The 115343-nt window shown below is 44.3% G+C and carries 110 protein-coding genes (2 of these 110 running past the window's edge); 47 read left to right on the forward strand and 63 right to left on the reverse strand.

Features of this window, described 5'->3' with window-relative positions:
- Window positions 1-361 carry the beginning of an isopenicillin N synthase family dioxygenase gene (locus tag C1S73_RS23695; RefSeq protein WP_038870749.1) on the reverse strand. 479 nt of this gene lie to the left of the window's left edge, so the window shows 361 of its 840 coding nt (coding positions 1-361); its start codon is at window positions 359-361; its stop codon lies beyond the left edge, outside the window.
- Between the two features lie 222 nt (window positions 362-583).
- Between C1S73_RS23695 and C1S73_RS23700 the strand changes: the two genes are divergently transcribed.
- A complete protein-coding gene (locus C1S73_RS23700; RefSeq protein ID WP_038870750.1) occupies window positions 584-1180 on the forward strand; it encodes a DUF2238 domain-containing protein in 597 nt (198 codons plus the stop codon).
- Here the strand turns inward: C1S73_RS23700 and cutA are convergent.
- From cutA to C1S73_RS23725, 5 genes are all read right to left on the reverse strand, one after another.
- Window positions 1142-1474 carry a divalent-cation tolerance protein CutA gene (cutA, locus tag C1S73_RS23705; protein WP_038870751.1) on the reverse strand — a complete coding sequence of 111 codons (333 nt, stop codon included), beginning with the start codon at window positions 1472-1474 and terminating at the stop codon, window positions 1142-1144. The genes C1S73_RS23700 and cutA overlap by 39 nt on opposite strands.
- A 9-nt stretch (window positions 1475-1483) precedes the next feature.
- The gene (locus C1S73_RS23710; RefSeq protein WP_038870753.1) at window positions 1484-1735 is read right to left on the reverse strand and encodes a hypothetical protein; all 252 of its coding nucleotides are present in this window, start codon (window positions 1733-1735) and stop codon (window positions 1484-1486) included.
- On the reverse strand, window positions 1719-3425 hold the full coding sequence (locus C1S73_RS23715) for an SgrR family transcriptional regulator (protein WP_038870755.1): 1707 nt from the start codon (window positions 3423-3425) through the stop codon (window positions 1719-1721). Before C1S73_RS23715 ends, C1S73_RS23710 begins: the two co-directional genes overlap by 17 nt.
- Before the next feature lie 79 nt (window positions 3426-3504).
- Window positions 3505-3738 carry a DUF3389 domain-containing protein gene (locus C1S73_RS23720; protein ID WP_038870757.1) on the reverse strand — a complete coding sequence of 78 codons (234 nt, stop codon included), beginning with the start codon at window positions 3736-3738 and terminating at the stop codon, window positions 3505-3507.
- Between the two features lie 17 nt (window positions 3739-3755).
- The gene (locus C1S73_RS23725) at window positions 3756-4190 is read right to left on the reverse strand and encodes a hotdog fold thioesterase (protein ID WP_038870760.1); all 435 of its coding nucleotides are present in this window, start codon (window positions 4188-4190) and stop codon (window positions 3756-3758) included.
- A gap of 192 nt (window positions 4191-4382) precedes the next feature.
- Between C1S73_RS23725 and C1S73_RS23730 the strand changes: the two genes are divergently transcribed.
- A complete protein-coding gene (locus tag C1S73_RS23730) occupies window positions 4383-5168 on the forward strand; it encodes a M48 family metallopeptidase (protein WP_038870761.1) in 786 nt (261 codons plus the stop codon).
- Between the two features lie 156 nt (window positions 5169-5324).
- On the opposite strand, the gene C1S73_RS23735 is transcribed toward C1S73_RS23730, so the two are convergent.
- Entirely contained in the window at window positions 5325-6353 is a 1029-nt protein-coding gene (locus tag C1S73_RS23735; protein ID WP_042602278.1) for a site-2 protease family protein, read from the reverse strand.
- A gap of 411 nt (window positions 6354-6764) precedes the next feature.
- Here C1S73_RS23735 and C1S73_RS23740 point away from each other — a divergent pair, with 411 nt between their 5' ends.
- From C1S73_RS23740 to C1S73_RS23760, 5 genes are all read left to right on the forward strand, one after another.
- Window positions 6765-8006, forward strand: a complete 1242-nt coding sequence (locus C1S73_RS23740; protein WP_038870765.1) for an outer membrane protein transport protein — start codon at window positions 6765-6767, stop codon at window positions 8004-8006.
- 22 nt (window positions 8007-8028) lie between these two features.
- On the forward strand, window positions 8029-10437 hold the full coding sequence (locus C1S73_RS23745) for a VolA/Pla-1 family phospholipase (RefSeq protein ID WP_038870767.1): 2409 nt from the start codon (window positions 8029-8031) through the stop codon (window positions 10435-10437).
- 135 nt (window positions 10438-10572) lie between these two features.
- On the forward strand, window positions 10573-10782 hold the full coding sequence (locus tag C1S73_RS23750) for a YgdI/YgdR family lipoprotein (protein ID WP_038870768.1): 210 nt from the start codon (window positions 10573-10575) through the stop codon (window positions 10780-10782).
- Window positions 10783-11062: 280 nt separating this feature from the next.
- The gene (locus C1S73_RS23755; RefSeq protein ID WP_038870769.1) at window positions 11063-11620 is read left to right on the forward strand and encodes a PhnA domain-containing protein; all 558 of its coding nucleotides are present in this window, start codon (window positions 11063-11065) and stop codon (window positions 11618-11620) included.
- A 167-nt stretch (window positions 11621-11787) separates the two neighbouring features.
- Window positions 11788-12690, forward strand: a complete 903-nt coding sequence (locus tag C1S73_RS23760) for a homocysteine S-methyltransferase family protein (protein WP_038870912.1) — start codon at window positions 11788-11790, stop codon at window positions 12688-12690.
- 5 nt (window positions 12691-12695) lie between these two features.
- Here the strand turns inward: C1S73_RS23760 and C1S73_RS23765 are convergent, their stop codons facing one another.
- From C1S73_RS23765 to C1S73_RS23780, 4 genes are all read right to left on the reverse strand, one after another.
- Entirely contained in the window at window positions 12696-13394 is a 699-nt protein-coding gene (locus C1S73_RS23765; RefSeq protein ID WP_038870771.1) for a DUF1223 domain-containing protein, read from the reverse strand.
- 137 nt (window positions 13395-13531) lie between these two features.
- Window positions 13532-13723, reverse strand: a complete 192-nt coding sequence (locus C1S73_RS23770) for a hypothetical protein (RefSeq protein WP_005424996.1) — start codon at window positions 13721-13723, stop codon at window positions 13532-13534.
- Window positions 13724-14002: 279 nt separating this feature from the next.
- On the reverse strand, window positions 14003-15022 hold the full coding sequence (locus tag C1S73_RS23775) for a TerC family protein (RefSeq protein WP_038870773.1): 1020 nt from the start codon (window positions 15020-15022) through the stop codon (window positions 14003-14005).
- A 527-nt stretch (window positions 15023-15549) separates the two neighbouring features.
- The gene (locus C1S73_RS23780; protein WP_038870776.1) at window positions 15550-17292 is read right to left on the reverse strand and encodes a bifunctional metallophosphatase/5'-nucleotidase; all 1743 of its coding nucleotides are present in this window, start codon (window positions 17290-17292) and stop codon (window positions 15550-15552) included.
- A 273-nt stretch (window positions 17293-17565) separates the two neighbouring features.
- Between C1S73_RS23780 and C1S73_RS23785 the strand changes: the two genes are divergently transcribed.
- Entirely contained in the window at window positions 17566-19197 is a 1632-nt protein-coding gene (locus C1S73_RS23785) for an ATP-dependent endonuclease (protein ID WP_038870778.1), read from the forward strand.
- 161 nt (window positions 19198-19358) lie between these two features.
- Here C1S73_RS23785 and C1S73_RS23790 read toward each other — a convergent pair whose 3' ends face one another.
- Both C1S73_RS23790 and C1S73_RS23795 read right to left on the reverse strand, forming a co-directional pair.
- On the reverse strand, window positions 19359-19838 hold the full coding sequence (locus tag C1S73_RS23790) for a DUF1097 domain-containing protein (protein ID WP_038870781.1): 480 nt from the start codon (window positions 19836-19838) through the stop codon (window positions 19359-19361).
- A 285-nt stretch (window positions 19839-20123) separates the two neighbouring features.
- Window positions 20124-21029, reverse strand: coding sequence for a LysR substrate-binding domain-containing protein (locus C1S73_RS23795; RefSeq protein ID WP_038870783.1), 906 nt, complete (start codon window positions 21027-21029; stop codon window positions 20124-20126).
- Window positions 21030-21316: 287 nt separating this feature from the next.
- On the opposite strand from C1S73_RS23795, the gene focA reads away from it, so the two are divergent.
- Window positions 21317-22768, forward strand: coding sequence for a formate transporter FocA (gene focA / locus C1S73_RS23805; protein ID WP_038870786.1), 1452 nt, complete (start codon window positions 21317-21319; stop codon window positions 22766-22768).
- A gap of 99 nt (window positions 22769-22867) precedes the next feature.
- Here the strand turns inward: focA and C1S73_RS23810 are convergent, their stop codons facing one another.
- From C1S73_RS23810 to C1S73_RS23820, 3 genes are all read right to left on the reverse strand, one after another.
- Entirely contained in the window at window positions 22868-23437 is a 570-nt protein-coding gene (locus C1S73_RS23810; RefSeq protein ID WP_038870789.1) for a YceI family protein, read from the reverse strand.
- On the reverse strand, window positions 23434-23973 hold the full coding sequence (locus C1S73_RS23815; protein ID WP_038870791.1) for a cytochrome b: 540 nt from the start codon (window positions 23971-23973) through the stop codon (window positions 23434-23436). The genes C1S73_RS23810 and C1S73_RS23815 overlap by 4 nt, the downstream gene beginning before the upstream one ends.
- A gap of 173 nt (window positions 23974-24146) precedes the next feature.
- Window positions 24147-24389 (reverse strand): DUF2164 domain-containing protein, encoded by a 243-nt coding sequence (locus C1S73_RS23820; protein WP_038870792.1) that lies wholly within the window; start codon window positions 24387-24389, stop codon window positions 24147-24149.
- A gap of 130 nt (window positions 24390-24519) precedes the next feature.
- Between C1S73_RS23820 and C1S73_RS23825 the strand changes: the two genes are divergently transcribed.
- Both C1S73_RS23825 and C1S73_RS23830 read left to right on the forward strand, forming a co-directional pair.
- Entirely contained in the window at window positions 24520-25152 is a 633-nt protein-coding gene (locus C1S73_RS23825; RefSeq protein WP_038870794.1) for a hypothetical protein, read from the forward strand.
- A gap of 194 nt (window positions 25153-25346) precedes the next feature.
- Window positions 25347-26135, forward strand: a complete 789-nt coding sequence (locus tag C1S73_RS23830; RefSeq protein ID WP_038870795.1) for an EAL domain-containing protein — start codon at window positions 25347-25349, stop codon at window positions 26133-26135.
- A 31-nt stretch (window positions 26136-26166) separates the two neighbouring features.
- Here the strand turns inward: C1S73_RS23830 and C1S73_RS23835 are convergent, their stop codons facing one another.
- Together C1S73_RS23835 and C1S73_RS23840 are read right to left on the reverse strand one after the other, a co-directional pair.
- The gene (locus C1S73_RS23835; RefSeq protein ID WP_038870796.1) at window positions 26167-27423 is read right to left on the reverse strand and encodes a DEAD/DEAH box helicase; all 1257 of its coding nucleotides are present in this window, start codon (window positions 27421-27423) and stop codon (window positions 26167-26169) included.
- Window positions 27424-27498: 75 nt separating this feature from the next.
- Window positions 27499-28095 (reverse strand): acyl carrier protein phosphodiesterase, encoded by a 597-nt coding sequence (locus tag C1S73_RS23840; RefSeq protein ID WP_038870798.1) that lies wholly within the window; start codon window positions 28093-28095, stop codon window positions 27499-27501.
- Between the two features lie 605 nt (window positions 28096-28700).
- Between C1S73_RS23840 and C1S73_RS23850 the strand changes: the two genes are divergently transcribed.
- Window positions 28701-30131, forward strand: a complete 1431-nt coding sequence (locus C1S73_RS23850; RefSeq protein WP_038870800.1) for a methyl-accepting chemotaxis protein — start codon at window positions 28701-28703, stop codon at window positions 30129-30131.
- Between the two features lie 482 nt (window positions 30132-30613).
- Here C1S73_RS23850 and C1S73_RS23860 read toward each other — a convergent pair whose 3' ends face one another.
- From C1S73_RS23860 to C1S73_RS23870, 3 genes are all read right to left on the reverse strand, one after another.
- A complete protein-coding gene (locus tag C1S73_RS23860) occupies window positions 30614-31282 on the reverse strand; it encodes an HAD-IA family hydrolase (protein ID WP_038870802.1) in 669 nt (222 codons plus the stop codon).
- Between the two features lie 238 nt (window positions 31283-31520).
- Window positions 31521-33275 (reverse strand): HD domain-containing phosphohydrolase, encoded by a 1755-nt coding sequence (locus C1S73_RS23865; protein ID WP_038870804.1) that lies wholly within the window; start codon window positions 33273-33275, stop codon window positions 31521-31523.
- 71 nt (window positions 33276-33346) lie between these two features.
- Window positions 33347-33856, reverse strand: a complete 510-nt coding sequence (locus C1S73_RS23870; protein ID WP_038870806.1) for a hypothetical protein — start codon at window positions 33854-33856, stop codon at window positions 33347-33349.
- A 212-nt stretch (window positions 33857-34068) separates the two neighbouring features.
- On the opposite strand from C1S73_RS23870, the gene C1S73_RS23875 reads away from it, so the two are divergent.
- The 4 genes from C1S73_RS23875 (at window position 34069) to glgC (ending at window position 39542) form a co-directional block, all read left to right on the forward strand.
- On the forward strand, window positions 34069-34542 hold the full coding sequence (locus C1S73_RS23875; RefSeq protein ID WP_038870808.1) for a CreA family protein: 474 nt from the start codon (window positions 34069-34071) through the stop codon (window positions 34540-34542).
- Window positions 34543-34672: 130 nt separating this feature from the next.
- A complete protein-coding gene (locus C1S73_RS23880; RefSeq protein WP_038870810.1) occupies window positions 34673-35977 on the forward strand; it encodes an inosine/guanosine kinase in 1305 nt (434 codons plus the stop codon).
- A gap of 237 nt (window positions 35978-36214) precedes the next feature.
- A complete protein-coding gene (locus tag C1S73_RS23885; protein ID WP_038870812.1) occupies window positions 36215-37963 on the forward strand; it encodes a formate--tetrahydrofolate ligase in 1749 nt (582 codons plus the stop codon).
- Window positions 37964-38285: 322 nt separating this feature from the next.
- Window positions 38286-39542: a glucose-1-phosphate adenylyltransferase gene (gene glgC / locus C1S73_RS23890; protein WP_102778987.1), complete on the forward strand. Its 1257-nt coding sequence runs from the start codon at window positions 38286-38288 to the stop codon at window positions 39540-39542.
- Window positions 39543-39631: 89 nt separating this feature from the next.
- Here glgC and C1S73_RS23895 read toward each other — a convergent pair whose 3' ends face one another.
- The gene (locus tag C1S73_RS23895; RefSeq protein ID WP_038870818.1) at window positions 39632-42793 is read right to left on the reverse strand and encodes a chitinase C-terminal domain-containing protein; all 3162 of its coding nucleotides are present in this window, start codon (window positions 42791-42793) and stop codon (window positions 39632-39634) included.
- 278 nt (window positions 42794-43071) lie between these two features.
- Window positions 43072-43953: an AraC family transcriptional regulator gene (locus C1S73_RS23900; protein ID WP_038870821.1), complete on the reverse strand. Its 882-nt coding sequence runs from the start codon at window positions 43951-43953 to the stop codon at window positions 43072-43074.
- Between the two features lie 181 nt (window positions 43954-44134).
- Between C1S73_RS23900 and C1S73_RS23905 the strand changes: the two genes are divergently transcribed.
- From C1S73_RS23905 to C1S73_RS23935, 7 genes are all read left to right on the forward strand, one after another.
- On the forward strand, window positions 44135-45283 hold the full coding sequence (locus C1S73_RS23905; protein WP_038870824.1) for an iron-containing alcohol dehydrogenase: 1149 nt from the start codon (window positions 44135-44137) through the stop codon (window positions 45281-45283).
- A gap of 265 nt (window positions 45284-45548) precedes the next feature.
- Complete coding sequence (locus tag C1S73_RS23910; protein ID WP_038870827.1) at window positions 45549-46187, forward strand: lysoplasmalogenase; 639 nt, start codon at window positions 45549-45551, stop codon at window positions 46185-46187.
- A 135-nt stretch (window positions 46188-46322) separates the two neighbouring features.
- Window positions 46323-47057, forward strand: coding sequence for an amino acid ABC transporter ATP-binding protein (locus C1S73_RS23915; protein WP_038870914.1), 735 nt, complete (start codon window positions 46323-46325; stop codon window positions 47055-47057).
- A gap of 4 nt (window positions 47058-47061) precedes the next feature.
- Window positions 47062-47859 (forward strand): amino acid ABC transporter permease, encoded by a 798-nt coding sequence (locus C1S73_RS23920; RefSeq protein WP_038870830.1) that lies wholly within the window; start codon window positions 47062-47064, stop codon window positions 47857-47859.
- A gap of 9 nt (window positions 47860-47868) precedes the next feature.
- Window positions 47869-48687 carry a transporter substrate-binding domain-containing protein gene (locus C1S73_RS23925; RefSeq protein ID WP_038870832.1) on the forward strand — a complete coding sequence of 273 codons (819 nt, stop codon included), beginning with the start codon at window positions 47869-47871 and terminating at the stop codon, window positions 48685-48687.
- Between the two features lie 76 nt (window positions 48688-48763).
- The gene (locus C1S73_RS23930; RefSeq protein WP_038870835.1) at window positions 48764-49684 is read left to right on the forward strand and encodes an amino acid ABC transporter permease; all 921 of its coding nucleotides are present in this window, start codon (window positions 48764-48766) and stop codon (window positions 49682-49684) included.
- A gap of 93 nt (window positions 49685-49777) precedes the next feature.
- Window positions 49778-50596, forward strand: coding sequence for an EAL domain-containing protein (locus C1S73_RS23935; protein WP_038870838.1), 819 nt, complete (start codon window positions 49778-49780; stop codon window positions 50594-50596).
- A gap of 107 nt (window positions 50597-50703) precedes the next feature.
- Here C1S73_RS23935 and C1S73_RS23940 read toward each other — a convergent pair whose 3' ends face one another.
- Complete coding sequence (locus C1S73_RS23940; protein WP_038870841.1) at window positions 50704-51243, reverse strand: RNA-binding S4 domain-containing protein; 540 nt, start codon at window positions 51241-51243, stop codon at window positions 50704-50706.
- Window positions 51244-51369: 126 nt separating this feature from the next.
- On the opposite strand from C1S73_RS23940, the gene C1S73_RS23945 reads away from it, so the two are divergent.
- A complete protein-coding gene (locus C1S73_RS23945) occupies window positions 51370-52323 on the forward strand; it encodes an endonuclease/exonuclease/phosphatase family protein (protein WP_038870844.1) in 954 nt (317 codons plus the stop codon).
- Here C1S73_RS23945 and cra read toward each other — a convergent pair.
- Window positions 52313-53308, reverse strand: coding sequence for a catabolite repressor/activator (cra, locus tag C1S73_RS23950; RefSeq protein WP_038870847.1), 996 nt, complete (start codon window positions 53306-53308; stop codon window positions 52313-52315). The genes C1S73_RS23945 and cra overlap by 11 nt on opposite strands.
- A 364-nt stretch (window positions 53309-53672) precedes the next feature.
- Between cra and fruB the strand changes: the two genes are divergently transcribed.
- The 3 genes from fruB to fruA are packed head-to-tail and all read left to right on the forward strand — an operon-like array spanning window position 53673 to window position 57557.
- On the forward strand, window positions 53673-54806 hold the full coding sequence (gene fruB / locus C1S73_RS23955; RefSeq protein ID WP_038870849.1) for a fused PTS fructose transporter subunit IIA/HPr protein: 1134 nt from the start codon (window positions 53673-53675) through the stop codon (window positions 54804-54806).
- 11 nt (window positions 54807-54817) lie between these two features.
- Window positions 54818-55792, forward strand: coding sequence for a 1-phosphofructokinase (pfkB, locus tag C1S73_RS23960; RefSeq protein WP_038870852.1), 975 nt, complete (start codon window positions 54818-54820; stop codon window positions 55790-55792).
- A gap of 19 nt (window positions 55793-55811) precedes the next feature.
- Window positions 55812-57557, forward strand: a complete 1746-nt coding sequence (fruA, locus tag C1S73_RS23965; RefSeq protein ID WP_038870854.1) for a PTS fructose transporter subunit IIBC — start codon at window positions 55812-55814, stop codon at window positions 57555-57557.
- A gap of 125 nt (window positions 57558-57682) precedes the next feature.
- Here the strand turns inward: fruA and C1S73_RS23970 are convergent, their stop codons facing one another.
- Entirely contained in the window at window positions 57683-58177 is a 495-nt protein-coding gene (locus C1S73_RS23970) for a hypothetical protein (RefSeq protein WP_038870857.1), read from the reverse strand.
- The gene (locus C1S73_RS23975) at window positions 58168-59001 is read right to left on the reverse strand and encodes a transcriptional regulator (protein ID WP_038870859.1); all 834 of its coding nucleotides are present in this window, start codon (window positions 58999-59001) and stop codon (window positions 58168-58170) included. Before C1S73_RS23975 ends, C1S73_RS23970 begins: the two co-directional genes overlap by 10 nt.
- A gap of 306 nt (window positions 59002-59307) precedes the next feature.
- Between C1S73_RS23975 and C1S73_RS23980 the strand changes: the two genes are divergently transcribed.
- Window positions 59308-59871, forward strand: a complete 564-nt coding sequence (locus C1S73_RS23980) for a porin family protein (RefSeq protein ID WP_038870860.1) — start codon at window positions 59308-59310, stop codon at window positions 59869-59871.
- An 85-nt stretch (window positions 59872-59956) separates the two neighbouring features.
- Here the strand turns inward: C1S73_RS23980 and C1S73_RS23985 are convergent, their stop codons facing one another.
- From C1S73_RS23985 to C1S73_RS24000, 4 genes are all read right to left on the reverse strand, one after another.
- Entirely contained in the window at window positions 59957-60670 is a 714-nt protein-coding gene (locus C1S73_RS23985; protein ID WP_038870862.1) for a hypothetical protein, read from the reverse strand.
- Window positions 60671-60945: 275 nt separating this feature from the next.
- Complete coding sequence (locus tag C1S73_RS23990) at window positions 60946-64005, reverse strand: efflux RND transporter permease subunit (RefSeq protein ID WP_038870863.1); 3060 nt, start codon at window positions 64003-64005, stop codon at window positions 60946-60948.
- Window positions 64005-65066 (reverse strand): efflux RND transporter periplasmic adaptor subunit, encoded by a 1062-nt coding sequence (locus tag C1S73_RS23995; RefSeq protein ID WP_005441949.1) that lies wholly within the window; start codon window positions 65064-65066, stop codon window positions 64005-64007. The genes C1S73_RS23990 and C1S73_RS23995 overlap by 1 nt, the downstream gene beginning before the upstream one ends.
- On the reverse strand, window positions 65066-66139 hold the full coding sequence (locus C1S73_RS24000) for an efflux RND transporter periplasmic adaptor subunit (RefSeq protein ID WP_038870866.1): 1074 nt from the start codon (window positions 66137-66139) through the stop codon (window positions 65066-65068). Before C1S73_RS24000 ends, C1S73_RS23995 begins: the two co-directional genes overlap by 1 nt.
- A gap of 163 nt (window positions 66140-66302) precedes the next feature.
- On the opposite strand from C1S73_RS24000, the gene C1S73_RS24005 reads away from it, so the two are divergent.
- Complete coding sequence (locus C1S73_RS24005; protein WP_038870867.1) at window positions 66303-67028, forward strand: TetR/AcrR family transcriptional regulator; 726 nt, start codon at window positions 66303-66305, stop codon at window positions 67026-67028.
- Window positions 67029-67222: 194 nt separating this feature from the next.
- Here C1S73_RS24005 and gcvT read toward each other — a convergent pair whose 3' ends face one another.
- Both gcvT and C1S73_RS24015 read right to left on the reverse strand, forming a co-directional pair.
- Window positions 67223-68341, reverse strand: a complete 1119-nt coding sequence (gene gcvT / locus C1S73_RS24010) for a glycine cleavage system aminomethyltransferase GcvT (RefSeq protein WP_038870869.1) — start codon at window positions 68339-68341, stop codon at window positions 67223-67225.
- A gap of 260 nt (window positions 68342-68601) precedes the next feature.
- On the reverse strand, window positions 68602-69225 hold the full coding sequence (locus C1S73_RS24015) for a helix-turn-helix domain-containing protein (RefSeq protein ID WP_038870871.1): 624 nt from the start codon (window positions 69223-69225) through the stop codon (window positions 68602-68604).
- A gap of 379 nt (window positions 69226-69604) precedes the next feature.
- Here C1S73_RS24015 and C1S73_RS24020 point away from each other — a divergent pair, with 379 nt between their 5' ends.
- The 3 genes from C1S73_RS24020 (at window position 69605) to gcvP (ending at window position 74322) form a co-directional block, all read left to right on the forward strand.
- Window positions 69605-70900, forward strand: a complete 1296-nt coding sequence (locus C1S73_RS24020; protein ID WP_038870873.1) for a serine hydroxymethyltransferase — start codon at window positions 69605-69607, stop codon at window positions 70898-70900.
- A gap of 51 nt (window positions 70901-70951) precedes the next feature.
- Window positions 70952-71332 carry a glycine cleavage system protein GcvH gene (gene gcvH, locus C1S73_RS24025; RefSeq protein WP_038870875.1) on the forward strand — a complete coding sequence of 127 codons (381 nt, stop codon included), beginning with the start codon at window positions 70952-70954 and terminating at the stop codon, window positions 71330-71332.
- Window positions 71333-71457: 125 nt separating this feature from the next.
- A complete protein-coding gene (gcvP, locus tag C1S73_RS24030) occupies window positions 71458-74322 on the forward strand; it encodes an aminomethyl-transferring glycine dehydrogenase (protein WP_038870877.1) in 2865 nt (954 codons plus the stop codon).
- A gap of 103 nt (window positions 74323-74425) precedes the next feature.
- Here gcvP and C1S73_RS24035 read toward each other — a convergent pair whose 3' ends face one another.
- Window positions 74426-75322 (reverse strand): LysR family transcriptional regulator, encoded by an 897-nt coding sequence (locus C1S73_RS24035; RefSeq protein WP_038870879.1) that lies wholly within the window; start codon window positions 75320-75322, stop codon window positions 74426-74428.
- Between the two features lie 246 nt (window positions 75323-75568).
- Between C1S73_RS24035 and C1S73_RS24040 the strand changes: the two genes are divergently transcribed.
- Complete coding sequence (locus C1S73_RS24040) at window positions 75569-76642, forward strand: acyltransferase family protein (RefSeq protein WP_038870880.1); 1074 nt, start codon at window positions 75569-75571, stop codon at window positions 76640-76642.
- A gap of 788 nt (window positions 76643-77430) precedes the next feature.
- On the opposite strand, the gene C1S73_RS24050 is transcribed toward C1S73_RS24040, so the two are convergent.
- From C1S73_RS24050 to C1S73_RS24060, 3 genes are read right to left on the reverse strand one after another with little or no spacing between them, the layout of a single operon-like run.
- Window positions 77431-79446, reverse strand: coding sequence for a DUF3732 domain-containing protein (locus C1S73_RS24050; RefSeq protein ID WP_038870881.1), 2016 nt, complete (start codon window positions 79444-79446; stop codon window positions 77431-77433).
- Window positions 79443-79907 carry a three component ABC system middle component gene (locus C1S73_RS24055; protein WP_038870882.1) on the reverse strand — a complete coding sequence of 155 codons (465 nt, stop codon included), beginning with the start codon at window positions 79905-79907 and terminating at the stop codon, window positions 79443-79445. The genes C1S73_RS24050 and C1S73_RS24055 overlap by 4 nt, the downstream gene beginning before the upstream one ends.
- Window positions 79904-81160 (reverse strand): hypothetical protein, encoded by a 1257-nt coding sequence (locus C1S73_RS24060; RefSeq protein ID WP_227740558.1) that lies wholly within the window; start codon window positions 81158-81160, stop codon window positions 79904-79906. Before C1S73_RS24060 ends, C1S73_RS24055 begins: the two co-directional genes overlap by 4 nt.
- A 431-nt stretch (window positions 81161-81591) precedes the next feature.
- Between C1S73_RS24060 and ampC the strand changes: the two genes are divergently transcribed.
- Window positions 81592-82731, forward strand: a complete 1140-nt coding sequence (gene ampC / locus C1S73_RS24065; RefSeq protein ID WP_038870886.1) for a class C beta-lactamase — start codon at window positions 81592-81594, stop codon at window positions 82729-82731.
- A 79-nt stretch (window positions 82732-82810) separates the two neighbouring features.
- Here the strand turns inward: ampC and C1S73_RS24070 are convergent, their stop codons facing one another.
- Window positions 82811-83305, reverse strand: coding sequence for a YcxB family protein (locus C1S73_RS24070; protein ID WP_038870888.1), 495 nt, complete (start codon window positions 83303-83305; stop codon window positions 82811-82813).
- Between the two features lie 156 nt (window positions 83306-83461).
- Window positions 83462-83797, reverse strand: a complete 336-nt coding sequence (locus tag C1S73_RS24075) for a winged helix-turn-helix transcriptional regulator (protein ID WP_038870890.1) — start codon at window positions 83795-83797, stop codon at window positions 83462-83464.
- A 189-nt stretch (window positions 83798-83986) separates the two neighbouring features.
- Between C1S73_RS24075 and C1S73_RS24080 the strand changes: the two genes are divergently transcribed.
- Entirely contained in the window at window positions 83987-84412 is a 426-nt protein-coding gene (locus C1S73_RS24080) for a YybH family protein (RefSeq protein ID WP_038870891.1), read from the forward strand.
- A 73-nt stretch (window positions 84413-84485) separates the two neighbouring features.
- Here the strand turns inward: C1S73_RS24080 and C1S73_RS24085 are convergent, their stop codons facing one another.
- From C1S73_RS24085 to accD, 3 genes are all read right to left on the reverse strand, one after another.
- Window positions 84486-84746, reverse strand: coding sequence for a DUF5062 family protein (locus C1S73_RS24085; RefSeq protein ID WP_038870892.1), 261 nt, complete (start codon window positions 84744-84746; stop codon window positions 84486-84488).
- Window positions 84747-84829: 83 nt separating this feature from the next.
- Complete coding sequence (locus C1S73_RS24090; RefSeq protein ID WP_038870894.1) at window positions 84830-85906, reverse strand: threonine aldolase family protein; 1077 nt, start codon at window positions 85904-85906, stop codon at window positions 84830-84832.
- Window positions 85907-86152: 246 nt separating this feature from the next.
- Window positions 86153-87022: an acetyl-CoA carboxylase, carboxyltransferase subunit beta gene (gene accD, locus C1S73_RS24095; RefSeq protein WP_038870896.1), complete on the reverse strand. Its 870-nt coding sequence runs from the start codon at window positions 87020-87022 to the stop codon at window positions 86153-86155.
- 110 nt (window positions 87023-87132) lie between these two features.
- On the opposite strand from accD, the gene C1S73_RS24100 reads away from it, so the two are divergent.
- From C1S73_RS24100 to C1S73_RS24105, 3 genes are all read left to right on the forward strand, one after another.
- The gene (locus tag C1S73_RS24100; protein WP_038870897.1) at window positions 87133-88029 is read left to right on the forward strand and encodes a LysR family transcriptional regulator; all 897 of its coding nucleotides are present in this window, start codon (window positions 87133-87135) and stop codon (window positions 88027-88029) included.
- Between the two features lie 376 nt (window positions 88030-88405).
- Window positions 88406-88582, forward strand: coding sequence for a DUF6435 family protein (locus tag C1S73_RS27815; RefSeq protein ID WP_009704518.1), 177 nt, complete (start codon window positions 88406-88408; stop codon window positions 88580-88582).
- Between the two features lie 290 nt (window positions 88583-88872).
- Window positions 88873-89511, forward strand: coding sequence for a hypothetical protein (locus tag C1S73_RS24105; RefSeq protein WP_038870900.1), 639 nt, complete (start codon window positions 88873-88875; stop codon window positions 89509-89511).
- A gap of 151 nt (window positions 89512-89662) precedes the next feature.
- Here the strand turns inward: C1S73_RS24105 and C1S73_RS24110 are convergent, their stop codons facing one another.
- A complete protein-coding gene (locus C1S73_RS24110) occupies window positions 89663-90076 on the reverse strand; it encodes a PaaI family thioesterase (protein WP_038870903.1) in 414 nt (137 codons plus the stop codon).
- Between the two features lie 295 nt (window positions 90077-90371).
- Between C1S73_RS24110 and C1S73_RS24115 the strand changes: the two genes are divergently transcribed.
- Window positions 90372-92132: an ABC transporter ATP-binding protein/permease gene (locus tag C1S73_RS24115; protein WP_042602831.1), complete on the forward strand. Its 1761-nt coding sequence runs from the start codon at window positions 90372-90374 to the stop codon at window positions 92130-92132.
- A gap of 284 nt (window positions 92133-92416) precedes the next feature.
- On the opposite strand, the gene C1S73_RS24120 is transcribed toward C1S73_RS24115, so the two are convergent.
- Entirely contained in the window at window positions 92417-93574 is a 1158-nt protein-coding gene (locus tag C1S73_RS24120; protein WP_038873836.1) for a lipase family protein, read from the reverse strand.
- Between the two features lie 9 nt (window positions 93575-93583).
- A complete protein-coding gene (locus C1S73_RS24125) occupies window positions 93584-94135 on the reverse strand; it encodes a DUF6795 domain-containing protein (protein ID WP_042602833.1) in 552 nt (183 codons plus the stop codon).
- A 526-nt stretch (window positions 94136-94661) separates the two neighbouring features.
- Here C1S73_RS24125 and rcnR point away from each other — a divergent pair.
- On the forward strand, window positions 94662-94934 hold the full coding sequence (gene rcnR, locus C1S73_RS24130; RefSeq protein WP_005440696.1) for a Ni(II)/Co(II)-binding transcriptional repressor RcnR: 273 nt from the start codon (window positions 94662-94664) through the stop codon (window positions 94932-94934).
- 9 nt (window positions 94935-94943) lie between these two features.
- On the opposite strand, the gene C1S73_RS24135 is transcribed toward rcnR, so the two are convergent.
- The 5 genes from C1S73_RS24135 to C1S73_RS24155 all read right to left on the reverse strand — a co-directional run bounded on the left by C1S73_RS24135 (window position 94944) and on the right by C1S73_RS24155 (window position 97446).
- Entirely contained in the window at window positions 94944-95123 is a 180-nt protein-coding gene (locus tag C1S73_RS24135; protein ID WP_038871045.1) for a DUF1289 domain-containing protein, read from the reverse strand.
- Window positions 95124-95561, reverse strand: a complete 438-nt coding sequence (locus tag C1S73_RS24140; protein ID WP_038871048.1) for a hypothetical protein — start codon at window positions 95559-95561, stop codon at window positions 95124-95126.
- A 237-nt stretch (window positions 95562-95798) separates the two neighbouring features.
- Window positions 95799-96257, reverse strand: coding sequence for a hypothetical protein (locus C1S73_RS24145; RefSeq protein ID WP_038871050.1), 459 nt, complete (start codon window positions 96255-96257; stop codon window positions 95799-95801).
- A 112-nt stretch (window positions 96258-96369) separates the two neighbouring features.
- Entirely contained in the window at window positions 96370-96561 is a 192-nt protein-coding gene (locus C1S73_RS24150) for a hypothetical protein (RefSeq protein ID WP_009704524.1), read from the reverse strand.
- Window positions 96562-96759: 198 nt separating this feature from the next.
- Window positions 96760-97446, reverse strand: coding sequence for a glutathione S-transferase (locus C1S73_RS24155; protein ID WP_050566722.1), 687 nt, complete (start codon window positions 97444-97446; stop codon window positions 96760-96762).
- 252 nt (window positions 97447-97698) lie between these two features.
- Between C1S73_RS24155 and C1S73_RS24160 the strand changes: the two genes are divergently transcribed.
- Window positions 97699-98091 (forward strand): hypothetical protein, encoded by a 393-nt coding sequence (locus tag C1S73_RS24160; RefSeq protein WP_038871056.1) that lies wholly within the window; start codon window positions 97699-97701, stop codon window positions 98089-98091.
- Window positions 98092-98107: 16 nt separating this feature from the next.
- On the opposite strand, the gene C1S73_RS24165 is transcribed toward C1S73_RS24160, so the two are convergent.
- Window positions 98108-99112, reverse strand: a complete 1005-nt coding sequence (locus tag C1S73_RS24165; RefSeq protein ID WP_038871059.1) for a metal-dependent hydrolase — start codon at window positions 99110-99112, stop codon at window positions 98108-98110.
- 284 nt (window positions 99113-99396) lie between these two features.
- Between C1S73_RS24165 and C1S73_RS24170 the strand changes: the two genes are divergently transcribed.
- Window positions 99397-100188, forward strand: a complete 792-nt coding sequence (locus tag C1S73_RS24170) for a CLCA_X family protein (protein WP_038871062.1) — start codon at window positions 99397-99399, stop codon at window positions 100186-100188.
- Between the two features lie 113 nt (window positions 100189-100301).
- The gene (locus tag C1S73_RS24175; RefSeq protein WP_038871065.1) at window positions 100302-101633 is read left to right on the forward strand and encodes an MFS transporter; all 1332 of its coding nucleotides are present in this window, start codon (window positions 100302-100304) and stop codon (window positions 101631-101633) included.
- A gap of 76 nt (window positions 101634-101709) precedes the next feature.
- On the opposite strand, the gene C1S73_RS24180 is transcribed toward C1S73_RS24175, so the two are convergent.
- Window positions 101710-103014 carry a ferredoxin reductase family protein gene (locus C1S73_RS24180; protein WP_227740559.1) on the reverse strand — a complete coding sequence of 435 codons (1305 nt, stop codon included), beginning with the start codon at window positions 103012-103014 and terminating at the stop codon, window positions 101710-101712.
- A gap of 261 nt (window positions 103015-103275) precedes the next feature.
- Between C1S73_RS24180 and C1S73_RS24185 the strand changes: the two genes are divergently transcribed.
- Entirely contained in the window at window positions 103276-103608 is a 333-nt protein-coding gene (locus C1S73_RS24185) for a PepSY domain-containing protein (RefSeq protein ID WP_038871068.1), read from the forward strand.
- Window positions 103609-103712: 104 nt separating this feature from the next.
- On the opposite strand, the gene C1S73_RS24190 is transcribed toward C1S73_RS24185, so the two are convergent.
- The 3 genes from C1S73_RS24190 to C1S73_RS24200 all read right to left on the reverse strand — a co-directional run bounded on the left by C1S73_RS24190 (window position 103713) and on the right by C1S73_RS24200 (window position 105773).
- Window positions 103713-104090, reverse strand: a complete 378-nt coding sequence (locus tag C1S73_RS24190; protein ID WP_038871071.1) for a VOC family protein — start codon at window positions 104088-104090, stop codon at window positions 103713-103715.
- Between the two features lie 185 nt (window positions 104091-104275).
- Window positions 104276-105025 (reverse strand): acid phosphatase, encoded by a 750-nt coding sequence (locus C1S73_RS24195; RefSeq protein WP_038871074.1) that lies wholly within the window; start codon window positions 105023-105025, stop codon window positions 104276-104278.
- Between the two features lie 271 nt (window positions 105026-105296).
- Window positions 105297-105773 carry a YHS domain-containing (seleno)protein gene (locus tag C1S73_RS24200; RefSeq protein WP_033006299.1) on the reverse strand — a complete coding sequence of 159 codons (477 nt, stop codon included), beginning with the start codon at window positions 105771-105773 and terminating at the stop codon, window positions 105297-105299.
- A 110-nt stretch (window positions 105774-105883) separates the two neighbouring features.
- On the opposite strand from C1S73_RS24200, the gene C1S73_RS24205 reads away from it, so the two are divergent.
- Entirely contained in the window at window positions 105884-106723 is an 840-nt protein-coding gene (locus C1S73_RS24205; RefSeq protein ID WP_038871077.1) for an AraC family transcriptional regulator, read from the forward strand.
- On the opposite strand, the gene C1S73_RS24210 is transcribed toward C1S73_RS24205, so the two are convergent.
- From C1S73_RS24210 to C1S73_RS24230, 5 genes are all read right to left on the reverse strand, one after another.
- Window positions 106710-107060 carry a DUF3147 family protein gene (locus C1S73_RS24210; protein WP_005440716.1) on the reverse strand — a complete coding sequence of 117 codons (351 nt, stop codon included), beginning with the start codon at window positions 107058-107060 and terminating at the stop codon, window positions 106710-106712. The genes C1S73_RS24205 and C1S73_RS24210 overlap by 14 nt on opposite strands.
- A 65-nt stretch (window positions 107061-107125) precedes the next feature.
- Entirely contained in the window at window positions 107126-107590 is a 465-nt protein-coding gene (locus C1S73_RS24215) for a GNAT family N-acetyltransferase (protein ID WP_038871081.1), read from the reverse strand.
- Window positions 107591-107855: 265 nt separating this feature from the next.
- Window positions 107856-109391, reverse strand: a complete 1536-nt coding sequence (locus C1S73_RS24220; protein ID WP_038871084.1) for a BCCT family transporter — start codon at window positions 109389-109391, stop codon at window positions 107856-107858.
- Entirely contained in the window at window positions 109378-110280 is a 903-nt protein-coding gene (locus C1S73_RS24225) for a homocysteine S-methyltransferase family protein (RefSeq protein WP_038871087.1), read from the reverse strand. The genes C1S73_RS24220 and C1S73_RS24225 overlap by 14 nt, the downstream gene beginning before the upstream one ends.
- Window positions 110281-110467: 187 nt before the next feature.
- Window positions 110468-110893, reverse strand: coding sequence for a TraR/DksA C4-type zinc finger protein (locus tag C1S73_RS24230; protein ID WP_038871089.1), 426 nt, complete (start codon window positions 110891-110893; stop codon window positions 110468-110470).
- Between the two features lie 190 nt (window positions 110894-111083).
- On the opposite strand from C1S73_RS24230, the gene zigA reads away from it, so the two are divergent.
- Window positions 111084-112283: a zinc metallochaperone GTPase ZigA gene (gene zigA, locus C1S73_RS24235; RefSeq protein WP_038871091.1), complete on the forward strand. Its 1200-nt coding sequence runs from the start codon at window positions 111084-111086 to the stop codon at window positions 112281-112283.
- Between the two features lie 147 nt (window positions 112284-112430).
- Here the strand turns inward: zigA and C1S73_RS24240 are convergent, their stop codons facing one another.
- The gene (locus tag C1S73_RS24240; protein WP_038871094.1) at window positions 112431-113645 is read right to left on the reverse strand and encodes a CobW family GTP-binding protein; all 1215 of its coding nucleotides are present in this window, start codon (window positions 113643-113645) and stop codon (window positions 112431-112433) included.
- Between the two features lie 273 nt (window positions 113646-113918).
- Here C1S73_RS24240 and C1S73_RS27820 point away from each other — a divergent pair, with 273 nt between their 5' ends.
- The gene (locus C1S73_RS27820; RefSeq protein ID WP_158654991.1) at window positions 113919-114083 is read left to right on the forward strand and encodes a hypothetical protein; all 165 of its coding nucleotides are present in this window, start codon (window positions 113919-113921) and stop codon (window positions 114081-114083) included.
- Between the two features lie 186 nt (window positions 114084-114269).
- Here the strand turns inward: C1S73_RS27820 and C1S73_RS24245 are convergent, their stop codons facing one another.
- Window positions 114270-114899: an SGNH/GDSL hydrolase family protein gene (locus C1S73_RS24245; RefSeq protein ID WP_038871097.1), complete on the reverse strand. Its 630-nt coding sequence runs from the start codon at window positions 114897-114899 to the stop codon at window positions 114270-114272.
- 204 nt (window positions 114900-115103) lie between these two features.
- Window positions 115104-115343: the 3' portion of an enoyl-CoA hydratase/isomerase family protein gene (locus C1S73_RS24255; RefSeq protein WP_095760400.1), read on the reverse strand. The gene runs 606 nt beyond the window's last position; 240 of the gene's 846 nt are visible here — the last part of the coding sequence; its start codon lies beyond the right edge, outside the window; the stop codon is at window positions 115104-115106.

Genomic DNA, 115343 nt, shown 5'->3' on the forward strand with positions numbered 1-115343 from the left:
CAAGTAATTCTTGAGCAAATGCGTTCGCACGTTCGTAATACTCTAAGATTTCTTTTTCTAGCTGCACAGGGATCTGACCCCATGGGTATACATGGAAGTACTCTTTGATGTCTTTTACGCTGTGGCCTTTCGCAACTTCAGAAACGGAAGGTGGAAAATAACCGTCTTGTGTTTCAACATTAAATTGGAAATCGTTTTTTTGCGCTGAGCTGAAAAACTCGTACCAGTTTTTGTAAATTGACTCGACCAGCTCTTGTGGGATTGGGTGGTTTTTTAATACACCGAACCCAGTTTCACGTAGTGAGGTGACGAACTGTTGAGCAGCATCGTCAGCAAGATAATCGACAGTTTCCAGTTTCATGACTTTACTTCTTTTTTATTAGACTGAGTCGTGAATTCTATGGATGGGCATGTTGTAAATCAAACTTTAATGAAATGTTTCCGCGCAAACGTTTTATTGTTGAGCAGTTTGCCAATATATCAACAAAAACAGTAATCATTATTTTGACAAAACAAACAATTGCACAGCGTTCAATTAAGTGTAATCATAACGTCAGTATTTAATTGAAGGATCAATTTCTCTATGAAGAATACTTCTACCTTATTGGGTTTAACCATTTTCTATGCCGTCGTATTTCTGTTTTCAGCGTTAGAGCCGAGCTCTCGAGCGGTGTGGTTTGCCGAAATCGTACCAGCCATTGGTATTCTCATCGCGATTTGGGCACTGTCTATTCGTTACCAATTCAGTAACACCGCTTACGTATTGATGTTCATTTGGCTTTGCTTACATACCATTGGCGCAAAATACACGTTCGCAGAAGTCCCCTTTGACTGGTTTAACAATTTGATTGGATCTGAGCGCAACAACTTCGACCGAGTCGCGCACTTTTCTATTGGCTTATACGCATACCCAATCGCTGAATATCTGATTAATAAAAAGAAAATCAGCGCAAGCTTCGCTTCTTGGTTTGCTTTGTTTGCAATCATGTCGTTAGCGGCTGGCTACGAGATCATTGAATGGTGGTACGCCGCGATTGCAGGTGGAGATGAAGGCATTGCCTTTCTGGGATCACAGGGCGATATTTGGGATGCCCAGAAAGACATGTTGTGCGACACCATGGGTGCGATAGTTTCTTTGTTATTACTGACAACTCAACGTCGATTGGCGAAGCCATTCTAAATACGGATTAAACCCTTCGACAATTGGGACCTGTACGATTTGAGCAACTTCATATTCGTGCAGGTCTTTTATTTTGTCTTCCACTAATGCATACAAATCACGCCGCGTCTTAATCACCATGAGCCATTCGTTATCGCTGCAAATTTCCCCTTTCCACACATAATGACTTTCTATTGGCATAGTTTGAATGCACGCAGCGAGTTTAGCCTCTAGTAGACCTTTGATAATGTCATCTCGGTTTTGTTGTGTACCCGCTGTACTCAGTACCATGCAGTAATCGTGTTGTTCGCTCATAACTGACTCTTATTTCATCGTGACCTTACCGCCAATCATCTTGAAGGCGGGCGTTCCTCTTACCAACGTATCTCGTGCAAACTCTTGCTCGCAACCCGGACAAACACAAGGCACTTTAGTGAAGTCTTCGACAATACGTTCTTTAAAACATTTGACCAAAGCACCCTTTCCTCCTTTACGGTATTTAAACAGCTGAGCTTTGCATTTTGCGCAGTATATTTCGACGGTTTTTGTCGGTTGTTTTTTATTCGGTTTCGCCATTTTTCTCTATTTCTGGTTTTACCCATACATTGCTAAAGTCGAACCAGCCTAGTGCGTTGCATTTGGCGTTTTGTAATGCGCCACTGTGGTCTTTGTTTACGCCAAGCCAGCAGTGGAACATCGGGATGACTTGGCAACTTTTCACTAATTGTCGACCAAGCTCTCGTGCAGGAAAATCATTGTGTTGCCCTGCTCGCCACTGATCCACCAGCGTTGCCCATCCAGAAAAGTCGTACCCTGCGCTAAATTTATCGATATCACTGTAGTCTAGTAGCCAACCTGCTAGTGCGTCATTGCGATTTGTGGCAATGCCCATGGCTTTAATCCAAATATCCACTTCTTCTGGGGAAGGCGGCTGAGTATCATAGCGAATGAAATCTACATCGATACCATGCGGCTTTAACAGTGTTTTAATGGCCTTCCCGATGACCGGAAACATTGGGTGTTTTTTCTGATAAGCAACACAAATCGTTTTCTCTTTTTGAGGCGCATCACCTCCCATTGTCGGCTTAAGATCTATCCAACCAGGTTTCAATCCAAATGCTTGTAGCACTCCGAGTTCGATGACCTTATCTTGTGGCACAAGAGAGTAAATTTGATAGCTGTTCAATACCTGACTTAGGAACTCTGCCCAACGTGGATCTTTCGCTATCCCTTTGTTTTTATTGAGTAGTAAAAAGGTACAGCCTGGGTCCAGTTCGACTTCGTCGGTGGAGGCTTGTTTGTCCATTTGTGGTTTTGACAAGCTTGGGTAAACCATCGAAGAGTACGCTTCATCAATCACCCAGACTTCGACTTGGTCAAGTAGCGGACGTAGTCCAAAATAACCGTCAAACGCTGTTAATATTAGTCGTTTGTCATCGTTTACTTTGACTTGAAATGGCCCTGTACCAACGGGTTTTCGATCAAACTCTTCTGAGCGAAGCGTCTTGGGAAGCAGGACTTTCGCCTGAGACTCACTCAACGCGAGGGGCAAATACTTATCAGGACGTACAAGATGGATGTCCACCGTCCACGGTTCTGGTGAAATCACTTTTTCTATATGAGAAAACAGATTCAAGCCACTCAATGCAGAAATGCTTTCAATAACACAGTCCGTCGTGAGCAACTCTCCATTATGGAAACGAACACCTCGGCGCAAATAAAAACGCCAATGGGTATCGGATAGCGCTTCCCAATAGTGCGCCAAATCCGGCTGCAGTTGTTCGTTGTCGTCGAGCTTAGTCAAACCGCTGAATACTTGTCGGGCAATATGTTGCTCAGACCGACGCATCGGTTTCTGAGGATTCAACATGGCTAATGGCCGATAGTAAGGCAAACGGACGACTTGCTCACCCTGACGGTGCTGCAAACCAAGGTAGCCTTGGATTACCTGAGTCAGTTTGGCGGCATCATTGTCTAACGCTTCTAAAGCTTGCCCAATTTTTCCTTCATCAAGATAACGACGAGCCAAGTTTTCACTCACGTCACTGCGATTACGTTTAAAGACAAGTTTAGAGAGTTTTCCTCGACCAGCGGCAGGATGCCACTCAATCCACCCTTCTTCCTCTAATTTATTGAGAACGATTCGGGCATTACGTCGAGTACAAAAGAGCGCTTCGGTAATGTCTTCGAGTTGAACTTCCGTGTCATTACCAGAAAATTTTTCAAACAGTGTTTCGAATTGAACACGTAAACGAGGACTGCTCATAAAGAGGAAATTTTAGTTTTCATTGCGATAAACTAAGTTTCCTCATTTTTTGCAAAAAGTGCAAACCTCGGAAGTGAAATTATTGAATGTCGATACCAATTTCTTGCGCTACTTGGCGTAATTGATCTTCATCGTCGAGTTTGATCGACCATTTTGTTTCTGCGCCATGTGCTAACACCACATTCGCACCACGACCAAGCAATTGAATTGCATCAGTTTGGGCTTGCATCGTAACCATACCCGAACCGGTTAACTTGATGACAATTTCACGTTGGGTTGCGATGATCTTACCCAGAGAAAATTCGATAACCATGCCTTACCTTCGTTGAATTACGCTGTCTTTTCTTTTTGATGTTTGACTGCAATGGTCAAACGACTGGTGCAAACCAAACGTTCTCGTTCGTCGGTAATATTGATCTGCCAAACTTGTGTAGATACGCCTAAATGCACTGGTGTAGCCGTCCCAATAACGTAACCGCTTCTCATCGCACGCACATGGTTGGCATTAATGTCTAAGCCAACACAGTAACTACCTTCACCCACACAGAAATTAGCGGCAAGTGAGCCTAACGTTTCTGCTAACACAACCGATGCACCACCATGAAGCATCCCTAATGGCTGATGAGTAAAGCTGCACACAGGCATGGTCGCGGTAAGCGAGTCGTCAGTGAAGTCGGTATAGACGATTTGCAGATGTTCCATCATGGTGTTCTTAGACGTAGCGTTAAGAACCTCCAAGCTCATTGGCTTTTTCCAAATACTCATGTTTTCGCTCTTATTCTAACCAGTTACAACCACTGGTAATCTCGATTTGAAGTGCCTCTAGGATAGTCCCGATCGTAACATCACTTCAAGACGAAACACATCGTTCAACGTGATCAACATAATGGCTTAAAGTTTCTTTACTAAGCGTTATACTATTGGTACAAAACAGAAAATATTTATATGGACCCCACTATGAGAACATGGATTAAAGCATCAGTGCTTTTCACTATAGCTGGCTTAACAGCGTGCAGTTCTTCCCCTACTGGCCGCAATCAGATTTTAATGTTTTCTGATCAAGAAATGTCTTCACTTGGCGCAAAATCGTTTGATCAAATGAAGAAAGAGATCCCGATCAGCAAAGACAAGAAAACCAATGCATACGTTCAATGTGTTGCAAAACAAATCACTGATACCATTCCACCACAAGCTGGGTTTAAAGATTGGGAAGTGGTTGTCTTTGATAGTGACCAAGTGAACGCCTTTGCGTTACCCGGTGGCAAAATTGGCGTATACACAGGACTGTTGAAAGTCGCTAAAAACCAAGACCAACTCGCAACCGTTATTGGCCACGAGGTTGCTCACGTCCTAGCGGATCACAGTAACGAACGCCTCTCTCAAAGCCAACTCACCAACGCAGGGTTGTCCCTTGCTAATGTTGCAATTGGCGCCTCTGAATACAAGCAATACCAGCAAATGACCATGGCGGCATTAGGTGTTGGTGTTCAGTATGGTGTGATTCTTCCTTATGGTAGAACTCAAGAGTCGGAAGCGGATATTGTTGGCCTTGGCTTTATGGCAAAGGCGGGATTCGACCCGAATCAGAGCGTCGATCTTTGGCAAAATATGGGCAAAGCCGGTGGTGCGCAACCACCTGAGTTCTTCTCAACCCACCCATCGCATAACACTCGTATCAGAGATTTGCAGGCCACCATTAAAACCTTGCCAGCTTCTACCGTGAAAGCTCCGAAGTGCGGGTAATTTAATGTTTTAGGTTGTATTACGTAAAAATACATAATTAATCTAACACCAGAAACACGAAAGCTCCGTTAGGCTAAAACCTACCGGAGCTTTCTTTTTAGTTCTTGCCTTTATGGCCCCTGCTTTAGACGAGATTGGTCAGCTCGAGAGCGAAAATTAGGTGCCCAGAATTTGCAATGGCAAACTGAGTAAGCTATCTCCTAACCCAGCAAAGTACCAAATGATCGCCACAAAACCACCGACGGATACTAAGTACCATGCAAACGAGAACAGTTGGCCATAACGAGTTAACGGCAATAAGTGACTTTGATGTCGCGTTCGCCATTCCATTACCACTTCCAGCATGCCCATCATTAATAGAAATCCTAATAACGTTAAACCAAACGTGTAACTGATATAGATTCCAAACAATGCTGCAAGAATACTACCGACAAGCCCGACCCAAGTGTTCATTGAAAAGGTAATACTTTTTAAGACGTGACCACCATCTAAAGGTAGAATCGGCAATAGGTTGAAAAGGTTTAACAGTGCATTAAACACTGCCAACCCTGCGAAGATCATTTCTCCAGTCATCCAGTAAAGAACGGTGAAAATGATACTAAGCACCAAGCCAAAGAACGGCCCCATTATAGAAATAACCACGTCTTGCCATCGAGTATTTATCTTTTCATCACTCAGCGCTAAACCACCAAGAAACGGGATGAGATAAATTCCTTTGGTCTTCATGCCGAAGTACTTCATCGCCTTAATGTGCCCGTATTCGTGAAAAACAAGACACGCCAACAATGCCAAAGCAAACTCAATGGAAAATAACCAGGAGTACGCTGCTAAACTTGCCGACGCAAGCGCAACCTTGATGACTTTCGCACTCTTCAGCGCTTTCATCCCCAGTGACACCATACCGATTAAACTAAAACGCTTTTCGGTTGGCGGCGCTTCAACCGGTATCTGACGCTCAATGTCTTTTTCGTTTCTTGTCCCTTCGGTAACCAAAACATCGTCGACAAACGCTTGATATTTGAAATCAAACGGTTGCCAATTTAGCTCACAGTCGAGTTGGCAAGATAAGATCTCTTCCGCTGAAGAAAGCTTAAATTGATGTGAGGTTTTGCCTGAATCATCCTCACTGGCATCAATTTGCGATACCAAAGTGTTATCCCAAAACAACTGCTGCCATCCAGCCATTGACCCTTCTAATCTCAATGGTCTCCCAAGAAATTCAATGTGTAGTAATTCCACGCTATTCCCAATGCGATAAACACGAAGTGCGGATTATGCCTGTAAAGGAATCGAACGAAAAGCATGTTAACAACTAGTGTTTGACTATCATTTAACCATCAGATTTACAAAAAAACTCTGGTCGTACCATTTGTTATAAAAATATCACCATAATACATGGCCTTACTAAATGCCATTTGACCTATGCATCAAATTTAAAACGTAATATAGGTATGATCTTTGACAAGTTAATAAACATACAATTAACATTATCGTTACATCGCAGTTGTAATTCGAACCGACAACAGCTGGTGTAATCGCTACACAACAATTACAAAGACTTCGGTCTAACATAATGACACCCTAGGAGGGTCAAGGATGAACAAGAAGCACTGCTCTCTGCTTACAATTTCAATATTGTTTGCGTGTAATGCCCAATCGGCGGGCTTTCAGGTTGCTGAGCACTCGGCATCTGGTCTTGGTAGAGCATTTTCAGGTGAAGGCGCGGTTGCGGATAATGCAAGCGTATTAGCGCGTAACCCAGCTGCGATGACACTTTTTAAAGAAGCTCAATTTTCAGGTGCACTGTCTATTGTCGACCCTGAAGTTAACGTCTACGACACTTACCATAAAGAGCACGCTGACGACGTGGCTCCGCTACAAATCGTTCCAGCGGGTTACTACATCAGCCCAATCAATGATCAATGGGCTTGGGGTATTGGTATGTTCACTACCTATGGTGTTGCGACTGATTACCCAGATGACATCTCTGCCGGTGATATGGCGGGTGATACCTCCCTACTTTCCGTCAACCTAAACCCTAATATCGCTTATCGCATTAACGAGCAATTCAGCGTCGGTGGTGGTATTAACTTGGTATACGCACACGCAGAGTTAACTCGCCACAAAGGTGCACTTGCTCCGCTATTTGGTCCTGACAGCAAGAAATCCGACAACCTCATTGGTATGGAAGGCGACACGTTTGCTTGGGGTTGGAACATTGGCGCTTTATACGAGCTGAATGAAAACAACCGCTTTGGCTTTGGTTACCGCTCTAAAGTGGACCTTGACTTTGATGAAGGTGAATTCAGCAGCTATGACTCTGGTGTCGCCAACGCTGCAAAAGTAGATGGCCGTCTGCAAATTTCTCTTCCGTCTATTATCGAACTTTCTGCATTCCATCAGTTAAACGAAACGTGGGCGATCCACTACGGATGGCAACAAACGGACTGGAGCACATTTAAAGAATTAAAAGCAACCAGTAAAGATTGTGCTGGTGGTGTGTGCTTCTTCAAACCTGAAAAATACGAAGACAACAACCGTTACTCCTTCGGTGGTACATACACTCTGAACAACCAATGGACACTTCGCGCGGGTATCGCCTATGACGAGCAAGCCGGTGAAGCCACATTGAGTATCCCTGATAGCGACCGTTTTTGGTACAGCGCAGGCGTGACTTATGCAATGAAAGAAAACCTAACCTTCGATGCAGGTTTTGCTTTCGTCAAGAGTAAGTCTGGCTCGTTTACTGAAACCAACGCCGCGGATCAAGAGATCACTTTTGATTCAGAAGGTACGGCCTACATCAGTGCTGTACAAATGAACTACACGTTCAAGTAATTAGGATTAACGGAGTAAACCAATGAAACATACGTTTAAACTATCACTGCTTTGTTCTGCAATCCTACTTGCAGGTTGTGGTGACAATACATCGAGCTCTGGTACATCAGATACACCGACATTTGAGCCCGAAGTACAAGCGCTACTTGACCGCAACACATCGATTAGCTTTACATTGCAAGGTGCAGATGCAGACGTTCCTGCGCCATCTTACTTATTGATGGATAGCACAGACGGAACGCTTGGCCTTCCAACAGGCGGGGACGATGCATTAACCAATCCCCTAGCTGCCATGAACACAATGGATGGTTGGTCAACGTCTATGCCAATCGTTCTTAACTTCAAAGGCGATGGTTTTGCTGACGGCCTTGTTACTTCTGGTATCAGCGTTATTAAGATAAACCAACGTCTTACCGATTGGGATGGTGCTTCAAACCCAATCGAAAAAGTACTTACGCTGGGTGCTGACTACGTTGTACAAGCGAGCGGCAATTCTCTGTACATTCAGTTTATGAACTCTTTGGACGAATCTGGCGAATACATCTTCGCGGTAACTCAAGCGATTCAAGACGTAAACGGAAATCCAATTGGTACGTCAGGAAGCTATGCGACAGGTAAAACGAAAGAGATCGTTTATGAGACTGGTGACTTAGCTTCAGTACAGGCAGCAACGACAGCAGTAGAGGGTATTTTCGGACTCGCAAGTGTCAACCCTGCTGATATTGTTTACTCATCATGGTTTAGCACACAATCTGTAGGCGATACGCTTGCTGCTGTGAAAGGCGTCACGGCAACCGGTTTTGCTACTGGTGCTAATACGTTAAATACTGTGTACAAAAACGACGCAAATGAAGGTGCCATTGACCTTTCTACCGCATACACTCTGACAATGGGGACGACACAAGACTTTGTTACAGCACTTGACGCTGATGAAGACTTTAACAAGTACGTTAGTGACCTGGATGCAGCTAAAACAGCAATCAAAGGTTTATATGCTGGCGCTAACGTGGCGGTCAATGTGACACAAGGTGTTGCAAAACTGCCTCATTATCTAGAGAAAGGCGCTGACTGGAACATGCAACCAATGGTTTCTGCAATGCCTAGCCTTGCTAAAGTCAGTGCTGCACTAGCGGATGAAGGCGAACAAGCGAACATGGTTCAACAGCTTTCTACAGGTGTATTTGCCGATGATCCTGTAGATGTCACTAAGTTAGCTACGGACCCGACAGAGCAGTTAAAGCTTGTTGGTTCGACTCTGTATCTAACGGACGGAACACAATTGGATAGCGACCGTATTATCACTCGTTATTCACCTGTACCAGTGGTTAAATCACTCGAAGACGTAGAGTTCTTGTTGTTTACACCGCAAACTGGCACACCTACAGATGTCGTGATTTACCAACACGGTATTACATCAGCTAAAGAAAATGCGTACTCTTTTGCTTTTAATATGGTTAAAGCAGGTGTTGCTGTTATTGCAATCGATCTACCAATCCATGGTAGTCGTAGTTTAGATGACCAACGCTCTGCCAACGCAGATGTACTGGCTTACCTGAACCTTTCTAACCTAGCAGTGGCGCGTGATAACCTTCGCCAAAGCGTGCTCGATGTGCTGGGTTTACGTGCAAGCTTAGTTGTTTCAGCGCAAGCTGGCCTTCTGGCAAGCAGCCCGCTTCAAGGCTTTAACCCGATGACGGGTTCAAAAGTGAAGATGCTTGGTCACTCATTGGGTGGTATCGTCGGTACTTCTGCAGTAGCAGCGGCGAACAACACATTGGGTAGCCCAACGGCAGACGCGTTGTACACATTCAGCGGCGCATCAATTCAAAACGCAGGTGGCCAAATTGGTAACCTACTGCTTGGTTCGTCTAACTTTGGTCCACAGATCAAGCATAACCTAGCGTACGCAGCTTCAACAGATTACGCGAGCTATGCAGATGCATCATGTGCAGACTTGTCTGACAAAGCGTGTTACGAGGCATTTGAACAAGTAGCAAGCGACGCACAACTAGCGGCACTTAATGCTGGTTTCTCTAGCTTTATCTATGCGGCACAAACTACGCTGGATACAGTTGATCCATTTACCAATGCAAGTGATCTTGTCTCAAGTGGCTCACTATCAACACCATTCTTCATGACAGAGGTAGATGGTGACGATACCGTACCAAACAATGTTGCAAACGCACCATTCGCGGGTACTGAACCTCTTGCGGCTAAACTTGGGCTAACAACTGTGAACAGTGCAAATACTGCGGTATCTCCTTCTGCTAGCTTTGTTCAATTTAATGCGACAGCAACACACAGTACGTTTGCATCCCCAGGCGGAACACTGGCTGACTTAGACCATCATGTAGAAATGCAGATGGAAAATGCTGACTTCCTAATGGATGATATGTTAACTGGTGTCACCAATACCTCTGTACTTAAGTAAGTATCTTTAGCAATACCAAAGCCCAGTTTCGACTGGGCTTTTTCGTTTCAGTGCTATTCAAACCCACTCATATTTCCTCTGCTATAGTTAAGTCGATGTCTTTGTCTAACTCACTTGTTTAAAAAGGAAAACTCTATGCGCGTATTGACCGTGATTGCCACTGCACTACTTCTTGCCGCTTGCGGTAGCAGCCAATATCTTATGTCAACGAATGAAGGGAAAATCATTACCTCTTACGGCAAGCCTGATCTCAATGAAGATACTGTTATGTACGAATATGAGGACGTAGATGGAAAAGAAATGAGCATTTCTAAAGACCAAGTTGTACAGATCATTGAACGATAAAACACCGTGCCCTCTGGAAAACAGAGGGCACTTCTCATTCACTCTGAATAACTCAACTTGAAACTAATAGCCTTTATCAATGCAACTAATTCATCATTCAAAACAATCAACACCCTTATTTATATTCTCACTATTATTTGGTTAGCGAATATTTTACATCTTCACTCCTTTCAGGTTGGAATATTGTAAAATCTCGCCTTTAATTCTCTAACACCCTTTTATTTCTCAGGATAAAGTGGATAATACCGCCACCAAAAAAACATTACTAAGGTGAGTCCTTATGTCTATCGAAGCTACTTTGCTTGCTCGCTGCGAGTCAAAATGTGAACTGTGTTCTTCTGAATCTCAACTAACAGCATTTGCTGTTCCACCACACGGTAACGTGACTGTTGATACTGCTATCATGGTTTGTGATAAGTGTCATGGTGAGATCGAAGATCCTAAAGACATTAACCACTGGCGCTGCCTAAACGACAGCATGTGGAGCCAAGTACCTGCGGTACAAGTCACTGCATGGCGCCAACTTACTCGCCTAAACTCTGAAAGCTGGGCTCAAGATGCTCTTGACATGATGTACATGGAAGAAGAGCAAATGAACTGGGCAATGAAAGGTATGTCTGCTGACGACAAAACCGTTGACTGCAACGGCACTGAACTTAAAAAAGGTGACGACGTAACAGTAATCAAAGACCTACCAGTTAAAGGTACAAACCAAGTAATCAAACAAGGTACTGTTATTCGTGGTATCAGCCTTGGTGATGATCCTAAACTTGTTTCAGGTAAGGCAAACGGCGGTCAGTCAATGTACGTGATCGCTGAGTACTGCCGTAAGAAGTAATCTCGATATTACTTTCGAAGTTTAACGGGGTTCCAATTGGGACCCCGTTTTCGTTTCTAACTTCCGCTTTCTTCTACTTATCTATTTTATCGCTGTCATTCCTCGCTTTCGCTCTCAAGCATTTTCGATTATGGTTCGAGAAGGAACAAATTAAGATGGATTGTTGTATGAAGAAGTTAACCATTCTTGATGGAGGTATGGGCCGTGAGCTCAAACGCATTGGGGCACCTTTCTCGCAGCCACAATGGAGTGCTCAAGCTCTGATTGAATCTCCCGAGTACGTCTATCAGGCGCATCAAAGCTTTATCAATGCTGGGGCGGAGATCATTATCGCCAACAGTTATGCTTGTGTACCGTTTCATCTTGGTGAAACACTCTACGAACAACGTGGTAGTGAGCTTGCTCGTCAAGCGGCTCAGATTGCACAAGAATGCGCAAATCAATCACCAAACGACATTGTCGTCGCAGGCTGTATTCCCCCCGCATTTGGTAGCTATCGCCCTGACCTGTTTGAAAAAGAGCAAGGCGAACAGATCTTCGAAACGTTACTGAAAGCACAAGATGACTATGTCGCGATCTGGATTGCGGAAACGATCTGCAGCCTAGAGGAGCTCACTTGTTTGCAAAACGTCTTTAATAGCAGCAATAAACCGGTCGTTTATGCCTTTTCTCTCAACGACGACGTGTCAAGCACCGCACTCCTTCGTTCAGGAGAAACCGTAACGCAAGCCATTGAACAAGTGGTGGCCAATGCTTCGGTTAATACACGTGGTATATACTTCAACTGTTCGGTACCAGAGGTAATGGCAAAAGCAGTCAGCGACACCAACGCTATCTTAAACAAACACAAGAGCAATATTGATATTGGCGTTTATGCAAATAACTTTACTGCAATTAAATCTGGTCATGAAGCGAATAGTGCACTTCAGTCCATGCGCGAACTTACTCCAAAAGAATACGTCGAATTTGCGAAAGAATGGTATGTAAAAGGAGCAACCGTCATTGGTGGATGCTGCGGTATCGGCCCAGAACACATCAAAGCGTTGGTGGATTGGAAAAACGCAGTGTAAACATTCTAATCAATTTCTCCTGCAACCGTCTGTACACGGTTAAAGGTACCAGGCTCAGTCACCCAAGCCGCAACGGCATCAATATTATCTAACGGTTGACTGAGCTTAAACGTCCAATGTCCATTCTCTGAACGACTTTGTTGTTTCTCTAATACCACAAAATTATGCTCAAGGACTTTACCTCGATTCTCACCCCTTTTCACTGGTGTGGTTTCATTATTTGAGAGAAACACAATCGTCGCATCATACATACCCACCTCTTCAAATCGCAGGGTGAATTGGTTGCCAGATCGCTCTAGAACCAAAGATTGAGCTTTATCGTTGTGGTTGCTTGGTAACACACGCTCACGCCAGTTGAAGAAGCCGCGCCATTCTTTACCATCAACGACAAATGCCGGAGTATAAACACTCCCTACCGCACCATAAGCACGATACAAACGTTGCAGCTGAGAGAATTCAGGCTTTGCAAATTTGTCTTTCCAGCCAAGATAGTCCCAATAGTCAACGTGGTAGGCAACGGGAATGTACTTTCCCCACAAATCAGGGTTGGATTCGAACGTGGAAAGGTATTTGTCTGCAGGTGGACAACTAGAGCAACCTTCTGAAGTAAACAGTTCGATGACTTGGGCAGGCCGCCCCTCATGAGACCATATTTGAGAAGCAGAAAGGCTCGCTAGAATAGACAAAGTTGATATAGCAATCATAGACAGTTCCTTCTTGTAACTACTGACTATGACCGTGCTACCTAAAGATAGCTTTCAATACTGTTTTAGAAGTGTAGATTTCAGATACAAAAATGCCGGCGATTAAGCCGGCATTTCGAATTCGCTTTATATTCAGATTAACGATACATACCGATATCTTTCTGAATATGTGCTGACAAATCTTCTGCGTAGTAGCTGCGAGGTGCAGAATTGTCTACAAAAAGAATGTCTAGTAGGTGAGCAATCAATCCTTTGAAGTTAACCGAGTAGGTTTTCTTATCCATAGAGGTTGGTAAAGCTACATTTGTCATTTGCATTGCTTGTGCCATGATTGCCTCTCTTTAAAAGCAGTAATTTGTTTCGTTGGTTGTATATTAGTCATTTTTTCATTGAGCAAAAAATGACAAAATTTGCTCATTCAAATTAGTTTTTCTAATGAAACAAGGTATTTACAAACACCCAGAATACAAAAGCCACCAAAATGAATAGTTATTCACAAATTGAAATCTTTAGTTGAATAACTTGGATTTACGTAGGTAAATCCAAGTTTAAATGCAACATTTTTTTAACTGAAATCGTTTTCCAGTGTTTTTGAATTTACAAAATCATCAAGAGTTCTGATTAGTAATATTAACGCTAGAATTATCGTTAGATTTGTTCTTATAAATAGACGCAATAACCGCCGCCGTCATGACCGTAACCAAGAACGTTAATGACCAAACCGTCGGGATTTCATATTGAGTTCCGACTAGCAGCATCTTGATACCGATAAAGATCATGATGACTGACAACGCTGGTTTTAGGTAAACAAACTTATCCAACATCGCTTGAAGTACAAAGTACAATGAACGTAAGCCAAGTAGAGCAAATACGTTTGCCGCTAAAACTAGGAACGGTTCGCGTGTAACAGCGAAGATCGCAGGGATAGAATCCAAAGCGAACATAACGTCCATCACCGCAATCACACCAACAACGATCAACATTGGCGTTGCAACCCACTTACCTGCTTGTTTTAAGATCAAGTGGTTGCCTTGATACTTGTCTGTCACTGGTAAGAACTTGCGAATGAATTGCTCAGGATAAGGGTTCACCTCTTCTTCTTCGCCTTTATCTCGCGCTAACTTGATACCAGTCCAAATTAGGAATGCCGCGAATAGGTAAAGCACCCAGTGGTATTGAGCCAACAACTGCGCACCAACAGCAATCATGATTGCACGTAGCACTAACGCACCAATGACCCCCCACAGCAAAGCACGAGGACGTAAATGTTCTGGCACCTTGTATTGCGCAAAGATAATCGCAAAAACAAACAAGTTGTCGACACTTAACGATTTCTCAAGCAAATAACCCGTTAAGAATGATATGGTCGCCTTTTCGTGAGTATAAACGCTATGAGGCGCGTAATAATCCCAAAAGAAATAGATAGAACCTGCAAAGACAAACGCTAATAAGAACCAGAATACGCTCCAACCAATCGCTTTTTTCATGGTAATCACGCCGCCACGAGTCTGATAGATATCGAGAGCGACTAAAACCAAGGTAAATAGGCCGAATACACCGTACATTGTCAGTGATTCTTGCAGTGGAACAGACTGGGATAATTGGGTGGTATTTTCGATAAGAGACATGCTTCCTCCCGAGCGGAAGGACATTATTCGGGCTGACCTTCCGCAAACAATACAAACCAGCAGTCACATTACCCATGTGTCTGCTAATCAATGAATGCGTTGGTCTCGTTGAAGTGACGACTTGATGAATCAAGTATCACCTTTATTTACCGGATAAGCTGATGCTTAACGAGATGACGATAAATAAACTTGCGCTAACTACTCCCCAAACGCCGCCATCATACCCCTGCCTGCAGCGATCTCCAACAAAAATTACTTATCGATAAAAACAAAGTATTTTGTGAAGAACAGTTATCAGCAGCACCTATCAACTGGATGATAAATACAAAAAAGGAGCACGGCTGTGCTCCTTTTTGATGACTTGTCGGGTTTACAAACCAGTTAATGGTACAAAATAAACCAGTGTTGACCAAACCGCGACCCACGCAACGACGACCGCTGCATCAGCCCAATCTTTTTTCCACATACTCTCTTCCCTCTTAATCGCATGTGCAACAGAAAGAGAGCAAAAAGGATACCAATAAGCTTTACTGGTTCTTTTGGGAATAAACTTTGTGATTTTCGTTCAAACAGTTTGGTTCATCGGTCAGTAATTCAATGAAACAATCGGCCATAGAAAGGTTACTCACAAACCCTTCACCTTTCATGTTTAACAAGGCTTCATAGCCTTCTTTACCTTTCATTGTGTAGGCCGAGGATGCCCCGCGATACCACTCTTCTTCTTGAATCAGTGACCAACGATCCCCATCAAAAATTTCTAACTTTTTAATGCGTTGTCCTTTGGCCGCACCCGCATCGTATTCAAAGCTCAAGTTATGCGTATATGGGTAGCTACCAGAACCAGTGCCTTCAACGCCATTGTTGAGTGCATTATTGATTGCGCCTTCCAATGCTAGACGAATCGCTTTACCTTGCACATCATAACAGCCGATTGGCACGGCAAATGGCAACAATCGTCCGGCAACATCTGCCACGGTGATCTTTCCCGGATTGAGAGAAGTGCGCACCCCACCCGCATTATGAATTGCAAATTGAACCTGATGACCACGTTTGTTCAAACTATAAAGAAAGGAGTGTGCAACGGATGGCGCGAGCTCGCTACCACCGAATTCATCGGGCACTCGAACATGACGCTTTTTCTGCACTACGTTTGCAATGACTTGTGCTTGCAACTTGCGCACTCGCGGAATGTATTTATCACTCAAAATTGCCTGTGTTTCAGGGTGCTTCTTACACACCACCACATTTGGCTGACCATGAATAAAGTCACACGCTTCCTCAAACACACCTTGATCGAGCTGCTCGTTTAACGTTGAGTCCCAAAAGATTCGACGTCCAAGCAACAACTCATTTTGGCCATTTAGCATGGTCGGTTTGCCGCTTTCATCAAACTCAAGCACACAATGCCCCATCGTCAGCGCATGATAACCAGCTTGCACAACGTAAGTGTCATTAACTTTAATGCCATAAGGGTCGTCTTGACCTAGACCAATAGCGGTAAAGTCACCCTGTAACCTATGACTGTGACCACCGACAATAATGCCAATACCTTCTACTTTGGATGCTAATTCAAGATCGCCTTCGTAACCTAAGTGGCTTAAAAGAATGATATTTTTGATACCCGCTTGGTTAATCTGTTCAACCGTATGCTTTGCGGTTTCAATTGCAGATATGAATGGTGTATCCGCATCTGGGTTTGCAATGTCGCTCATCTTATCAATAGACAAACCGAAAATGGCCACTCTCTCGCCATCAAATTCCTTGTTCAAATATTGCGCACTTTGAGTTGCAGTATCGAAGCTCAGTACATTGTCACAATCACTCATACGGTGATCTTTGCTCGATAACTCATTCGACAAATCCCAATTGCCCGCAAGCAGTGGAAAGTGAGTACGTTGACAAAACAACGCGACTGGCTCATTCCCCATATCTAATTCATGATTGCCTAAAGCCATGGCATCGATGTTTAGAGCATTTAACAGATCAGCGTTTGCTTTGCCTTTAAATAGGGAAAAATACAACGTGCCTTGAAAACAGTCACCAGCATGAAGGAACAACATGCCCTGACCTTGGCGTTGAGCATCATCGCGAAGCTGTTCTACGCGCGTTGCAATACGCGAAAAACCACCAGCGCTCACGTAAGGCTCCAGTGTACGTTCGTTATCGATATTGAGTTTTAGTTGTAATGACGTTGGTTCAAAGTAGGAATGTGTGTCATTGATGTGCGCCAGTTTGATTCTGACTGGCTTATGATTTTTATTCATTGTCATCTTCTCTCTTTTCATTCCTTTTAATTATTAGAATTGAATCATGACAGAATCATGAATTTTATGAAACAGAGAAATTGTCATTTCATTTTAACGTGATCAAGATTCATCTTGCGTACAATTATGAAAGCGACTTTACGCCTAAACGGTCTGCATTCCTAGGGTGAATGCTCTTAATTTTGTGAACTGAGCTTAACTCGATTAGACCAATTTCATATATGCTTAGGAGAAGCAAAAGAACTCTCTATAATTCAAATAATTGCAAGGAGGAGTGAGATGAGACTAGAACGCATCGAAATCTCTGGGTTTAGAGGCATCAAACGCCTGTCACTCTCTTTTGACGAACTCACCACCTTGATTGGTGAAAATACTTGGGGCAAATCATCATTACTTGATGCACTTTCGCTTGCCCTTCCTGCTGACGGTTCTCTTTATCAGTTTGAGATGACTGATTTCCACGTTGACTACGCCATCGCCCATCCGCAATCGCAGCATTTACAAATTATCCTGTGTTTTAAGGCGCAAGATAAACAAGAAGTGAATGCTGGTCGTTACCGTCGTATAAAGCCGACATGGTGTATCAATGCAGACAATGAGCACGTCATTTATTACCGTATAAGTGCCACGCGAGACGGCCATAACACGACGACAAAGTACGCCTTTCTAGATTGCGACGGCGAACCAAAACAACTGCACCATTCAGAAAAGCTCGCGGTTGAACTCATGACGCTGCATCCAGTGATTCGTTTACGCGACTCACGTCGTTTCCCTGCTCCTCCCACCAATGGAGACAGCAAAAATGCACGTATTGAAAAACGGATTAACAACACTTGTCGTCGTTTAGTTGCCATGCCCGGCCACGTCAACAAAGGTGAGGTACGAAGTAGTCTAGGCTCCATGCAAACTTTGGTCGAACACTACTTTGCTTTCCGAAGTGTTAAAAAAGGCAACCCAAGAAAGCCACGCGACGGATTGTTCTATGCGAGCCCCTCCTCTGAAAAAGGCCTTGCGCAGTTTCTTAAAGAAACCAACAACAAACAAAGTCGATTGCTTTTAATGGGCTTACTAAACGCGTATTTGCAAGCAAAAGGTCCAACCGACTTGAGGCGCTGCGCTCGCCCTATTTTGATCATTGAAGATCCGGAAGGTCGTTTACACCCTACCCACTTATCGCGTGCTTGGAGTTTGTTGCAGCTATTACCAATGCAGAAGATTCTTACCACCAACAGTGCCCGTTTGCTCGGTTCTGTTCCATTGGCCTCTATCCGACGTTTAATTCGTTTATCAGACAAGACCGTTGCAAAGTCACTCAATACTAACCGATTTAGTGTCGATCAATTGAGACGGATTGGCTTCCACATTCGCTTCCACCGGGCTGGTGCACTCTTTGCTCGCTGTTGGTTATTGGTTGAGGGAGAAACTGAAGTATGGCTATTTAACGAACTCGCCCGCCAATGCGGATATGATTTAGCGGCGGAGGGTGTTCAAATTGTTGAGTTTGCACAGTCTGGTTTGAAGTCACTCATCAAAGTGGCCAAAGAGTTTGGGATTGATTGGCACGTTGTTACCGATGGAGACCCCGCGGGGAAAAAATACGCACATACGGTTCGAGCGCACTTAGATAATGATCAGGAACGCCATCGCTTAACCGAATTGCCAGATCGAGACATTGAACACTTCTTGTATAACAACGGGTTCGAATTGTTCTTTAAAGACATTGTTAAGATCCCTCATGACCACCCGATCCCTGCGAAAAAAGTGGTTAATCGTGTTTTGAAGAAACAAGCGAAGCCAGATTTAGCCCTTGCTATCGTTGCCCATTGCGAAGAACGAGGTGTCGAATGCATCCCTGTCTTGCTTCGTTGGACCCTAAAACGAGTAGTAACGATGGCGAACGGCAACACCTGATCGTGCCCATGACTTGTGTTGCAGATAAGCGGACGGAAATACAAACATAAAAAAAGCACACCAATTTGGTGTGCTCGTATCAAGAATCAATAATTTTGATTAACTGTATTGAGCGGGATAAGTCTCAATACACAGCGGATACAAATAAGATCGGGGGTTCACTACTGTACTTGCTCAGCAAGCGAAGAAGTAGCGGCTGATTTCGCATGTAACCAAAGTCCCGTCGCTTTCATCAGGTAACCAAACACACCACCTAAGAGCAGTGATGGAACGACAAGTTGCCAGTTACCATCAGCAGCGAAAGTCGCGCATGATCCAATGAAAGTACCAGGAATGTACGCTAACCAAGCTTGCTTGGCTTGAATACACATGAAAAACGCAACAACAGCAGTAATTACGTAGCCAAGAATCTCTAGCCCAGCGTAAGTAGAACCGTAGATGATCACCATTGCCCAAAAAACACCACTCAAGTTGGTAATTAAGCTAATTCCTAAGCCTTTTAAGCCACTTGTCGGGGATGCAAAGTAACTTGTACAGCCAAGAAAGCCAGCCCAAGATAACAGGCCTAGGGAGATCGCGATCCAGCCCCACACGCCAGAGAGAATGCCAGTAGTAATAGAGATTGCTAAAAGTGTTGTCATGGTATTCTTACCCGCTTGCTAGTTCGTACCGAATTGGTTTGAGAACTGCCTTCATACATTGAAATCAGGCAGTCAATACTAGGCATATAGCCCTATCACTTCGGTGATTAAGATCACATTAAACTTCATATCGTTTCATTTTTTACACGTTAAATTTGACGCAACCGATAAATCAACAGATTTCGAAAATAACAAAATCATAATGAATTGATCAAAAATCACAAAAAAGGCCCTGCCTAATGCAGAGCCTTTTGAAAAATTCGGTCAATTTATATCAGATATCGTTTAAAGCACCGAAGGTTTACCTTTCATCATTCGTAGACCTTCACGCTTGATGCAATCAACCAATGGGTTTTCCGCCATATCCGCACGCCAGATAAACGACAACGTTCGATCCATTTTTAGTTCAGGTACGTTTAGTGCCACCAGTTCACCCGCTTCAATGTATCGCTCTACATCAAGGTAAGGTAAACAAGTAAGATATTGACCGTTCGCTACTAAGCTGCGTAGCACTGGGACGTGTTCATATTCACGCCAAACATCGAGATCTTCAATGAGATGGTGAATGGAACTATCAAAAATCTTGCGAGTACCAGAACCATGCTCACGTAAAACCCATTTTGCATGTTCTAACTGAGCAAGACTAACCGAATCGTTACGAGCAAACGGATGGTGAGACGCTGCGACTACAGTAAGATGATCACGACACCAAATTTCTTGGTGCAAACGGTTATCGTCACAACGCCCTTCAATCACGCCCAAATCGTATTTGTAATCCAACACTCCATCAATAACGGCTTGCGTACTTTGTACTCCAAGTGAGATTCGCATCTCTGGAAAGTCGTTATCAATGATACTGATAAGGTCAGGAACCAAGTGTTCTGCCGGTGTTTGACTGGCACCTAATCGAATGTGCCCACTCAGCAAATGCTGCTCATAAAATCCCATTTCTATTTGCAGCGCGTCTTGTAATAAACGCTTAGCTTTTGGCCTTAACCACATCCCCCAATGCGTTAGGGCCATTTGCTTGCCTTGCCTTTCAAACAAAGGCCTGCCAAGCATTTTTTCTAATTGCGCAAGCGACATACTTGTCGCTGATTGTGTTAAAGCCAGTTTATCTGCGGCCTGGCTTACACTGCCGGTGTCTGCAACTGCGTCAAAAACCGCTAATTGCTTAAGTGAGTAGCGCAAAGTTGTCTCCCTAATTGGCGAGTATTCCTCATACCCTCGCGACCCCAAAATCCATGCGTAAATACGCAATGAGGTTCATTTTACCTACCCTACAAAACTTATCAAATAATTTGATGAGGATTCTAAATATTATCAATTTTACCTGTACGTCCTGAGTGCTTAATCTGGATATGCGGTTCGGGAACACCGCAACAAAACACAATTAACACCTTCATTTTCGAGCGCATTAAATACCTCGATTTCATTAACTAAGGAGTTTCTATGGAACCACAAACTAAGGAGTCAACATGGCGGTGAGCAGCTCTGAAAATCATCAATACTTTTCTCCAAAAGAAATGATGGCTGAAGCTGAGAAGTTTGCGCTAAGTAAGGCAAATAAAACCAGCGGCATGACACTGGGTTTGGCCATCATGGCAGGCGCATTTATCGGATTGGCTTTCCTGTTCTACATCACAGTAACAACAGGCAGTGCTGACGCTGGTTGGGGTCTTAGTCGTCTTGCTGGTGGTTTAGCGTTCAGTATGGGCTTAATTCTCATCGTGATTTGCGGCGGTGAGTTGTTTACCAGTTCTGTGCTTTCGAGCATCTCTTGGGCAAACAGACAAATTTCATTCGGCAAAATGCTTTCGATTTGGGGCAAAGTTTACGTTGGTAACTTTATTGGTGCCATGTTCTTGCTGGCTCTCGTTAGTGCGGCAGGCTTGTACACAATGGACGCGGGTCAGTGGGGCTTAAATGCACTGAACATCGCACAACATAAATTGCACCACACCTTAGTACAAGCATTCGCACTGGGCATTCTTTGTAACTTACTTGTTTGTTTAGCTATTTGGCTGACATTCAGCTCTGCAAATGCAATGACTAAAGCCGCAATGACCATCATGCCAGTTGCCATGTTCGTCAGCAGTGGTTTCGAGCACTGTGTTGCAAACATGTTCATGGTACCGCTGGGGATCGTTATCGCAAACTTCGCACCGGAATCGTTCTGGACTGCAGTCGGCGTACCAGCTTCTCAATACGCAGATTTAAATGTCGGTCACTTTATTACTGCAAACTTAATTCCAGTGACACTTGGCAACATCGTCGGTGGTGCCGTCTTAGTTGGCTTAGCTAACTGGTGCATTTACCGTCGCCCAGAATTAAAAGCAGCAAAAGTTGCATCAATTACAAACACTACAACACTCACGTCAGTTAAGGAAAGCACTATGAAAAATGCATCTATCGTTAAAGAAATCATGAACCCAACGCCAGTTACGCTAAGCGTAGAAATGCCAGTAGCAACTGCACTTGATACCCTATTGGATAACAATCTAATCAGTGCACCTGTTGTTGATGTTCAAAACCGTCTTGTTGGCTTCCTTTCTGCTCATGATGTGATGGTTGAATTATGGTGCCAAGACTACATTCCTGCTAACGAGCAGAAAGTCGTAGATTTGATGAGTCGTAATGTCGTGGCAATTGATGCCAATGACCGCCTAGTTGATGTCGTTGAATTCCTTTGCATTGACAAAGAACAACTATACCCGACAACAAGTATGGGGATGGCTACACGCTTAACGTCTCTTTCTCTAGAAGAGCGAGCAAAAAGCATTAAAGTAAGCAAACCTCAGGTACTCCCTGTTCTAGAAAATGGGTTGATGGTTGGTGTTGTAACACGTAATGAAGTGCTTAAAGCTCTGCGCCCAGTTTACGGCGAACGCTTAAACCTTGTTGAAGATAACGTTCTAGAAACCGCATAAACAATATAAATACTGACAATATACGGTTGGCACCAATAAAAAAGCGCTCTAATTAAGAGCGCTTTCATCATTTGGAAACTCTGTTGTACTGCAAGAAGGTTACTTTTTGATACCTTCCACGTGCAGTTCCATATCCACGTAGCTAGAAGACCCCATTACTGGGATTTCGAAGTCAGCAAGTTCTAGACGAGTTTGACCAATAAAGCCCGCACGCTCACCACCCCATGGGTCGTTCCCTGCACCAACAAATTCAGCAGTAATCGTAATTGGTTTTGTAACACCATGTAGCGTTAGGTCACCTATTACATCTAACTTACCGTCGCCTTTGTCGACAACTTTGGTGCTCTTAAATGTGGCTTCGCCAAACTTACCGGCATCAATAAAATCACCGCTACGGATGTGTTTGTCGCGCTCTGCATGGTTTGAATCAAGGCTTGTCGTATCAACCACTACATTTACTTTCGAATCTGCGATGTTGTTTTCATCAAAAGAAAAGTCACCAGAAAATGTATTAAAACGACCTTTGATGAAACTGTAACCTAAGTGGCTAACTTTAAAGTTAACTGATGCGTGAGCACCTTTCGTATCGATAACGTAATCTGCAGCGTTAGCACCAAAAGGTAGTGCCATAGCGATTGCTAATCCTGTAGCGAAAAGTGACTTTTTCATTTTGAAGCTCCTAACATTTTTCTTAATGTGTTGTCTTTATCGATAAAGTGATGTTTGAGTGCAGCAGCTGCGTGTAAACCTGCCATTAGGATTACTGCCCAAGCTGCATAGAAGTGAATTTCACCTGCAATATCCGACTGACCGGGAAACAATTCCCCCGCCCCTGGCACCGTAAACCAATTAAATACTTCGATACCGCGACCATCAGATGTTGAGATGAGGTAACCTGAAATAAAGATGGTGATGAGCAATAGATACATCACACCGTGTGCGGCTTTCGCTGCAACTACTTCATAAGGTTTCCCTTCCACTTTTGGTGACGCCGTCACATGCTTCCATACGATGCGTACCAAAGTGAGGGTTGCTAATAAAATGCCCACAGAGCGGTGATAATGTGGTGCAGTGCGATACCATTCGCTGTAGTAGCTAAGGTCGACCATCCACAAACCCACAGCAAATAAACCGATGATGCAAAGCGCAGATAGCCAATGCATAAATCGTGCAGTTAGGTTGTAATTCTTTACCAGTGTATCCATCTCACGTCCTAGATATATTCCTAAGTTGATGTTGAGCAAGAAACACAACATTAACTTATTTACCTTGTATGCAACAGATTATTTACCATCCTTTACATCTAACCAATAACACCTTTTTAAACAAGTTGTTCGAAAAATTAGAAGGAACTTCAAATCATTTAAAAAACTGACACTTAGATATCAACTTCTTGCTCAATTTCATACAACTCATCGGTCATTTCTAGCATGCGTCTTTCAATCACTGACTTCGCATCCTCAATTCCTTTGTTGTAATAAATCGGAGCAAGCTTTTCTGTTACGAAGTCAATTAAAAACTCACTGTCGAATTGGCCGATTTCCACACTCAATTCATCCTGCATATAATCTTGAATTGCGCGAGCTAACGCTTCTTTTTGTGCTCTTTCTAGTTTGATCATGTTCTACCTATACTGTTCCATTCTCAAAATTGATGTTTAGATCAAGAAGTTGCCTCTCCAAATTAGTCTATCCTAAAAGGACTATGCTAACCTTTCGCCGTTCATTTTGTTAACCGTTAAGGGATATTCTTTGCTACTCGACTTAGTCATCCAAAGTGTCAATGATTTTCAGGACGATTGTCTCAAACTCTGTGAGAAGCATTATCCTGCGGTGCATAACCAAGGCATGAGTGAACATCACCTTGGACTCGCGTTTGCAAGACGTATGGAACACACCTTCCGCCATTTTGGCTATAGCAGTGTCATTAAACCAATCGAAGTGCTCGATGCACCAGATTTACCTCATCATTATCGTATTTCTTCTGAAATGGGTACGGTTTGGGTACTAAGCCACCATATGGTGAGCGCAGGAAATTCTTGCCGAGAAAACCTGCTCTCCTCTATTACCGAATGGCAAAGTGAATATGGGTATGCGCTACAACCCAATGATTTGTTGTTTTTGGTCAGTGACCATTGGATTAGCCGCAGTAAAACCAGTCGAGAACTTTTACACTGGTGGATGGGTGAACTTCCTGAGCCTATTAATGAATATACCGAGCAAGGAATCACGCTCTTTACGAGTGAATCGCAGTTGAGCAATTCTTTGGATGGTAGGTTTGGGATTAGCCCTTGCTACATTAAATTTGGCCACCCTTTGCGTCGTTCAAACAAACAACAATTGGTCAGAAAATACCTCCAACTTTATGCGGTATTACAGTGGTAGTATCAAATTGCAACGGGTAGATTATCAGCCTGTTCATCCATTTGTTTGATGCTGGTCGATATTTCTGTTTATCGAGTGCTAACTCTCTTGCCTTGGAGCAAGCCCCCGCTTAGATTCAAACTACTGAAGTAAAACTAGATGCACAACAATCAGTTAAGCATCAGTAAAGAGCATTGGTCTAGGTTACAACAATAATGATGAGTATTTCGCAGCTGCTTGGCTGCATATCGAAGCAACCCGATGGGCAGTACATAGCACAATACAATCAACTCACGTTGCGTAGTGTGTTTCAGCCTATCTATAAACAAGATCTTTCCATCATCGGTCTCGAAGCATTGGTTAGAATTAGTAACCAAGAAGGCTTAATGATCAGACCTGATCAGTTCTTCCATTCAAACACTATCCCCGCCCAAGACCAAATCAATGTTGAACGTCTCAGCCGTCTCATTCACATCAGTAACTTTGGTCAATCAAAGTTTTGTAATAAGAAGCTGTTTTTGAATGTTCTGCCTAAAGCCGCGGAAATGTTGGCAAAAGATGTTTCATACAGCAATCTACTCAAACAAGCGATTATTGAAGCTGATTTAAGGCGGGAGCAGATCGTCATGGAATTGGTGGAATTAGACGCCAGTGATGAAGCTTTCTTATATAAAGCCACGAAGGAGTTGAGCAACAATGGTTATCTTTTGGCGATTGATGATTACGGAATTGACGCTTCTACCATTGAGCGAGTTCGATGCGTAAAACCGAATATTATTAAAATTGACCGGTCACTTTTACTCAGATATGAAAATGGGGACTTTTCTTGCTTGATGGAAGCACTCAATCTCGCAAAAGATATTCGTTCAAAAACCGTTATTGAAGGAATTGAAACCGAGCATCAACTTAACTTAATGAAAAAACTCGGTTTCGATATGTATCAAGGTTACTTATTGGCGATGCCTCAACCCCTTGAAGCCTACCAAGAAGCTAAGACGGCGTAATCAGAGTTACTGATAGACGCCATCACCTTTTCTATCGGCGGTTTTTACCACGATTTTTATGAATCGCTAATTTCGCTTTTAGTTTACGTTTTTCTGATGAACGGCTCTTACGTCGGCCACCACCATTATTGTTTTCAGGTTCCACTTCTTCAACTAGACTCGGCTCGAAACCTTCTAACCATTCTTGTGGTAAACGTTGATCGAGCAAATTCTCAATGGCGTGTAACAAATACTCTTCATCTCGGCTCATCAAAGACACAGCTAAACCAGATTTACCAGCTCGGCCAGTACGGCCAATTCGGTGAACATAATCTTCAGCTTTGAAAGGCATATCAAAGTTCACTACTTGTTCTAGTTGCTGGATATCCAAGCCACGCGCGGCGACGTCAGTTGCAATCAAAGCGCGAACTTTGCCTGATTTAAACTCATCAAGTGCACGCTGACGAGCACCTTGCGACTTGTCACCATTAATCGACACAGCTTTGATACCATCCAACTTAAGCTCTTTCGCCAGTTCGTCACTACCTTGTTTGGTTTTAGTGAATACCAACACTTGTTGCCAATTACGAGATCCAATCAAATACGCCAATAGTTCACGCTTGCGCTTCTTATCAACTGGATACACCATTTGCTTTACCGTTTCGGCAGTCGTATTTGGTGGAGACACTTCGACTTCAACGGGTTCATCCATCAATTTATAAGCAATGGTTTTAATGCGTTTTTCAAATGTCGCAGAGAATAGCATGAACTGTTTGCTCTCAGGTAAGCGACGAAGAATACGTTGCAGATCTGGCCAGAAGCCCATGTCTAGCATACGGTCGGCTTCATCAAGGACAAGTATTCCCGTTTTTGAAATGTTTACATTGCCGTTAAACAAGTGGTCAAGTAAGCGTCCAGGAGTCGCGATAAGAATATCAGCTCCTTCTTCAAGCTTATTCTTTTGTACGCCAATGCTTGTGCCACCATAGACACAAACGATGCGGAGCTCAGTGTTGGTAGCGTATTGCGTTAGATTATCGAAAACCTGTTGCGCAAGTTCACGCGTCGGCACCAAAATCAGAGCTTGAGGTGTTCCGTTCAGTTTCTTTTGCTGCACGGCTTGGATAATTGGCAAACCAAATGCGGCGGTTTTACCTGTGCCTGTTTGAGCTGCAGCAAGTAGATCTTTTCCGGCCAAGACATGCGGGATAGATTTTTCCTGCACAGGTGTTGGAGTAACGATATTTAAACCAGTTAACGTCTCCACCAAATGTTGTTCAATGCCAAGATCAGCGAAATTAACGGACATGATAAACCTCATAATTTTTGGAGCGCAGAGTTTACCAGAGCCTTGATAGTCCGACTACCTTTAGACTCTGCCAATCTATGAATTGATCAGTTGTTGGTAGAATTCTCGTGATTCACTCAGAACATCTTGATAAAGCGCAGGAAACTTTGCTTCTAACGTTGAATACTCTCTATCCAATACTTCAAACGTTGTGGTGAGATCCGCCATACGAGGCGTACGTTGAGACATTCGATGTAACGCAAACTCTATGTTTTCCAATTGGCGATAAGATTGTAACCACCCACCACTCCACATTCGGTTATGTATCAGTAAAAACCTTGATGGCAATGAATCTGTGATTTGGTTATCGACTTGTTTGAAAGCTTTGTGGACAAATGAATCTAACGATTCAGAAGAAAAACTGTCCCAATGTTTGGCCAAACAATGATCCCAAAACATATCAAGCGCAATAGGCGCAAAACGACGGGCGACACCAGTAAAGTGCGGCTTACATTCTTCTACTATGGGGTGATGATCTGTGATGCGGTCAACAAAGCGATGGAGTTTAATGCCATTGGAAATGTCAGTTTGATACTGCTTGCTTGGATCTCCCTTTACGAAATCTCCAAGCAAGTTTCCCATTAAATGGCTATTACAATGTTGTGCAATATGCAGGTGGGCTAGAAAGTTCATTAGACGCTGTGAGTGGCCTTTTGGCTCGTCTTACATGAACTTATTATAACGTCTGTTGTGACGCGGTGAGAGTACTAATTGTACTTATTCGGCTTCGTCTTCTGAGCCTACGTATTCCGACAAGTTAATACCGATTTCAAGTGCATCTAGCAACTCTAGGCATTCGTCGTTTTGGTATTGGTCGCTCATTGTGACCTCCTTTGTTTTACATCTCCTGAAGCAACCCGCTTCAATCTTCACTGTCATTTCTTTTCTTCATCGATGACAGCAACTCCTTTTTATACACTTTATATGACACATTCATGACAGCGAGAAGTAAAGATTTAGAAAGCTATGACAGGAATCATAAGTAAACGTTTGCATCGATTGTTCTCTTCTATAACCCCCTCCGCCCAACTGACACCATAAACACAAAGGCTCATTGTCATGGTTAATCAATATTTCTGTCATTAAAAGATACGACAAACCGTTTATTGTGAATTTAGATCTCATATTTTGAAATACATCAACTGACTGTTACATATTTTGCTGATTCCTATCGCATATTTTGTTTCGATAGTCGCATAACTTGTACACCATCCTTTTCATCTCAAATGGAGTAACAAATGAGAGAAGTAGAGTTTAGAACGATAGATAAGCTATTCATTAAAATGTCTATCAACGACAAAATGTGGGCCATTTTCCTCCTGTTTCTGGGAGCTCTAACTTCAGTGGCAGGAAGCCGATATTTCAATGACATACAGGCATTTGAGCAACGCTCGATTGCTTCTGCACAAGCGACAATTTCTGGTGTGGTGCAAGCCCAACCCGAAAATTTGCGTAATATAGGCGGGTTGGTAAACGTCAGCGCTCAAAACAACCCAAAATTCAATAATGGTACGGTAACGGTATACTCTCAACTCGAATCCGGACAAGCGATTCAGTTAACGCAAAACTTATCTAACCAATATAAACAAGCTAAAACAGACGCTTTAACAACTTTCCTTCTTAGCATGTTATGGATTGTCCCATTTGGTTTGTTTTCGTATTGGGTCGCAACCTTTATCGGCGGCGCACTGTGGGTACTGTATACGACGACTGAGAAAATCGGCGATGGCGATCTAACTTCACGTCTTGGTTTTCATCCTGGCCGAGACGAGTTTGGCACAATCGGCTGCGCACTCGATAAATCGATGGATACGTTGACTGACCTAGTCAACAACGTAAAAAACAACGCACACACATTGAGCGAGACTTCAACGGCCTTCGAAAAAGACATGCGTCGGAGTGAGACACAGATTACGCACCAATATCAAACGCTTGATTCTGTTGCGACGGCAATGGAAGAAATGACAGCATCCGCAAAAGAAGTATCGAATATCTCTCAACAAGCGATGATGCAGTCCGATCAAGATACACAACAAATTGAGACGAGCCGTATCCGTGTTCAGAGTGTCATATCTGAAATTGAGACATTATCAAACTATATTGAACAGGCGTCTGCTTCAGTTGGAAGCCTCAATGAAAACACCACTCAAATTAACGAAGTGATTACCACAATCAATGCCATTTCTGAACAAACCAACCTACTCGCTTTAAACGCAGCAATTGAAGCTGCTCGTGCTGGTGAACAAGGCCGTGGTTTTGCAGTGGTAGCCGATGAAGTACGTACGCTTGCAAGTCGAACACAACAAGCCACCGTTGAGATTCAATCGATGATTGAAAAACTACAAACGGAAAGCCAAAACATTGCCTCGATCACCAACCGTACCGTTCAACAAGCACAAACAAGCAGTCATTTGATTGATGAGATAGGTGGCGATGTAGCTTCAATTGCGAGTTCGGCCCGCTCATTAATGGACATGAGTATTCAAATATCGACTTCAGCGGAAGAGCAAAGTGCTGTCGCAAATGACATTGCCTCCGAGCTGGCCGATATCCGCTCCCAATCAAACACCATCAGAGAAGTCGCCGAGCAATCAACATCGGGAGTCACCAATCTGACCAAAGCATCAAACTCTTTAGGTGAAATACTAAAGCGTTATCGTACCGCTTAGAGCAAACCGCTTCCTACGACAAGGGCTTCCAATTGGAAGCCCTTTTTCTTGTTTATTACGTTATCTATTCATTATTACCACTAAGTTTCGTCATTTCTTTTTCGTATCAAAAGTGGGAGAACTTAATTAAATTGAGTTTAAAGAAAGCACCGATATAATTTAGTTTGAAGTGAATCGAAATAATCTTCTGTATTTGATGAAAGAATGTTCAAAGGATAGGCGTTCAGCTATTCTAGATCTTGCCAATCAATTTTGCTGCTGGTGAATAATATGAATAATTACAACAAAGCTCACAACGCTGAAGATCTTCAGTGTCCGCTCTGCCAATGCGATGAATATATGATTTCATCAGATGGTGAGAAATTCACATGTGCTTCTTGCGGGTTTCACACTAAAAACTTCTCTTCCATCCAATGCTTACATCAAACACCACTATTACAAACTAAATTCAAGCATATCCACAGTTTGAGTAACGTATGTCACTAAACGGAGCAGCCTAAGAGCTGCTCTTTTAGTTCATCAAGGTGCTGAATACGAATGACTCGCTCATCGTCGACGAGATTTACAGCAGCACCGTTATACAGCTGAACGGTCTTGATACCCGCATTCAATCCGGCTTCAACGCCTTTTGGTGTGTCGTCGATGTACAGGCAATCACTTGGTAAAAATCCCATGCTCATTGCGCTGTACATGATCAAATCAGGTTCTGGCTTCCAACTGTTTGCATCAAAAGCGGAAAAGACTTTCCCCTTAAATGCCCCCAACAACCCTGTGAGCTCTAAGGCGTACTCAATCTTATCTTTCGGGCCATTTGAAGCAACGCAATACTCAATATTGTGCTCATCGAGAAACTGAATCAGTTTTTTAGCGCCATCCATTGGTTGTAGGTGACGAACAAACAGTTTCTGCAACTCAGCGCGATATTGTGGCTCTAGCACATCAATCGATACGTTAATATTCATCAGAACCTTAGCATCGCGTAGAATATCGGCCAGTTTGCCGCCCTTAAAATGTTCAACACACTCATCAAAAGTCATCTCTGTCCCATACTGGCTAAAAACATTAACCAAGGCTTGGCAACACAGACGCTCACTGTCCACGAGCGTGCCATCGCAATCAAAAATAACACACTTAATATTGTTAATAGCCATGACTTCCCCCGACGCTAAATAATAAAAAAACACTAATAACCAATTTATTTGATCTTATTGACTTATTTATTGGTACTAAATATGTTTCTTCATGATAGATAAGTTTAAAAATGTTTAAACGACTGAGTTGGCATTTCGTGGAAATGAGAAAGAGGAATTAACGATTTTCTAAGCAAGATCACCGAATGAAGATCCAAATTGAAGAAATATGAAACTTCACTCGGTAGGTATGGCTTGCTTACACCTCGTTATCTGGGAATAAGTAACGAACCTCTATAAAGTCGTCAAGATTATCGAGAACTAACTGACACAACGCGGGGTCAAAATGCTTACCTTGCTCACGTTTAAATAACTCTACCACCTCATCGATTGTCCAAGCGCGCTTGTAACAACGTTCACTCAGCAATGCATCGAACACATCTGCGATAGCAACGATACGTGCAAATAGATGGATGTCCTCACCTTTCAATCCATTTGGGTAGCCAGTGCCATCCCACCGTTCATGGTGCTCATAGGCGATGATAGCGGCAAGTTTAGTCAGTTCACCTTCGCGGTTATTTAGCAGCTCATAACCTTTCACAGTATGTCGCTTCATCACCTCCCATTCTTGGGGGGATAATTTGCCCTGTTTATCTAAAATAGATTCAGGCACCGCAATCTTACCCACATCGTGCATTGGGCTTATAATTTCAATCATCTCGACTTCACGATGACTCAAACCGCAGAACTCAGCCAATGTCGCGGATAACCTCGCAACACGTTTAACATGCTGCCCGGTCTCACCCGAGCGGGATTCAATCGCTTCACCAAGCACGTGGATCATTTCTTTTTGAACGCTTAAGGTACGTTTTTGCAACGTCACTATCTTACGATTTTTGCGATCAATTTCTTTACGTTGGCGTATCGTCATAAACTGACTGACAATCACCATAAACAACAAAATAATGAGGGCGCAGGCGAACAGCAATAGCTTTACGTTGACTTGAATTGCTGGTGGTGGCGCGTTAATGATGTGGGCCGTTCTCGGTATATCGAAGCGGCTGATGCCGTATTTTTGAATAGCAACGAAATCGAGCACTGCTTCAGAGATAAGCTCATCATCCACCTTTGTTATCGACAAACCAAGTTTACCTGACATCAATTCTGCGGCTTCATATCCATATTGCTTAGAGCGATTGACAAAGCCACCTAATATTCCAGGTTCTTCCAAGTACATTTCCCACAGCACAAATACTGGCGCTCCACTTTTTGAGCCAATAACATGCGCGACTTCTTGATATGAGTGGTAATGTCCGTGCTCAGCTTCGGTATTATAGTGCGTCAATAAAACTGCATCATTTGGGCTTACCTTTGCCAACATGTTTGAAGCTTCAGCGAGTGTTTCATCACGCAGCTCAATCAGATTTATCTGTGGGTACTTCTGCATTTCTTCAACAACACGTTGGTGAATTAATTCAGAGGTCATGCTTCGATCAGCTAAGTAATACAAGTTTTTGATTTGTGGGCGTACTTGATTGATTAACTTAATGTTCTCGACAACACGGTCTTGCTCATAGAGTACACTTCCGGCAGAACTCAAGGTATCTAAGTTTGCCGAAGTATCGTTGATACCGACCGCCACTAAAGGCGTCGAACGTTCAGCGTTAGGTAAATATTTCTTGGCGAACTGCAAGGCAGCGTCATCAGAGATAATGACACCATCAAATTCGTAGTCTTGATATTTCAGCTGTAGGTAGTTGGCCATCCTTTGAAAATAGCCATCGGAGTGAATACGTTTAGCATCAAGATATTCAATAGACAGTTTAACTTCGCTGTTGGTCTGTTCGAAACCTTCTTCGATGCCATTTTGAATATCACTCGTCCATTGATAGGACGGTTCATAAGAATGTAAAACCAGTACTCGTTTGATTTCCCAATCAGTTTCGTCAGCATTGACTGCAGCCGTCCCTAGGCACAATAAAAGAGCCAATAAACGCGTCAAACGCTTAACCATGTGATACCCAGCCGAGAAGAAATGATGTTGCACATACTAAATGTCGAACTCTTAACTGAGCACGACATTGATCAATTTTCTACTATTATTGTTTCATACAACTTTTGATCGTCGTTCAATTTTTTTGCTAAATCCGCGATAAAGTCTGATTTATCTAACTTTTGAGAAACAGCGATGTCAGAGATAAGGGTATTTTCCTCATGTTGGCTAACAATCGCCGCTCCCACAGCTTCACCCTCTTTAAAGCCAACATACAGTTCAAAATCCGGGGTCAAAATGATTTGAGTCAGGTACTCAATGATCATTTCTTGGTCGTGCTTATCCGCCCAACGTTGTGACTGAAGAATAGAAAACATCACAGTAAGTCGATGAAAATCAACAAGGAAAATATCGTCTTTGCCTAACGCGTTATCACTATCGAGTAACTCTGATTTACCCATAACTTGGTATTCTTGCGTCTCAAGAGCACGAAAGTAAGTCGCTCGTCCTTCTAAGCTTTCCTTAGTTGGAAACTCGACCTCGACCAAGTCATGTAGCCATGCATTTTTACGTTGAATACTTTCTAACTGTTGTTCGTTCATTTTATTACCTTCAGAGCTACACGCTATTCATTGGCAGCGAGTAAAGACGGGACTTTGATTAGAAATATAGGCGTCACCCGTTATGGAGCGGTACATTAGCATGAAGCCTCTTACAAACCTAGCTAAACTCCTGAGGTAACGCCAAATTTTGTTTTAACTGCGTACGTCTGATAAATTGATTCGATAAATTTGCCTATTTAAGGGATGAAAAAATGAAAAAGAGCTTGCTTGCTTTGGGTTTGGTGACGGTATTAGCTGGATGTAGCGATAACGAAGTTGGGGATGTTTCACTGGGCATGTTCACAATGAAAGACATCAAGATCGGTCATCTTCAAGATGAGGTCGTTACCGGTGTGACTTGTCATATTGCCTCTATTGAAGCAAACCTAAGCTTGTCTGATCCAAGTGACAGCTCCATCTCATGTCGTCAAACAGGCGATATCACACCAGAGATGATTGCAAAAATTGACAAGAGCAAATCGGGTGAGGTGGTCTTTAAAAAGTCAAAGAGTATCTTCTTCAAAACCATGAAAGTACGTCGTATCTACGATCCAGAAAACCAAACATTGCTTTACTTGTCTTACACGACCAAAGAAACAGAAGGCAGCTTCAAACACAGCCTGTCTACTGTCCCTCTTTATGGAACAAAAGCGTATGTAGAACCGACGGTAAATCCGACAAATTAAGTCTAAATTGTTTGTAAAAACAGCAGCCCGTTGAATTTTTCAGCGGGCAAATTTCTTTGCAATAAAACGGAACGATTTTCAAAATTTTGTGATATAATCCCGCCTCTTTTTTTCTCACTCAAGAACAAGCATGAAGTTTCCTGGTCAGCGAAAATCTAAACACTACTTCCCAACTCACGCTCGAGATCCATTAGTAAACCAAATTCGACAAGCACCTAAATTGTACCGTCCAACGGTTGTCGGTGTTGGTCAAACCATCGTAGATATCGAAGCGCGTGTAGATGATGCGTTTTTAGAAAAATATAACCTAAGTAAAGGTCACTCTCTCGTTCTTGAAGAGAGTAAAGCTGATGCACTGTACGAAGAGCTCGTTGAACAAGGCCTGATTACGCACCAATACCCTGGTGACACAATCGGCAACACGCTTCACAACTACTCGGTACTTGCAGACAGTAAATCCGTACTTCTTGGTGTGATGTCTAAAAACATCCAAGTAGGTTCATTCGCATACCGCTACTTATGCCGTACCTCTTCTCGTATGAACTTGAACCACCTACAAACCGTAGATGGTCCGATTGGTCGCTGTTACACACTGATCACTCAAGATGGTGAACGTACGTTCGCAATCAATGAAGGTCATATGAACAAGCTCTCTCCAGAGAGCATCCCGGAAGAAGTATTTACCAAAGCTTCTGCTCTTGTGGTTTCTTCTTACCTAATGCGTGGTAAAGAAGAAGACCAGATGCCGCAAGCCGTTCAACGCGCTATCGAGTTTGCAAAGAAACACGAAGTCCCTGTGGTACTGACTTTAGGCACTAAATACGTTATCGAAGGTAATGCTAAATGGTGGCAAGAGTACATTCGCGAGAACGTATCAGTTGTCGCAATGAATGAAGAAGAAGGAGCAGCGTTAACAGGTGAGAATGATCCGCTTGCTGCTGCAAACAAAGCTCTGGAATGGGTGGACCTTGTTCTTTGCACTGCTGGTCCAGATGGCCTTTACATGGCTGGCTACACGGATGAAAAAGTGAAGCGTGAAACCACTCACGATATTCTTGAAGGCTCAATTGAAGACTTCAACAAGTTTGAGTTTAGCCGTGCAATGCGTAAAGACGACTGCCAGAATCCAATGAAAGTGTACTCTCACATTGGTCCATACCTTGGCGGCCCTCTTGAGATTAAAAACACGAATGGAGCTGGCGACGCTGCGCTCTCTGCACTGTTGCACGACATGGCAGCTAACTCATTCCACAATAAAGAAGTGCCAAACTCAGAGAAACACGAAGTACGTTGCCTAACCTACTCTTCTCTGTCGCAAATTTGTAAATACGCAAACCGCGTAAGCTACGAAGTACTGACACAACACTCACCTCGTCTATCACGTGCGCTACCAGAACGCGAAGATAGTCTAGAAGAGACCTACTGGGATCGATAAGAACCAAGTACTTAGAGCAATAAATATGCGAAGGTCACCATTTGGTGGCCTTTTTGTTTTGATCTAGCGCAGTAATTAGTGGTTTTTGTTATGATGTAGCACGCTAAGGCGCACGAACTGCTTTACACCTTATTTTTTACTAGTATTATTCTCGCGCAAACGTTTGCGCAACAACAAGGCCGCAGCTCAGATGGCTAATGTTGCTCGCTACGTGTTAGCCATTTTTTTGGAGTATCCATGCAGTCTGATATTGAAATTTGCCGAAACACACCGTTATCTTCCATCGCTACCGTTGCCGCAAACGCAGGCCTTTTACCGCACGAATTTGATACACACGGAAAATATAAAGCCAAAGTTTACCCCCAGTGCCTTCAACGCCTTCATACAAATCAAGACGGTAAATTGGTATTGGTTACTGCAATCACGCCCACCCCTCTTGGTGAAGGTAAAACCGTTACCACTATTGGTTTATCACAAGGCCTTTCCAAGATTAACCAATCGGTCATGGCATGCATTCGCCAACCTTCAATGGGGCCAGTCTTTGGAGTCAAAGGTGGTGCAGCTGGCGGTGGTTACTCTCAAGTCGCCCCTATGGACGAACTAAATCTTCATCTCACAGGCGATATTCATGCTGTTACCGCAGCACACAACCTTGCTTCTGCAGCATTGGATGCACGTCTTTACCATGAACAACGAGAAGGCTATGAGGCATTTGAAGCACGAACGGGTTTAACTGCGCTTAAAATCGACGTTGAGCGTATCACGTGGAAACGTGTTATGGACCATAACGATCGCGCACTGCGTATGGTGAAAATTGGTCTGAACGAAGAAGGTAAAACCATTAACGGCTTTGAGCGTGATGAAGGGTTTGATATCTCTGCCGCTTCCGAGCTGATGGCGATACTCGCGCTTGCAAAAGATTTAAACGACTTACGCCAGCGTATAGGTCGGATTGTTGTCGCTTACAATTTAGAAGGCAAACCGATTACGACGGAAGATCTACAAGTCGCAGGAGCTATGGCTGTCACACTAAAAGACACCATTGCCCCAACACTCATGCAAACGTTGGAAGGTGTACCTACGTTGATTCACGCAGGCCCTTTTGCCAACATAGCCCATGGCAACTCCTCTATCATTGCCGATCAAATTGCATTAAAACTTTCTAGTTACGTTGTCACTGAGGCGGGTTTTGGTTCTGATATGGGTTTCGAGAAAGCGTGCAATATTAAAGCTTCGGCAGCGAATCGAGCCCCGGACTGTGTGGTAATCGTAGCAACACTCCGGGGCCTAAAAGCCAATTCGGGTCATTATGATCTTCGCCCAGGTATGGCGATTCCGGATTCAATCTTTAACCCTGACCAAGCCGCATTAGAAGCAGGATTTGAAAACCTAAAATGGCATATTAACAATGTCCATAAATATGGTATTCCTGCGGTCGTCGCTATTAACCAATTCCCTCAAGATTCATTAGAAGAACTTAGTGAGTTGAAGTCATTGGTTAAACGTTTCAATCCGGATGTAAAAGTGGCCGTGAGCACGGCATTTGGCCAAGGGGGTGAAGGCACGATTGAGTTGGCGCAACATGTTGTTGAAGCCTGTGAGCAGCCCTCATCATTCCGTCCCCTTTACACGCCAGAACAGCCTCTAAAAGAAAAATTGATGGCAGTGTGTGAAGCGGGTTATGGGGCGTCAACTATCGACATGAGCGAGCAAGCGAAAAAACAATTAGCACACTTTGAAGCGCTCGGCTTTGATAACCTAGCGGTCTGTATTGCTAAGACACCATTATCGATTACAACCGACTCTGCCATTAAAGGGGCACCAAATGGCTTTAGCGTACCAATTCGAGAACTGCGTTTGTGCGCAGGCGCTGGCTTTGTTTACGCGCTTTCAGGTAATGTTATGACCATGCCAGGCTTACCAGATAAACCAGCATTTATGAATTTGGACCTTGATGATCAAGGCAATATTATCGGCCTGTCTTAAGGTATGCGAATTTAAAAATAGAATGGGAGTGTTCAACACTCCTATTTTTCCATTTATTCCTCTTAACCCTCTTAATCCTCTGTTTTTAAATAGCTTTACAGTGTAAACCAACACCAAGGTCCTACTTCCACACCTCCCTTTCACCAATATAGTGCACGGTATATTCCTTAACTCCCTAATATAGTGCAACCAACCTTCCATTTTGCTCAAAGCGCATTGATTCTATTAGAAAAATTCTGTGGCTCGAATCTTGTAATGCGTTATGTAGCATTACATAACGTCAAATATAAGCACGCGAGCAGTTGGCTAACTCCTCAGGCTTATCGCTGCTTCAGGACACGAAGAACAAGGGAAAGGGAATATTATGCAAGATGCACTCGCCGTAATTTTAGCTGGAGGAATGGGTTCTCGACTCAGTCCATTGACCGATGATAGGGCAAAGCCTGCGGTCCCCTTTGGAGGAAAATACCGAATCATCGACTTTACGCTAACTAATTGTCTTCATTCAGGTTTAAGAAAGATATTAGTTCTCACTCAATACAAATCCCATTCATTACAAAAACACTTAAGAGATGGGTGGTCCGTTTTTAATCCCGAACTTGGTGAGTACATTACCGCTGTCCCACCTCAAATGCGCAAAGGTGGTGCATGGTACGAAGGCACTGCGGACGCTATTTACCACAACATGTGGCTTCTCGACCGTAATGATGCCAAGTACGTTGTCGTTCTATCCGGTGACCATATCTATCGAATGGACTACGCGGCAATGCTCGAAGAGCATAAATCGAACGGAGCAAAACTAACTGTAGCTTGTATGGATGTTCCTGTAGAAGAAGCAACCGCTTTTGGTGTGATGGGAACAAATGAAAGTGGTTTGGTGCAGTCTTTCATCGAGAAACCAGAAAGCCCACCTACTCTGCCTGATGATCCGACACAGAGTCTCGCATCGATGGGAATTTACATCTTCAATATGGATGTATTGCAAGACGCTCTCGAACAAGACTCGCAACTCGAAGAGTCGAGCCACGATTTTGGTAAAGATATCATTCCTAAGCTCATTGATACCGAGTCGGTTTACGCGTACAAATTTTGTGGCAGCAAAGGCCGGGTTGACAAAGACTGCTATTGGCGCGACGTGGGTACGATTGACTCTTTCTATGAAGCAAATATGGATTTGTTAGAACCCGTTCCACCGATGAACTTGTACCAACCCAATTGGGCTATTCGAACCTATGAAGCTCAATTTCCACCAGCACGAACCGTTTCTTCTGCTACTGGCAATGAGGGTATTTTCATTAACTCCATCATTGCAAACGGCGTAATCAACTCAGGCGGTTCAGTTCAGCACTCGGTTATTGCATCGAATGTGCGTATTCAAGACAGCGCAACTGTCGTGGACAGCATTATTTTTGATGATGTTGAAGTAGGCGAAGGCTGCCAACTCGTGAATTGTATTATCGATAAACATGTTTGCATCCCACCACACACTCAAATCGGTATGAACAAGATCGAGGATGCAAAGCGATTCCACGTATCGGAAAAAGGCATCGTGGTTATCCCTGAGGGGTATGAATTCTAACTGACTCGCCATTGGTAACACTATTAACCTCCTATAATAAAAAGCGCGCGATTTACATCGCGCGCTTTTCCATAACCGATTAAAACGGATTAGATGTTACATACTGTCGCCCAGCTACCATCGCTACCCGGCTCAGATGCTGTCCACCAATTTGCTTGGTACACTACACCATTGTGAATCACTTTATCACCTTGGTTAGCGTGGCTTGGGTTACCTTGCCAATCTGTTTGTGGAAGATCTGGGTAAGTAACTAGACCCGCAGTGTCACAAGTACCCGGCTCAGTACCACCGCCGCCGCCAGTACCAGAGTTTAGGTCACCAATTGGTAGGTCTGGTTGCTCAAACTTAAACGCAAACTCTTTACCGCCAGAAATCACCGTATAGTTAGCTGGGCCAGAGATTGGTAAGTAGTAAACCATATCAAGCTCGTAAGTGCCGCCCGCAGGTAGGTCTTTCCATGCTGGTAGCGAGAAAGATACGCGGTGCATTACACCATCCAAACCACCAATGTTGTTCGCACGAGTATGGCCAGAAGCAATCACACTTAGACCGCCGCCAGACTGATCTTTCGCGTTATCCGGAGCAGATACAGGAATATCGAATTGGAATTCCGTACCACCAGGGATAGCTTGACCCGTGTTGTTGGTGAACGTGATCTTAGGGTTGATTGGGTAGTTTTGGTCACCAACTTTGAAACCACCAACACTCACTGCAATGTCTACTGCTTCGGTTGGGATCGCACCAGTTGCGATCTTGTTACCGTAAGGCGTTGCAGACTTAAACTTGTCGTAAATCGCTTTAGTCATAGTGTTACCCATGTGGTACTCACCATTGCCCGCCGCACAAGCCTGTTCTGTAGCGTCGATTGCAGTACGGTTGCCATTTGCGTCTAGTACATAACAGTTGTAGTCACCTGCCAGTTCCCAGAACATAATGCCACCGATTTCTTTGTCGATAACGTAGTCCGCTTTCACTTGTACAGACGCTTTATCTTCTGTCGATAGGAAAACGCTCTTCTCAGCATTCCATAGCCATGGTGCAACCGCAACATCATCATAGTGACGAGTATAAGAACCAACAAACTTGTCCGTTGGATCGTTCACAGGATCTAGGCCGTAAGCTTGAGCGTAAGAACCCCAAATACCTTTCTCTAGGTTCTTCGCATGCCACATTGGGTTTGAACCTGCACCCATTTCGTTGCCTTTAGGGTCAGTGTCATGCCACATGTTATCGATACCGATAGCGCCGTGACCACAATTGTTCTTCTCACCCTCACCAGTGCCAGGAGCACATTCAGATTGGTTAGGAAGTGCTGCTCGGCCCCATAGGCCATTATCACCACCCGTTACACCTTGCCAACCACGAGTGTAGTAAGGAACACCGATGTTAATTCGACCTGCTGGCATAGAACCACGGAAGTAGTGATACGCCCAGTCAGTATTCAAGTAACCGATACCACCGTATGCCGCCGTGCCGTATACGTTCCACTGTGCCAACTCAGAATCTTTACCAGTGTCGTACAAGGCAGCGTTGTGACCAACGTGATCATTCCAAGCACCGTGCAAGTCGTAGGTCATGATGTTTACGTAATCGAGGTACTTAGTAACGTCGAACGTTTCCATACCGCGCAGTAAGTAACCAGAAGAAGGCGCCGCGATTGTTAGCATGTAGTGGATGCCGTCTTGCGAAGAAGCCGCATCTAATTTCTCACGTAGAACTTTCATCAGCTCTTGGTAAGATGCCCATAAGTAAGCACGACGTGGTTCCATGAAGTCTTTATCGTAAGGGTTACCAGCACCCGCCATTGACGTTGGGTACTCGTAGTCGATATCTAGACCGTCAAACTTGTAGGTACGCATCATTTCAACGGCAGACGTTGCAAACTTCTCGATACCAGCATGGTTGATAGAGCCATCAGCATTGGTCGTCATGGTGTAGAAACCACCGTCAGCAACACGATTACCATCAGCACCGAAGTGACCGCCGGTTTCAGCCCAACCACCAATTGAAATTAGCGTCTTAACATCGTGTTTTTGCTTATAAGTTGCAAGTGCGCCGAAGTGACCTTTAAAGCCCAGTGCTGGGTCAACTTCAACACCTGGCCATGTTTTACCTGTTGCTGGGTTAGTTGGATCTGTTACATCGCCCACATTCACTTTACCGTCTGAGCCAATGCTCACGAACGCGTAATTAATGTGTGTTAGCTGATCCCAAGGAATGTCTTTCACTAAGTATGCAGCTTGCGGGTCATCCCCACTACGCCAGCTTGTGAAGTAACCGATAACACGACGCGGGTGATCTGTACCCATTAGTTCACGACCATCTTCATCGTAAATAGTACAGTAAGGAACGTCGACACCTGCCGTTTGATACAGACCATCTGGACGACAGTTTGAAGTAACCGCACCGCCATTAACCACTAACGATACAAGAGAAGAGTCTGTTGTCGCACCAGCATCGTCTGTCGCTTTCGCGTAAATTGAGACGTTGCCTGCAGTTGCTGCAGTAAAGTCAACCGAATAAGGAGCAGCAGTTGCTGTACCAATCAGTGTGCCTGCTGCGAAGAATTCCACTTTCGCAACCGCACCGTCAGCATCAGCTGCGTTTGCAGTCACCGTTACCGTACCACCAAGATCCACAGTCGTTGCAGAGAGCGCTACGTCAACGGTTGGTGCTTCATTACCAGGCTGACCGGCATTAACAGTGAGGGTTACAGCACTTGCCGCACTCACTGCGTTTTTATCATCGTAAGCTTTCGTTGAGAATTCATGCGCGCCTTCAGTCGCCGTCCATGATGCTGTGAAAGGTGCTGCAGTTGACGTACCCACTAGAGCGCCATCAACAAAGAATTCAACTTTACTGATGGTTCCGTCCGTATCTGCCGCATCCGCAGCAAGAGTAACAACATCACCTGCTGTAATTGAAGCCGACGCAGAAGGTGAAGTTAATGAAACTGTCGGAACTTCATTCACTGGTGGGTCAATTGGGCCACCATCACAAGCGCCAAGGTTTTCCCACTCCCCCCATTGACCGGACTGTGCAGGGTTGTTGTTTTGCGTCCAGTAGCGCGCTTTGTATGCGCTGTTTTCGTGTTGAACTTGGTCACCGCCGTTGTAAACCTTTGACGAATCCCAAGCCGCTAACGGCGTACAATCAACGGCTGCATAGCTGTTGAAGGCCATTAGACAAGATGCAGTTAACGTACTGAGTGTAAATACACTCTTTACTGCTTTCCCGTTTCTAAGGTGCATATTGCTCTTCCTTAAGTTATTGTTAGTACAATACAAAATACGCTTTAAATACTGCGCATCATTACTTTTGTTTCGACGTAAAATAACTTAAGTACAAGTACAGAGTTTCACACTAAGAATTTATAGATTTTCAGCAACACCTCTCAAGAATCCACTAAAACCTTGCAACGAATGACATCTTATTTTGCACCGATAACTAATTTTATTACTCAAATAAATATATCGATCGCAAATAATTAAAAAACACAAAAAAAGTCCTAATTTTGAAATAAAGATCACTAAGCCTTTGTTGATCTTGGCGTTTCGTTAAAGTGCCGCTTGTACTCACGACTAAACTGAGAAGGACTGCTATAGCCCACTTGTCTCGCGGCGTCATTCACTCTTCTTCCTTCAAGCTGAATCAATTCACGAGCTTTGTTTAAACGCACCTTTTTGATGTATTGCAAAGGCGATTCTAGAGTCACACTTCTAAACGCTTGGTGGAATGCAGAGACACTCATGTTCGCTTCTTCCGCCAAGGTTTGTACATTGAGTTGTTCGTGGTATTCCTGATGAACGCGGTTTAATGCTTTTGCAACCCTCGCATACGCCCCCTCTTGATGTGCGAGCTCAAAAAGAACATGGCCGGATTCACTCACCAAAGTACGGTAGACGATCTCTTCTAGAAGCATGTCGCCAAGCATCGCGACTTCAAGATCGTTACACAATGCCGTCATTAGGCGTTTGCACGCATCCAGCATTAGATCGTTCATACGAACCGATTTCAACCCACAACGAGCAGCGTCCTCACAAGTATTACTGAAGTGTTGCGACTCCAGTTTTTTGACCAACTTTTGAAGCATAGCGGGAGAAATATCAATGGAAATACCCAACAAAGGCTCGTCGTTAACAGAAATTGCTTCGCACTCAAGTGGCATAGGGACCCCTACAACCAAATAATCGTCAGGGCCATAACGTACTGGCGTTTGGCCAATATGAATATTCTTGTAACCTTGCCCTAAAACAATAATCCCTGATTGATAAACAAAAGGTTGACGATTATTGCCTTTGCTACTGCGATAAAACCACACACCATCAATGGCGGTTTCTTTAATGCCTTCTAAATCATCTAAACCATATTTAGTGGCGTACTGCTGCATGATCTCAGCAAGTGTCTTCATCTTGTCACTCCAATAGTTATGCACGCACTATACTTGGAGTTCCGATTACAGTTCCAGCACAAGAACGGTATATTTGTAGAAATAGGCAATAAATTTGCAGAAATCGGTCTACTCAGCGCCGTTAACGCATACTAATATGCATGTATTAATCATCCTCACATTGGAAGCAAGAGGTCTAATAATGAACTTTTCATACGTCAACCCTACTCAAATCTTCTTTGGCCAAGGCCAAATTGCCGCAATCAAAGATGCAATCCCTGCAGACCAAAAAGTACTGGTTATCTACGGTGGCGGTTCTATTAAAAAGAACGGTGTGTACGACCAAGTTGCACAAGCACTTGAAGGTCGCGAGTGGCTTGAATTCTCTGGCGTAGAGCCAAACCCAACGAAAGAAACCTTGGATAAAGCGGTAGCGACCGTTAAAGAGCAGAATGTTGATTTTATTCTTGCTGTTGGTGGTGGCTCAGTAATTGATGGTTCTAAATATGTTGCAGCAGCGGCTAAGTACGATGGTGATGGCTGGGACATCATGGTAGGTAAACACCAAGTAACAGAAGCAACACCACTCGCAGCCATTTTGACACTGCCTGCAACAGGTTCCGAGTCAAACATGGGCGCGGTAATCACGAAGAAAGAAACGCAAGATAAATTGGCGTTCTTAGCACCTGCAGTTCAACCGAAGTTTGCAGTTCTTGACCCAGACGTAATGAAGACCCTACCAGAGCGTCAACTTATCAACGGTCTTGTGGATGCATGGGTTCACGTTTGTGAGCAATACCTAACATTACCAACAGGCGCAATGGTTCAAGACGGCTATGCAGAAGCGCTACTTAAAAACCTAAAAGTACTCGGCGATCAGTTCGCAGAACGTGATAACGACCAATGGCGTGCGAACCTAATGTGGACAGCAAACCAAGCATTGAACGGCCTTATTGGTAGTGGCGTTCCACAAGACTGGGCGACTCACATGATTGGTCACGAACTAACTGCGCTTTGGCACGTAGACCACGCACGCTCACTAGCGATCATCCAACCATCGCTACTTCGTAACCAAATGCAGTTCAAACGCCCTAAGCTTGAGCAAATGGGTCGTAACGTATTTGGCTTATCAGAAAGTGAAGATTTGGCAGAACGCACGATTCAAGCCATCGAAGCTTTCTATCATCAGCTAGACGTAGCAACTCAACTTGAAGGTTACGGTGATGATCGTGAAGCCGCTATTGACTCAGTAATTGCACAGCTATCAAAGCACGGCATGACCGTTCTTGGCGAGAACCAAGCGATTGACCTAGAAAACAGTCGTAAGATCCTAGATCTCGCCGTAGCATAACGACCTGATCTATCAAATTTCTGCCTTTTTTAACGGTATTGTGTCCGCGCAGACACAATACCGTTTTTTTATGGTAATTTAGCCGCACACTGACAAATCGATATAAATTGAACTTTTCTGCTAAAAAAATAACAAATAGGCGATAGTTCGATGTTGTTATGTAAGTCGATGACCAAAAACAAACCAAGTGCTTACTAGTCGATGTGTCCATTTTTTGCTTGCTCATAAAAATGAGCGTTTAGTCGTCTATTCAAGAGTTAATCGTATGTGGCTGATTGTCGTAGCTTGCGCGCTCATACATATCATCAGTATCAAGACTGGCCCTAAGTGGTTATTCTTTTTGACCAAACCGCTACCCATCGCAGCAATGATTGGGATGCTAATGCTGTCTCCGGCAAGCCACCTCCCCTACACCCAGTGGATCATTGGCGGTCTCTCATTGTCACTCATGGGTGACCTAATCTTAATGCACCCAAAAGACAAATTTGTTGCGGGCATTAAACTGTTTTGTCTTGCCCAAATTAGTTACGCTTTGGGCTTCATCAATATGGCAGCATGGCACTTCACACCTTGGTTGCCATTTGCCGTATTTGGCGTAGGCGTCTGTGCCTATTTCTTCTTTAAACCCGATTTGGGGAAAGAAAAGTGGTCGGTAGCTAGCTATATCTTTGTTTTGATGACAATGCTATGGATGGCGATGGAGTACTACGCCAGTGGAAAGACCCAATCATCGGCCTTCGCGGTTCTCGGCAGTTTCATCTTCACTATGTCCGGAGTTGTCCTTGCCTTCGAACGATTTGGCAGTACATCGGTATTTTCGCGCCAAGTGGTGATGACAACCTACTACTCTGCACAGTTTCTTATCACGATGTCTGTCTTCGCAATTGTGATCCGTTTTCTCTAAAACTGACTATATTATTGATTAGTTTTATCACGAGTTATTTGCTCACCAGTTGGACAGTTTATGCTTGATTAACAGGTGCAATACGGTTAATAACTTGTTATTGTAGAAAGAAATTTATTCTAAAAGTTGGCAGCCTTGAAAGAGAAAAATATCGTTGTTGAGTTCAGCGGCGTAAACAAGTGGTATGGTGAATATCACGCCCTCAAAGACATTAATTTTTCAGTACATACCGGTGAAATCGTTGTTGTTTGCGGCCCTTCTGGCTCAGGAAAATCCACGCTAATCCGTTGCATCAACCACTTAGAATCCATCCAAGAAGGTGAGCTCAGCGTCTTCGAACACCCTGCCAATTCTAAAGCACAAAAACCGGGTAAAGTCGGCATGGTCTTTCAGCACTTTCACCTGTTTCCACATCTCACGGTGTTAGAAAACCTCACTCTTGCCCCTATCCGCACGCTAAAGCTTTCTAAGCAAGAAGCGGAAAAACGTGCAATTCATTATCTCAAGCGCGTTAACATCGAAGAACAAGCCAACAAATACCCAATTCAACTGTCTGGTGGTCAGCAGCAGCGTGTGGCTATCGCACGCTCGCTCTGTATGGAACCAGATTTACTGCTATTTGACGAGCCGACTTCGGCGCTCGATCCTGAAATGATCAACGAAGTGTTGGACGTGATGGTGGAGTTAGCACAAAGTGGCATGACCATGATTTGTGTAACGCACGAAATGGGATTCGCCAAAAAGGTCGCCAATCGAGTGGTCTTTATGGATGAAGGTGAAATCATCGAGATGAACTCCCCTGTGGCACTTTTTGAGACACCGCAGCACCCTCGGACGCAGGCATTCTTAAATCAGATTCTGAGTTACTAAATACATGGTCTATAGAATCTTCAAACCTGTCCTTCAAGCGTTACTACAAATCACTGTCCTTCTCATCGCTATCGCATGGGTATTAGATTCTGGTGCTCAAGCAATGGGGTATCAATGGCAGTGGGAACGTGTACCTGACTATATCGCCTTCTACGAAGATGGTGAGTGGTGGCCGGCAGAATTAATCGAAGGACTTATCGTCACGCTAAAGATTTCTGCGATTAGTCTATTCTTCACTTTAGTGATTGGATTGGTGACTGCGCTTTTAAGGCTTAGCGATTCCAGAGTTGGTAATGCGATTGGAACGACGTATGTCGAACTTATTCGTAATACGCCGCTACTGGTACAGATTTATCTACTCTACTTCGTCTTTGGTCCTGTCATTGGCTTGGATAGATTCAGCACCGCAGTCCTCGCATTGTCTTTATTCCAAGGAGCCTATACCGCCGAGATCTTCCGTGCTGGCTTAAACAGCATTCCAAAAGGTCAGTTTGAAGCTGCGAAGACATTAGGTTTATCGCCTTTCTTCGCCTACAAAGACGTCATACTTCCGCAAGTGTTGCAACGCACCTTGCCACCTTTGACGAATGAAGTGGTTTCTCTTATTAAAAACTCTTCAATTGTCAGCGTAATGGCAATCTTTGACTTAACGACCGAAGCGAGAAACATCGTATCGGAAACGGCCATGCCGTTTGAAATCTGGTTTAGCGTAGCAGCAATCTACCTTGCTCTTACACTATCACTTTCTGGCCTATCCGCTTGGCTAGAACACAAACTAGGAGCCAGTTGGCGCAAATTATAAGGAGATAACATGAAGTTATTCAAAGCGACCATTACTGCATTATTGGGGCTTGCGATTGCTTTGCCTTCGCTTGCAAAAGAAGAAGCCGCGACCCCAAATGTTGATCAAATCAAAGACCGCGGCACGCTTCGCGTTGGTATGTCGACATTTGTGCCTTGGGCAATGCGTAACAAACAAGGTGAGTTAATTGGTTTTGAAATCGATGTAGCGAAACGCCTAGCCGCAGATTCAGGCTTACAAGTTGAATTCGTACCGACAGCGTGGGACGGCATCATCCCAGCTCTTCTTGCTAAGAAGTTTGATGTAATCATTGGTGGCATGTCGATTACGCCAGAACGTTCAAAGAGCGTGTTGTTCACAGAACCGTATTCACACTCAGGCGTTCAAGTAGCAGCAAACAAAGAGCTAGCTGCTGGCTTTAGTGAGTTTTCAGACTTTGACTCTCGCCGTATAAAAATTGCCGCTCGTCGTGGCGCGTTCACAGTGCAAGTAGCGCGTGAGACGTTCCCTAAAGCGAAGATCCTTCAGTTTGATGACGATGCTCAAGCATTCCAAGAAGTACTAAACGGCAACGCACACGCAGTCATTGCATCAAGCCCGAAACCGGAGCATGAAGCGATCAAACACGCAGATAAGCTGTTTATTCCATTTACTGAGCGCTTATCAAAAGGTAACGAAGCCTTTGCGGTTCGCCTAGGAGAAGAAGACAAAAAAGCCTTCTTTAACAAGTGGATTGAAGCTCGCACACAAGATGGTTGGTTAGATGAGCGCTACGAATACTGGTTCTCAACGCTAGATTGGCAAGACCAGGTGGCACAAGGTCAATAACCTTAATCATCGCACGAATTAACAACACCGACTCGTACTTCGGGTCGGTTTTCTTCTCTACTATCGGAGTCAAACTTTGAGCGGACAAACCACCACTCGCGTTGCACCAACCAAAGCAAAATCAGGCTTTTTCTTAAGTCGTTTTAACCTACTCGATTGGGTACTGCTTGCCATCTGCGCGTTGGCTGGGGTTTGGCTCTATCATCGTTCTACCGTTGGCGTAAACTACATCTGGCATTGGAAAGAAGCCATTGACCTCTTATTCACCCCAAGAGCTGACGGCGGCTTGCCGTATTTCTTCCAAGGCCTAATCTCAACGCTGCGCTTAAGCCTTTGGGGCATAACCTTTGCTCTCGTATTGGGCACTCTACTTGGTTTAGCTCGATTCTCAGCCTCAGCTTGGCTACGCACACCTGCCAACGCTTTTATTCAATTGGTACGAAACATTCCACCTTTGGTATTCGTATTCATCTTCTATTTTTTCATCTCGAACCAGTTAATCCCATTACTTGGGTTAGAAGATCTTCTGCGCAACTATCGCGGAGATACAAATGCACTGCAGAACTTCTTATTTGGTCCACCAAACCTATGGGAAAACTTGGCCTCTGGTGTGCTTTGTGTCGGCTTACTGTCTTCCGCTTATATTGCTGAAGTGGTTCGCGCTGGTTTGCAAAGCGTGGATAAAGGCCAGTGGGAAGCTGCAGATTCACTCGGCTTATCTCGCTGGGTCAAATACCGTTTTGTAATTGCCCCACAAGTACTCAAAGCAATTACACCTGCCCTCGCCGGACAAACCATTTCACTGGTTAAAGACACTTCTATCGTTTCGCTGATCTCGATTCAAGAAATGACCTTTGTCGGCACAGAGATGGCCAATTCATCAGGCTACATTTTCGAAATTTGGTTAATCGTCGGCTTCGTTTACTTTCTGATTTGTTTCGGTCTATCAATGATTTTTAGATACATAGAGAAAAAATCGGAATCTATTTCAAATTAACTTAAAAGCCCTCATATTTAAGACTTTGTAAGCCTTCAAATCGGAACTCCATCCTGTTACAGTCATTGCCATGCTAGTTTTTTGGCGTTTTTCATGGAGTTAAAGCAGCAGTCCGACTACGAGCAGTACATAAGACAGGACAGTCTTGGTGAATACTATGTCGTGCTCAACCAATATACGTTTTACAGTGTTTATCAACCTATCTTCGATAAGCATAGAAACATAATCGGTATGGAAGCCCTACTCCGCATTCGTGGTGTAGACGGCGCTAACATTCGGCCAGACCTGTTCTTTGCTGATGCAAGTATTGATACCTACTTTCGTCTATGTATCGAGTTTTTATCTCGTGCTATTCATATTCGTAACTTTGCCAAGCACTTCGCAGGTTCAACAATTAAGTTATTTCTTAATGTCATGCCTCAAACGCTGCTTACCCTAACTAAAGATATGGGTTTCAAAGATAACGGCCTTCTGTACAAACGCTTAGAGGAGCTTGGAATGCACCCCTCTGACGTCGTATTTGAAGTAGTTGAAGAATCTTGTGGTGACACTGAGCTTTTGATAGAAGCCGTCCAATTGATGAGGGCGAATGGCTTCTTGTTCGCTATTGACGACTTTGGCTCTCACCATTCAAACATGTCTCGCGTTAAACATCTTTGCCCCGACATCATCAAGATAGACCGTTCTTACCTTCTCGATTATTGTTCAGGTGATACGCTGGCGATTGCAAACGCAGTAGAACTGGCTGAAGAGATGAATGCGAAAGTCGTGATAGAAGGTGTAGAGGAAAACATTCAGCTTTCCGCCATGCAACGATTAGACTTAGATTATTACCAAGGTTTTTACCTCGGTAAGCCTAACGCAATCCACCATTGGACGAATCAGGTTAATAGTAATAAGCTTCTGCATTGAGCTCATACGAGCATCCTCGCCCACTCTACAAATAAAAAGCGCCGACTTAGTCACACTAAGTCGGCGCTTTTTAGTTATTCGAATCTATCGAATCAAACCAACATCAATTAAAAGAAGTCGATTGAGTTACGGCCGCTGTTCGGATCGCGAGTCGCTTTAGGCTTATCCTCTTTTTTGCCTTTCTTAGCCGATTGAGATAAGGCTTCTTTCTGTGCTTTACGCTCTTTGTGCGCGGCTTTACGGCCTGTTGATTTCGGCCCTTTAACGTTCGCTTTGTCGTTCTTTTTCGAACGAGACTTTTCTTTGCGAGCCGCTTGTGCTTCTTTCTTCGCCTTTTTCTCTGCTTTTTCTTCAGCAGATTCAGGTTCAGTTACTGGCGCGTCACAGACAACAACATAATATTCTTGGTTGAACTCGAAAAAATCACCATCGTACATTTTGCGACGCTTGCGCGTTTCTAGTTCACCATTTACCGCAACGTAACCTTCTTCGATGATGTGTTTTGCTTCACCACCGCCACTCACCAAGTTTGCGATTTTAAAAAGCTTATACAGTTCAATTGGGTGCGCGTCGACGTCGATGCCAATCGCTTCGATTTCAATTTCTTCGCCTTCTAAATACTCTTCGTTTTCGTAATCTTGGGTCATGTTCGGTACTCATTAATCTTGATGAACGGAGTTTAAACGGAATGCGTACAAATAGAAACGTGATCTTCACTCATCTCTGCTATTTGGGTATATACTCACCCAATAACTCCTTGAACGAGCGTCATTTTGTCTAAAACGAGCCAAATCACCTTCGCCACGGCGAATCTATTTAACTTTATCGCCCCACCCAATGCCTATTATGATTTCGAGAACATCTACTCGACAGAACAATGGCAAGACAAACTCGCTTGGACAAAATCACAAATCGAACAGCTCAATCCTGACATCATCGGCTTGCAAGAAGTGTTCAGCATTGAAGAAACCAAAAACTTCTTTGCTGAGATCGGTTACGAACACTTTGCCTGTGTCGATACACCACATGTCGAAGGCGATTATATCCACTCGCGTCCTGTTGTCGCCGTCGCTTCGCGTTTTCCGATTGAACATTATGAAGCAGTTACGTTCGACAAAGAAACACTCGCTGCCTTTGGCGACCTCACCGCGCCCCCTTTCAGTCGAAAACCGGTTAGAGCGAGCATTGTGCATCCCGTTATCGGCCATATTACGGTTTATGTGACGCATTTAAAATCTCAACGCCCTGCGGACACAGATGCCCCCGAACAGGCAAGCAGACCGATTGCCCGATGGCTCTCAACTCAACAACGTGGCTGGGAAGCGGCAATGTTGCGTGATGCCATGCAAAAGCACTATGCGAGTAGCCCGATGCCAACGGTATTAATGGGTGACATGAACCAACCCATCACTGATGCCAGTGTGAACAAGGCGTTGGTTGAAAAGTATGGTGACAGCGTCACTGATTTGCGACTTAATGATGGTTGGGATTTACAAGTAACACCACTGCTGGACTCAAGGCCTGCAACCCATTATCACTTCGCAAAAGGTAATGTTTTGGATTACATACTGTTGTCGCAAGAGTTCGATTCTCATGAAGATGTATCAATAGCAGAAGTCACGAATTACCAAGTGCTGGATGCGCACCTAATCAATCCGTCTTTTGAGAGGGATAAAAACGCCAGCGACCACGCATTTGTGGCGCTGACGGTAGAAATTAAGCTTTAGTTTCGGTGTGGCGCTTTACAATCTTACGCGGAATCAACTCCACTCCTGCTTTATAGCGCTTAGCTGAAGCATTAAGCGCCAACTCCATTGCGCTGTCGGCGATCAGCTCAAACTGCTGTGGGAGCGAGTTGATTTTGATTGGAAGAAAATCGAGCAAGCGGTTATCACCAAAGGTGGCCAAACGTACTTTGCCCATCAACTCTGGCTTTTCTAACATCACATCCAATACGCCTTCTAATAAGGTGTAAGACATGGTCACCACAGCATCTGGCAGCTTGCCCTTTTCGATCCACCCTTCTAACACCTTCTTGCCTTCTTCACGAGAGAAGTGCTGACCATAACCTACTAATGCCTCGTTACCTTTTTGCTGGCATGCAGAACGGAAACCCAGTTCACGCTCTTTAGAGACTTGCAGTTCTTCTAATGCGCCAATCAGGCCGATGGACTCAATCTCAGGCGACAATACTGATTCTGTAAGCTCAAACGCCGCATCAAAATCTTCACTGATCACACAACAAAAGTGCTCGTCATCCATAGGGCGGTCAAGCGCAATAACGGGCGTACCGGAGTTTTGTAGTTTGAGATAATACTCGCTCGCTGCTGGCATACTGCTCGCGACGAATAGCGCATCAATACGACGACTCACGAGCGCCTCTGCAACCTTTTGTTCCGTTTGCGGATCATCATCAGAACAACCAATCAAAATTTGATAGCCCGCTTTACGCGAGTTCTGCTCAATCAGTTTTGCTAAACGTGCGTAACTGGTGTTCTCTAAATCTGGAATGATCAAACCAAACGAACGTGAGTTGCCCGCTCTTAAAGAAGATGCTGCGTGATCCGGTTTGTAATTGTACTGCTCAACCACCGCCATGACTTTCTTTTGAGTCTTTTCGCTGATGCGGTATTTCTGCGCTTTTCCGTTAATCACATAGCTTGCTGTGGTCTTCGAAACCCCAGCTAATTTTGCTATTTCATCCAGTGTCATATTCTAAGCCCTGTTCTGTGCGCGGGATCATATTAATACATCAACGATCCTTCGATAAGTTGAATTATATGCTGAACCGATTCAGTATAAAAGCTGAAAGGATTCAGCAAAACTTAAAAATTGACGAGAGTCACCAAAATCACGCAATACCGGCTCCCTTTGCTAGGCTTTAAAAGCATAAAGCCATGAATGGTTAAGTTTCGATTTTAGAAACAGTTTCGCTGAGTGTTTAAAAAAATTTGACCAAAAGCTGAATCGATTCAGTTTCTTTTGTTAAGCAAAACAGATAAACGATGTTACGCAAACCAATCTCTGCGTAGCCAAGATGAATTAGAAATAGATACCTTAAGGCTGGAGAAGCACCATGCTTAAGCTAAGTAAGAACGACATTACCCTATCTCAATCCGCTACAGATAAGTTTGAAGCGATCAAAAGCATCGCGAAAAGCCTGACAGACAAAGGTCTGGTTGAACAAGGCTATGTAGAAGGCATGCTAAACCGTGAAAACCAGAACTCTACGTTTCTAGGTAACGGCATCGCAATTCCTCACGGCACGACTGACACGCGCTCAATGGTGAAAACCACCGGCGTTGCTGTTCACCACTTCCCAGAAGGCGTTGAATGGGGCGACGGCAACACAGTTTACGTTGCAATCGGTATTGCAGCGAAATCAGACGAGCACTTGGGCATTCTTAAGCAGCTAACAAAAGTACTGGGTGCGGATGGCGTTGAAGAGCGTCTACGTGATGCGAAAAACGAAGACGACATTATTGCCCTGCTTCATGGCGACGTTCAGCTAGAGGCGGATTTCGATGCTTCTCTCATTCAACTGCTATTCCCAGCAAGCGACATGATTCAAATGAGCGCGGTTGCTGGCGGCCTACTTAAAAACACAGGTTGTGCAGGTACAGAGTTCGTTGCAGATCTAGTAACAAAAACGCCAACGCACCTTGGTCAAGGTCTATGGCTAGTAGGTAGTGATAAGCAAGTAACGCGCACCGGTGTTTCTTTTGTATCAACAGCAAATGATTGTGAATTCGAAGGCGAGAAAGTGCGTGCTCTAGTTGCATTTGCAGCTTGCAACAATGCTCACCAATCTATCCTAAGCACGATTTCAAAGCTTGTGTTTAACAACGAACACAGCAAATTACTTGATGCTTCTGCTGAACAGATCCTTGCACTGTTCAAAGGCGAAGAAATGGCAACAGAAGCGGCTGAAGATGGCAACACGGCAATCTTTAAGATCAAAAACGCCCACGGCCTACACGCTCGTCCAGGCGCAATGCTAGTAGCAGAAGCGAAGAAGTTCGAATCGACCATTCGTGTGGCAAACCTAGGTGGCGACGGCAAAGCAGTGAACGCGAAGAGCCTAATGAAAGTTATCGCGCTAGGTGTGAAACACGGCCACCAGCTTCAATTCTCTGCTGAAGGTCCAGATGCTGCACAAGCACTTGAGTCAATCGGCAAAGCAATCGCATCTGGTCTTGGCGAAGGTTAAGGGGCGAGAGAATGACAGCATTGAAAACAAACAAAGTCGTTACCATCACGCTTAACCCTGCCCTTGACCTAACAGGTTCGCTGGACTCAATTAAAGTGGGTTCTGTCAGCCTAGTTGAAAAGAGCAACCTACACGCGGCTGGCAAAGGCGTAAACGTAGCGAAAGTGCTTAGTGACCTAGGTGCAGACGTAACTGTGACGGGCTTTCTTGGCAAAGACAACCCAGAGCTGTTCCACCAGCTATTTAGCGATATCAAGGTTAAAAACGAGTTCGTTGAGGTCGAAGGCGCAACTCGCATCAACGTAAAATTGGTTGAAGCAGATGGCCAAGTGAGCGACATCAACTTCCCTGGCGTTCAAGTTACGGCAGAAGAAATCGCACGCTTTGAAGAAACCCTATTCCGCCTTGCAGAAACACACGATTACTTTGTATTGGCAGGCAGCCTACCGGGCGGTGTTACTGCAGAGCAATGCGCGGCATGGATTGAGAAGCTGCATCAGAAAGGCAAGAAAGTCTTGTTCGATAGCAGCAAGGCGGCACTACGCGCAGGCATCGACGCTCATCCTTGGTTGATCAAACCAAACGACGAGGAGCTAAGTGACTTTGTCGGCGAGCACCTTTCAACGCCAGAACAATGCCAAGACGCGGCGCAAACGCTAAGCGATAAAGGCATTGAGAACATCGTGGTTTCTATGGGTGCAGACGGCGTGATGTGGCTGAACCAAGGCGAATGGTTACGTGCTCAACCACCACGAATGAATGTAGTAAGCACTGTTGGCGCTGGCGATACGCTTGTTGCTGGCCTGTGCTGGGGTCACATGCAAGTGATGCCGAAAAACGATTTACTGCGCTTCGCTACTGCGCTTTCTGCCCTAGCAGTGAGCCAAGTTGGCGTTGGCCTAACCAGTCAGGAAGAACTGGAGAACATCAAGCTCCAAACGCAAGTAACCGAGCTTTACCCTAATACGAACTTAGACAAAAACTAAGGAACAGAAGGTTATCAGTATGAATATTGCCATTATTACAGCTTGTCCAAGTGGTGTTGCGAACAGCATCATTGCGGCAGGTCTACTAGAACAAGCAGCGGCGAAGCTGGGTTGGAACGCAAAGGTTGAATGCCAATCAAGCGTGGTTGAACCAACACTGCTGACAGACGCTGACATTGAACAAGCAGAAGCGATCGTAATTGCGGCTAACACTCCAGTTGATACTTCTCGTTTCGTAGGTAAAAAAGTCTACCAAGCAGATATCAGCACCGTAGCGAAAGACGCATCCGCTTTCTTACAAACTGCGGTTGAAAGTGCAGCAACGCTAGAGCAAGCAACCACAGTTGCGGCACAAGTAGCAGCACCAGCAGAAAGCGCATCTGCAACTAAGAAGATTGTTGCTATCACTGCATGTCCAACCGGCGTTGCACACACCTTCATGGCAGCAGAAGCACTAGAGGAAGAAGGCAAACGTCGCGGTCACCAAATTAAAGTGGAAACGCGTGGCTCAGTAGGTGCGAAAAACCAACTGACTGACCAAGAAATCGCAGACGCAGATTTGGTCATCATCGCAGCAGACATCGAAGTACCTCTTGACCGCTTCAACGGCAAAAAGATGTACCGCACTAAAACCGGTCCAGCTCTGAAGAAAACAGCGGAAGAAATGGACAAAGCGTTTGAACAAGCAAGCGTATACCAACACTCTGGTTCTTCTAGCGCATCATCAGCAACAGAAGAGAAGAAAGGCGCGTACAAACACCTAATGACAGGTGTATCTCACATGCTTCCAGTTGTGGTTGCCGGTGGTTTGATTATCGCCCTATCCTTCGTATTTGGTATCGAAGCGTTTAAAGAAGAAGGCACGCTAGCAGCAGCGCTAATGAACATCGGTGGTGGCTCTGCATTCGCATTGATGATCCCTGTTCTTGCTGGTTACATCGCTTTCTCTATTGCTGACCGTCCGGGTCTGGCTCCGGGTCTAGTTGGCGGTATGCTAGCAAGCTCAACTGGCGCAGGTTTCCTCGGTGGTATCGCAGCAGGTTTCATCGCAGGTTACGCTGCTAAGTTCCTTGCCGACAAAGTAAAACTTCCACAATCAATGGAAGCACTTAAACCTATCCTTATCATCCCGTTCGTGGCGACATTGTTCACGGGTCTTGTGATGATTTACATCGTGGGTGGCCCAGTATCTGGCATCATGAACGGCCTAACTGATTTCCTAAACAACATGGGTTCAGACAGTGCAGTTCTACTGGGTATTATCCTTGGCGCGATGATGTGTTTCGACTTAGGTGGTCCAGTAAACAAAGCTGCTTACGCATTCGGTGTAGGTCTATTGGCTTCGCAAACTTACGCACCAATGGCTGCAATCATGGCCGCGGGTATGGTTCCTGCACTAGGTATGGGTCTTGCGACGTTCATTGCTAAGAACAAGTTCGAGCAAAGCGAGCGTGAAGCAGGTAAAGCCTCATTCGTGCTTGGTCTGTGCTTTATCTCTGAAGGTGCAATCCCATTCGCAGCGAAAGATCCAATGCGTGTTATCCCATCATGTATGGCGGGTGGCGCACTAACTGGTGCTCTATCGATGCTGTTCGGTGCAAAACTGATGGCACCACACGGTGGTTTGTTCGTACTGCTTATCCCTAACGCAATCTCACCAGTGCTAATGTACTTGGTAGCAATCGCAGCAGGTACAGCGGTAACAGGTTTCACTTACGCGTTCCTAAAGAACAAAGCAGAAGCGAAACAACAAGCAGCCGCTTAATCATGGCGGAAACGCGTATGCGTATCTAATTACAATGCCTCCCTCGATTTGGCATTCGACACCTCCTTCTCGCTTCGGCATTGGGAGGTGTTTTTTATTGAGCGATAATCGGAGTCTAACGGGCGCTAAATCCGATAGCAGACAAAGTTACTCTCTTCCGTTTCGCTCTGATTGAAAAAGAACAAGCGTTCGTCTTCCACTTTGTAAATGAAGTCCGTTTTGGTGCGTACGTAAGAGTTCATGTCTCTGACGAAAACCTCACTCTCCGTTGGCTGTTCATTCCAACTGACTTTCTGATAATCCACCGTCAGCGCATGTCCCTCCACTTGATACTTAGCGTTGTAAACCAGTTCATATTCTTTTCTTTCGCCCTTTTTCGTCAACAACGTTCCTTTCTGGAAAATGTACATGTCCCTATCCGAGCTAAACACCACGACAGAACGGTCACTGATGTTTTCATAACGTCGGTAACCTCTGGTAATAAAGTCTTCTTCAAACATTGCACACGCCCAGCGCGAACCTGTTATTTCGTCGGATTGGAAATACTTTTGGTGAACAATCACGCCCACTAGGCCCGTTGCCAATGCAATATTGAGTACGAGGAGTTTGTTTATCTGCATATTGCGTCCGCCCTGTTCATGCTCTCTAAGACCGTTTCTTTCAAGGTGTCGATATCGAGAGAAAACTTAATGTAGTTGACGTTCTTATTACTGTTTTTGGCGAAAGCAAACGCACGTAAAGTATGCGCCCCTTCTTGATAAGCCGATTCAGACACACGCAAATATACGATGGCCGGACACACCGGAAATACCTCATCGTTGAGGCTCTTTGCCAAAGCCGAAAGATCTAACTCGTCATGATTTTGATCGTAAAAGTAGAAGTCCGTTTCTGACACAGAAAAGTGTTGGTAATCCGAATCATCAAGAAAATCAGGATGTGGCACAAACGGACGAAAATAAAGCACAGAGACAATCGCAAAAAGCAAGAAAGCCGTCATCAGTATTGGGGTTAAGCTAAATGCCTTGTCTCGCGATTCAGCTTCTTGCTTGGGCGCTGCTTTGACTTGATGCTCAACATCATCAATTTCGAACGTTTGGAGTTCCGGTATCTCAACTTTCTGTTTGATGGGTTTAACATCCGCATCAACTTCCAGTAAATAGCCAATTTTACTTACCGTTTTTATCTGTACACCATGCGCCTTCAACTGAACAAGTTTCTTTCTTAAACCGGAAATGACATTGGTCAATGCTTGATCGGTAACAACTGAACCATCCCAACAGATTTCGAACAACTCTTCGCGAGTTACATGTACGCCCTGCTTTTCAAGCATCAAGTTCAGCACTTGGTATGGAAGTGGCCTTAGAGGAACATCATTACCGTGTGAATTGGACAATGTCCTTGTCGTCGGATCGAGGACCAAATTGGCGAAATAGATTCTATGCATACAGGCTCACTGCTTTCTCAACTCCTTGAATTATAGGTCAGGTTTGCCGAACCATTCTAAAAACCAAGTCATCTTCATCACACCATAATGCAGCACTCAGTTTTTAGTAATGAAGGATTCAAACATCAATTTTTAACTCTGCATACCTTCCGAGCACACAAAAAACACACAATTGCCTAAGTCACTAAATCAATAGGAATTATTTGGTTTTTGTTTACTTTTTGTTTAGTTTTTCAGCGCCTCATTTAGATAATGAACACTGTTTTAAACACAACAATACAGACAGTAATACAGAGGTAAATAACAATGAAAAAAGCAGCCACCCTTATCGCCGTACTTGCTAGCATTCAGGCTCATGCAAATAGCTCACAGGATGTATCAGGGTTTTATCTGGGCGGGGGTATGGGTAACACCACATACAGTGATGATAGTCCGTTTACACATTTGGATGCTGATGGCACAACTTTTAAAATTATTGGCGGTTATCAGTTCAATCGTATCGTCGGTATAGAAGCTCAATACACTGACTACGGTGATATCAAAGTGAAGAACACGCCTTTTGATCTCAACGTAAATAGTGCGTCTGTTGCCGCAAACATTGGCTACACATTCGACAATGGTTTACGACCATTCGCGACGCTAGGTTTGGGCTACATTTCGGTGGATGTGCCTGAATTTCTCGGTGACGACGAAAACGAGTTGCTACTTCGCGTAGGGGCCGGCCTTGAATACACGCCGCATCAGTTTAACAACATCACTTTCCGAGCAGCGTATGAGATGGACCACTTCAATGTCGGCTCGAAAGGCTCGAACTGGGACACCAACATTCAGGTCGGCTCTTTCTATGCGGGTGCAACTTATAAGTTTTAATAAAAAAACAAACGCGGACACATAGAAAGTACAAAGGGCGAACGCTTACGATAAGCGTTCGCCCTTTCTTGTATAACGTGCCGATTTATTGCATCGGTTCAGATTCGATATCCACGTCACCGCTGTTCAAGTTCACCATCGCGTTGTAAACATTTTGCGGATCACCATGGTGTTTAAAGGTGAAGTGATACACGTTGGCCGGCGTCCAAATCTCTTTGTCATCGACGGGCATAATATCGTAACCATCTTGCTGGTATAACTCTGTCGCCATCACATACGCTGTCGCTGTCTGAACTTGAGTGTTGTGGTCGATTTTAGGTTCTACTGACGGGTTACTTGGGTAAGATTCACCGTTGTAACTCATCTGACGATAAGCACCATTACTCCACACAACAAAGTCTTGCCAACCGTTGCTGTAGCTGTCTATTAGTGCAATCGGTGTTCTTGTTACCGACATGCGGTTCAGCACTTTACCGTTGTTATCGAACATATATGCCGTGCAGCCACCACTTCCGCAGAAGAAACGGTCTTGGAACAACACCAAATGTTCTGCTGTACCATCACTGTTCAAATCAGCAGATCCCGTAACATAACGAATTTTGTCCGTTTCTAAAGAAAGACCCTGTGGCATCAGAATACTTTGGTCAATCCACGTTGCGATGGTCGCTGCATCTGCACTTTTTAGCTCTACAGGAACTTGAGAATCTGTATTATCAGTAGAAATGCCGTCTGTGGAAGAACAGCCAATTAGCGTTAGTGAACCTAAAAGGAAGAGTCCATGTAATCCGCGATTGTTCATTTGCGTTCGCTCTTTTATTGATGATGTTTCTTTAGTATACGCAAGATTTATCAATCGCTTGTAAGAAAATCATAAAAATCAGTAAGGTGTATACCAAACCACCAGCCTTCCTTTTCGCCCTTATCTTTTTCTCCAGCCTCTCTTCTTCTCTCTTTTGCTTCTCACTTCTATTCTCTTTTCCCTCTCGTATCTTGACTCTCCCCGATCAAAAAAGCCCTGAGGAAAGTCCCCAGGGCTAGGCAGGAATCTGACAATAATAAAAGCCAGGAAGTCCCTTATGCAGTGGTTGGTTTGATCTTAAACAGAATTGCAAACATGACTGGTACAACAATCAGAGTCAAAACTGTAGCAAAACCAAGGCCTGCCATAATCGTAATCGCCATTGAGCCGAAGAACGCATCTGATACCAGAGGAATCATTCCCAGAATCGTCGTCAATGCCGCCATACTCACTGGACGAACACGGCTGATCGCACTGTCGACAATCGCTAAGTAAGGATCCTTACCTGATGCTAGCTCTAGGTTAATCTGGTCAAGAAGTACGATACCGTTTTTCAGAATCATACCGCTCAAGCTCAATAAGCCTAGGAACGCAGTAAAGCTAAAAGGCATGTTTGTCGTCAGAAGACCAAATGCCACACCAATGATAGACAGCGGTACAGTGAACCAAATAACCAATGGCTTCTTCAGTGAGTTAAACAGAAGCATCGTAATGATGAACATCAACAAATAACCCATTGGCAATGAGCCAAACAGACCTTCTTGTGCATCTTTCGATGATTCGTATTCGCCGCCCCACGTGATTTCATAGCCTTCAGGAAGGTGCAAAGCCATCACTTTAGGCTCAATGCGAGAGAATAAACTTGCGGGTGTATCGTCACTAAGCACATCATGGTCAGCCAATACCGTTAGAGTACGCTTACGGTCACGACGCTGAATTAACGGCTCATCCCAAGCCAGCTTCACACCATCGATCACTTGATCAACTGGGATATAAGATTGTAACGATGGACTCCAAATATTCACGTTTTGCAGTGATTCGAAATCTACACGCTCTTCTTCTGGTAAACGCGTCATGATAGGTAGTGTATCTGTACCATCACGAAGGAAACCAAGCGTGCTACCCCCAAACGCCATTTGTAACGTGCTTGAAAGATCTTCTTTCGAGATGCCCAAGCGACGCGCTTTTGATTCGTTGAATACCGGTACGAGCTCTTTAGTGCGCTCACGCCAGTCGTGACGAATGTTACGAGCACCTGGGTCAGTATGAAGAATGTCTTCTACTTGCACCGCGAGATCACGAAGCACTTGTGGATCTGGGCCAGTAATACGCGCTTCAATCTTAGACGCCGGCGACGGGCCGAATTCCATCAACTTGAACTGGAACGTGGGTTTATCAAACGTCTTCGCTAGGTTGTCATCCAACTTATGCAGCAGTTCAAACATGTTCTCACGATCTGTCGTACGAACTTGGAACTGCGCGTAAGCTTCGTAACTTTTCTCTGGTTGGTAAGTCAGAGCGAAACGCTGCAAGCCTTGACCAATCGAAGCTGAAACAAAATCGACATCATCTTGTGTACGAATGTAGCTTTCTACTTCTTCCGCTTTCTTGATGGTCTCGCGAATGTCTGTGCCTTCTGGCATCCACATATCAACGTAGAACATCGGCGTGTTTGATGGCGGGAAGAACTGTTGCTTCACACTACCAAACGCAACCACAGCACCAACGAGCAATGCCACCATGCCTGCTACCGTTAACCAACGGAAACGCAACGCAAATTTAAGAGACGCACCAAACGCGACAAACAACCAACCTTTGTACGGATCTTCGTCTTCTGCTTGTGTATTTTTGTCTTCTTCTTTTAGCAGAAGGTCTGCAAGGAATGGCGTCAAAGTAATCGCAGTTACCCAGCTTAGAAATAGTGAGAAACACAATACCCAGAACAGAGAGCCCATGAACTCACCAGTCGCATCTTGTGACAGACCGATAGGTGCAAACGCGGTAATAGCAATGACTGTCGCACCAAGCAGCGGCCACTGAGTTTGTTTCACAATGTCTGTAGCGGCTTGAACCTTGGTTCGTCCTTTCTTAAGGCCAACCAATATCCCCTCGACCACCACGATGGCATTATCCACCAGCATACCGAGCGCAATGATCAACGCACCAAGTGAGATACGGTGCAGCTCAATGTTGTTGTAGTTCATCAAGATGAAGGTACCGAATACCGTCAGCAACAGCACCAAACCGATGATCACGCCACTGCGTAAGCCCATAGTGAACAGCAGTACGATGATTACGATAGCAACCGCTTCTGCCAAGCTAATAACAAACGCTTTAACTGAATCGTCTACTTCTTGCGATTGGTTGTAGAAGTAGTTCATATCCAAACCAGCCGGCTTGATGGTCTCAAGATTCGCCAGTTCAGCTTCAATACGTTGACCGACTTCTACTACGTTTACGCCAGACGCAAACGAAATACCAATGTTGATTGCTTTCTTACCGTTATACAGCAGCACATTGCCCGGCTTTTCTTGAATGCCACGACTGATGGTTGCAACGTCTTTCAAGCGAATCAGGTTACCCGTATCGCGACCATGAATAATCAGGTTTTCTAGGGCTTCTACGGTGTTTAACGTACCGCTTGGGCGAATAATGAGGCTCTCGCCGTTTACCATTACCTCACCTGCAGAAACCACATTGTTCTGTTGGTTCAACAAGCCAGAAATCACGTTCATGTCGAGGTTCAGAGCCGCCAAGCGGTCCAATGAAATCTCAACAAACAGCATCTCTTGTTGGTCGCCAGCGATGTCAACTTTACCCACGCCATCGATCAGTTCGAGTTCGCGCGTAAGCTGGTCTGCGTAACGTTTCAGTTCTACATAATCGTAGTCGTCACCCGTTAGCATCAGCATTACACCGTACACGTCACCAAAGTCATCAATGATTTGCAGAGATTGAACGCCTTGCGGCAAAGTTGGTTGCAGATCGTTGATTTTACGGCGCATTTCATCCCAGATTTGCGGCAATTCATCCGGACCGTAGTCCATCTTCATGCTCACCATAATCTGTGACATACCACTTGAGGACGTCGACGTAATCTTATCGATATAAGGCAGCTTACGAATCTCTTTCTCAAGCGGATACGTCAGCTCTTCTTCTACTTCTTTAGAGGTTGCACCAGGATAAGTCGCAATCACCATCGCATCTTTGATGGTAAATGCCGGGTCTTCCAATCGACCAAGTTCTAGGAACGACGTCACACCGCCGATCGCTAGAATAACGATGAACAGCCAGCTGATGACTTTGTTCTTAATTGAGTATTCAGCAATGCTCATTATTGTTGTTTCTCCACCACATCCACATGCTTACCTTCGCGCAGTTTGCGTAAGCTGGAATTCACTAATACATCGCCTTGAGCAACACCTGATGACACAATCGCACCTTCGCCATTAACTTGGTCGATGGTTACTTCCACTTTAGTGACGGCGTCACCATTTAATTTCCAAACAAAAAACTCACCATCTTGATTGCCCGCTTGTAATGCAGTCATTGGGATGTTGTAGCCATCAATCGAAGTAATGCCCGCTGCCACCATGTCTACTGCAACGCTTACGCTGGTACCCGGCAGAATCTCTTCCTCAGGTTGTGGCATGGTTAAATACATTTGGTAAGTTTGCGTTTGAGCATTTGGCTCACTGGTGTGCTCCAAATAATCCAACGCATAAGATTTCGCGTCACCCGAGAACGTTGCTTGGGGTTGGTAGCTCATGCTTTGTGTATTTGGGTTTACCATTGCAAGCACGTTGTCTGACAGTTCGATACGAACGTAAACTTTGTCGCTTTGGTACAGGTTGAGAACTGGCTCGCCAATCGCAACACGCTCAAAACGTTCTTTGAATACATCAGAAACCTTGCCCGCAAACGGTGCAAACAAACGTGTGTAGTTCAATTGGTTTGTCGCGTTGTAGAAGTTTGCTTCCGCCAGCTCTTTGTTTGCCGTTAGCTCATCCAATTCCGCTTTTGAAATCATTTGGCGGTTATGCAGCTCTTCACCACGTTTAAGCTGACGAATCGCAAGCGTGTATTGTGCTTCTGCATCGTTTACTGCTTGCTTCTCTTTACTGTCGTCTAGCTTAGCGATCATCTGGCCTTCTTTAACCGTGTCACCTGCTTTGACTAGCACATGCTGAACTTCGCCTGCGCGACGGAATGCAATTGGCGTTTGTTCCGCTGGCACGACTTGGCCTTTGAATGTGCGGTATTGGCTTTTTACTGGAACATCAACAGCAACCGTAGAGACATACAAAGGTTGCTCTGCGGTCACTTCGTCTGTGCTGTTACAACCGGTGAGTACTGCCAGTGCGATAGCCGATACTGTGAATAATGAACGTTTCATTAGATACCTTCCTCACGAACCCAAGCTTTCACTACTTGGCCTTCCACTAGGCGTTCAACACCTGCAATAACAACGTAATCATTCTTATCCAAACCCGACTCCACAGCACCGTTCGCATTTAGTGACAAGGTCACTTTATTCACTTGCTGTGTATCGTTGTCCATTACCCAAACCTCACCATGAGCGGCGTCTTTCGATACCCAAGCCGCATTTGGCAGCATCATCGCGTTCGATACGTTTTGCTTAGCAATGTGCACTTGGCCTGTCATGCCCGTTAGCAAGTTACGAGCAGAAGGACGAGTAATTGTCACGATCGCTTCGTAGCTGTTGGTATCGGCATTGGGTTGAGTAGAGATTTCTTTGAATTTGCCTTGGATGCGGTTGTTTGGTTCGCTGTCCATCGTCACCCACATCTCTGCGTCTTTAAGTGAGTTCAATGACACCGCTTCGGCGTAAGTCACAGGCAAAGTAAACGACACATCCAAAGTGGTGTTGTCAATTAGGTTTAGGATTTCTTGCTTAGCAGCAACCACTTGGTATGGCTTCACATAGGTATAAGACACCACACCATCAAACGGCGCATGAATCTCGGTGTAGCTTAAATCGGTTTTCGCTTGCTCTAAGTTTGCCAGTGCCGCTTTGTATTGCGTTTCTTGTTGGTCGTAACTGTCTGTACTGATCAGCTTCTTGTTGTACAAGCTTTTCGAGCGTTCCCATTGGGTTTTCGCTAATGCGTACTGCGCTTGTGATGCATCAAGAGCTAACTGCAAGTCTTTTGGGTCTAGCGTTGCGAGTACATCACCCTGCTTTACCTCTTCACCCATTCTCACGATCAACTTCTCAATTTCGCCACCTACCTGAAATGAAAGTTGGGCTCTGTACGTTGCATCTATTCGTGCAAGGAATGCATCGGAATCGGCAACAGTCAGATCATTAACAGCAAGTAATTTTACAGGTTTGATTAATGGCTCAGACGGTTCTGATACGGCTTTGTTACACCCTGTCAGCATCGTGGCGAGGCTCAATGCCACCGCTGCTCCGACAAATGTGCGCTTTAAGTATTGTTTTCGCACTGGCTTTCTCCATCGACTTTATATTTACTACACAGGTGTGCAGTATATGTATAACGAAAAAATGATCAACATATTTTCCACGTGGATAATAAAATAATTAGGCAAACTGTCCGGTTTCTGGTAAAAATAGGCGCGTTGATTAATATTCGGGAAAATTCGAACTATGACAGAAAGAAAGCAAGGCCGTAGAAGTGCTGAAGCCGCTGAGCAAACTAAGTGCCTGATTCTAAGAGTCGCGGCAGATATGTTCTGTGAGTTAGGGTACGAACGTGTCTCGCTTCGAAACATCAGTGAGAAAGCTGGTGTGTCTCATAGTTTGATTCGCCACCACTTCGGCAGCAAAGAGAAAATCTGGCAAGCCGTCAGTGATGCCATGGATGAATTCATGCAAGGCTACATGGCACAGCTGGTAAGCGAAATGCCAGCAAACACCCCATCTAATCAAAAAATCTACCTGTTCATGGTAAGAATGTTGGCATTTGCCCTCATGAATCCGCATCCAATCCAAATGATTGCGGATGCAATTCGCCAAGGTGATGATGCACTACTGCAGTACTTCCTGAGATCCAAAGACGAGTTCGCGGCGATCTTTACTGAGCTGTTTGCAGACTACAACGTGGAATACCCGGAGCACCAGATTGACCAGTGGGAATCAAAATGGCAGATGCTGGTGTTTGCACATGGTGCAATTAGCTTAGCGCCTATGATGCAAGAAACGTGGCCAGAAGATGCAGGCAACCGCGATAAGATGCTGATTAACCATTGGGAATTGTTCAACACCATCATGGCAAACCAGTTCAGCGTTAAGAAAGAAGACATGATTCATCCAAGCAAACTGAGTGAAGTTGTGATTGAAATGTGTTGCCCTATCGAAGAGCTCACCGCATAAGTTGAGATTTCAAAAGAACATAAAAAATGCCGAGCACATTGCTCGGCATTTTTGTTTGTACTTATCATTTCAGAGAGGAAACGAATGGAACCTACTTCATAGTTACTTATTCCTAAACGCGTCACTGCAGTTAAACAGCGCGTGGGAGGTAGATTCCTAGTCTCGCTTTGGCTCGCTGGAATGACGAGCTTTAATTAACCACGGTAGTAGCGTTGTGGTACGAACGGCATTTTTTCTACCGTCATTGGTAGCATCTTACCGCGTACTTCTGCAAACAGCTCTGTACCGATAGCCGCTAGATCTGCACGTACATAGCCCATTGATACTGGCTTACCTGCATTAGGGCCTGCTGTACCACTGGTTACCACGCCAATCTTGTTGCCATCTGCATCGTACAGCTCAGCGCCTTCACGAACTGGCGCCTTGGTTTGACCAACCAAGCCAATACGCTTACGTGCAACGTCTTTCGTTTCGATCTGCTTAAGAATGATGTCAGCACCAGGGAAGCCACCTGCACGTTCGCCATCAGCGCGACGTACTTTTTGGATGCCCCATAATAGGCTTGCTTCAACAGGCGTTGTTGTTGTGTCTAAGTCATGACCGTACAGACACAGACCACATTCAAGACGAAGTGAGTCACGAGCACCAAGGCCAATCCACTCTACTTCTTCTTCACCTGTGAGTTTACGAGCAAGCTCTTCTGCTTTGTCCGCAGGAACAGAGATTTCGTAACCGTCTTCACCTGTGTAACCACTGCGAGAAACAATGCACTCAACGCCTAGTAGTTCAACTTTGCGAACATCCATAAACAGCATCTCTGCTACTTCTGGTGCGAAACGCGCTAGTACTTCTGCCGCTTTAGGGCCTTGAATCGCTAGCAGTGCGCGGTCATCAATGATCTCTAGCTCGATGCCAGAAGGAAGATGCGCCTGAAGGTGTGCAATGTCTTGCTCTTTACATGCTGCGTTCACAACAACAAACAGATGATCGCCAAGGTTAGCCACCATCAAGTCGTCCATGATGCCGCCCTGCTCATTAGTAAAGAAAGCATAACGTTGCTTGCCCGCACCTAGGTCAACAATATCAACCGGAACCAGTGTCTCTAAGAACGCTGCTGCACCATCACCAATCAAACGAAGTTGACCCATGTGAGAAACATCGAACAGACCTGCTGCATCACGAGTGTGTAAGTGTTCTTTCTTTACGCCTAGTGGGTATTGAACTGGCATGTCGTAACCCGCGAACGGGACCATCTTTGCGCCTACTTCTACGTGAAGTGCATGCAGTGGTGTTTTCAGAAGTTCTTGAGTCATTTTCGTCTCCATTTAGATAGACCCGATGATGCTGTCGGCATTCGTTGTGTTTCCAATAATAAACACGCTTGATTCAATTTTGCACGAACAAGACATCACTCGACTTTCAAAAGTGTGACTTTTAACATTTTAATCACAACAGAACGCACAAAAAAGGCGCTCTGTTGAGTGAGATATCATCAACAGAGCGCCATCATAACGCATTTAAAACGGATAGCAATCGTTTGCTTTTACTATAGGAAATTTACAACTATTTATCACTATTTGGCAGTCACCCACAAAATGTGCGCGTCTTCCTCACTCACACTGGTCAACATATGACCCATGTTCGCATCGTAATACACACTGTCGCCTTCGCTTAATACAACAGGCTCATAGAACTCAGAATAAAACATCACCTCACCTGATAAGATGAGTAAAAACTCTTCCCCATCATGGCGAATCCAGTCTTTGTATTCGTCAAAACTACGGGCGCGAATTTGGCTCTTAAAAGGCATCATTTTCTTATTGGAAAGTTGAGTCGCCAACAACTCATGCTCGTAGGTTTGGGTTGGGTGTGGTTTACCCTCTTTTTTCTTGGTTACATCCCTGCGCCCTGTCGCAACTTTTTTTCTAGGTGGTTCAAAGAGTTGCGGCATATCAATTTGTAAGCCATGCGCTAATTTTTGCATCGCTTGAAACGTTGGAGAAATCTGTTCATTCTCGATCTTACTTAGCGTAGAACGCGCAAGGCCAGTTCGTTGGCTCGCCTCTTCTAACGTAATACCAAGTTTAGAGCGGATATCTTTAATGCGCTGACCGAGCTTAAGCGGTTCAATATTCTGGTCTTGCTGCTCTTTCGCCAACGTCATTGACGGGTATTCATCGTAAATACTTTCTGCCATAAATCCCTCTGTAAATATCCTTTATTCCTTCCTATTAGCATTGTGCATGAAGCCTATAGTGGATAAAAGTCCACCGAGTTAATTAAAGCGTGCTCTTGTTAACAAAATCAGAAATCTCGTTTCCTATAGGAAATTTTTGGTTGATTGTTCGTGCCGCAGGCGCTATGTTACCAACTTGTTAGATGTAGAGATGCACATTTCCGTAAGAGATTGGACAAGAGAAACCACAATCCAACGGAGTTTTGCCCACTTATTCGGGCCGAAAGTTCACTCTGTTCTGCTATGCAGTTCAGCTGTTTTGAGAACAAATGAGCCACCATCGCAATCAAACAACTATTTCTAGTGCGGGTTCATTTTAAGATTTGGAAGGTCAACTACCATGAACAAGAGTTACCCTAACCACAGCTTGGAAAACTTTTTCTCTACCAACCTATCTGCGACAGATGACGCTGTCTTTGCTGGAATTCAGGCAGAATTCGCTCGCCAAAACGAACAAATCGAACTTATCGCTTCTGAGAACATCGTGTCTAAAGCGGTAATGCAAGCTCAAGGCACCTGCCTAACAAACAAATACGCTGAAGGTTACCCAGGTCGCCGTTACTATGGTGGTTGTGAGCACGTAGATACAGTGGAAGCCATTGCTATCGAACGCGCGAAAAAACTTTTCAATTGTGAATACGCAAACGTTCAACCACACTCAGGCGCACAAGCAAACGGCGCAGTAAAACTGGCACTACTTCAACCTGGCGACACCATTCTTGGTATGTCTCTAGACGCAGGTGGCCACCTAACACACGGTGCGCGCCCTGCACTTTCTGGCAAGTGGTTTAATGCAGTTCAATATGGCGTTGACCGCGAAACACTAGAAATCAACTACGAAGACGTTCGCCAACTGGCACTTGAGCACCAACCTAAAATGATCATCGCAGGTGGTAGTGCTATTCCACGTACTATCGACTTCGCAAAATTCCGTGAAATCGCAGACGAAGTAAACGCGATTCTTATGGTCGACATGGCACACATCGCCGGTCTTATCGCAACAGGCGCGCACCCTAGCCCGCTTCCTTACGCACACGTTGTTACGACTACAACGCACAAAACATTGCGTGGCCCACGTGGCGGTATGATTTTGACCAACCACGAAGACATCATTAAGAAAATCAACTCAGCAGTATTCCCAGGTCTACAAGGCGGCCCACTGATGCACGTGATTGCGTCTAAAGCAGTGGCGTTCGGTGAGGCACTCGGTCCTGAATTCAAAACTTATATTGATTCAGTGATCAACAACGCAAAAGTCATGGCAGAAGTATTGCAAACTCGCGGTTGCGATATCGTAACTGGTGGTACAGACACGCACTTGATGCTGGTTGACCTTCGCCCTAAAGGCTTGAAAGGTAACAAAGCAGAAGAAGCACTAGAGCGTGCAGGCATCACATGTAACAAAAATGGCATCCCATTCGACACAGAGAAGCCTATGATTACATCGGGCATCCGTTTAGGAACGCCTGCGGGTACAAGCCGCGGCTTTGGCGCTGAAGAATTCAAACTCATCGGTAATTGGATTGGTGACGTACTGGACGGTTTGGTGAACAACCCTGAAGGTGACGCAGAAGTAGAAAAACGCGTACGCAAGCAAGTAAAAGAGCTTTGCAGTCGCTACCCTCTTTACCAATAAAAGATTTATTAAATCAGAAACTATCCTGACAAGTTATTTGGAGATTAAGCAATGGACAAAACACTGAAGTTTACAGATAGCCACGAGTGGGTACGTGACAACGGTGACGGCACAGTAACTATCGGTATTTCAGAGCACGCTCAAGAAATGCTGGGTGACGTGGTATTCGTTGACCTACCAGACGTGGAAGATGAAGTCGAAGCAGGCGAAAGCTTTTCTTTGGTGGAATCTGTAAAAGCGGCTTCAGACATCTACTCACCAATCACAGGTGAAGTAGTTGAAATCAACGAAGAGCTAGAAGACAGCCCAGAGCTAATCAACGAAGAACCATACGAAGGTGGTTGGATTGTGAAAGTGAAGCTTTCAAACCCATCTGAGTTGGAAGACTTAAAAGATGCGGAAGAATACCTAAGCTCTATCGAAGAAGAGTAATTAGGATGAGACGAAAGCTGTCCCCTTAACACCAAGTGGGCAGCTTTTTTTCTAGGTTCGGACGTATAATTTAGATTATCAGTAGCGTTCATCCGTTACCCGAACCAAGGAGTAGGTAAAGGACAATGACTGAATTACTTCAAAGCCTCAGCACACAAAACGAGTTCGTTGCTCGCCACAACGGACCAAACAAATCTGACCAACAGAAAATGTTGGAAGCGATCAACGCAGTTAGCCTAGATTCGCTTATCGACGAAACCGTACCAGCACAAATTCGCCTAGAGCAGCCAATGAACTTGGCAGAAGCAAAAAGCGAAGCAGACATGCTGGCAGCAATGCGTAAATTCGCTGATCAAAACCAAATCAAACGTACATTCATCGGTCAGGGTTACTACAACACCTTCACGCCAAACGTAATCCTACGTAACGTGATGGAAAACCCGGGCTGGTACACCGCTTACACCCCTTACCAACCAGAGATCTCACAAGGTCGTTTGGAATCACTTCTAAACTACCAACAAATGGTGATGGATCTTACTGGTATGGAAATCGCAAACGCGTCATTGCTTGATGAAGCAACGGCAGCCGCAGAAGCGATGACACTTTGTAAGCGTGCGGGTAAGAGCAAGAGTAACGTATTCTTCGTTGCTGACGACGTTCACCCACAAACCATCGAAGTAGTAAAAACTCGTGCGAAATTCATCGGCTTTGAAGTCCTAGTTGGTTCTCTAGATTCACTGCCAGAACAAGACGTATTCGGCGCACTAGTTCAATACCCAAGTACAACGGGTGAAGTTCGTGACCTATCGGACATCATCGCAAAAGCACAAGCAAACAAAACGCTAGTAACCGTAGCGACTGACCTATTGGCTTCTGCCCTACTGAAACCTGCGGGTGAAATGGGCGCAGACGTAGCAATCGGCTCGGCACAACGTTTCGGCGTTCCTATGGGTTACGGCGGTCCACACGCAGCCTTCATGGCAACACGTGACAAGCACAAGCGTACTATGCCAGGTCGTGTTATCGGTGTTTCTATCGATACCAACGGCAACCAAGCACTGCGCATGGCAATGCAAACGCGTGAGCAGCACATCCGTCGTGAAAAAGCGACATCAAACATCTGTACCGCTCAAGCTCTACTAGCGAACATGGCGTCTTTCTACGCGGTTTACCACGGCGCAGAAGGTCTACGCACAATTGCTCGTCGTACGCACCACATGACCGCTATCCTAGCTGCTGGCCTAACGAAAGGCGGCTTCGAGCTTGCTCATAACAGCTTCTTCGACACCATCACCATCAATACTGGTGCGCAAACTGAAGACCTATACGCGAAAGCACTAGCCGCAGACATCAACCTACGTAAGTTGGGTACTCAGCTAGGTGTAAGCTTCGACGAAACCACAACAGTGGCAGACGTAGAAACCCTATTCGCAGTATTCGGCGTGAAAGAAGAAGTGGCAGCACTATCAACGGAAATCGCAGGCAACGAGTTTGCAGCGATTCCAGAAGCACTGCGCCGCACAACAGAATACCTAACGCACCCTGTGTTTAACACGCACCACAGCGAAACACAGATGATGCGTTACCTAAAACAGCTAGAGAACAAAGACTTCTCGCTAACGCACGGCATGATCCCACTTGGCAGCTGTACGATGAAGCTGAACGCAGCAGCAGAGATGATTCCAGTAACTTGGCCTGAGTTTGGTTCGATCCACCCGTTCGCACCAGCAGAACAAGCAGCCGGTTACGCAGCACTAGCAAAAGATCTTAAAGAGAAGCTATGTGAAATCACAGGCTACGACGCATTCTCACTACAACCAAACTCTGGTGCGTCTGGTGAGTACGCAGGTCTTATCGCGATTCAACGCTACCACGAAAGCCGTGGCGAAGGTCACCGCAACGTATGTTTGATCCCAAGCTCTGCGCACGGTACTAACCCTGCGACAGCGTCTATGGTGTCAATGAAAGTGGTTGTGGTTAAGTGTGATGAAGAAGGTAACATCGACGTCACTGACCTAGCAGCGAAAATCGAAAAGCACAAAGACAACCTATCAAGCATCATGATCACTTACCCTTCTACGCACGGCGTATACGAAGAGCAAGTGAAAGAAGTATGTGAAATGGTTCATGCTGCGGGCGGTCAGGTTTACCTAGACGGCGCAAATATGAACGCACAGGTTGGTCTAACCACGCCGGGCTTTATTGGCTCAGACGTTTCTCACCTAAACCTACACAAAACCTTCTGTATCCCACACGGTGGTGGCGGTCCGGGCATGGGTCCTATCGGTGTGAAATCTCACCTAGCGCCTTTCCTACCAGGTCACATTGAAAACGGTGCAGACGGCGAAAACTTCGCAGTATCCGCAGCGGACATGGGTAGCGCGTCTATCCTGCCTATCTCTTGGGCTTACATCGCAATGATGGGCGAAGCTGGTCTAACAGACGCAACGAAAGTAGCGATTCTGAACGCGAACTACGTGATGGAGCAACTGCGCCCTCACTACCCTGTTCTTTACCGTGGCTCAAACGGCCGTGTAGCGCACGAATGTATTATCGACATTCGCCCACTAAAAGAAGAAACAGGCATCAGCGAAGAAGACATCGCGAAGCGTCTAATGGACTACGGTTTCCACGCACCAACTATGTCGTTCCCTGTAGCAGGCACGCTAATGGTTGAGCCAACGGAATCGGAAGACCTAGAAGAGCTAGACCGCTTCTGTGATGCGATGATCGCAATCCGTGAAGAGATGACAAAGGTTAAGAACGGTGAATGGCCGCTAGATAACAACCCGCTTGTTAACGCGCCACACACTCAAGTTGACCTAGCGAAAGAAGAATGGGATCGCCCTTACTCTCGTGAGCTTGGCTGCTTCCCTTCTAAAGCAACCAAATCTTGGAAGTACTGGCCAACAGTAAACCGCGTAGATAACGTATACGGCGACCGTAACCTAATCTGCTCGTGCCCAAGCATCGATAACTACGAAGATTGATTTTTGTAGAATCTAAATAAACAAAGGCGAACCGATTGGTTCGCCTTTTTTGTATGGCATTGTCTTTTTGTATCTTACGTCAGGCAAAACTTTTGATGTAACGTCAACGTCGCAAGACATCACAAAGTTTACTTCTCAACCATTGATTGGCTGAGTTATGGTCATCACGCTTATGCCACATCATAACGTGTTGAAAAGGCTTGGATGAAAACGGCAACGGCAGAATTTGTAAGTTAAGCAACGAGGCGTACTTTTTGGCCATCAGTCGACTTACAGGAGCAACGGCGTCACTCTCTGACACTAACGATAATATTGAAAGAATAGATGCGGTTTCACAATCTACATCTTTTGGCAGAAAACGTTCATCAGAGAAATAGTTCATTTCGAGTAAGTCGACTCGCCTCTTCTGCATAAAAATAATTTTTTCAGCATAGAACTGCGCTTGAGTGATTGTCTGTTGAATGTGGGGATGATCTTTACGACATACGACAACAACTTCATCATCGATATAGGATTGATAAGCAAAAGACGGATTACTGCGCAAACCAATATCGATGGCCAAATCTGCTTTGTGTAAACTTAACTGAGATAACAACTCTTCTTCTGTATTGGGCGTCATATGGAGATTAATTTTGCAGTTACCCATCGTTGGGTCGAGCTCAATTTTGTTTCTGACCATATGCATAATTATCTCATTTACATAAACCGTAAACGTGTGATGATTTTGGACATCAAAATCCGCGACATTGCCCAGCGCACTCTCTACCGAAGTTAGCGCAGGTTCAATTTCATTAGCTAGTCTAATTGCAGCATGTGTTGGGCTAATTCCGCGCCCTTCTCTAACAAAAAGAGGCGCACCCAACTGGGATTGCAACCGCTTTAAAGCAGCACTCACCCCAGGTTGCGTTAAACCTAGCGATTCCGACGCTAATGTGATGGAACGAAGCCGATACACCTCTAAAAAAACCACCAGCAAATTCAAGTCCAAATTTGGTTTCACTCTTAAGCCTATACATAACCATCAGTAATGTTTTGTATAAAGCTTACTTTATATATCCCGACATTTCATTGCCTTACACTATAAACATTAACAAACATATTGAACTTATGAAGGCGATGTCACGGTGTTAATGAACCACACCTGACCATGACAAGCTTTTCCATTACCAACTTAATAAAAATGTCACGTGTACCGAATAACCCTAGTTTTCGTCGGTAGTACTTTGTTAGAGAGATTGGAGTCTCAATGAATAATTCCATGCAAATTAAGCGTTACGACTATCTGGATAATATCAAGTGGGTGTTGGCAGTATTAGTGATTGTGCATCACAGTGCTTCCACGGCTGGCCTAGAACCTATGGGTTACAACCTACCCCATGTCGATGAGATTATGCAGCACCAGTATAGTATTCTAGGTAAATTTAATAAGATTAATCAGTCGTTTTTCATGTCACTGTTTTTCTTTATCTCAGCCTATTTCGTGCTTCCCTCTTTTGAGCGCAAAGGAGCTGGTAAGTTTATGTTAGATAAGCTCAAGCGACTCGGGATCCCAACGCTAGTCACCTTATTTGTGATATTTCCAATTTTATCGATCGAGTTTGCGACATCGAATGTTAAAGACTTTTTCCTTACCACAAAGATTGACTTAGGCGTCACCTGGTTCTGTTGGACCTTGATTGTGTTTAGTGCGGTATTTGCATTGTCCCAAATTGTCGGTGCCGGGAATCAAAAGGCCTACGTCGATAAGCCTTTTCCTGCACTTTGGAAGATCTTGCTGTTTGCCGTGATGATAATTCCGGTCAATTTCTTTGGCTTGTATCTTATGGAAGCACTGGGTACGAATTTCTTAGGGTTTCACCTTCTCAAATATTTCCCGATGTATATCAGCATGTTTTACTTTGGCATTCAAGCTTACAGGTACCAATGGCTCGACAAGCTTGAGTTTAAGCACGCCTTTGCTGGGATCCTGATGTGGATTATTGCGTGCGCATTCGTCTCTCCAATAGCGTCAGACTATGGCCTGAATGATGAGATGGTAACTCGTGGATTGACCGTGATTGGGATGTCGATGTTTCTGCTGTACAGCTTCAAGATGCTTTTCAATGACAAAGGAAAATGGAGTTCGATACTTACCCGAACGGCTTTTGCTGCTTACGTGGTGCAGAATATTCCTATGGGTTTTGCCGCAGACTTTTACAAGTCCTTTATGACCCAAATCCCCTTAATAAACTTTGTGGTCATTGCAACCCCATCGGTGATCGGCTCTTTTGCGATTGGCTATCTTATCTGCAAAACACCCGTACTCAAACGTATCTTCTAATTAAGCCTATATATGTGTCTTTGTCATCCCTGCGACGAAGACACATCCAGTCGCAAGTAATCTTTGAGTTATAAATTAAGCAAAGTGCTCTCGTTCCTTAACCCCATACGCGGACTAAATTCAGTCTAAGAACAGATAAAGACATACAATTTTATGCTCCTTTCATTCATCAGAACAAAAACACTTTCAAATTGATTCAAAAAATATTGCTAACGCACAAAAAGAAACAAATTTCATTAAACTACCAGTGTCAAATGAACAAGAGGCCGAATCCTACCAAGTTTACTTAGGTGGTACTTTCACCTTTTCAAGTGACGATGGCATTAAAACTCTCGACGCTTTTAACCATGAGTTCTATGGCTTAATTTATAGCCATAAAACCCATACAGACGAGAGTCATTTTATAAGCAGTATAAGTAGAATGGTTGGTAAACATAATGCCATGGTCGACTGGAGTACAGATAAAAACGGCGTCATTAATCCAATTTAGCTAGGAGGCAAAAGCCGAACTTAATAGCTCAGGCTTGGCTGCCCTTCTAAATCAAAGAAATAGTGGAAATACTGGCGCATAGTAAACCGTGTAGATAACGTATACGGCGACCGTAACCTAATCTGGTCGTGTCCAAGCATCGATAACTACGAAGATTAATTGTTTGTAGAATTTAAAGAGACAAAGGCGAACTGATTGGTTCGCCTTTTTTGTTTTTTGGGGAGGTTTTATAGCTAACTTTTGGGCAAAAATGAGTTGGAGTAGATTTCGCTAACTAAGATCACATAAATACCCTGCACTACTCTTCCACAGGATGAATCAAACCGCGTACTCGCCATCTATTATTATTAACTAACGACTCAAATAATACTCCATTAGACAGTGTCAAATTGTCTGCATGGTCTGTCACTATGATTTGTGGGCTAAAGCCGTAATTTGTTTTTACTTCATTACAGTAAATTGAGAGTTGGCTGAATAGGTTTTCAACAGCTTTGACATCTTCATCAATGGGTCTATCTTCATCTGTCCTCTGCTGTTCTTCCTTACTTTTTTGCTCTTCGAAGCTGTCAGATTTATCACGATTGAAGTTAGGAAAATACACTTGCGTCGGCTGATCTAAGAACAGTATTGAGGGGATAGCACATTTATCACCAAGTTCAGCAAAATACTTATGTAATGCTAAAAATAGAGTTACGTGGCAATAAAGCCAATTTGCACCACTACCCATTGACCGTAGATAGATTTTTTCGTTTTCTTGCGTCAAGTGATAGAGGTCAAACGTTTCAAATGAAAAATGAAGATTGATGGGCTTATAGCTGGCTTCAAACGAAAAATGCCTCCCAATTTCAACCATATATTCGTTTACTTTTGCCGATGCTCTATCTAAACCTTTTTGCACATCGTATTTTTTAAGGCCATCATTAATCTTCTTAAGTTGTTTTCTTACCTCTTTGATTTCCTTTTCAAGCTCTGCATCGTCGGCCATGTTGAGGTTATCGAGAAGTGCAAATAGCTTCGCCTTCTGCATTACAACGCTTTCATACAGACTCTTTTGTTCTGCTAATTGCTTATCTGTTTTCTCGATTTCTGTTATTTGTTGGTTTAGTTCGGTCAATGCCCTGCTGACAACTTCAATATTCCGTTGTACCTCGACCAATGAAGATTTAAACTTTGCTTTCATCGGACGTGCTTGAGCCAGGTTACCCGATACCTTGGTAATTGCCTGTTGTAGTTTTTCAGCACTTTGTCGCAAGCTATCTTTTTCAGTATGACAAAACGGACAGACCGATGCTGATATATGAACATGCTTAGGTGAGCTAAACTGCTTTACGTTATCAACAAACAGTTCTTCTTCTTGAATATGTTTATTAATTGACGATGCTTGGCGTTGTAACTTCCTTAATTCGGCGTTTTTTTGATTGCGCGCCTGTTTCAACTGATTATATCTTTGTGTGGACGCATCTGAATTATAGTTAATTTTCTCAGAAACTATGATGCCATCGAGTTGGTCTTTGGCATCTTGTGGATGGCGAAGTACCTTATCTAATGATAAGGGGGCATCTTTAAATCCCATCAATGCATACAGCTGGCTCAAAACTGGGCCGACTTTTTGTTTATAGTTTTCTGATGTACGCTTGTTTGTTTCTTGTTGGCGCTCTAATCGTCTAATTTCTGCGCTAAATCGTTCTTTTTCTTGTGATAAATGAAAGAACCCTTGGTCGACAAGTCCTAAAAAGATCTTAGTATGCTCAATAGCCTGATCTCTCTTTTCTTTCTCATCGAATCGATAAAACAACGCATGTTTATTAGCAACAAGGTTCTGATGTTGAAGCATAAACGATGAAAAGCTACGCACCGATGGTGTAGGCGCTTTTTGATTAAACCGCCTATTGACTCTGGCGACCAAAGATTCATCGACATCGTCTATATCTAAGAAAAACTCCCTTAAATGCTTCTTGAATTCATCTAATGGACGAAAATAGCTGGCATGAAAATAATCATGATCAATATCTTTAGTATTTAATGCCTCAACGCGACGAAAGAAGGCTTTCGATGTAATAACAGGATCACGCGCAATCACTATATCTTGTTCGTTAACAGCAAGTGCAACATAATAAATAGCGGCACGAGTGGTAATAACACCTTTGGGAATGGTGTTTTCACCACTGCCAAAGCAATAATCAAAAATTTCAATTAAGGCACTTTTGCCTGTCGATGACTTACCAGTAACAACGTTAAGCCCAGCCTTAAAATTAACCGGATGCTTGTTACCTTGTTTATCAATAACGCCAATTTCACGAATGAGCGTATTCATCGTGGTTTCACTCCTAAAAATGCATAAATCTCGATCACTGAGTGACCACTGAATAATTGCCCTAATTTTCCTGCACTTTTTTGACTGGTAAAGACCGAGTCAGAACTATCACTCTTGTGAAGGGATAAACCTTTTTCGTTTACCGATAACCAGTCATTGATTAAGCAGTATTGAATGCATTGCTCAGTTAAGACTTGAAATCCGTCAATTCTCTCTTGCAGGTCATAGAGTTGGGCGCGGTCGTTGAAAATAGACCAAATAGAGCTTTGTCTTGTTTCTCCAAACACAGCACCAGAAATCTTTTTATTAAAAACAGGATGGCTACAGAGTGGGATGACCAAAGGGGCGAGCAAAAGGTTATTTTCAGACTTATTAATGGTCGTGTAAAACGACGCTAGGTAAGGACCATATTCAAACGGGTTGTATTTTAACTCATACAGAGCATCGACAATACTGCTCATGCTTCGACCCTCCAACTCAAATCGCGTTCTTCATCATCCATAGCGTCATGAATCAGGCCATTTCTAAAAACGAAATCAGGATTTGGATAACCTTCAATGCCAAATGGCATTTCGCTAGTTACTTGATCGTATAAGTCCTGAGATATCGCCGTAAAACTACCTTGCTTGCGGCTAGCCATACGGTATTTCGCAGAAAACGTCCGAATCCATTGCTCTCGATATCGGCTAACAGTGTCCCTGAATTGTGGGTAACCGTTTAGCTCCTCGATCAATGAGTTCCTTAATTCCAGCCAACTACCTATTGCTTCGGGCAGTATAGCTTCATACTCAATTTCAAGAATTTTCTGAGCAAACAATTCTGTAATATACACTTCGACTTCTTCCTCTGTTGCATCTCTGTCGGTGAAGTCTGGAATAGTAAATAAAGTGGGTCCCCATTTTGCCGTTAAGGCTTCTCGTTTTTGGTCAAACGTTGTCTTTTTGATTACCCATTCTGCGCCATTTGCCTGTTCATATATAAAACCAATCAACCCTTCAGCAAAGGCTTGCCTATTAGAAAGTGGAATGTAACCGCTAAGTTTATTGCAATAGCTCTTTTTTAGTGTTTCTGAATCTTCAGATTCCACGTGCAATACAACTTTGGCGAGGACAGCCATCAAATCTTCACTAGCAGAATCTAACATCACCGCTTTCTGTAATTTTATGATTTCTGATGGTTTATTTGCATTAAGCTGCTCTTTAGTACGCTCTGAAAAAATAGCTTTAAGCGTAGTAGAACGTTGCTCGATAGTTTGCGTATTCCAATCTCTTAAACGAGTTGTTGCACCAAAGGCTTGAGTCGTGTGCAACACTAGGAGGCCATATTGCGTATGGTCAAATTCTGGTGCCAACCAGTTCTTAAGAGTTTTCCAGAAGTTTTCGTGGTGATCTGTTAGTGGCGCTGCGTAGTCTTTTACTTCAGTTTGAGTTGACGCCAAAGAATCTGGCGAAAGCAGACTCACATCACCATCTTTTTCGAACCAAACGGACTGACCTTCTTCAAGCGAAAAGCACTTATCCAAGCCAATCAATACTTGGTAATGAAAGGCCAGCGCCGTTGTTAAGGCCGCATTTTTAGTTTGTCCTTCGCCCATGCTCGTCGGTTCCTCGTATTTCTTTCGTAAAGAAAATATTTTGGGGGGAGTACTTGTTTCCACGTTATTTTTGACAGCTAGCAAGCGCACCACTAATTGGTTTGCTGAATAGTAAGTCACAATATTCCGTATAGCATACAAATGAGTTCTCATATTTTCAAAAACGATATTTAATTGATTTCATAGATATTTTTACTCGTCTTCTTGATGAATGTTTGCGCGTCGTCATTTTAATAATCTTTCGAGTATTTCTTCTCTAACTTAAGAACTTAACGCGCGGTAAGTAGATTCCTAGTCTCGCCTAGGCTCGCTGGAATGACCCAGAAGAAACACCGAGTGTAGTGGTTCAGTTTTTGAGTACACATTTGAGTTAACCAAAAGTTGAAATTCAGTGTTTAATCAAAATACAACATAAAAACCAATTACTACCGTTAAGAAACATTGCCGGAAACGCTGCCGACTCTTTATAAACATAACTCTGACGAGAAACAAACACCCTACTCATTCCGCAACTCTAGACTTACCGCTCGACAATAAATAAGAAACTTTATATGAAATACTCTCTCAAACTAGTCACCCTTCTTTCCGCTGCGACTTTATCTGTTAATGCCTTCGCAGGAGAAACGTTAAAAAGCAAAGTGGATGAACAAGCACATACGCTCATGGAAAGGTACAACATTCCCGGAATGTCGTTTGCCGTGGTCATTGATGGTAAAGCTCATATCTATAACTATGGCTATGCTGATTTAGAGAAGAAACTGCCCGTCACTGACAGTACTATTTTTGAACTCGGTTCAATCAGTAAAACTATCTCATCAACGATGATCAGTTACGCAGTACAAACTCATACCTTATCTTTCAGTGACAAAGTTGAGAAATACGTCCCAGAGTTGCAAGGTACGACAATCGGCCAGACTGATATTGCAACAATGGCGACCTACACTGCTGGTGGGCTACCGCTTCAGTTCCCAAATGGTGTTACCAACTATGAAGAAATGATCAGTTACTACAAGGAGTGGAAGCCTGAATTTTCCCCTAAAACCAGTCGACTCTATTCAAACGTCAGTATTGGGTTATCAGGATATATAGCGGCGATTAGCTTAAAAGGTGATTACTCGAAATTGGTAGAAGAAAGAATCTTCCCATCACTCAATATGACCGATTCTTATATTGATGTACCGGAAGATAAGAAGCCTGATTACGCTTGGGGGTATAACGCAAGAGGTGAAGCCGTTCATGTGAGCCCTGGAATGCTTGACGCTGAAGCTTATGGCGTAAAATCTACCACAACTGATCTTGCTAAATTTCTTCAAGCCAATATGGGCTTAAAGAATATAGACCCGACAATGCAAAAAGCGCTTAATGGCACTCGAAAAGGTCACTATGACGCAAGCTCATTCACTCAAGGTGTTGGGTGGGAAATGTACAACTATCCGTTCACACTAGATACGTTACTCGAAGGCAACTCGACGGATACGATCGTTAACCCGAAACCTATCTCAAAGAGCGAGTTTGAAGGTAAAGTGATGAACGACGCATGGGTCAACAAAACGGGCTCAACGAATGGGTTTGGTGGATACATTGCTTTCGTACCTTCAAAGAAAGCAGGCATCGTTATTCTAGCCAACAAATACTATCCGAATAACGAGAGAATTGAGGCGGCTTACAAGATACTCAAATCGGCTATCTAATTATTCTCGCAGTATAAACATCCTCTAAAGATCAAAAAGGCGAACCACTTGGCTCGCCTCTTTTGTTCGTTGGTTTTTGTTAGCTCGCTTTCGATGCCGCGTGCTGCTCTACCATAAACGCAATGACTTCTTCGTTTAAGCAAGATTTGCTGATGTATTGGCGTTGTTTACCAAGATGAAGGATAAAGCCCAAATCGGTTTGTTCGAGTTGGTCGATTTCATTCCACGCGAGGCTGCGATCGATTTTACCGCTTTTGTAGCGCACTCCGTCTACATTCACTTCAAACACCACTTTGCTGCCACGGCTTGAGCTGATGGTTTGGCGCCATAACCACCACGTTCGCTTGCAGTACACACTGAATGCTTCAATCACACTCAATACGATAAAGAACCAACCCACATAACCGTTAGGTAGCAGTTCAAACTCCAATAGGACCACACCAAAGATAAGAAACAGTATCCCTTTTAGGTACGCCTGTGGGAACTTCGTTGGCTGGCTAGTTTGATCATAACACTCAGCAAAGAAAGGTTTGTCGAGTATGTATTCTGTAGTGAATTCGAAATCTTTAGACATGTATGGTTACTTCAAGGCTTCTGTAAATGAGTAATCTTGGTTGCACTCTCGCAACGCGTGCATTGTAGCGCTTCTCGGGACTTATCTTTAGTCCTTTTGATTCTGTTTTGTAAATCAATGATACCGAAAGACGACGACGGTACGATAAACCGCCTACTAGGCGTCCCAGTCATTGGCTTTTTGGACAATGAGTTCAACGACGCCAGCAAGCTCTTTACCTTTTTGGGTTAGCCCATAATTCACAGTAACAGGAATGGTGTCTTGTTGTTTCCGCCACACAAATCCATGCTCAGACAACAGCTTCAAACGCTCTGTAAGCACTTTGCTTGAGACCAGCGCTAATTGTTTGCGAATTTGACCGAATCGCATCTCTTCTTGTTGCCCGAGCAACCATACGATGTGCGCTGTCCACTTTGTCGATATCAACGTTAAATATTTATCGACACTGCAATAGCCATCTGGCTGTACTCGATGATTTACTTTCGTCGGCATCGTCCTTTCCCAATTCATTCTTTGCTAAGTAAGTGTAATCAAACGCGACCTAGCAGACCAATAGTTACCTAGGCGTAACTAGTTACCTTTAGGAAGCTAATTTTAAATCGTAACCGACTTATCTATTGTAAAAACACAACAAGGCGGAGGCACAACTGCAGCCTAAGCCAATATCAAAAGGATGAAGTTATGCGTTACGTTTTACTGTTTATCTCTTTTCTCTCCCTTGGCTTACACGCTGAGGATCTTTATTCAAAACCACAAACACCCTCAGAGTTACATGCGTTATTTGGGCAGTATTTTGCAAAGAAAGATTTGGATGGATTAGGTACGCTTTTTCACCTAGACGCCGTATTTGTTTTAGATAAAAAAGGTAATCAAGCCAAAGGCAGAGAAGAAATTAAGCAGGTATTGAAAGGCTACATGAATGGCGATGTAGACATGCTCACCAAAAACGTTTCTATTCACATTAATGACAACATTGCCATGGTGCGATCTGATTGGGAAATATTGAACGCTTCGCAAGGTAACAACATTCAAGGAACAGCATTAGAGGTGATGCATTATGTGGATGGTGGCTGGGTCTATGTGATTGACAATCCCAACGGCTATTGACGCCTAGATCAAACAAGGCGAACCATTTGGCTCGCCTTGTTAATTAATAATCGTTGTTATTTTTTCAGGCTTTCTATTTTAGAGGGTCGTTGTCTGGCAACGCGCTGTGAATCCAAAGTGCCAGTCTGTGTTTAATGTTTGCGCCATCTAATTTGCTATCCGGCAGTGGCGTGATCTGTTTAGCATCAACCAAGAACAGGTAAATCGCTTTTACTCTTACTGGCTGTGGTGACTGAGGAAGGTCAAAGCCCTGCATCTTTGCCATCTTTCCGGCAATCTCTAGTGCCTTTTTAACCAGTTTATCTTCATTGTGAAGCTTGGAGCTTTTTGACATTGATAAAATCCTCTTGTTCGCTTGACCTCAGAATACATGAAGTAACGCCAGTGACGTGTTAATAAGCTCGCATATTGATAAGTTTATGCCTTATTACCGAGTAACTGATTGAAAAATGACCTTAATTCGTCATCATCAAGGTTGAGCAGGTAGTCGCCAACATACCATTCAACAATGGATTGATTTGGATGTGCCGTGACTTGCGGGTTACCAAACCAAATGCCCTTTTCCGTTGCAAACGTGTGTTGGAGTTCTTTCAACTCTTCGCAGCTAAATGGCAGGATAAGGTGCAACATGTTTGCTTGAGGTTGAGTTGGTCTCACCGCCAAAGATGGGAACTCTTGAATGATCTTGTAGATCTGTTTTGTTCGCTCAAACAGAGCCGGCATTTGTGACAACCTTTCATCAAACTGCATTGCCGCAGACACCACATAAGGTGTTCTGTGATACAGGTTGCCACCTTGTCGCTTCATCCACATTGAAGCCAGTTCAATGAACGACTTTGAGCCAAGCAACATAGATCCGCCCATGCCGTTGATGCCTTTGTAGAGTGAAACATAGGTCGTATCAAAACCAGCGGCGATCTCACTGTATTCTTTTTGATAGTACGCTGCGGTTTCCCATAGTCTTGCTCCATCCATGTGGAGATGAATGTCATTTTCGGCGCAGTACGCTTTGATTTCTTCCAGTTCTTGCCATGAAGGTAGCTGACCACCAATTTCTCGCATCGGGAGTTCATAAAGAACGGCTGCGATTTCATCCGGCCACGCAGTGAGATCTTCAAGCTTCCATGTTTGGTAAGGGTTCCCTACTGGCAGAATATTAAAGCGATGTTGAAGCTGATAACCTTGTTTTTCATGCACTGGAATATGGCTAGATGCGTGCATGGCGACAATAGGATTACGCTTTTGTCTTGTGACAATTTCGAGCACTGTTGGCTGTGTCATCGTCCCTGTTACAACAAAAAACCCTGCCTCGTAACCCAGCAGATCGGTAACCTTTTGCTCGAACGCTTGAATCGTCTCTCCCTCGCCGTAGACATCGTGATTGACGTTGTTTTCCTCGCACCACTTTGCCATTTTCGCAAAGTGTTCAGCTGGAGAGTCTTCTTTATTACCAGGAAGATGGGTATGACAAAGCTGTTTTAGGTGGGCACTCATTGTTCTGTCCTTTGAATCAAAGCTTCAACAATGTAACTTGTTAATACGGAGGCGTAAACTGCATTTTCGCGATGTATTTTCTGCGTATGCCTCCGTGCGGAACCTCCGACTGGGCATAGATTCAGCTCAAGAATGATTTATGCAGAACAAAGATCAAGCTCACCGTAAACACGAAAAGAAACCCAGTTATAGATTGGCGAAAAGTCTTTGTCTTGGCCTTTCGCTGACGAAATACGCTACAGAAACTTACTCCTTTTCAGGTTGAATATTTTTATTGGTCAGTTTTGCGATTAACCCACCTATCCTCCTTCGCATATCACTTCTCTCGACAATCATGTCTAAAGCGCCATGCTCCAAAAGGAACTCACTTTGTTGAAAGCCATCCGGTAGATTTTCTCGTACGGTTTGTTCAATCACACGGCGTCCAGCAAACCCGATCCTTGCTTCTGGCTCACCGATATTGATGTCCCCCAGCATAGCTAAACTTGCAGAGACACCACCGAACGTTTGATCGGTCAAAACCGAAATATAAGGTAAGCGTACGTGGGATAGACGCGCCAATGCTGCGCTGGTTTTTGCCATCTGCATTAACGCCATTAAAGACTCTTGCATACGAGCACCACCACAAGCTGAAAAACAAACTAGTGCACAATTATCTCTTACTGCCGTATCGACGGCATCAACAAAACGAGCACCTACGACTGACCCCATCGACCCCGCCATAAAAGAAAACTCGAATGCACAGGCGACAATGGGTAAACCGAGTAGCTCACCTTTCATCGTGATCAACGCATCTTTCTCTCCGGTATTCTTTTGAGCGAGAACAATACGTTCTTTGTAGCGCTTTTTATCCTTAAAATTGAGCAGATCTTTTGGCTCATATTCACTGCCGATTTCTATCCGCTCTCCTTTATCCAAGAAGCTATCCAAACGATGTCGAGCAGACATCCGCATATGATGTTGGCATTTCGGGCAAACTTCTAAGTTCTCCTTGAGGGCAAGCCGATATAATACTTGATCACAAGACGGACACTTGGTCCATACCCCTTCTGGAATTGACACTTTCCGCGTACTGATGATGCCCTTGTTATCTAATAGCTTTTCTAACCAACTCATAGGGGGAACCTTTATCGAGAAATCAAGTTAGCAAACATTGTATAAACCTACTTTGAGTAATAAAGTGTGATTTATAGGCTTCATAATCCAACAAAATGGGATTAACTAAAATGCTCGATAAAATTGATCCGCAATGGCTTAAGAGTTTCCACTGCGTCTATGAGAACAACAGCTTTAAGAGAGCTGCTGAGTTTTTATCCCTACCCACATCAAATGTCAGTCGGCATATTGCTTTACTGGAAGAGCAACTTGATGTGCGATTGTTTGATAGAACAACCCGAAGAATTTGCGCGACAGACGCCGGTGAACACCTTTATTTACGTACACAGCCGCTACTGGACACACTGAATGATGCGCTTCAAGACGTAACTCAACATTCCAGAACGGTCATGGGCCAGCTCAACGTTCTGATGCCAGATTCTCCAGAGCTAGCAAAGGCAGTCGTCTCTTTTTGTGTTCAACACCCTTCAATTTCATTGAACTGCGAAACAAACTTGAGCCCAAAAGAAGACTTACTAGATGGGTTTGACGTCATCTTAAGCTTTCATCGTGGGAAGTTGGAAGACAGCAATTGGATTGCCAAAGAGATTAAGCGCTGGCCGAGTGTTGTCGTCGCCTCACCTAACCTGTTGAAAGCGTGCCAAAAACCTTACCAAATCACAGATTTGAGGCACGTTCCGTGCGTGAGTAGCTTTACTGCCTTAAAAGGAACACCCTGGGTTTTCAAAAGTCCAGAGGGAGAGCTGATAACTCAAAGAGTGAAGTCTTCATTTAAGGTAAACAGCGGACAACTTGCCAAGTCCGGTGCATTGGCTGGGTTGGGCTTTGCGATTCTGCCTGCTGAGTTTTGCCGAGAGGATTTAAATTCAGGCTGCTTGGAAGTGATTGAATTGGAATACACACCGGAAGATTTGGTGTTGTATGCGTTTTATGCGTCGAGGAAGCATTTAGCGAAAAAGATACCAGTATTTATCGAACACCTGCAACGCCAAGCACATGAAGCTTAAAAGGTGAATACAAAAAGTCCGGCATGGTTGCTTCTATACCGAACTTTTCTGTAGGCATCGTTAGATTAAATTGCGAGGTTGAATTATTGACCTGCAGCCAACTGCATCCAGCAATACGATTAGCCAGAACAAGCCCGAAGTCAGGCTGTATTTCGCCAGTTCAGGGACGTTAGTCGAGATCCACGGTGCAATCATATCGGCAAAGTAAGTCTAAATTTTCCCAAGAGCCCTCTCATAGAACAGTCAAAAACTGTCATCTTTGGCGGCAGATTGAACAAAAGAAAGACGTAACAAAACAATAGTACGGTGTTTATGGTTTGAACCAAACGCAGACAAAACGCGTAATAAAGGAAGGTTCTAAGTAAAGGATTTATTTATGTTTTCTTTCTTCAAAAACAATTCTGTCAAGAAACTCAAAAAGCGCCACTCAATGCTACTTGAACAAGCGATGCAAGCGCAAAGACGTGGTGATATACGTACCTACTCATTGTTGACGGCGGAGGCCGAAGAGCTTTTCGAGCAAATAAAAACCGCTCACAAGCCCCAGAGTTGAGTCCTACGTTAAGCTCGATGATCGATTAAGGTTGGATCAGCAACCAATAAAAGTATGAAGGTGAACGGTTTGGTTCACCTTTATGTTTTTAAATGGCGAAACGACATTATCTTTTTGCTAGCGGACGACTTCATCAACATAACCAGTGCCTGCTTACGAGCAATATCATGTTCTCGTGATGAAAGAAGAAGAAATTTCATTGGATTCGATATGTTCATATATGCTTATGTCTGTGAACTATAATCAATAAGATTTCACGCAATCTATAAATAACAACAAAGGACTGTGTTATGCCACAAACGTTAGATCAGGCTGTTCAGGTTTTAGACCGAGATTTAGAGGAGTTTTTACTTCGTTTCCCACTATCCATTACCAGCGCGGGCCAAACGAAAGGTGCTATGAGGTTTTACTTGTATAGCCATGGCGATACCGCTTTCGGGATAAATCAGGGGGTTAAGATGAAGGAGATGCGTTTCCGCCTTGGCCCAAAATCGTTAGTTAAAAACGCGAAAGCACTTCAATGTATTCATATCCCCGTTTCTCCGTTTGAACAACTTAAACCCGACTCCATTTCTAAAGTCACCCACTATGATGCTGCTGACTACTTGGTAACCACTCAATTGACCGGCTGTACCTTTGCAATCCGTAAAGGAAAAGGAGGCGGGCTTGAGTTTTTGCATGTTCAACCAAAGGGGGACTTTAACGGCATGGAAGTACAACGTGCTGTCCAGAAGGAGTTCCAAGTCTCTTTTGGTAGAGGGTCTGGCACGGACAATTCAACTTATGGTGAAAATACTCGGGTTACGGTTATGGGCGCGCGAACCAACGGCCTATGGGTCGTCTATGCTCAATATCAAGACTCGAGTGGCAGTGTGACAAAAGTAGACTGCATTTATAAAGAACCAAGCTCTGTGGCGTATGTGGATTAACTTCATCGCTGTTTAGGTTCTTCACTCACTGCCACACAAGTAAAGAGTGTGAGTTGACCAAATAGGTTGACTCACCTCCCTATCCCTTCGTTACGACCGCACCTTTTAAACTCTTCTCATGACTTACTGCTGTACTCAAAAGTGAGCAATATTAGACATCAACAGCCTGCCGCATAAACTTGGCTTCTGCCTTTGAGTAGCACTGCTCACCAACATAGATTTCGCTTTCTAGCAAATACATGCCTCGCTTACTCTTGATGCAATGTGCTTCCACTCGGATAGAACTATTGAGAGGGATAGGTTTGATAAAGCGCACCTCCAACTTAGCCGTCATAGCGCAGATATCTTGTGCGAAAAGGCAGTGTGTCATAGCAGTATCGTGCAGCGCACTGATGGCACCGCCTTGCATCACGCCTTCATAACCTTGAACCTTTTCTGTCGGCACGATTTGCCCTTGCACGCCACCACTCGGCATTGCCGTAAATTGAATCGTATCGTGTGCGTTGAAAAACGGCTGGCAGCAGACTGCGCAATGTTGGTGGTTTTTAGGAGCGTGAATAGACATAAGTACCTCTGCGATTGAGATTGTCTGTGGAACAAAACAGAATGAATAAAGAGAACAAAGAAAAGAAGCGTTAGACTTGACGAGCAACTGACATGGTGAATTCCTTTATCTACTTAGGCTGTCACTTTATGCCCTGTAATTAGCATATGCCAATAATAAAAAGTGAGAAATTAGGTTTCATCGGTTGAATGCCTCCGCCAAAGAATTTCTCTCTTATCGAATCTGACTCACCACTGGTTTCACGTACCAAAGTCGCTTACTATGCCAAGTACCTATAACGCTTTGTGAGCCACTCATGAGCAGTAAAAATAATAAAAATCTCAGCATTCTTCTTAAACTCAACACCTTCGTTTCACCTTATAAATGGCGCGTTGCTGCGGCTTTAGTTGCCCTCATCGCAACAGCTAGCCTGACGCTATCCGTCGGTTACGGCGTACGCATTCTTATAGACCAAGGCTTTGCTCAGCAATCACTGCAAGAACTCACCAATGCGATTCAATTTATCGTCGGTGTGACGCTGTGCATCGCAGTGGGGACATTCTTCCGTTTCTATCTGGTTTCTTCTGTGGGCGAACGCGTCAGCGCGGACATTCGTCTTGCGGTGTTTAACCATGTGATTACGCTGCATCCTAGTTATTTTGAGACCAATAGTAGCGGCGATATTATGTCTCGTCTCACCACAGATACGACGTTGCTGCAAAGCATTATTGGTTCGTCGTTTTCTATGGCGATGCGCAGCGCGCTTATGTGTATTGGTGCGATCATCATGTTGTTCGCAACAAACTTTAAACTCACTTTGATTGTGCTGGCTTCTGTTCCATTCGTATTGGTTCCGATTTTGGTTTATGGAAGACGAGTACGTGCCCTATCACGCCAAAGCCAAGACACCATGGCCGATGTCGGCAGCTACGCAGGCGAAGCGATTGAGCACATCAAAACGGTTCAAAGCTTTAGCTCAGAGCAACATGAACGCGCGGCGTTTGCTGTCGAAGTAGAAAAAGCTTACGAGGTGGGTAGACAGCGAGTAAAACAGCGCGCGATTCTGATTTCTGGTGTTATCGTTATCGTGTTCAGCGCCATTGCTGGCATGCTTTGGGTCGGCGGAAGTGATGTGATTCACGGCAAGATGTCTGCCGGCGATCTAGCGGCATTTGTGTTCTACGCCATCATGGTTGCGTCTTCCATGGCAACGATTTCCGAAGTCATGGGGGAACTGCAAAGAGCCGCTGGTGCAACAGAAAGGCTGATTGAGATCCTTCAAGTGGAAAGCGACATCAGCGCACCAAACAATCACCTTCCTATTACCGATGATATGCCAGCGGAAGTGACGTTTGATTCAGTGAACTTCAACTACCCTTCTCGCCCCGACCAACCCGCTATCAAAGGGTTAAACCTGACTGCAGAGAAAGGTAAGGTGTTGGCTTTAGTTGGCCCGTCTGGCGCTGGTAAAACGACCTTATTCGAATTGCTGCAACGCTTCTACGACCCGCAACAAGGCCAAGTATTGTTTGGTGGAGAAGACATTCGACAGTTCGAACCGAATGATCTTCGCCGTCAAATGGCATTGGTTCCACAGCAACCCGCTTTGTTTAGTCACGATGTATTCCACAACATTCGTTACGGCAATCCAGACGCTACTGACGAGCAAGTGATTGAAGCGGCGAAGAAAGCACACGCGCATGAGTTTATTGAGAAGCTACCGGACGGTTACCATAGCTTTTTGGGTGAGCGCGGCGTGAGATTATCTGGCGGTCAAAAACAACGTATCGCGATTGCTCGTGCGATTCTGAAAGATCCAAAAATCCTTTTGCTTGATGAGGCCACCAGCGCACTGGACAGTGAAAGTGAGCACCATGTTCAACAAGCACTTGAAGCATTGATGAAAGACCGCACGACTCTGATCATTGCTCACCGACTTTCAACCATCCAACACGCCGATAAAATTGCGGTGCTAGACGGTGGCGAGTTGATTGACCTTGGCAACCACCAGTCACTGATGCAAAGCTGCGAACTCTATCAGCGCCTTGTCGCGTTGCAGTTTAAGCATTTGGAGTAACAGCGGCTTTTTATTAGTTAAGAAGTAAAACAATACTGCTAAGCCACTCCACAACAACAGAGCGAATCCTCACAATACCAAATGTGCGAAGTTAATACGTATAGTCCTGCGGCAATCAGGAAGCTGAAGGAATTAAGTACTTCGAACATTATTGTGAGGATCGCCTCCCGTAACTTCCTCGATCTATGCACCTTCTAATTTAGAAAACAAAGTAAGTACGCTATCGCAAGAGCACGTCCTAAAAGTTACTGTTAAGGCGTTTGCCCTATCTCAAATTAATCCGCTCAACCATTAAAACGCTTAATCGCCTCATTTACACCTCGATATAGACGTCTAAGCATCTTATTGAAAATCTGCCTAATTGTTTTATAAGTCAAATCTATAACAATTGAGCTAGCCGCACCTGAAAATACCAACATATGACCAAGTAATCCTTTTACTTGGGATGCTGCTGTTTTTCCTGCTTCAGCTATTTTTACCAACGTTTGTGCAATAAAGTCGTACAGCGTCGCACCTGAGCTAATCGCTCCTTGAGCAGCAACTAGCGAATAGTACCCAGTATCCTTAAGTAAGGTGATTAAAGCAGCGCTTAAACGGTCAGTCCAAAAATTACTATAGTTAGCCTGATTACGTTTATTATAATCCAGCCGTACTGGGAGAAAAAAATCACTAGCCGCCCTTTGTAACTCCTGCCAATCTTCGCCCTTTGCTGTCGCTAGATATCCTGGAACAGCTCCTTGATCAGGATCCATGCCATGGGCGTTAGTGCAAATGCCTTGCCCACTGTCGAGACGAAACTCAAAGCCTTTATACGGCGAATGAAAAAAGGGCCAGAGTGGTACTTTGGGCACCACATCCGCGCCATGCGTACAGCGATAAATATCATTGATTCTGTTTGTATTTGCACTAGCAAAACCTGACAAGCCCACCCTAGGTGCACCAAACGTGTACAGTTTCACGTTATTGCTATAAGAGCTAGTTGCGACCCAGTCGGCAGTCAACGTAGCCAAAGCCCCGCCTAAACTATGTCCAATGCAATGCACAGTTCCTATCTTTGAATTTTTTCGCCATTCATCTAAAAACTTTTGTAATTGTGGGCGTAACAATGAAAATGTACGCTGAAAGCCAGCATGAACTGCTTGTCCATTGGCACTCCCTTTCAAACCAATTTGTAAGTTAGTTCCCCAATCATGACCTGATGTCATTTTAGTTCCGCGAATAGCGATAATAGCGTCTCCACTATATGGACCATCACCGTAACCTAACGCTGCAAACCCCGTCTCTTTATTGAAAAGATAGCCTCCCGTTTTACTAGTCAGATTATCTTTACTTTTAAAATACCTACGAACAGAAGGTGGAGGGGTGACACTACGCTGTTGCTCTCGTATAGAATATGCGAAAAAAGCAAGTTCCGAGGCTAGCTTTGGAGAAAGAGTTCCCATTTTAATCCCTTAAATTAGTCCATTAATGTTGCCGTATTTTTCTAGATCTTGAAGTTCACCAAACGCTTCAATATCAGCAGCTTTCTTTTTCTCTATTTCTGAGCGAACAGGCCACCTGCAGATGCTTACGATCGTGTAATTAACTACCCCACTTGGAAAATCAGAGTTGTAAATATCAACAATTTCTTCCTCGTTAGCTAAGTCACAGTTTAATTCCGAGAGCATTTCAGAAAAATAAGAGTTATGTGTTACACCACGAGAGTTTGCATCCCAAAGGTAAGTTTCATCCTTATTCGTATTGTTTCGATTAGCATCAATACGAATACCTTGCCAAATAACATTGGTTCTCAATGGGTTGTTAGCATGAAGTGATTGCATAGTTAGCTCTGGAAAGCTAAAGTGCCCCTCACTATCGGTTGTTGTATAGTCGTGAATCTCACCATCCGTTATATCGATAAACTCATAACTTCGTTTCAGCTTAATACCAACCAACGGTTTGCCATTGTCAGTGATCCGTCCACTTACTGCTGGAAATAGCTCGACGGTTTCCTTTTTAAACATTTCTCTCTCCAATCCATAGGCTTCAAATGCAAAAGATAAGAGGAAAATAACAAGCACTTGCGATGAGGGACTCTCAATTATACGCATCACACCACATAACCAATCAGTTGCATTTGAGATGATACTATATACGACATTCTGTACTATCAATGCAGATGTACTTTAGAGGCATCTTCATTTGAATAATTCTTAATTTTTGGACTACATAGATCTTTGGAATAGTGTTGTCTGTCGAAAATCCAGCACGCCGATAAAATTGCGGTGTTAGACGGCGGCGAGTTGATTGACCTTGGCAACCACCAGTCGTTAATGCAAAGCTGCGAACTCTATCAGCGCCTTGTCGCGTTGCAGTTTAAGCACCTAGAGTAACCTTCCATAAAGCCCGCTGAAACTAGCGGGCTTTGTTTTAAAACAATTCATCGCAAATATACTCCCCGTTAGTATAAACACTACCCCCCAGTATAAATTCGGTGCTACATTACCGACTAACTTCTCTCTTCTGCCAATTACATTGAGTACAGATGCTATGTCACATACAGCCAAAGATAAGAAAAAGCTAACGGCCCGAGTCAGCAAGATACAAGGTCAGGTTAATGGTCTTAAGAAGATGTTGGATGAAGAGCAAGAGTGCCAAGACGTGTTGCAGCAGATCGCCGCGATTCGAGGTGCGGTAAACGGTCTGATGAAAGAGGTCATCAAAGGCCATTTACATGAGCACCTTGTTCTAGAAGAAAGCAAAGAACAGCGAGAAGCGGATATGGACGTGGTGATTAAAGTTATCGACTCATACATTAAATAAAGCCCAGTATTACTGAGCTTTCATTTGAGACATTCTCTTTTGCAGATCTTTTTTGAGCGCATTGATGGCGTAAGGCTTCATCGACTTCCAAGTCTGACATTCTTCTCGCGTTCTTCCGCACCCAGCGCACCACCCTTTGCTATGGGAGAAATCACATACATCGATACAAGGGCTTTTCTGCTTTTTCATTTATAACCTTTCCAGAACTTTGTCGATACTTGCTTCTAGCGCACGCAGTCGGTTGAACTCTTCGAACAAACGTTGTTCTAGGTTTTTAAAATTGAGCGGCAGGGTTCGCTGGCAAATGCCATAGCTGTTATCCAGTGTCTTATACCCTTTCCACCCCGCAATACGGCTCCCTTCTAGCGCTTTGAATTGACGAACAAATTCAGCTTGAGATGGACAGTCTTCTTCCGCATGCATACAAATCGGAAAGGCTTTTTGCTTCACATGTGGCCCTTCGATATACGTTTCGAAATGCACACCACCTTGGTTTTCGTTGAACCAGTTTTGCTTATACAGCTGCAAGTACTCTCCTCGGTTATAAATTTCCCAACCATCTTCAAACCAATTCGCGTTTTGCAGCATCTTTTCTAGGTTGCGAAAAACACCCTTTACGTCTTTCATACAGTGACACTTCCCAGTGAGTTATGTTTTTAAAAACTATACTCCCCTCCAGTATATAATACTACCCCCTAGTATATGTGGTTATTTGAGTGGGATGCGGGAGAAAGAGTAATGGCGTTATTTATAACTCCAAGGAAAAAAATCCAACATGCAGCTTTAAGCCACTTAAAAATACAAACGAAAAAGGCGAACCAGTTGGCTCGCCTTTCATGCTGTACTTTTGATCCCGAGTTAGACTTAGTCTTCTGGGTTTTCCTTCGCGTTGATTTCCGCGTACGTGTGTAGAAGCTCTGTTAACGTCTTCACCCATGCGAATACGTCTGTCGGTGTGTTTTGTAGCAGCTTTTCCACTTGCTCACAGTGCGTTTCAAGCGTGATGGCTTCTTCTAGACGGAATGAAATTGCGTAGAAGTGCCAAAGCACAAGACGCGTCATACGCTCGCTGTTTTGCTTCGCGTTGTCAGAATCATCAAACGCTTGCTGAATTTCACTTAGTGCGATTGCGGTCATGCGTAACATCGCATCTAGGCGCGCTGACAACATGCGGTCTTCACTGTCTACTTCTTCTTGGTCGAAGGTAAACAGCTCGTTCATCACATCTTCTGGCACCATTTTACTGATCATGCGAGCACTAAACTCTTCCAGTTCATGGCGCGGCATAGTCACAAGACAATCGAATGTGTAATCACGAAGCATAAAATCACTCTACATCAGTTATTAACTTTTAATTTGCGCATTCTAAGGGCTGTGATTTCAATTACCACTTTTTATTTGTTTGGATGTGCAGATAAAACCTAGTAGCAGCGCGTTACTCTGAGGATTTGCTTTTTTGAAAGTACTGAACCACTTTCCAGATCAGGAAGCCTGCGACACCGACAAGCAACACAGAACGAAGGAGAATGGGCGCATCGTGTTCAAGTTGGCTTGCGTGAGGGACAATACTTGCAAACAACCGACTGGTAAAAAGCAGCCCCATCACCAACATAACAATCTTGTTCATACGCGCTACCTTTTAAATTCAAGCACTGCGCACCAAACGCAGCGATCGAGTTGTTTGCAAAATAAGAGCCTTAGCCCTAAGTGAACTTAAAAGGATGCGCGTCGTAGGTGTGATCGTCAATGGATGAGGCAGTAAGCTAATATTGCAAATGTGAAGACGCGCTAGGCGATTCCGCCCAAATAACCTTTAGAGCAGCACTTAATTGCTAAAGTATTGATCCTCCCGAGTGTCCAACCACAAGTCATAGTTTTTCATCACTTTGGAGAACTGAGGACTTTGAATATAACCATTCAGCCATGCTTTTAATTTTGGGTAAGGGCTTTGTCTGAACCACTGTTTATCGATGCGTGCGTACTTACGGATGAAAGGCAGAATAGCGATATCGACCAAGCTTTCTCGTTCCGAAAACAAAAAGGAATGCTGCGTTAAAAGAGACTCAAGCTTGATGACTCCCCTTTCACACTCTTTACGCAGTTCATCTGCATTATCTTCATGGTAACGCTTCGCACATCCAAAAGCGTTCATCGCGGGTACAAAGTGCGATTCAAACTCTCCAATCACTTCGAGCATTTTAGGCAATGCTTCTGGATGGCTGCTATTCAAAAGATCATGCGGATCACATTCAGAAAGCGCCCAAACCATAATGTCTAAGCTTTCTTCAAGTATCTGTTTTTGAGGTGTAGTGTCCATTTGAGAACGGTTGGGGATGACTAGTACAGGCACACTGCCTTTCGGCGAAACCTCTAGCATTTCTGATGGCTTGTTATCGAGTTTGATAGAACGAATAAGCACGCATTGCTGGGCTTTGAGCAACGCAAATCTTGCACGAATCGCGTAGGGGCAATTGTGCAAAGAATAAAGAATGAGTGCCGTACCGTTCGTCATATTAGGTTCCATCAAGCTATTGCCTTTGCTTCTAACTATTACCGTCTCTTCTAACTATTTTACTTTCTAACTCTTTCAATTTCAGAGTAGCAAGTTCTGCTTTTTCTATTCCATATAGAAATCATGAATCTTCATTTGAAATGATATTACTTTCAAAAAGAGGAAATCAATCTGGAAAAAGTTCACCGCATTTTGTGATGCGGGCTGTGGTTAAAATTACCGTGAAATCCAGTAATACAAAGCAACGCCATTATGAACAACGACGCGAAACAACTTTTTCATCACCTCTGTAAGCAATACGATGAGTTATCTAAGGACTTCGAATCTCGCCCTTTCCCTGAGTTTTCAGAAACCATTACTCACCCGTTGGGTTACTGCTTTGTCCGTTGTCCTGTGGGGAGTCAGCGCTTTTCCATTGTGTCGATCAACTTTGATCCTTCGGTACGTGGCCAAGGGGTTTTAACCGCGTTTATCAACTACGTAAGAAACAACCCGTATCACTATCAAGGTGTTGAAGTTGCCATCATTGAAAACAAGAACCTAGCGAAAAGACTGCTGTCTCTTGGATGGGAATACAAATCCTTGTTTAGCAAACTTTTCTTCTCCAAAAAGCCAACATTGATTAAAGACTTTCAGTGCGCTTAATGACGCAGAGTCACCCTCAGTCATTGCCTTTCAGCATATCGATAAATGCTTGTCTTGATTCTTGGGAAGTGTCTCGATGTGTTGTGTAGGCGGCATGGGTGTTTTCATCAGCAGATTGCGAAAGCTCAATGCCCCACAAGGCTTTTATTTGGTTTGGAACCATTGAGTAACGCACGTCTATAATGCGCTTTTCATCGTCCGGATCACGCGCGACAAAGCCATCAGAGAACCAACGAAATCGCTCAATATCTAAGGCCTGCTGCGATGTTGAGCTTAACCAAGGGAAGTCTTTCCCGATGTCCAGTTTGGCAACCGATTCTCCAGTATAGATTTTGGTCGCAGTCCCTACTCTTATGGCGTCTACGTAATACTGGCCCTCGGCTTCGTAGATTACTTTCCAAACCAAACTATTCGCGAACGTAGGTTTGGCCTCTAAGCGCACTGGAGTATGCTGCCTTGCTTGTGCAAACTCCCACCCTGCTTCTTCTGCCCTGTCTCTTTGAATCATGCCGAACGTAAGGTAAGCAAACGCCCAAACTATCGAGATTCGTGCATACCAAGGGTTACGTTTCAGTAAAACAAGCACGACGCCAATTAGAACAGGAAGCGTGAAGACAGGGTCAATAACAGAAACGGTATTCCACGCAAACCGCTCGTTGGTAAACGGCCACAAAAGCTGAGTGCCGTAACTGGTACACGCATCCAATAAACCGTGTGTGGCATAGCCGAGCGCACAATACCACCAGCTTTGTGTGAACGATAAACCAAGCCTTTTAGCAAAAAGCGGATAGAAAACCAAAGCGCAGAGTAAGCTGCCAATAGGAATAAACAGCAACGAGTGGGTGAACTGTCGGTGATATTGCAAAAACAACAGCGGATCATTGGAAGAGCGAATCAATATGTCCAAATCTGGAGCCATACCAGCAAGCATTCCAAGGACACCTGCCGCCACCAAGTGCTGTTTTTTGCTTACTGATAGAGACAATGACGCCCCAACCACCCCTTGCGTTAACGGGTCCACGGCGAAATCTCCCAATCACACTTAAAAACCAGAAATGTTTGCCACATAAAATATCCGTATTTCGATGACTCGAACCCATTGGGTGGAATCACATCAAAGCTATTGAAAATCAAAGCGAATAAAACGAGTGTTAGTTTTAGTGTAGATGGATTGGACAAGTTCGCGAGCCTGCGTAAAACGAGATATGACGAAATCTCCGACTCAGCCTTCTATTGCGGTATAATCTGACGTCTTATGTTTTGAGTATAAGTTTCCACTCCTTCAGCACCACTTCGAGGCACGTCTTGCAGTTAACCAGTTTTAAATACAAAACGCGTAAAGGCCCTGATTATCGCCATGGCGACCAAGTGTCGTTTGTCGACATCAAAGAGACATTTGGCATCGGCGGAATTCGTATTGGTAAATGGGTGAACAAAGAAGAAAAAGACCTCGCGGCAAACTTAATATTCGATTCTCTCGCAGACTTAGCGTACATCCTTGCGCTACCGCCTTCGGCGATTGGACTTCGTGGTAATTTGAGCCTTGCTTTTGGTACTGGCGGCCGCAAAGGAGTCCAAGCACATTACGCACCGAATCAACGTGAATTAGCCTTGGCAAAGAATGCTGGTGCAGGAGCGCTTGCTCATGAGTTTTGGCACGCGTTCGATCATTACATTGCCGAGAAAGCTTTCGACATTGGAGATCGTTCGGGGCCTCAACGCCAAATCTTATTTGCGAGTGATTGTTGGTTGAAAAATGCCGATCATTTTCCGCATCCACTCAACGAGCGATTACTTAAGATTTTTGACGCCACATTGCTCACTCAAGACGGCCAAGATCGACATGACTATGTATCCCGAAGTGTAAAAGCAGACCAAGCGATGGGTTCAAGCTACTTTTCACAACCCACCGAGATGATGGCACGAGCATTTGAAGCCGTTGTGGAGTCTTGTTCTGGCATTGAAAACGCATACCTAGTTTCTGGCACAACGAAGCCGGACACCCTGCCTCTTTACCCAGATATCGCACACAGAAACGCGATATATGAAGTGCTTCAAGCGTATTTTCGTCCACTGGGTGACGCGTTGAGTCGTTAACAAAGGAATAGCGACTATTCAGAAAATCTCGCGATTTCAAAGCACAAACCTTTCCCATCAATCTAAAAAAGGTTTATACATAACGTTATGTTATTCATATTGCTGAATGTTTCATGACGCTGAAAGAAATCCTCAAAATCCGTAACGTTCGCTGCTTCCTCATGTTCCGAAGCAGTTACTTTGCGCGCTTCTATTACCCCGTATTCACGCTGCTCTATTTGGATTACGGATTAACGCTGTCTCAATTCGCCATGCTCAATGTTGTTTGGGCGGCGACCATTGTACTTGCGGAAGTCCCTTCCGGCGCTTTTGCCGATACCTTGGGGCGAAAACGACTGGTGGTGCTGTCGTCTATCGTCATGTTCATCGAAATCGCAATGATCGCCTTTGTCCCTACTGGGAATCCCACTTTTGTTTTCGTTGTGTTTTTGATTAACCGAGTGCTGAGCGGCTTAGCAATGGCGTTAGCAAGTGGCGCAGATGAGGCATTGGCTTACGACACATTAAAGGAGCAAGGCAAAGAGGAATTGTGGCCGAGAGTGTTGCAGATTCAACTTCGTATTGCCTCTAGCGTGGGGATTGTGGTCACACTTGTAGGCGCTGCCATGTACGACGTGAACTTTATGGCCAACGTGTATCAGTTCCTTGGATTCGACAAGCCAGAAACCACGCAAGACATCATGCGCATCCCTGTTTACGCGACTTTGTTTGTTGCGTTGATCGCCATCTACGCCGCATTCAGCATGAGAGAAGAGAAAAAGGTAATACCAAGCAGCGAAAGCAAGTTGGCTTCTACCATGGCCAGCATGAAGCTCACACTCAACACCGCCAAGTGGGTATTATCTACGCCTTACGTACTATTCATTCTGCTCTACTACAGTTTGTTCGAGCACACTTCACGAATGTTTTTGACCATGAACAGTCAGTACTACCGTGCGATTGATATTCCAATTATCTACTTTGGTTTAATCGGCGCTGGCATTAGCCTCTTGCAGATTATCTTAGCTGGCCAAAGCCGTCGTTTAGCAGAGAGTATGGCACCAAAGACGTTCATTTTAGTCATGGGCATCGCAACGATGGCGACCTACTATTGGATAAGCTTAGGCTGGTCAATATACGGGGTGATTCCTGCGCTGATTCTGATCTTTATTATCATGACGATGAACATTTTCATCAGCTATCACTTGAACAAGAAAACAGAATCTCACAACCGAGCGACAGTATTAAGCTTCAAAGGTTTGATGTTCAACTTGGGCTACGGCTTAATCGGTATGCTCTATGCCTACTACTACAAGTTACTCTCGCAAAACTACACCGAAGCGCAAATAGAACAACACATCGACTTTATCGCATCGCTGTCTTCGTTCTTCTACTATTTCACGTTCTTGTTTATCGCTATCAGCGTCTATTTCTATATCAAAGATAAAAAGCAGGCGATCTTTTAAGCCATTCTGTTAGAAACAAAATAAGGCGAGCCATTTGGTTCGCCTTATTGATTGTTAGCCCAGAGTTCAATTGTTTCTATCTAAACTCAAACAACTCTCGATGAAACGACTTGGCTGGTAGGCCGATATTAGTAAATGCTTTCTCAAGCGTCTTACCTAATTCGGAAGGCCCACAAAACCACACACTGCTGCTCTCCACATTTGCTATGCGCTCAATGACGTCCGTGTTGGTAAAACGCCCTTCTTCACTCGTATTTCTCATGTATAGCTTAACGCCCGCTTCCTTTGCTCTGTGTTGTAGTTCATCCAGAAGCGCTTTGTCCTCTTCTCGATAGCTGTAGAAAAGCGTTACAGACTTTGCTCTACCTATCGCCTCAATTGCGGTTAAAAATGGCGCGATGCCGATACCTGCTGCAAACCAAATTTGTTGCTCTGTATCATCTTGGAAATTGAAACAACCGTATGGGCCTTCTATCTGAGCCGATTGCCCAATTTCAAGCGTTCCCATTAATGAACGCGTGTAGTCACCATTGGCTTTGATCAGTAATCGCACCTGACCGTTGTCGTTATGAGCTGACGCCAAACTAAATGGATGCGGTCGTTCTTTATCGTCAAATCCGATAAATGCAAACTGACCCGGCTGATACGTAAATTGAGGTACTTCAACTTTTATGACTACTTCAATTCCGCCGTTGATTGATTTGATACTACTAACCTTGGCGGGATAACGTTTCTTCTTACCATTCAAACCTAAGATAGTAATCAAGCATCCTACCGTTGCTAAACCGCTGACCAACAGAAGGATAGCTCCGGTAACGGTTAACCATAGGCTTGCATCAAAGAACATCACCATGTGCAGCATTAAAAGCAGGTAAAGATATGGAAAGACTTTATGAGTAAGCTGAAAGACGTTGTGTTTGAACTTCTTAATCCATGCAATCAAAACAAAAGCCGCGGACAGATAGAAACCATATTCGCCAATCAACTGCGCCTGATCACCCAACGCATCAATCAGCTTCCAAAATGGAAAGGTCTCATTCTTTGGCTCGACATAACCAAAATCCATCGCGAAATCATCGCTTAGAAATACCCCCCAGTGAAACAGAGCTGAAAAGACTGCCGAGATCCCTAAGTATTTGTGCAGACGATATTGCTTATCTAATCCGCCTAACAAGCGCTCCAACGGCCAATGCTTCACAGATAGAATCACGCACAACGACATCAAGATCATTGATACGATGCCACTGTAGTTGACCAAATAAGTGCGCACCTGCCAAAACATTGGCCACTCAAGTGTCGGCGTGCCTATTTGCAGCTCCGAGTAAGGGATCAGCAAAGCAACGAATACAATGCCAAAGTTGAGCATCAAATTTCTGTTCATACGGCGACTTCAATCCATCATGATTTTAACTGTCGCCAAACTACCAATAGAAATGTGAAAAACTTGTATAGCCCTAGCGCCCCACGTTTCCAGAATCGACCGCCCCTTTTTACACCAAGCCCCCGACGTAACAAAAGCGCGTGTTTTAGGATTAATACCGCTCAAATAGCATATTCACATTTCTTTTACGTCACCACCTACACTATGGAAACGCCAACGAAAGAATTCTCTCTGGTGAGATGAGAGCTTAAGGAGAAACCAATGAAAAAGTTAATCTTATGTTCGGCCTTGACCGCATTTGGTGTATTGAGCCTTCCAAGTTACGCCGCGTCCGACGCGAAAATCATTAGCCAAGAAGAAGCCATTAAATCCGCACTTGGCGCTTTAGATGTTGAAGTGCTTGGCATTCGCCATGATGAACCAGATACGCAATGGGATGTCTTCGTTAAGAAAGGTGACAAAGCTTATGAAGTTGAGGTTGATGCTCTAACAGGAAAAGTCGTCGCGGCTGAAGAAGAAAGCCTTGCAGAGATCCAAGCTGAGTTATCTGGCGATCTATCTCATGAAGGCGTTATCGGTGATGTTGATAAGTAGTTGTCGAGCAGACATGTGAATTGCTAGCAGTCAATTAGCAACATAAGCCCTTTTTAAGGTGAGCACGCTCTACTCGCTCACCTCTGCTACTTTGCTTAGAGAGCTTAATTGTTAGCAACTCGCCAAGGCGGATTCTTTCGGTTCTCTCCAGCCCAATACAGCTTAAGCTCATTACCTGATGGGTCGTTTAGCATTGCTTCCCTCCACAGATAGTCTTTGTCGGTAGGTTCTTGAACAAACTCGATGCCTTTCCTCTTTAAGCTATCGACTAATGCATCAAGATCTTCGTGTTCAAAATAGATCACGCTGTTGCTTTTTGATTCTGGATCACCGAGATAAAGTGAAAAAGTGGCATCTCCGTCAAGGCACTCAAAGCGCGCATAGTTTTCTGTTTCAACAATCAAGTTGAACCCTAGCTTTTGATAAAACTCGATAGATAACTTGATGTCTTTCACGGTTAACAGCACTTGATTTAGATTCATAGAAGTTCCTTTTCCGATTGATTTCTTACCGATTCTGGTGGGTTGTTGTTTGAGGTTATGAAGATAAAACCTCAAGCTAACTTAAGGTCAAGGAGTGATTTCAGCCGTGATTAGAAGTCTATATAGCAAGAGCTCAAAATGAAAAAGGCGGCACTGTGGCCGCCTGTATCTGTATCGATTTATCGTTATTGGGTTAGCGCAACGTACTCTTGCTGCGCAGCTTGTAAATCCTCAGCAAATTGTTTATCTGCCTTTAGCTTATCAAACACGATGTGCGCCACTTTTTGCCCTGCTTCTACATCACTTATCCAGTGTGCGTTACAAACGACTCGACTGTAGCCATAATCCGCCCCCCGCTCTGTCAGTGCTTTTGCATTGTTCGGCGCAATTGCTGCGGCGACGAGTGAAACCCCGTAGCCTGATGCAGTATGACCAGAAGGGTATGATCCATCTTTAGATAGGTAGTCTTCGGCATAAGGTGTACAAGAAGGTAAGCCGTTTACCGCAAATGGACGCGCTTTGTTGTAGTGCTTTTTAGAGTCTGATGTCGCAAGACCAAAAGAAGCAATGCTACGTCCTAAAACGGTATACATCGCTGGGGTGTCTTCCTTAGTAATCTTCACGCCCAATACATCACCATAAATCTTGGCAAAGTATTCTGGAGTAATACGCGCGTCTTGTGTCGCTTGAGCCATTCTCGCTGGGTCATCAACTGAAAAGTCGATAGCCCCCACACGCTTATCTTCGATATCTTGTTTGCTGCCTTCTGCTGGTGGCGGTGCAATCAAATCTACCGTGTGTACCGTTTCAATGTATGGTTGATAAAACTGATAGTTTCCGTAGTCGATACGTTCAAGCGAATTGATGTCTGTTGGCGCAGAGAACACGTGAAATGCAGGTAAAGTTAGCGCTACGCAAATTAGAGCTTTCTTCATTTGCTTTCCCTCCAGAATTAAAGGTTTGTAGGAATATTATTAACAACTGAATCCAATATTATCCGCAGCCCTTTAGTGCTGGAAGTTATAACGATTATTCCTAAAAGTTAATAATGGAATGAAGCAACTAAATCATACTGCCACTTGGGCAACCTTGTGACAAAACACTGCCGTAGCTGGTCGTTGGACGTCCATTCCCTCGCCCCAATGCACAAAGGCGAACCAATTGGCTCGCCTTGAATATGTGAAGAAAGGATAAAAACGACGTCAGTTACAGCTTATCTGCATCAACAACTTTAATCGTTGTCCAGTTGGTGTTGGCATCTTGAATAAAGCCTTGCGTATCTTCTAGCCAGCGCTTCTGTACCGATTTATCCAAGTTTAGGTAGAGTTTGCCACCTTCAATCTTCCAAGCCTCTGGGTCAGTTTCAAACTTCTTGCCCATAGCAACACCAAATGCACAGTAACCACCGTATTGCGGCGCATACGCTTGAGGATCAGCTTTAAACTGGTCTCGGTTTGCTGCATTCACAAAGTGATAAATCGCATTGTTGTACGTAGCTGAATACTCGGCCTTTCCTTGAGTCGGGCCATTATCCGTGAAGTAAGCCACCGGATCGTAACCCTTGATAGCGAGATCATTTGCATCAACGCTCATGCCTACATCCGCAGCCATCAGTGAAAAACTGGTTCCGAGTAAAGCGGTCATTAAAGTGAGTTTTCGACCAGTTGATTTAATGCGTGACATAGTAAGCTCCTTGTCTGTGTTTGTTTGCCTTGTGTGAATAAATTAGCTAACTCTTCCGGTCTATAAAGGGACAAAAGACCAAAAAAGTACGCGAATCGTTCGGAGGTAACATGGATCTGTTGTCACAGCTGATGAAGCATTTCTCAATACGCACAGGTGTTTTCTATTCTGGACACTTGTGTGGCATCTCCTCGTTCCAAGCAGAGCACAGTAACCGAGGCCATTTGCATGTTTTGAATGCTGGCGAATTGATACTGACAAGCGCAAATGAGAAGGCTCAAAAGCTAACAGAGCCTTGCATCATTTATTTGCCAAACAATACGCCGCATAGAATTGAAGGAAACGAAGAAACAGAATTGGTTTGCGCCAATGTGGATTATCGAGGTGGGCAGATCAACCCTCTATTGTCTGTCTTGCCGGATGTCGTCGTTATCCCTTTTAACGCAGTGCCGAACCTAACTCCGGTCTTGGATATGCTGTCTTCGGAAGCAAGAGGAAATGGCATCGGACAAGAGTTTTTATTGGATAAGCTGAGCGATACCTTAATGGCGTTGATCTTTCGTTATCTTATCGAGGAAAAGCAAATTGAACACGGCTTGTTTGCAGCTCTCGCCCACCCTCGTTTAGCTCCCGTCATGACCGCCATTCATCAGCTCCCTGCCCGTCATTTTCATCTTAATGAATTGGCGTCATTGGCGGCCATGTCTCGCACTCAGTTTATTGAGACATTCAAACAAGCGGTTGGGGAGACTCCTGGAGATTATGTACAAAAATGGCGTGTATCCGTCGCCCAGTCTTTATTACTGCAAAATAAACCGCTCAACTGGGTGTCTGACAAGGTGGGATACCACAGCTACTCGGGCTTTTCTCGTGCTTTCCAAAATGTATCTGGTATGTCACCTCGCCAATGGGTACAACACCAAAAGGAAGACGAGCTTAAAGCAAGTTGATACCAAATTGTTTCGCGATCAAATTCGTTATCGCAAAACAAATTACGGATACAACACAGCTAATAAGCAAGGTAATCCAGAAGGAGTACTTACTCAGTAGATAAGGGAAAAGAAGAAACATTGGCAGTGTTGGTACAACAAACCAAAAGGTATAAAACGCGTGGTTAGACAGCTTCTCTGTGCCTTGCCCTTCGATATACATCCATACCAACGCCAATATGGTCACGGTTGGCAATGCAGCCACGAGCGCACCTAACCTATCACTTCGCTTAGCAACTTCAGAAATGAGGACCACAATCGCGGCGGTGGTTAAGTACTTTGTCACAATCCATAGCATTTTCGCTTCCTTGCTTACTTCGGACACTAACTAATCGATAATCTAGAAACCTACTCCAGTTGATTCTAGATGTTTTCTAAAGACTTACGGTACACCTTGGTCACATAACCAGACGGATCGTAAGCGTCTTCTATTCTATCCCAACCAAATTTTTCATAAAGGCCATCGTGGTCAGTCGTCAGATAAAGGCTTTGGAAGCCCATACTTTTAGTAGCATTCAACGCATGATTAAACAGCAATTCGCTCAATCGCTTGCCACGATGTTGTGGTTCGATAAACAAAGAGCTCAACCAGGGATATAAATCATGTCGGCTGACGAGATCATTAATGATCAGACCAAAACAGCCAACAATCTCACCTTCAGTGACCAACACATAAAACTGAGGGATGGCGTCTTCTTTCTTACTTGAATGCAGAATCGCATTTTCAAAGTACGCGTAATTGTCTTCCGAACCCCACTTTGCATGGATGTACTTAATGCACACTTCCACTCCCTGTGGATATTCATTCACGTTTAAAACTTGATACATGTTTATTCCTGTCAGATTAGGTATGCGAGTGTTTCTTCTGTGCAGCTCGTTTTGAATTGGTAAACATCATGCCGACTTTTTACTTTCACTTCAAAGCAATAACCGTGGCTTAGTTTGGAAATGAGAGGGTGTGTTTGTGTTTTACTTACTGATGAAGAACAACGCATCAAGTTAGCGCTCAGAGAAGAGATAAAACCAAAGTTGGTGGATGAAGCGATAGAAACCCTCTTCAAGTTTAAGCATGAAGAGGGTTTGTTGTTTGAGGCTAAGCAATCAGTTCTTGTGCTTCCACAGATGCTTCCGATTCTGGTTGCGAAGCTGTCTTGTCTTTCAGTTCCATCATCAGTTGTTTAACCAAGATTCCGTAGATAAACATCATCGGTAGTCCCGCCACCACGCACAAGGATTTAATGGTATTGATGCCACCACCCGTGAGGAATACGCTAAAGCTGATAAGTGCAATCGCCCCTGCCCACATCAGTTTGACCTTGTTATCTGGGTCTCCGTTTAGGGATAGCTGATTCGTGGTCAGCATCGAGGTGGCCACACTAGCGCTCGACATCGTAGTCAACATTAAGAAGAACTGAATCACCAAAAAGACCGCAAGAACCACATTGTTCGCTGGCAAAGTTTTGATCAACGAGACGACGGCAAACGTCAATCCACCATTGCTCATCCACTCTTGAACTGGGTAACCACCTAATAACTGTGCCCAAACCGCATAACCACCAAAGATTGAGATAAAGAACGCGCATCCCAGAGCGCCCATTGAGATGGTATACAAGATGACTTCACGGATGGTTCGGCCTCTCGATATACGCGTAATGAACAAACCCATCATGATTAAGTACGCGTAGTACCAAAACCAATAATATTGAGTCCATGCTTGAGGGAAACCACTCTTCTGCACTGGATCTGTCCAAAGAGACATGCGGAAGAAGCTATCTAACATGACTCCGAGTGAATCCGTTACATTGTTCAGCACAAATTGGGCATTTGATGAAAACAACACAAACAAGGCAAATAAAATCGCAGCGATGACCGTGTAATCGGATACCTTACTAATGCCTTTGTTGAAGCCCACCAGCGTCACTGCGAATAAAACTAATACGAATAAGAAGATGATGCCGCCTTGAAGCAACAAGTTATTCTCTATCCCAAATAACTCTGCCGCTCCTGTACTCAGCAACGTGACGGTTAACGCTAATGAACTCGCAAAAGCCGCGAGTGTTCCGAAGATGGCCAAAAGGTCAACGCATTTGCCCACGATTGGATTCTTACCTAGCACGGGTTCACATAGTGTAGAGAGTTTCAATGTACGGCGTTTTTGTACATAAAAAGCGTAAGCAAAAGGAATCGCAGGGAAACAGTAGATCGCCCACCCTGTTATCCCCCAATGGAACATTGAATAGGTGACTGACCACGCCGCTGCAGTGTAACTGTTCGCTTCAGCAAAGAGCGGTGGCGATTGCAGGTAGTACATTGGCTCTCCAATCCCCCAATAAATGAGCGATGCACCAACACCAGCCGTAAAGATCATGCCACCAAAAGAGAAGTTCGAATACTCTGGCTTTCCTTCGCCTAATCGAATGTCGCCGTACTGGGAATACGCCAACCAAAGTAGAAAGCCAACAAGAGCAAGACTGCAGATTTGCACCAACCAGCCAAACCAATCGGTTACAAACGTCATTGCGTTGTTCGCCATAGCTTGAGACTGCTCAGGGAACATCGAAGAGACAAGTAAAATAAGCAGGACAGTGCCAATCGCAGGAATGGTGAGTCCGAGATTAAGATTCTTCAAGGCTGTCTCTCCACGCTGTCAGTTCTATAATATGACTAGGCTCAATGCCACAACAGCCGCCAATGATACTCGCCCCTAAGCGATGCCACGTTTTCGCGTATTCCAAATATTCTGTTGGAGAGAAATTTCTAAGCCCTTGGTATGACTCATTCGCTTGGTGATTCGCTTTAATGGGCGCAAAGCTGTTCGCGTAGACACCAATAGTTAACGTCGTCCCAGTCCGCTCCAATACCTGATTCACATCTCTGATCGCTTGTTCAATCACTTCAGGAATTGAGCAGTTGAAGAAAATACCGGTCGCATTAGTATCAAGAAGCGCCTCAACGGCGTCAGTAACAAGCTCACCAGAGCGCAGACGCGAGACTTCGCTGACTTCATCTTCTAACGTGAAAGAGATATAAACTGGCTTCTCGGTTTTAGACAGAACTTGGCTGATCACCCGCGCTTCACCAAGGCTTGCGACAGTTTCCGCCAACCAAATGTCAACATGTGGCTCTTGCGCTTCAAATAGAGTTACACTGATGTCGTAAGCGCTCTTTTCCTCAAATAAATCAGGTCGATAAGAGCCAAAGGCAGGAGGTATCGCGCCAGCAACAAGCACTTCTTTTTGTGACACGGTCACGACATCACGAGCAATTTTCGCGGCTTTCTCTGCCAACTCGCGTCCCTGTTTTGCATACAAATCTTCACCTAGATGAAACGGAACACAGGCATAACTGTTGACGGTAATGATTTGTGCACCTGCATCAATAAAACCTTGGTGCGCTTGCGTAACATGCTGTGGGGATTCGATAAGTGCTTGAGCACTCCAGAGAGGTTGAGAAAAAGGAGCACCGATGCGTTTTAGCTCGCGCCCCATACCACCATCCAATATTGTAAGATTTACCATTTAGACATCCATACCGCTAAAATCTATCTGGCTATTCAATCACAATATGACGTAAGTGAAAGTTACATTTCCTCACACGCAACATGAAGAAGATTCATGTTGAGTGAAAAAAGTAATACCTTGCAAGTTATTATGCGACGCAGAGGGATTTAAAACCCACTTTATCCCTATTTACTTGGGTGACATTTTACTCTCTATACCAGTGCTCTTTTGACTCCATTTGGGCTTTTACTTCTGCACTATATTCAGCAGTAGGTCGCGCCAATAACCTTGGAATACCGATAGGTTCTCCGGATTCTAAACAGTAGCCATATTCCCCTGCGCGCAAGCGAGCCAACGATTGCTGAATCTTAGGTAACAGCTTTTGCTCTCTGTCTATGATTCTTAATGCGATTGCAGATTGCTCTTCACTGGACGCCCTATCGCTTTCGTCACTGAATTCCATTGGCGCAATCATCTCTTCTTTCGCACGTTCAATATGCGCTAACGTCGATTCATAAAGCTCAAATAATCGGTTTTCAAAAAACGCGAGCTGAGCTTGATTCATATAATCCGCCTCGGGCGCTGCAAGAATTTCTTCTTCTGTCATGACATGCTTTTTCTCTTCGTTCATAGAACCTCCACACCGAGATAAGAGTTCGATCTCTAAATTCTGTACATCTGAATCTGTATAACTTAACGACGAATGAATGCGCCAATAAGGTGCAGTACTCGACACAGTCACAAACTGCTTGATGCCAGAGTTAAGATCACCGACTATATTAATTGTTATATTATAACATTACACTATAAAGAGCATGAGCATGAACACCCAGAAACTCCCTGTTACGGTTTTATCCGGCTTTCTAGGCGCAGGAAAAACAACCGTTTTAAGTCATATTCTTAACAATAGACAAGGCAGAAAAGTCGCGGTCATCGTCAACGACATGAGCGAAGTCAACATCGATGCGGCAACTGTTCAGAATGAAGTTTCTCTCAACCACAGTGAAGAAAAGTTGGTTGAAATGAGTAACGGCTGCATCTGTTGTACCCTGCGTGAAGATCTACTTGAAGAAGTCACTAAACTCGCGCAAGAAGGCAGATTCGATTACTTAGTTATCGAGTCCACCGGCATCGCCGAGCCACTCCCCGTTGCAGAGACTTTTACGTTTGCTGATGAAAACGGGCTATCACTTTCAGACGTTGCACGTTTAGACACCATGGTTACGGTGGTTGATGCGGTTAACTTTTTGCGTGATTACGATGAAGCTAAGTTCTTAACAGAGACCGCCGAATCCTTAGGTGAAGACGATGAACGCAGCGTCGCCGACTTGCTCGTTGATCAAGTAGAGTTCGCTGACGTTATCTTGATAAGTAAAACCGACCTCGCTGAGAAATCAGAAATCGAAAGGCTTCTTGCGATTCTTAGAACTCTCAATACATCCGCCACCATCCTTCCTATCTCGAATGGTGAAGTAGAACTTGATGCGGTACTCGACACACAAAGCTTCAGTTTTGAAAAGGCACAACAAGCCCCAGGTTGGTTGAAGGAAATGCGAGGCGAGCACATACCTGAAACCGAAGAATACGGCATTTCCAGCTTTGCCTATCATGCGAGACGCCCTTTCCATCCAGAGAAGTTTTACGACTTCCTCCACAATGCGAAAGATTACGGCAAACTGATTCGTTCCAAGGGTTATTTTTGGCTAGCAACCAGACCAGAGTTTGTCGGTCAATGGAGCCAAGCGGGAGGCATCGCACGTTATGGTGTTGCGGGTATGTTTTGGAAAGCGATTCCGAAGGAGGAATGGCCGACGGATCAAGATTACCTCGATGCTATAAACGACATTTGGCAAGAACCTTATGGCGATATGCGACAAGAATTGGTGTTTATTGGTCAGGGATTAGAGCAAGAGAAATTGATTGCTCGTCTTAACGAATGCTTGTTAACAGAAGATGAGATGGAGCAAGGACTCGACTATTGGTTATCTCTGGAAGACCCTTTCCCTGAATGGGAACAGTAAACCACTGAGAGACAAAAAAGCCTCCCACCATTCGGGAGGCTTTTTCGTTACACAGAGCCACTTTTGTTATACCGATCCAACGCAGCAAGTCCGCCTTGGAACAAGCTGAGATTCAAACATGCGGCGAGGGAACCCTCACCAGTACATTCAAAGCATCTTCTTCTGGCTCAACTTAGCTATTTTCTTTGGCCAAGGATCTTCAAATGTTGCCCCTTGTTGCCATTGCTCCAATTCCGCTTCCGTTAAAAAGCAGTTTTCCAGCGCATCAATAAACACATCGACTTCGTTTTCTTGCCCAATCACCGTTAAGCGACAACGACGATCACCAAAGCGGCTTTCAACACTGTCTATCTTATCTTGCAGGATTTGACGATGCTCTTCAGTGAAGTTTTGCGATTCGTCATTGATTACCGAAGCACGCCAAAAGCCTGTAATTTCAAGCCCCACGTTGCCGTTTGCTTGGCTCCAAAGCAGTGAAACATCGTCTCGAGTTGGGAACCAAAAGAACCCTTTACTACGGAATACACCTTTAGTTAAATACTGATGGCAGGTATTCCACAAACGCGCAGGATGAAAAGGCCGATCGTCTTTGATCACTTTGGCGACAAGGCTTTGTTCGTCTTTATCAGAGAGATTCCACGGCTCATTCACCGTCTCACGAAGTTCTGCGATTAGCTGCTCAACGAGGAAGAAGTTGTAGTCTTGCTCACCTTTCAACATGCGGATATCCAAGTTTCCCCATGACGTTTTGATTATCTCGGTGTAAACGTTAAGCGGGTGAATCGCCTGCGCGATGTTGCGAACGGTATTGTCATCCACTTTGTCCGTCTTAGTGAGCATGACTCGGTTTGAGAACATGAGTTGCTCTACCAACAAGTTTTCAACGCCGCGAACACCCTGCTGTACGTTCTCCTGCCACTTCGGAATTAACGCAGAACCTTGTCGATAGTCATCTCGCAACCAAGTCGCATCCACCAACGTAATCACGTCTTTGAGTGCGAATTGTGCGTTATTTTTGAAATACTCAACCAAAGGCAAAGGATGACTACTGCCCGATGTTTCAATCACAATCCATTCTGGCGATTTTTCTACGCATAGCTTTTTAAGGGCTGTATCGAGCTGCTTTACACCACTCGGGCTGCTGATACTGTCTCCACTGATCGTGACAAAGTTGCCCTGCTCTTCACTCACCGCATCGGTATTTAAGATAAGCACGCCATCAACGTCTAACTCACTCATATCATTCACAATAACGGAAAGATCAATACCAGAAGAATCGGCTTGTTGAAGAATATTGCGTAAAAACGTGGTTTTCCCTGACCCGAGAAACCCATGCAAAATGGTGACTGGAATTGATGGCATACCTTTGACCTACAAACTCTGAATAAACACATGTTATAACATAACAATTTGATGAGTTATAGAAGGAATCCAATTGCTGTCTTAGACCCAAAGCTTAAGAATCGGTAAAGACCACAGAGACTGATTTTTCAGAACTCGCCTTCGTTTCTCAGCACGTTTCATCACCAGCAAAGGTCTGGCTATTGATAAAAATAATAAGTGGTTACAAAACGACCATTGCTTTGTTTATAAAATTGGAGAAAGATGACAATACAGCGATTTATAGGAGGTGGTGTGATGACTTTAGTTCTTACCGTTCTTATTTTCCTAAGTTGTATTGCGATGCTCGCAATTGGTGTGATGTTCTCACGTAAGCCGATCAAAGGCGGAGGTTGTTGCAAAGCGTCCGATGTTGCGGATGTGGGCGCACGTAAAAGGCAGTCTCGCAAGGATACATAGAATTCCAGCACACGAGTGCCCAGATAGCGGTTTTGCCTCGATGTAAGCACTTTACAATTGGTGAGTACGCCAACCAGATACGTCACCACCTTTAGGGCACAGCGCATACTCGCACTGCTTCTCAACCTTTTCAATACAGGCTTTTCCTTAGACGAAAAGCCTTTTGTATCTGAAATCTTTTAGAAACTATGATTTTTGAAAAGCCGCTAACACCATGGGTTGCAGTGCTTTAGCCAATTTTTCATGCTGGTCTTGTTGCCAATGAATTCCTTCGCTAGGACAAGATTCCACCACGGTTCCGGCATCAAAAAATGCACATCCCAGTTCCTGTGCTCGGTTTCGATAATGAAAGCCAAACTCTTTGGACTTCTCCGCCCCGCCAATAAACATACTGCCGAAGAAACCAATCTCATGCACGGGTGGCGGCGCGACTAATAGAACTTGCGGCGCTTCCCGCTTTGCCCAGTTATCAAAGTTAAGAACCTCTTGCGCTAAGCGAGCTGCCCCACGAGAGATATCGAAAGCGGATAAACCCAAGCAGTTTTTCATGTCGTTCGTGCCGAGCATAATGATGACCAAGTCAGGCAGATGAGATTCCAAGCAAGGGCGTAAATAGCGCAGACCATTTTTCTCACCTTCAAAAGGGTCATCGTGCACTGTGGTTCGCCCCGGTTGCCCTTCCTCTATGACCTCATAGCCGTCCGGTAGAGACATTCGTAACAAGGATGGCCATCGCTCGTTTAGTCCGTAACGGCGGTCTTCATTCGGTACTGCGCCCCAGGTATTTGAATCGCCAAAACAAAGTATGGTCGGCATTAAACGTGTTCCTCACTAAAACTATCGCTTTGCAGTCTATCAAAAACGTTGTTCAAGTCTGTGAATTAATTCGAAAGTTCATTCCCATAAACAAGCTCGATTGGCCTGCGATTTTAAGAACGATAAAGCAAAAACCAATGAACACAAAAAGGCGAACCACTTGGCTCGCCTTTCTAGTGCTTAATAAGAAACTAACGCAACAGCTTAGTTGATGTCTTGTACCTTCATCACCAAGTCTTCCCAATTGCGTTGGTTCTCGATGTCATGCTCTAAGCCTTGATCATCGGCAATTTGAAAACGCTTAACTGCTGGCGTCTTGCTCGTTGCCTGGTAAAGCCAGTAGGCTTCGGCTTTCAATGCTTCATCAATTGGCTTGTCGATTGACTCGTACACCATCTGTTTACATGCATTGATAGATTCAGCCGGGAACTTAGAAATTCGCTG

The organism is Vibrio jasicida 090810c, assembly GCF_002887615.1.
In the GTDB taxonomy this organism is placed as follows: domain Bacteria; phylum Pseudomonadota; class Gammaproteobacteria; order Enterobacterales; family Vibrionaceae; genus Vibrio; species Vibrio jasicida.

Coding starts and splice junctions, on each gene's coding strand:
- C1S73_RS23700 (WP_038870750.1), top strand. CDS start 584: ATGAAGAATACTTCTACCTTATTGGGTTTAACCATTTTCTATGCCGTC.
- cutA (WP_038870751.1), bottom strand. CDS start 1,474: ATGAGCGAACAACACGATTACTGCATGGTACTGAGTACAGCGGGTACA.
- C1S73_RS23710 (WP_038870753.1), bottom strand. CDS start 1,735: ATGGCGAAACCGAATAAAAAACAACCGACAAAAACCGTCGAAATATAC.
- C1S73_RS23715 (WP_038870755.1), bottom strand. CDS start 3,425: ATGAGCAGTCCTCGTTTACGTGTTCAATTCGAAACACTGTTTGAAAAA.
- C1S73_RS23720 (WP_038870757.1), bottom strand. CDS start 3,738: ATGGTTATCGAATTTTCTCTGGGTAAGATCATCGCAACCCAACGTGAA.
- C1S73_RS23725 (WP_038870760.1), bottom strand. CDS start 4,190: ATGAGTATTTGGAAAAAGCCAATGAGCTTGGAGGTTCTTAACGCTACG.
- C1S73_RS23730 (WP_038870761.1), top strand. CDS start 4,383: ATGAGAACATGGATTAAAGCATCAGTGCTTTTCACTATAGCTGGCTTA.
- C1S73_RS23735 (WP_042602278.1), bottom strand. CDS start 6,353: ATGGCTGGATGGCAGCAGTTGTTTTGGGATAACACTTTGGTATCGCAA.
- C1S73_RS23740 (WP_038870765.1), top strand. CDS start 6,765: ATGAACAAGAAGCACTGCTCTCTGCTTACAATTTCAATATTGTTTGCG.
- C1S73_RS23745 (WP_038870767.1), top strand. CDS start 8,029: ATGAAACATACGTTTAAACTATCACTGCTTTGTTCTGCAATCCTACTT.
- C1S73_RS23750 (WP_038870768.1), top strand. CDS start 10,573: ATGCGCGTATTGACCGTGATTGCCACTGCACTACTTCTTGCCGCTTGC.
- C1S73_RS23755 (WP_038870769.1), top strand. CDS start 11,063: ATGTCTATCGAAGCTACTTTGCTTGCTCGCTGCGAGTCAAAATGTGAA.
- C1S73_RS23760 (WP_038870912.1), top strand. CDS start 11,788: ATGAAGAAGTTAACCATTCTTGATGGAGGTATGGGCCGTGAGCTCAAA.
- C1S73_RS23765 (WP_038870771.1), bottom strand. CDS start 13,394: ATGATTGCTATATCAACTTTGTCTATTCTAGCGAGCCTTTCTGCTTCT.
- C1S73_RS23770 (WP_005424996.1), bottom strand. CDS start 13,723: ATGGCACAAGCAATGCAAATGACAAATGTAGCTTTACCAACCTCTATG.
- C1S73_RS23775 (WP_038870773.1), bottom strand. CDS start 15,022: ATGTCTCTTATCGAAAATACCACCCAATTATCCCAGTCTGTTCCACTG.
- C1S73_RS23780 (WP_038870776.1), bottom strand. CDS start 17,292: ATGACAATGAATAAAAATCATAAGCCAGTCAGAATCAAACTGGCGCAC.
- C1S73_RS23785 (WP_038870778.1), top strand. CDS start 17,566: ATGAGACTAGAACGCATCGAAATCTCTGGGTTTAGAGGCATCAAACGC.
- C1S73_RS23790 (WP_038870781.1), bottom strand. CDS start 19,838: ATGACAACACTTTTAGCAATCTCTATTACTACTGGCATTCTCTCTGGC.
- focA (WP_038870786.1), top strand. CDS start 21,317: ATGGCGGTGAGCAGCTCTGAAAATCATCAATACTTTTCTCCAAAAGAA.
- C1S73_RS23810 (WP_038870789.1), bottom strand. CDS start 23,437: ATGAAAAAGTCACTTTTCGCTACAGGATTAGCAATCGCTATGGCACTA.
- C1S73_RS23815 (WP_038870791.1), bottom strand. CDS start 23,973: ATGGATACACTGGTAAAGAATTACAACCTAACTGCACGATTTATGCAT.
- C1S73_RS23820 (WP_038870792.1), bottom strand. CDS start 24,389: ATGATCAAACTAGAAAGAGCACAAAAAGAAGCGTTAGCTCGCGCAATT.
- C1S73_RS23830 (WP_038870795.1), top strand. CDS start 25,347: ATGATGAGTATTTCGCAGCTGCTTGGCTGCATATCGAAGCAACCCGAT.
- C1S73_RS23835 (WP_038870796.1), bottom strand. CDS start 27,423: ATGTCCGTTAATTTCGCTGATCTTGGCATTGAACAACATTTGGTGGAG.
- C1S73_RS23840 (WP_038870798.1), bottom strand. CDS start 28,095: ATGAACTTTCTAGCCCACCTGCATATTGCACAACATTGTAATAGCCAT.
- C1S73_RS23850 (WP_038870800.1), top strand. CDS start 28,701: ATGAGAGAAGTAGAGTTTAGAACGATAGATAAGCTATTCATTAAAATG.
- C1S73_RS23860 (WP_038870802.1), bottom strand. CDS start 31,282: ATGGCTATTAACAATATTAAGTGTGTTATTTTTGATTGCGATGGCACG.
- C1S73_RS23865 (WP_038870804.1), bottom strand. CDS start 33,275: ATGGTTAAGCGTTTGACGCGTTTATTGGCTCTTTTATTGTGCCTAGGG.
- C1S73_RS23870 (WP_038870806.1), bottom strand. CDS start 33,856: ATGAACGAACAACAGTTAGAAAGTATTCAACGTAAAAATGCATGGCTA.
- C1S73_RS23875 (WP_038870808.1), top strand. CDS start 34,069: ATGAAAAAGAGCTTGCTTGCTTTGGGTTTGGTGACGGTATTAGCTGGA.
- C1S73_RS23880 (WP_038870810.1), top strand. CDS start 34,673: ATGAAGTTTCCTGGTCAGCGAAAATCTAAACACTACTTCCCAACTCAC.
- C1S73_RS23885 (WP_038870812.1), top strand. CDS start 36,215: ATGCAGTCTGATATTGAAATTTGCCGAAACACACCGTTATCTTCCATC.
- C1S73_RS23895 (WP_038870818.1), bottom strand. CDS start 42,793: ATGCACCTTAGAAACGGGAAAGCAGTAAAGAGTGTATTTACACTCAGT.
- C1S73_RS23900 (WP_038870821.1), bottom strand. CDS start 43,953: ATGAAGACACTTGCTGAGATCATGCAGCAGTACGCCACTAAATATGGT.
- C1S73_RS23905 (WP_038870824.1), top strand. CDS start 44,135: ATGAACTTTTCATACGTCAACCCTACTCAAATCTTCTTTGGCCAAGGC.
- C1S73_RS23910 (WP_038870827.1), top strand. CDS start 45,549: ATGTGGCTGATTGTCGTAGCTTGCGCGCTCATACATATCATCAGTATC.
- C1S73_RS23920 (WP_038870830.1), top strand. CDS start 47,062: ATGGTCTATAGAATCTTCAAACCTGTCCTTCAAGCGTTACTACAAATC.
- C1S73_RS23925 (WP_038870832.1), top strand. CDS start 47,869: ATGAAGTTATTCAAAGCGACCATTACTGCATTATTGGGGCTTGCGATT.
- C1S73_RS23935 (WP_038870838.1), top strand. CDS start 49,778: ATGGAGTTAAAGCAGCAGTCCGACTACGAGCAGTACATAAGACAGGAC.
- C1S73_RS23940 (WP_038870841.1), bottom strand. CDS start 51,243: ATGACCCAAGATTACGAAAACGAAGAGTATTTAGAAGGCGAAGAAATT.
- cra (WP_038870847.1), bottom strand. CDS start 53,308: ATGACACTGGATGAAATAGCAAAATTAGCTGGGGTTTCGAAGACCACA.
- fruB (WP_038870849.1), top strand. CDS start 53,673: ATGCTTAAGCTAAGTAAGAACGACATTACCCTATCTCAATCCGCTACA.
- pfkB (WP_038870852.1), top strand. CDS start 54,818: ATGACAGCATTGAAAACAAACAAAGTCGTTACCATCACGCTTAACCCT.
- fruA (WP_038870854.1), top strand. CDS start 55,812: ATGAATATTGCCATTATTACAGCTTGTCCAAGTGGTGTTGCGAACAGC.
- C1S73_RS23970 (WP_038870857.1), bottom strand. CDS start 58,177: ATGCAGATAAACAAACTCCTCGTACTCAATATTGCATTGGCAACGGGC.
- C1S73_RS23975 (WP_038870859.1), bottom strand. CDS start 59,001: ATGCATAGAATCTATTTCGCCAATTTGGTCCTCGATCCGACGACAAGG.
- C1S73_RS23980 (WP_038870860.1), top strand. CDS start 59,308: ATGAAAAAAGCAGCCACCCTTATCGCCGTACTTGCTAGCATTCAGGCT.
- C1S73_RS23985 (WP_038870862.1), bottom strand. CDS start 60,670: ATGAACAATCGCGGATTACATGGACTCTTCCTTTTAGGTTCACTAACG.
- C1S73_RS23990 (WP_038870863.1), bottom strand. CDS start 64,005: ATGAGCATTGCTGAATACTCAATTAAGAACAAAGTCATCAGCTGGCTG.
- C1S73_RS23995 (WP_005441949.1), bottom strand. CDS start 65,066: ATGAAACGTTCATTATTCACAGTATCGGCTATCGCACTGGCAGTACTC.
- C1S73_RS24005 (WP_038870867.1), top strand. CDS start 66,303: ATGACAGAAAGAAAGCAAGGCCGTAGAAGTGCTGAAGCCGCTGAGCAA.
- gcvT (WP_038870869.1), bottom strand. CDS start 68,341: ATGACTCAAGAACTTCTGAAAACACCACTGCATGCACTTCACGTAGAA.
- C1S73_RS24015 (WP_038870871.1), bottom strand. CDS start 69,225: ATGGCAGAAAGTATTTACGATGAATACCCGTCAATGACGTTGGCGAAA.
- C1S73_RS24020 (WP_038870873.1), top strand. CDS start 69,605: ATGAACAAGAGTTACCCTAACCACAGCTTGGAAAACTTTTTCTCTACC.
- gcvH (WP_038870875.1), top strand. CDS start 70,952: ATGGACAAAACACTGAAGTTTACAGATAGCCACGAGTGGGTACGTGAC.
- gcvP (WP_038870877.1), top strand. CDS start 71,458: ATGACTGAATTACTTCAAAGCCTCAGCACACAAAACGAGTTCGTTGCT.
- C1S73_RS24040 (WP_038870880.1), top strand. CDS start 75,569: ATGAATAATTCCATGCAAATTAAGCGTTACGACTATCTGGATAATATC.
- C1S73_RS24050 (WP_038870881.1), bottom strand. CDS start 79,446: ATGAATACGCTCATTCGTGAAATTGGCGTTATTGATAAACAAGGTAAC.
- C1S73_RS24055 (WP_038870882.1), bottom strand. CDS start 79,907: ATGAGCAGTATTGTCGATGCTCTGTATGAGTTAAAATACAACCCGTTT.
- ampC (WP_038870886.1), top strand. CDS start 81,592: ATGAAATACTCTCTCAAACTAGTCACCCTTCTTTCCGCTGCGACTTTA.
- C1S73_RS24070 (WP_038870888.1), bottom strand. CDS start 83,305: ATGTCTAAAGATTTCGAATTCACTACAGAATACATACTCGACAAACCT.
- C1S73_RS24075 (WP_038870890.1), bottom strand. CDS start 83,797: ATGCCGACGAAAGTAAATCATCGAGTACAGCCAGATGGCTATTGCAGT.
- C1S73_RS24080 (WP_038870891.1), top strand. CDS start 83,987: ATGCGTTACGTTTTACTGTTTATCTCTTTTCTCTCCCTTGGCTTACAC.
- C1S73_RS24085 (WP_038870892.1), bottom strand. CDS start 84,746: ATGTCAAAAAGCTCCAAGCTTCACAATGAAGATAAACTGGTTAAAAAG.
- C1S73_RS24090 (WP_038870894.1), bottom strand. CDS start 85,906: ATGAGTGCCCACCTAAAACAGCTTTGTCATACCCATCTTCCTGGTAAT.
- accD (WP_038870896.1), bottom strand. CDS start 87,022: ATGAGTTGGTTAGAAAAGCTATTAGATAACAAGGGCATCATCAGTACG.
- C1S73_RS24100 (WP_038870897.1), top strand. CDS start 87,133: ATGCTCGATAAAATTGATCCGCAATGGCTTAAGAGTTTCCACTGCGTC.
- C1S73_RS27815 (WP_009704518.1), top strand. CDS start 88,406: ATGTTTTCTTTCTTCAAAAACAATTCTGTCAAGAAACTCAAAAAGCGC.
- C1S73_RS24105 (WP_038870900.1), top strand. CDS start 88,873: ATGCCACAAACGTTAGATCAGGCTGTTCAGGTTTTAGACCGAGATTTA.
- C1S73_RS24110 (WP_038870903.1), bottom strand. CDS start 90,076: ATGTCTATTCACGCTCCTAAAAACCACCAACATTGCGCAGTCTGCTGC.
- C1S73_RS24115 (WP_042602831.1), top strand. CDS start 90,372: ATGAGCAGTAAAAATAATAAAAATCTCAGCATTCTTCTTAAACTCAAC.
- C1S73_RS24120 (WP_038873836.1), bottom strand. CDS start 93,574: ATGGGAACTCTTTCTCCAAAGCTAGCCTCGGAACTTGCTTTTTTCGCA.
- C1S73_RS24125 (WP_042602833.1), bottom strand. CDS start 94,135: ATGTTTAAAAAGGAAACCGTCGAGCTATTTCCAGCAGTAAGTGGACGG.
- rcnR (WP_005440696.1), top strand. CDS start 94,662: ATGTCACATACAGCCAAAGATAAGAAAAAGCTAACGGCCCGAGTCAGC.
- C1S73_RS24135 (WP_038871045.1), bottom strand. CDS start 95,123: ATGAAAAAGCAGAAAAGCCCTTGTATCGATGTATGTGATTTCTCCCAT.
- C1S73_RS24140 (WP_038871048.1), bottom strand. CDS start 95,561: ATGAAAGACGTAAAGGGTGTTTTTCGCAACCTAGAAAAGATGCTGCAA.
- C1S73_RS24145 (WP_038871050.1), bottom strand. CDS start 96,257: ATGCTTCGTGATTACACATTCGATTGTCTTGTGACTATGCCGCGCCAT.
- C1S73_RS24150 (WP_009704524.1), bottom strand. CDS start 96,561: ATGAACAAGATTGTTATGTTGGTGATGGGGCTGCTTTTTACCAGTCGG.
- C1S73_RS24155 (WP_050566722.1), bottom strand. CDS start 97,446: ATGACGAACGGTACGGCACTCATTCTTTATTCTTTGCACAATTGCCCC.
- C1S73_RS24160 (WP_038871056.1), top strand. CDS start 97,699: ATGAACAACGACGCGAAACAACTTTTTCATCACCTCTGTAAGCAATAC.
- C1S73_RS24175 (WP_038871065.1), top strand. CDS start 100,302: ATGACGCTGAAAGAAATCCTCAAAATCCGTAACGTTCGCTGCTTCCTC.
- C1S73_RS24180 (WP_227740559.1), bottom strand. CDS start 103,014: ATGAACAGAAATTTGATGCTCAACTTTGGCATTGTATTCGTTGCTTTG.
- C1S73_RS24185 (WP_038871068.1), top strand. CDS start 103,276: ATGAAAAAGTTAATCTTATGTTCGGCCTTGACCGCATTTGGTGTATTG.
- C1S73_RS24190 (WP_038871071.1), bottom strand. CDS start 104,090: ATGAATCTAAATCAAGTGCTGTTAACCGTGAAAGACATCAAGTTATCT.
- C1S73_RS24195 (WP_038871074.1), bottom strand. CDS start 105,025: ATGAAGAAAGCTCTAATTTGCGTAGCGCTAACTTTACCTGCATTTCAC.
- C1S73_RS24200 (WP_033006299.1), bottom strand. CDS start 105,773: ATGTCACGCATTAAATCAACTGGTCGAAAACTCACTTTAATGACCGCT.
- C1S73_RS24205 (WP_038871077.1), top strand. CDS start 105,884: ATGGATCTGTTGTCACAGCTGATGAAGCATTTCTCAATACGCACAGGT.
- C1S73_RS24210 (WP_005440716.1), bottom strand. CDS start 107,060: ATGCTATGGATTGTGACAAAGTACTTAACCACCGCCGCGATTGTGGTC.
- C1S73_RS24215 (WP_038871081.1), bottom strand. CDS start 107,590: ATGTATCAAGTTTTAAACGTGAATGAATATCCACAGGGAGTGGAAGTG.
- C1S73_RS24225 (WP_038871087.1), bottom strand. CDS start 110,280: ATGGTAAATCTTACAATATTGGATGGTGGTATGGGGCGCGAGCTAAAA.
- C1S73_RS24230 (WP_038871089.1), bottom strand. CDS start 110,893: ATGAACGAAGAGAAAAAGCATGTCATGACAGAAGAAGAAATTCTTGCA.
- zigA (WP_038871091.1), top strand. CDS start 111,084: ATGAACACCCAGAAACTCCCTGTTACGGTTTTATCCGGCTTTCTAGGC.
- C1S73_RS24240 (WP_038871094.1), bottom strand. CDS start 113,645: ATGCCATCAATTCCAGTCACCATTTTGCATGGGTTTCTCGGGTCAGGG.
- C1S73_RS24245 (WP_038871097.1), bottom strand. CDS start 114,899: ATGCCGACCATACTTTGTTTTGGCGATTCAAATACCTGGGGCGCAGTA.